Origin of the sequence: Enterobacter chengduensis (assembly GCF_001984825.2) — a bacterium.
Taxonomy (GTDB): Bacteria; Pseudomonadota; Gammaproteobacteria; order Enterobacterales; family Enterobacteriaceae; genus Enterobacter; species Enterobacter chengduensis.
Map to the genome: position 1 here is coordinate 2,794,118 of NZ_CP043318.1, position 114,428 is coordinate 2,908,545.

The 114,428-nt window shown below is 55.3% G+C and carries 109 protein-coding genes, 2 tRNA genes, 2 pseudogenes and 1 other annotated feature (2 of these 114 running past the window's edge); of the genes and pseudogenes, 48 read left to right on the forward strand and 65 right to left on the reverse strand.

Features of this window, described 5'->3' with window-relative positions; translation table 11 throughout:
- On the forward strand, positions 1-1,251 hold the 3' portion of the coding sequence (gene pdeR / locus FY206_RS13590; RefSeq protein WP_077064035.1) for a cyclic di-GMP phosphodiesterase. Its footprint begins 741 nt before the window's first position; 1,251 of the gene's 1,992 nt are visible here — the last part of the coding sequence; the start codon falls outside the window, past its left edge; it ends in the stop codon at positions 1,249-1,251.
- On the opposite strand, the pseudogene FY206_RS13595 reads toward pdeR, so the two are convergent.
- Positions 1,248-2,117, reverse strand: a pseudogene (locus tag FY206_RS13595) (crotonase/enoyl-CoA hydratase family protein). The gene pdeR and the pseudogene FY206_RS13595 overlap by 4 nt on opposite strands.
- A 192-nt stretch (positions 2,118-2,309) precedes the next feature.
- On the opposite strand from FY206_RS13595, the gene FY206_RS13600 reads away from it, so the two are divergent.
- From FY206_RS13600 to osmB, 3 genes are all read left to right on the forward strand, one after another.
- Positions 2,310-2,492 carry a YciZ family protein gene (locus tag FY206_RS13600; RefSeq protein WP_024907126.1) on the forward strand — a complete coding sequence of 61 codons (183 nt, stop codon included), beginning with the start codon at positions 2,310-2,312 and terminating at the stop codon, positions 2,490-2,492.
- Between the two features lie 43 nt (positions 2,493-2,535).
- The gene (gene yciT, locus FY206_RS13605; protein WP_032640961.1) at positions 2,536-3,288 is read left to right on the forward strand and encodes a DNA-binding transcriptional regulator YciT; all 753 of its coding nucleotides are present in this window, start codon (positions 2,536-2,538) and stop codon (positions 3,286-3,288) included.
- 263 nt (positions 3,289-3,551) lie between these two features.
- The gene (gene osmB / locus FY206_RS13610; RefSeq protein WP_008501216.1) at positions 3,552-3,770 is read left to right on the forward strand and encodes an osmotically-inducible lipoprotein OsmB; all 219 of its coding nucleotides are present in this window, start codon (positions 3,552-3,554) and stop codon (positions 3,768-3,770) included.
- A gap of 105 nt (positions 3,771-3,875) precedes the next feature.
- On the opposite strand, the gene yciH is transcribed toward osmB, so the two are convergent.
- The 5 genes from yciH to pgpB form a co-directional block, all read right to left on the reverse strand.
- A complete protein-coding gene (gene yciH / locus FY206_RS13615; protein ID WP_032640963.1) occupies positions 3,876-4,202 on the reverse strand; it encodes a stress response translation initiation inhibitor YciH in 327 nt (108 codons plus the stop codon).
- Positions 4,202-4,939: an orotidine-5'-phosphate decarboxylase gene (gene pyrF / locus FY206_RS13620; RefSeq protein ID WP_032642611.1), complete on the reverse strand. Its 738-nt coding sequence runs from the start codon at positions 4,937-4,939 to the stop codon at positions 4,202-4,204. Before pyrF ends, yciH begins: the two co-directional genes overlap by 1 nt.
- Positions 4,940-5,123: 184 nt before the next feature.
- Positions 5,124-6,293 carry a lipopolysaccharide assembly protein LapB gene (lapB, locus tag FY206_RS13625; RefSeq protein ID WP_032640965.1) on the reverse strand — a complete coding sequence of 390 codons (1,170 nt, stop codon included), beginning with the start codon at positions 6,291-6,293 and terminating at the stop codon, positions 5,124-5,126.
- A 6-nt stretch (positions 6,294-6,299) separates the two neighbouring features.
- On the reverse strand, positions 6,300-6,608 hold the full coding sequence (locus FY206_RS13630) for a LapA family protein (protein ID WP_032640968.1): 309 nt from the start codon (positions 6,606-6,608) through the stop codon (positions 6,300-6,302).
- A 148-nt stretch (positions 6,609-6,756) separates the two neighbouring features.
- Positions 6,757-7,524 (reverse strand): phosphatidylglycerophosphatase B, encoded by a 768-nt coding sequence (gene pgpB / locus FY206_RS13635; RefSeq protein WP_032642613.1) that lies wholly within the window; start codon positions 7,522-7,524, stop codon positions 6,757-6,759.
- Between the two features lie 197 nt (positions 7,525-7,721).
- Here pgpB and ribA point away from each other — a divergent pair, with 197 nt between their 5' ends.
- Complete coding sequence (gene ribA / locus FY206_RS13640) at positions 7,722-8,312, forward strand: GTP cyclohydrolase II (protein WP_008501210.1); 591 nt, start codon at positions 7,722-7,724, stop codon at positions 8,310-8,312.
- A 36-nt stretch (positions 8,313-8,348) separates the two neighbouring features.
- Here ribA and acnA read toward each other — a convergent pair whose 3' ends face one another.
- The 6 genes from acnA to topA form a co-directional block, all read right to left on the reverse strand.
- Positions 8,349-11,024 carry an aconitate hydratase AcnA gene (gene acnA / locus FY206_RS13645; RefSeq protein ID WP_032640970.1) on the reverse strand — a complete coding sequence of 892 codons (2,676 nt, stop codon included), beginning with the start codon at positions 11,022-11,024 and terminating at the stop codon, positions 8,349-8,351.
- A 161-nt stretch (positions 11,025-11,185) separates the two neighbouring features.
- On the reverse strand, positions 11,186-11,284 hold the full coding sequence (gene ymiC, locus FY206_RS25570) for a small membrane protein YmiC (protein ID WP_032623144.1): 99 nt from the start codon (positions 11,282-11,284) through the stop codon (positions 11,186-11,188).
- A 136-nt stretch (positions 11,285-11,420) separates the two neighbouring features.
- On the reverse strand, positions 11,421-11,591 hold the full coding sequence (locus tag FY206_RS25310) for a hypothetical protein (protein ID WP_032640975.1): 171 nt from the start codon (positions 11,589-11,591) through the stop codon (positions 11,421-11,423).
- A 2-nt stretch (positions 11,592-11,593) separates the two neighbouring features.
- On the reverse strand, positions 11,594-11,734 hold the full coding sequence (locus FY206_RS13650) for a YmiA family putative membrane protein (RefSeq protein ID WP_213327741.1): 141 nt from the start codon (positions 11,732-11,734) through the stop codon (positions 11,594-11,596).
- A gap of 338 nt (positions 11,735-12,072) precedes the next feature.
- Positions 12,073-13,047, reverse strand: a complete 975-nt coding sequence (gene cysB / locus FY206_RS13655) for an HTH-type transcriptional regulator CysB (protein WP_008502814.1) — start codon at positions 13,045-13,047, stop codon at positions 12,073-12,075.
- 187 nt (positions 13,048-13,234) lie between these two features.
- Positions 13,235-15,832, reverse strand: a complete 2,598-nt coding sequence (gene topA / locus FY206_RS13660; RefSeq protein ID WP_032640977.1) for a type I DNA topoisomerase — start codon at positions 15,830-15,832, stop codon at positions 13,235-13,237.
- A gap of 399 nt (positions 15,833-16,231) precedes the next feature.
- Between topA and FY206_RS13665 the strand changes: the two genes are divergently transcribed.
- Positions 16,232-16,483, forward strand: a complete 252-nt coding sequence (locus tag FY206_RS13665; protein WP_003856804.1) for a YciN family protein — start codon at positions 16,232-16,234, stop codon at positions 16,481-16,483.
- Positions 16,484-16,517: 34 nt separating this feature from the next.
- Here the strand turns inward: FY206_RS13665 and sohB are convergent, their stop codons facing one another.
- Positions 16,518-17,564, reverse strand: a complete 1,047-nt coding sequence (sohB, locus tag FY206_RS13670) for a protease SohB (protein WP_032640979.1) — start codon at positions 17,562-17,564, stop codon at positions 16,518-16,520.
- Positions 17,565-17,815: 251 nt separating this feature from the next.
- On the opposite strand from sohB, the gene FY206_RS13675 reads away from it, so the two are divergent.
- Positions 17,816-18,577 (forward strand): YciK family oxidoreductase, encoded by a 762-nt coding sequence (locus FY206_RS13675; protein ID WP_032640981.1) that lies wholly within the window; start codon positions 17,816-17,818, stop codon positions 18,575-18,577.
- Positions 18,574-19,164: a cob(I)yrinic acid a,c-diamide adenosyltransferase gene (gene cobO / locus FY206_RS13680; RefSeq protein ID WP_032640983.1), complete on the forward strand. Its 591-nt coding sequence runs from the start codon at positions 18,574-18,576 to the stop codon at positions 19,162-19,164. The genes FY206_RS13675 and cobO overlap by 4 nt, the downstream gene beginning before the upstream one ends.
- A gap of 35 nt (positions 19,165-19,199) precedes the next feature.
- On the opposite strand, the gene rluB is transcribed toward cobO, so the two are convergent.
- Both rluB and FY206_RS13690 read right to left on the reverse strand, forming a co-directional pair.
- Entirely contained in the window at positions 19,200-20,075 is an 876-nt protein-coding gene (rluB, locus tag FY206_RS13685) for a 23S rRNA pseudouridine(2605) synthase RluB (protein ID WP_032640985.1), read from the reverse strand.
- Between the two features lie 260 nt (positions 20,076-20,335).
- A protein-coding gene (locus tag FY206_RS13690; RefSeq protein WP_085950818.1) for an IS3-like element ISSen4 family transposase occupies positions 20,336-21,456 on the reverse strand; the annotation gives its coding sequence in 2 pieces (ribosomal slippage) (positions 20,336-21,198 and positions 21,198-21,456; 1,122 coding nt in all).
- 97 nt (positions 21,457-21,553) lie between these two features.
- Between FY206_RS13690 and FY206_RS13695 the strand changes: the two genes are divergently transcribed.
- Positions 21,554-23,068: a tyrosine-type recombinase/integrase gene (locus FY206_RS13695; protein ID WP_077064382.1), complete on the forward strand. Its 1,515-nt coding sequence runs from the start codon at positions 21,554-21,556 to the stop codon at positions 23,066-23,068.
- 38 nt (positions 23,069-23,106) lie between these two features.
- On the opposite strand, the gene FY206_RS13700 is transcribed toward FY206_RS13695, so the two are convergent.
- Positions 23,107-24,216: a RelA/SpoT domain-containing protein gene (locus FY206_RS13700; RefSeq protein ID WP_077064381.1), complete on the reverse strand. Its 1,110-nt coding sequence runs from the start codon at positions 24,214-24,216 to the stop codon at positions 23,107-23,109.
- A gap of 85 nt (positions 24,217-24,301) precedes the next feature.
- On the reverse strand, positions 24,302-24,478 hold the full coding sequence (locus tag FY206_RS25315; RefSeq protein ID WP_167513849.1) for a hypothetical protein: 177 nt from the start codon (positions 24,476-24,478) through the stop codon (positions 24,302-24,304).
- Positions 24,479-25,413: 935 nt separating this feature from the next.
- Between FY206_RS25315 and FY206_RS13705 the strand changes: the two genes are divergently transcribed.
- Together FY206_RS13705 and FY206_RS13710 are read left to right on the forward strand one after the other, a co-directional pair.
- Positions 25,414-25,980: a tyrosine-type recombinase/integrase gene (locus FY206_RS13705; RefSeq protein WP_077064380.1), complete on the forward strand. Its 567-nt coding sequence runs from the start codon at positions 25,414-25,416 to the stop codon at positions 25,978-25,980.
- On the forward strand, positions 25,977-26,240 hold the full coding sequence (locus FY206_RS13710) for a hypothetical protein (RefSeq protein ID WP_309487077.1): 264 nt from the start codon (positions 25,977-25,979) through the stop codon (positions 26,238-26,240). Before FY206_RS13705 ends, FY206_RS13710 begins: the two co-directional genes overlap by 4 nt.
- Before the next feature lie 132 nt (positions 26,241-26,372).
- Here the strand turns inward: FY206_RS13710 and FY206_RS13715 are convergent, their stop codons facing one another.
- From FY206_RS13715 to FY206_RS13745, 7 genes are all read right to left on the reverse strand, one after another.
- The gene (locus FY206_RS13715) at positions 26,373-28,493 is read right to left on the reverse strand and encodes a tape measure protein (protein ID WP_235007400.1); all 2,121 of its coding nucleotides are present in this window, start codon (positions 28,491-28,493) and stop codon (positions 26,373-26,375) included.
- Positions 28,493-28,867 carry a hypothetical protein gene (locus FY206_RS13720; protein WP_077064379.1) on the reverse strand — a complete coding sequence of 125 codons (375 nt, stop codon included), beginning with the start codon at positions 28,865-28,867 and terminating at the stop codon, positions 28,493-28,495. The genes FY206_RS13715 and FY206_RS13720 overlap by 1 nt, the downstream gene beginning before the upstream one ends.
- Before the next feature lie 137 nt (positions 28,868-29,004).
- The gene (locus FY206_RS13725) at positions 29,005-29,577 is read right to left on the reverse strand and encodes a hypothetical protein (RefSeq protein ID WP_077064378.1); all 573 of its coding nucleotides are present in this window, start codon (positions 29,575-29,577) and stop codon (positions 29,005-29,007) included.
- Positions 29,578-29,662: 85 nt separating this feature from the next.
- Complete coding sequence (locus tag FY206_RS13730) at positions 29,663-30,310, reverse strand: hypothetical protein (protein WP_077064377.1); 648 nt, start codon at positions 30,308-30,310, stop codon at positions 29,663-29,665.
- Positions 30,291-30,476, reverse strand: coding sequence for a hypothetical protein (locus tag FY206_RS13735; protein WP_077064376.1), 186 nt, complete (start codon positions 30,474-30,476; stop codon positions 30,291-30,293). The genes FY206_RS13730 and FY206_RS13735 overlap by 20 nt, the downstream gene beginning before the upstream one ends.
- Positions 30,473-30,724: a hypothetical protein gene (locus FY206_RS13740; protein ID WP_077064375.1), complete on the reverse strand. Its 252-nt coding sequence runs from the start codon at positions 30,722-30,724 to the stop codon at positions 30,473-30,475. Before FY206_RS13740 ends, FY206_RS13735 begins: the two co-directional genes overlap by 4 nt.
- Positions 30,725-30,753: 29 nt before the next feature.
- Positions 30,754-31,179, reverse strand: coding sequence for a hypothetical protein (locus tag FY206_RS13745; protein WP_077064374.1), 426 nt, complete (start codon positions 31,177-31,179; stop codon positions 30,754-30,756).
- A 2,012-nt stretch (positions 31,180-33,191) separates the two neighbouring features.
- On the opposite strand from FY206_RS13745, the gene FY206_RS13750 reads away from it, so the two are divergent.
- The 3 genes from FY206_RS13750 (at position 33,192) to FY206_RS13760 (ending at position 34,865) form a co-directional block, all read left to right on the forward strand.
- Positions 33,192-33,563 (forward strand): hypothetical protein, encoded by a 372-nt coding sequence (locus FY206_RS13750; protein ID WP_077064373.1) that lies wholly within the window; start codon positions 33,192-33,194, stop codon positions 33,561-33,563.
- 12 nt (positions 33,564-33,575) lie between these two features.
- Positions 33,576-34,595, forward strand: a complete 1,020-nt coding sequence (locus FY206_RS13755) for a major capsid protein (protein WP_077064372.1) — start codon at positions 33,576-33,578, stop codon at positions 34,593-34,595.
- Positions 34,596-34,673: 78 nt separating this feature from the next.
- Positions 34,674-34,865: a hypothetical protein gene (locus FY206_RS13760; RefSeq protein WP_077064371.1), complete on the forward strand. Its 192-nt coding sequence runs from the start codon at positions 34,674-34,676 to the stop codon at positions 34,863-34,865.
- A 58-nt stretch (positions 34,866-34,923) separates the two neighbouring features.
- Here FY206_RS13760 and FY206_RS13765 read toward each other — a convergent pair whose 3' ends face one another.
- The 3 genes from FY206_RS13765 to rnm form a co-directional block, all read right to left on the reverse strand.
- Entirely contained in the window at positions 34,924-35,205 is a 282-nt protein-coding gene (locus FY206_RS13765) for a hypothetical protein (RefSeq protein WP_077064370.1), read from the reverse strand.
- A gap of 291 nt (positions 35,206-35,496) precedes the next feature.
- Complete coding sequence (locus FY206_RS13770; protein WP_003856793.1) at positions 35,497-36,117, reverse strand: L-threonylcarbamoyladenylate synthase; 621 nt, start codon at positions 36,115-36,117, stop codon at positions 35,497-35,499.
- Entirely contained in the window at positions 36,114-36,995 is an 882-nt protein-coding gene (gene rnm, locus FY206_RS13775) for an RNase RNM (RefSeq protein ID WP_032640987.1), read from the reverse strand. Before rnm ends, FY206_RS13770 begins: the two co-directional genes overlap by 4 nt.
- A 139-nt stretch (positions 36,996-37,134) precedes the next feature.
- Here rnm and trpL point away from each other — a divergent pair, with 139 nt between their 5' ends.
- The 8 genes from trpL (at position 37,135) to yedF (ending at position 45,429) form a co-directional block, all read left to right on the forward strand.
- A complete protein-coding gene (trpL, locus tag FY206_RS25835; RefSeq protein WP_106993556.1) occupies positions 37,135-37,179 on the forward strand; it encodes a trp operon leader peptide in 45 nt (14 codons plus the stop codon).
- Positions 37,156-37,249: a sequence feature (Trp leader region), on the forward strand. It overlaps the preceding gene by 24 nt.
- 25 nt (positions 37,250-37,274) lie before the next feature.
- Positions 37,275-38,837 (forward strand): anthranilate synthase component 1, encoded by a 1,563-nt coding sequence (locus FY206_RS13785; protein WP_032640989.1) that lies wholly within the window; start codon positions 37,275-37,277, stop codon positions 38,835-38,837.
- Positions 38,837-40,432 (forward strand): bifunctional anthranilate synthase glutamate amidotransferase component TrpG/anthranilate phosphoribosyltransferase TrpD, encoded by a 1,596-nt coding sequence (gene trpD, locus FY206_RS13790; protein WP_032640991.1) that lies wholly within the window; start codon positions 38,837-38,839, stop codon positions 40,430-40,432. Before FY206_RS13785 ends, trpD begins: the two co-directional genes overlap by 1 nt.
- A gap of 3 nt (positions 40,433-40,435) precedes the next feature.
- Positions 40,436-41,794, forward strand: coding sequence for a bifunctional indole-3-glycerol-phosphate synthase TrpC/phosphoribosylanthranilate isomerase TrpF (gene trpCF / locus FY206_RS13795; RefSeq protein ID WP_032640994.1), 1,359 nt, complete (start codon positions 40,436-40,438; stop codon positions 41,792-41,794).
- Positions 41,795-41,804: 10 nt separating this feature from the next.
- The gene (gene trpB, locus FY206_RS13800) at positions 41,805-42,998 is read left to right on the forward strand and encodes a tryptophan synthase subunit beta (RefSeq protein ID WP_024907111.1); all 1,194 of its coding nucleotides are present in this window, start codon (positions 41,805-41,807) and stop codon (positions 42,996-42,998) included.
- On the forward strand, positions 42,998-43,807 hold the full coding sequence (trpA, locus tag FY206_RS13805; RefSeq protein ID WP_032640997.1) for a tryptophan synthase subunit alpha: 810 nt from the start codon (positions 42,998-43,000) through the stop codon (positions 43,805-43,807). Before trpB ends, trpA begins: the two co-directional genes overlap by 1 nt.
- 180 nt (positions 43,808-43,987) lie before the next feature.
- Positions 43,988-45,199, forward strand: coding sequence for a selenium metabolism membrane protein YedE/FdhT (gene yedE, locus FY206_RS13810; protein WP_077064368.1), 1,212 nt, complete (start codon positions 43,988-43,990; stop codon positions 45,197-45,199).
- Positions 45,196-45,429: a sulfurtransferase-like selenium metabolism protein YedF gene (gene yedF / locus FY206_RS13815; protein ID WP_003856774.1), complete on the forward strand. Its 234-nt coding sequence runs from the start codon at positions 45,196-45,198 to the stop codon at positions 45,427-45,429. Before yedE ends, yedF begins: the two co-directional genes overlap by 4 nt.
- 44 nt (positions 45,430-45,473) lie before the next feature.
- Here the strand turns inward: yedF and ompW are convergent, their stop codons facing one another.
- Entirely contained in the window at positions 45,474-46,106 is a 633-nt protein-coding gene (gene ompW, locus FY206_RS13820) for an outer membrane protein OmpW (protein ID WP_032641002.1), read from the reverse strand.
- Positions 46,107-46,388: 282 nt separating this feature from the next.
- Here ompW and FY206_RS13825 point away from each other — a divergent pair, with 282 nt between their 5' ends.
- The 4 genes from FY206_RS13825 to yciA all read left to right on the forward strand — a co-directional run bounded on the left by FY206_RS13825 (position 46,389) and on the right by yciA (position 48,657).
- A complete protein-coding gene (locus FY206_RS13825) occupies positions 46,389-46,793 on the forward strand; it encodes a YkgJ family cysteine cluster protein (RefSeq protein WP_021240310.1) in 405 nt (134 codons plus the stop codon).
- Positions 46,794-46,818: 25 nt separating this feature from the next.
- Positions 46,819-47,562 carry a YciC family protein gene (locus tag FY206_RS13830; RefSeq protein ID WP_032641004.1) on the forward strand — a complete coding sequence of 248 codons (744 nt, stop codon included), beginning with the start codon at positions 46,819-46,821 and terminating at the stop codon, positions 47,560-47,562.
- A gap of 55 nt (positions 47,563-47,617) precedes the next feature.
- Positions 47,618-48,157 (forward strand): septation protein A, encoded by a 540-nt coding sequence (locus FY206_RS13835; RefSeq protein ID WP_032641006.1) that lies wholly within the window; start codon positions 47,618-47,620, stop codon positions 48,155-48,157.
- Between the two features lie 104 nt (positions 48,158-48,261).
- Positions 48,262-48,657, forward strand: coding sequence for an acyl-CoA thioester hydrolase YciA (yciA, locus tag FY206_RS13840; RefSeq protein ID WP_008502796.1), 396 nt, complete (start codon positions 48,262-48,264; stop codon positions 48,655-48,657).
- Positions 48,658-48,695: 38 nt separating this feature from the next.
- On the opposite strand, the gene tonB is transcribed toward yciA, so the two are convergent.
- Entirely contained in the window at positions 48,696-49,418 is a 723-nt protein-coding gene (gene tonB, locus FY206_RS13845) for a TonB system transport protein TonB (RefSeq protein ID WP_032641008.1), read from the reverse strand.
- Positions 49,419-49,638: 220 nt separating this feature from the next.
- On the opposite strand from tonB, the gene FY206_RS13850 reads away from it, so the two are divergent.
- On the forward strand, positions 49,639-49,935 hold the full coding sequence (locus tag FY206_RS13850; protein WP_032641021.1) for a YciI family protein: 297 nt from the start codon (positions 49,639-49,641) through the stop codon (positions 49,933-49,935).
- Positions 49,936-49,969: 34 nt separating this feature from the next.
- Here FY206_RS13850 and leuE read toward each other — a convergent pair whose 3' ends face one another.
- Together leuE and FY206_RS13860 are read right to left on the reverse strand one after the other, a co-directional pair.
- Positions 49,970-50,605, reverse strand: a complete 636-nt coding sequence (leuE, locus tag FY206_RS13855) for a leucine efflux protein LeuE (protein WP_032641023.1) — start codon at positions 50,603-50,605, stop codon at positions 49,970-49,972.
- Positions 50,606-50,714: 109 nt separating this feature from the next.
- Positions 50,715-50,888, reverse strand: a complete 174-nt coding sequence (locus tag FY206_RS13860) for a YciY family protein (protein ID WP_086379783.1) — start codon at positions 50,886-50,888, stop codon at positions 50,715-50,717.
- 158 nt (positions 50,889-51,046) lie between these two features.
- Between FY206_RS13860 and cls the strand changes: the two genes are divergently transcribed.
- On the forward strand, positions 51,047-52,507 hold the full coding sequence (gene cls, locus FY206_RS13865) for a cardiolipin synthase (protein ID WP_008502791.1): 1,461 nt from the start codon (positions 51,047-51,049) through the stop codon (positions 52,505-52,507).
- Positions 52,508-52,540: 33 nt separating this feature from the next.
- Positions 52,541-52,870: an HI1450 family dsDNA-mimic protein gene (locus tag FY206_RS13870; protein WP_006810881.1), complete on the forward strand. Its 330-nt coding sequence runs from the start codon at positions 52,541-52,543 to the stop codon at positions 52,868-52,870.
- Positions 52,871-52,901: 31 nt separating this feature from the next.
- On the opposite strand, the gene FY206_RS13875 is transcribed toward FY206_RS13870, so the two are convergent.
- The 7 genes from FY206_RS13875 to FY206_RS13905 form a co-directional block, all read right to left on the reverse strand.
- Positions 52,902-53,771, reverse strand: coding sequence for an ion transporter (locus FY206_RS13875; protein WP_045890524.1), 870 nt, complete (start codon positions 53,769-53,771; stop codon positions 52,902-52,904).
- Positions 53,772-53,785: 14 nt separating this feature from the next.
- Complete coding sequence (oppF, locus tag FY206_RS13880; RefSeq protein ID WP_032641025.1) at positions 53,786-54,790, reverse strand: murein tripeptide/oligopeptide ABC transporter ATP-binding protein OppF; 1,005 nt, start codon at positions 54,788-54,790, stop codon at positions 53,786-53,788.
- Positions 54,787-55,800, reverse strand: coding sequence for an ABC transporter ATP-binding protein (oppD, locus tag FY206_RS13885; RefSeq protein WP_032641027.1), 1,014 nt, complete (start codon positions 55,798-55,800; stop codon positions 54,787-54,789). Before oppD ends, oppF begins: the two co-directional genes overlap by 4 nt.
- 11 nt (positions 55,801-55,811) lie before the next feature.
- Positions 55,812-56,720, reverse strand: a complete 909-nt coding sequence (gene oppC / locus FY206_RS13890; RefSeq protein ID WP_008502787.1) for an oligopeptide ABC transporter permease OppC — start codon at positions 56,718-56,720, stop codon at positions 55,812-55,814.
- A gap of 12 nt (positions 56,721-56,732) precedes the next feature.
- Entirely contained in the window at positions 56,733-57,653 is a 921-nt protein-coding gene (gene oppB / locus FY206_RS13895; RefSeq protein WP_008502786.1) for an oligopeptide ABC transporter permease OppB, read from the reverse strand.
- An 84-nt stretch (positions 57,654-57,737) separates the two neighbouring features.
- A complete protein-coding gene (gene oppA, locus FY206_RS13900) occupies positions 57,738-59,369 on the reverse strand; it encodes an oligopeptide ABC transporter substrate-binding protein OppA (RefSeq protein ID WP_032641029.1) in 1,632 nt (543 codons plus the stop codon).
- Between the two features lie 770 nt (positions 59,370-60,139).
- Positions 60,140-60,787 carry a YchE family NAAT transporter gene (locus FY206_RS13905; protein ID WP_032641031.1) on the reverse strand — a complete coding sequence of 216 codons (648 nt, stop codon included), beginning with the start codon at positions 60,785-60,787 and terminating at the stop codon, positions 60,140-60,142.
- 477 nt (positions 60,788-61,264) lie between these two features.
- Between FY206_RS13905 and adhE the strand changes: the two genes are divergently transcribed.
- Positions 61,265-63,943 (forward strand): bifunctional acetaldehyde-CoA/alcohol dehydrogenase, encoded by a 2,679-nt coding sequence (adhE, locus tag FY206_RS13910; RefSeq protein WP_032641034.1) that lies wholly within the window; start codon positions 61,265-61,267, stop codon positions 63,941-63,943.
- A 65-nt stretch (positions 63,944-64,008) separates the two neighbouring features.
- On the opposite strand, the gene tdk is transcribed toward adhE, so the two are convergent.
- The gene (gene tdk / locus FY206_RS13915; RefSeq protein ID WP_032641036.1) at positions 64,009-64,623 is read right to left on the reverse strand and encodes a thymidine kinase; all 615 of its coding nucleotides are present in this window, start codon (positions 64,621-64,623) and stop codon (positions 64,009-64,011) included.
- Between the two features lie 549 nt (positions 64,624-65,172).
- Here tdk and hns point away from each other — a divergent pair.
- Positions 65,173-65,586 (forward strand): histone-like nucleoid-structuring protein H-NS, encoded by a 414-nt coding sequence (hns, locus tag FY206_RS13920; protein WP_008502781.1) that lies wholly within the window; start codon positions 65,173-65,175, stop codon positions 65,584-65,586.
- A 201-nt stretch (positions 65,587-65,787) separates the two neighbouring features.
- Here the strand turns inward: hns and galU are convergent, their stop codons facing one another.
- The 3 genes from galU to rssA form a co-directional block, all read right to left on the reverse strand.
- Positions 65,788-66,696, reverse strand: a complete 909-nt coding sequence (gene galU / locus FY206_RS13925) for a UTP--glucose-1-phosphate uridylyltransferase GalU (RefSeq protein WP_008502780.1) — start codon at positions 66,694-66,696, stop codon at positions 65,788-65,790.
- A gap of 200 nt (positions 66,697-66,896) precedes the next feature.
- The gene (gene rssB / locus FY206_RS13930; protein ID WP_032641038.1) at positions 66,897-67,910 is read right to left on the reverse strand and encodes a two-component system response regulator RssB; all 1,014 of its coding nucleotides are present in this window, start codon (positions 67,908-67,910) and stop codon (positions 66,897-66,899) included.
- Between the two features lie 91 nt (positions 67,911-68,001).
- A complete protein-coding gene (gene rssA, locus FY206_RS13935; RefSeq protein WP_032641040.1) occupies positions 68,002-68,904 on the reverse strand; it encodes a patatin-like phospholipase RssA in 903 nt (300 codons plus the stop codon).
- A gap of 114 nt (positions 68,905-69,018) precedes the next feature.
- Here rssA and FY206_RS13940 point away from each other — a divergent pair, with 114 nt between their 5' ends.
- The 4 genes from FY206_RS13940 (at position 69,019) to FY206_RS13955 (ending at position 70,728) form a co-directional block, all read left to right on the forward strand.
- Positions 69,019-69,477 (forward strand): YchJ family protein, encoded by a 459-nt coding sequence (locus FY206_RS13940; protein WP_032641041.1) that lies wholly within the window; start codon positions 69,019-69,021, stop codon positions 69,475-69,477.
- Between the two features lie 46 nt (positions 69,478-69,523).
- Positions 69,524-70,366, forward strand: a complete 843-nt coding sequence (gene purU / locus FY206_RS13945; RefSeq protein ID WP_023335983.1) for a formyltetrahydrofolate deformylase — start codon at positions 69,524-69,526, stop codon at positions 70,364-70,366.
- 157 nt (positions 70,367-70,523) lie between these two features.
- Positions 70,524-70,608 (forward strand) — tRNA-Tyr (locus tag FY206_RS13950).
- Positions 70,609-70,643: 35 nt separating this feature from the next.
- Positions 70,644-70,728 (forward strand) — tRNA-Tyr (locus tag FY206_RS13955).
- An 83-nt stretch (positions 70,729-70,811) separates the two neighbouring features.
- Here the strand turns inward: FY206_RS13955 and FY206_RS13960 are convergent.
- A complete protein-coding gene (locus tag FY206_RS13960; RefSeq protein WP_032641043.1) occupies positions 70,812-71,255 on the reverse strand; it encodes an Lrp/AsnC family transcriptional regulator in 444 nt (147 codons plus the stop codon).
- Between the two features lie 108 nt (positions 71,256-71,363).
- Here FY206_RS13960 and FY206_RS13965 point away from each other — a divergent pair, with 108 nt between their 5' ends.
- Positions 71,364-72,260: a DMT family transporter gene (locus FY206_RS13965; protein WP_032641044.1), complete on the forward strand. Its 897-nt coding sequence runs from the start codon at positions 71,364-71,366 to the stop codon at positions 72,258-72,260.
- On the opposite strand, the gene narI is transcribed toward FY206_RS13965, so the two are convergent.
- From narI to FY206_RS13990, 5 genes are all read right to left on the reverse strand, one after another.
- Positions 72,257-72,934, reverse strand: coding sequence for a respiratory nitrate reductase subunit gamma (gene narI / locus FY206_RS13970; RefSeq protein ID WP_032641045.1), 678 nt, complete (start codon positions 72,932-72,934; stop codon positions 72,257-72,259). The two genes, FY206_RS13965 and narI, sit on opposite strands and share 4 nt — an antisense overlap.
- On the reverse strand, positions 72,934-73,644 hold the full coding sequence (gene narJ / locus FY206_RS13975) for a nitrate reductase molybdenum cofactor assembly chaperone (RefSeq protein WP_032641046.1): 711 nt from the start codon (positions 73,642-73,644) through the stop codon (positions 72,934-72,936). Before narJ ends, narI begins: the two co-directional genes overlap by 1 nt.
- Positions 73,641-75,176 (reverse strand): nitrate reductase subunit beta, encoded by a 1,536-nt coding sequence (narH, locus tag FY206_RS13980; RefSeq protein ID WP_032641047.1) that lies wholly within the window; start codon positions 75,174-75,176, stop codon positions 73,641-73,643. Before narH ends, narJ begins: the two co-directional genes overlap by 4 nt.
- Complete coding sequence (locus tag FY206_RS13985; protein ID WP_032641048.1) at positions 75,173-78,916, reverse strand: nitrate reductase subunit alpha; 3,744 nt, start codon at positions 78,914-78,916, stop codon at positions 75,173-75,175. The genes narH and FY206_RS13985 overlap by 4 nt, the downstream gene beginning before the upstream one ends.
- A 379-nt stretch (positions 78,917-79,295) precedes the next feature.
- Positions 79,296-80,693 carry a NarK family nitrate/nitrite MFS transporter gene (locus FY206_RS13990; protein ID WP_023335991.1) on the reverse strand — a complete coding sequence of 466 codons (1,398 nt, stop codon included), beginning with the start codon at positions 80,691-80,693 and terminating at the stop codon, positions 79,296-79,298.
- 309 nt (positions 80,694-81,002) lie between these two features.
- Here FY206_RS13990 and narX point away from each other — a divergent pair, with 309 nt between their 5' ends.
- Both narX and narL read left to right on the forward strand, forming a co-directional pair.
- A complete protein-coding gene (narX, locus tag FY206_RS13995; protein WP_032641050.1) occupies positions 81,003-82,799 on the forward strand; it encodes a nitrate/nitrite two-component system sensor histidine kinase NarX in 1,797 nt (598 codons plus the stop codon).
- Positions 82,792-83,442 carry a two-component system response regulator NarL gene (gene narL / locus FY206_RS14000; RefSeq protein ID WP_032641051.1) on the forward strand — a complete coding sequence of 217 codons (651 nt, stop codon included), beginning with the start codon at positions 82,792-82,794 and terminating at the stop codon, positions 83,440-83,442. Before narX ends, narL begins: the two co-directional genes overlap by 8 nt.
- 3 nt (positions 83,443-83,445) lie before the next feature.
- On the opposite strand, the gene FY206_RS14005 is transcribed toward narL, so the two are convergent.
- The 7 genes from FY206_RS14005 to nasR all read right to left on the reverse strand — a co-directional run bounded on the left by FY206_RS14005 (position 83,446) and on the right by nasR (position 95,865).
- Positions 83,446-84,852, reverse strand: coding sequence for a YchO/YchP family invasin (locus FY206_RS14005; protein ID WP_032641052.1), 1,407 nt, complete (start codon positions 84,850-84,852; stop codon positions 83,446-83,448).
- 199 nt (positions 84,853-85,051) lie between these two features.
- Positions 85,052-87,529: a nitrate reductase gene (locus tag FY206_RS14010; RefSeq protein ID WP_032641053.1), complete on the reverse strand. Its 2,478-nt coding sequence runs from the start codon at positions 87,527-87,529 to the stop codon at positions 85,052-85,054.
- Positions 87,526-91,512, reverse strand: coding sequence for a nitrite reductase large subunit NirB (gene nirB, locus FY206_RS14015; RefSeq protein WP_077064367.1), 3,987 nt, complete (start codon positions 91,510-91,512; stop codon positions 87,526-87,528). Before nirB ends, FY206_RS14010 begins: the two co-directional genes overlap by 4 nt.
- Before the next feature lie 13 nt (positions 91,513-91,525).
- A complete protein-coding gene (locus FY206_RS14020) occupies positions 91,526-92,314 on the reverse strand; it encodes an ABC transporter ATP-binding protein (protein ID WP_032641054.1) in 789 nt (262 codons plus the stop codon).
- Between the two features lie 9 nt (positions 92,315-92,323).
- Positions 92,324-93,202, reverse strand: coding sequence for a nitrate ABC transporter permease (gene ntrB / locus FY206_RS14025; protein ID WP_032641055.1), 879 nt, complete (start codon positions 93,200-93,202; stop codon positions 92,324-92,326).
- 2 nt (positions 93,203-93,204) lie between these two features.
- On the reverse strand, positions 93,205-94,452 hold the full coding sequence (locus tag FY206_RS14030) for a CmpA/NrtA family ABC transporter substrate-binding protein (protein ID WP_032641056.1): 1,248 nt from the start codon (positions 94,450-94,452) through the stop codon (positions 93,205-93,207).
- Between the two features lie 228 nt (positions 94,453-94,680).
- Positions 94,681-95,865, reverse strand: coding sequence for a nitrate regulatory protein NasR (gene nasR / locus FY206_RS14035; protein WP_032641057.1), 1,185 nt, complete (start codon positions 95,863-95,865; stop codon positions 94,681-94,683).
- A 72-nt stretch (positions 95,866-95,937) separates the two neighbouring features.
- Between nasR and FY206_RS14040 the strand changes: the two genes are divergently transcribed.
- The 3 genes from FY206_RS14040 (at position 95,938) to FY206_RS14050 (ending at position 98,633) form a co-directional block, all read left to right on the forward strand.
- A complete protein-coding gene (locus FY206_RS14040) occupies positions 95,938-96,291 on the forward strand; it encodes a DsrE/DsrF/TusD sulfur relay family protein (protein ID WP_032641058.1) in 354 nt (117 codons plus the stop codon).
- 106 nt (positions 96,292-96,397) lie between these two features.
- Positions 96,398-98,182 (forward strand): methyl-accepting chemotaxis protein, encoded by a 1,785-nt coding sequence (locus FY206_RS14045; RefSeq protein WP_032641059.1) that lies wholly within the window; start codon positions 96,398-96,400, stop codon positions 98,180-98,182.
- A 211-nt stretch (positions 98,183-98,393) separates the two neighbouring features.
- On the forward strand, positions 98,394-98,633 hold the full coding sequence (locus FY206_RS14050) for a DUF1883 domain-containing protein (protein WP_032641060.1): 240 nt from the start codon (positions 98,394-98,396) through the stop codon (positions 98,631-98,633).
- A gap of 29 nt (positions 98,634-98,662) precedes the next feature.
- On the opposite strand, the gene FY206_RS14055 is transcribed toward FY206_RS14050, so the two are convergent.
- A complete protein-coding gene (locus FY206_RS14055) occupies positions 98,663-99,358 on the reverse strand; it encodes a gamma-glutamylcyclotransferase (protein ID WP_032641062.1) in 696 nt (231 codons plus the stop codon).
- A gap of 177 nt (positions 99,359-99,535) precedes the next feature.
- Complete coding sequence (gene chaB, locus FY206_RS14060) at positions 99,536-99,766, reverse strand: putative cation transport regulator ChaB (RefSeq protein ID WP_032642623.1); 231 nt, start codon at positions 99,764-99,766, stop codon at positions 99,536-99,538.
- Positions 99,767-100,035: 269 nt separating this feature from the next.
- On the opposite strand from chaB, the gene chaA reads away from it, so the two are divergent.
- Complete coding sequence (gene chaA, locus FY206_RS14065; RefSeq protein WP_024907071.1) at positions 100,036-101,136, forward strand: sodium-potassium/proton antiporter ChaA; 1,101 nt, start codon at positions 100,036-100,038, stop codon at positions 101,134-101,136.
- A 114-nt stretch (positions 101,137-101,250) separates the two neighbouring features.
- Here chaA and kdsA read toward each other — a convergent pair whose 3' ends face one another.
- The 6 genes and pseudogenes from kdsA to hemA form a co-directional block, all read right to left on the reverse strand.
- The gene (kdsA, locus tag FY206_RS14070) at positions 101,251-102,105 is read right to left on the reverse strand and encodes a 3-deoxy-8-phosphooctulonate synthase (RefSeq protein WP_032641064.1); all 855 of its coding nucleotides are present in this window, start codon (positions 102,103-102,105) and stop codon (positions 101,251-101,253) included.
- Positions 102,106-102,141: 36 nt separating this feature from the next.
- Positions 102,142-102,951 (reverse strand): invasion regulator SirB1, encoded by an 810-nt coding sequence (sirB1, locus tag FY206_RS14075; RefSeq protein WP_032641067.1) that lies wholly within the window; start codon positions 102,949-102,951, stop codon positions 102,142-102,144.
- A 32-nt stretch (positions 102,952-102,983) separates the two neighbouring features.
- A pseudogene (locus FY206_RS25575) lies at positions 102,984-103,076 on the reverse strand (siroheme synthase); the annotation flags it as partial.
- Between the two features lie 8 nt (positions 103,077-103,084).
- On the reverse strand, positions 103,085-103,915 hold the full coding sequence (gene prmC, locus FY206_RS14085) for a peptide chain release factor N(5)-glutamine methyltransferase (RefSeq protein WP_032641068.1): 831 nt from the start codon (positions 103,913-103,915) through the stop codon (positions 103,085-103,087).
- Positions 103,915-104,997 carry a peptide chain release factor 1 gene (prfA, locus tag FY206_RS14090; protein WP_032641070.1) on the reverse strand — a complete coding sequence of 361 codons (1,083 nt, stop codon included), beginning with the start codon at positions 104,995-104,997 and terminating at the stop codon, positions 103,915-103,917. Before prfA ends, prmC begins: the two co-directional genes overlap by 1 nt.
- Positions 104,998-105,038: 41 nt before the next feature.
- Complete coding sequence (gene hemA, locus FY206_RS14095) at positions 105,039-106,295, reverse strand: glutamyl-tRNA reductase (protein ID WP_032641072.1); 1,257 nt, start codon at positions 106,293-106,295, stop codon at positions 105,039-105,041.
- A 201-nt stretch (positions 106,296-106,496) separates the two neighbouring features.
- Here hemA and lolB point away from each other — a divergent pair, with 201 nt between their 5' ends.
- The 4 genes from lolB (at position 106,497) to dauA (ending at position 110,972) form a co-directional block, all read left to right on the forward strand.
- Positions 106,497-107,108, forward strand: coding sequence for a lipoprotein insertase outer membrane protein LolB (gene lolB / locus FY206_RS14100; RefSeq protein ID WP_032641074.1), 612 nt, complete (start codon positions 106,497-106,499; stop codon positions 107,106-107,108).
- Entirely contained in the window at positions 107,105-107,974 is an 870-nt protein-coding gene (gene ispE, locus FY206_RS14105) for a 4-(cytidine 5'-diphospho)-2-C-methyl-D-erythritol kinase (RefSeq protein ID WP_032641077.1), read from the forward strand. Before lolB ends, ispE begins: the two co-directional genes overlap by 4 nt.
- A gap of 125 nt (positions 107,975-108,099) precedes the next feature.
- Complete coding sequence (gene prs, locus FY206_RS14110; protein WP_003856663.1) at positions 108,100-109,047, forward strand: ribose-phosphate diphosphokinase; 948 nt, start codon at positions 108,100-108,102, stop codon at positions 109,045-109,047.
- A gap of 245 nt (positions 109,048-109,292) precedes the next feature.
- Complete coding sequence (gene dauA / locus FY206_RS14115) at positions 109,293-110,972, forward strand: C4-dicarboxylic acid transporter DauA (RefSeq protein WP_032641080.1); 1,680 nt, start codon at positions 109,293-109,295, stop codon at positions 110,970-110,972.
- Here the strand turns inward: dauA and FY206_RS14120 are convergent.
- Entirely contained in the window at positions 110,958-112,016 is a 1,059-nt protein-coding gene (locus FY206_RS14120) for a MerR family transcriptional regulator (RefSeq protein WP_032641082.1), read from the reverse strand. The genes dauA and FY206_RS14120 overlap by 15 nt on opposite strands.
- Before the next feature lie 119 nt (positions 112,017-112,135).
- Positions 112,136-112,411 (reverse strand): stress-induced protein YchH, encoded by a 276-nt coding sequence (gene ychH, locus FY206_RS14125; protein WP_023336004.1) that lies wholly within the window; start codon positions 112,409-112,411, stop codon positions 112,136-112,138.
- Between the two features lie 274 nt (positions 112,412-112,685).
- On the opposite strand from ychH, the gene pth reads away from it, so the two are divergent.
- Together pth and ychF are read left to right on the forward strand one after the other, a co-directional pair.
- Positions 112,686-113,270, forward strand: a complete 585-nt coding sequence (pth, locus tag FY206_RS14130; protein ID WP_032641084.1) for an aminoacyl-tRNA hydrolase — start codon at positions 112,686-112,688, stop codon at positions 113,268-113,270.
- A 126-nt stretch (positions 113,271-113,396) separates the two neighbouring features.
- Positions 113,397-114,428, forward strand: partial view of a redox-regulated ATPase YchF gene (ychF, locus tag FY206_RS14135; RefSeq protein ID WP_003856650.1) — the 5' portion only. The gene runs 63 nt beyond the window's last position; 1,032 of the gene's 1,095 nt are visible here — the first part of the coding sequence; its start codon is at positions 113,397-113,399; its stop codon lies beyond the right edge, outside the window.

The following is a 114,428-nucleotide window of genomic DNA, read 5'->3' on the forward strand; positions in this document are numbered from 1 at the left end:
CGTAATGCGATCCACGACCTGATTTCTGACGCCATTGCTAACCGCGGCGATACCCAGGTGGGCGTGGTGTATCTCGATCTGGATAATTTTAAAAAGGTTAACGACGCTTACGGGCATATGTTTGGCGATCAGCTGTTACAGGCGGTCGCCCTCGCCATCCTGAGCTGTCTGGATGAGGACCAGGTGCTGGCACGGCTTGGCGGTGATGAGTTTATCGTCATGGCCACCAATACCTCTCAGGGCTCTCTGGAGGCGATGGCATCACGCATTTTAACCCGTCTGCGCCAGCCGTTCCGAATCGGTCTGATTGAAATTTATACCGGCTGCTCCCTGGGTATCGCCCTCGCTCCGCAGCACGGCAACGATCGGGAAAGCGTGATTCGTAACGCCGATACCGCGATGTATACCGCCAAAGAGAACGGCCGGGGCAAGTTCTGCGTTTACTCGCCCGAGATGAACCAGCGCGTGTTCGAGTATCTCTGGCTGGATACCAACCTGCGTAAGGCCCTGGATAACGATCAGCTTCTGATCCACTATCAGCCGAAAATCACCTGGCGCGGGGAAATCAGAAGCCTCGAAGCGCTGGTCCGCTGGCAATCCCCCGAGCGCGGCCTGATTCCGCCGCTGGAGTTTATCTCTTATGCCGAGGAGTCGGGGTTGATTGTGCCGCTGGGCCGCTGGGTGATGCTCGACGTGGTTCGCCAGGTGGCTAAATGGCGCGATAAGGGCATAAACCTGCGCGTGGCCGTCAACGTCTCTGCTCGCCAGCTGGCCGATCAGACCATCTTCAGCGACTTAAAGCAGGCGCTGAAGGATCTGAATTTTGAATACTGCCCCGTCGACGTTGAATTAACGGAAAGCTGTCTTATTGAGAACGAAGAGCTGGCGCTGTCCGTGATCCAGCAGTTCAGCAAGCTCGGGGCGCAGATTCATCTGGATGATTTTGGCACCGGCTACTCCTCCCTTTCGCAGCTGGCGCGCTTCCCTATCGACGCTATTAAGCTCGATCAATCCTTCGTCAAGGATATTCATAAGCAGTCGATTTCGCAGTCGCTGGTGCGCGCTATCGTCGCGGTGGCGCAGGCGTTAAATCTGCAGGTGATTGCCGAAGGCGTGGAAAGTGCAAAAGAAGACGCCTTTCTGACCAAGAACGGCGTCAACGAACGGCAGGGTTTTCTGTTTGCGAAGCCGATGCCCGCTGCCGCATTCGAGCGATGGCTAAAACGATATCAAGCGCGGAATCAACGTTAGCTGGCTTTACGCAGGCCCGCCGCGTGATGGCGGTTTTGCAGCGTGACCAGACGTTCCATGTAGGCGATATCTTTCGGTTCCAGGCAGAAAGCGGCATCAACCCAGTCTTCCGTGATGTCCATCAGTTCACTGCGCGGCAGCTGCAGAACGCGCGTCCGGGCGCGAAGCATCGCCCTTATGCCGTTCAGCTTTGGCCGCAGCGTATCGATGAAGGTTCGGGTGGAGACATAGCTTTGTCCGGGCTCAAACAGCAGGTCCACCAGCCCATGCTGTTCATACCATTCAGCCGTGTGGGATTCCCCTTTATAGATAAGCTCCTCCGCCAGCTTCATGCCTGAACGGCGCGCCACCAGGGAATATCCCCCCATGCCCGGAAACAGGTTGAAGGCTATCTCCGGAAAGCCCAGACGGGCGTCGCGCTGCGCCAGCACGAAATGGTGCGCCAGGGCGGCTTCAAACCCGCCCCCTAACGCACTGCCTTCGACCATTGCCAGCGTGATGGCACCCGTATCAAACCCCCGTGACGCCGCATGGACGCAATCCACGCAGGCGCGAGCGTACGCCCGTAACGCTTCCCGACGCCCGTTTTGAATGCACTAGACGAAGAACTGTAAATCACCGCCCGCATTGTACATCTCGGGAACCAGCGATCCGGTTACCCAAAAATCAACCGCGAAACCTGACTGGCGAACCAGCCAGGAAAAGTTCATGATCTCCTCAATTAACGCATGGTTGAAGCAAGGACGCGGCTGCGCCCGCAGCATCATCCAGACGGTGTGACGCTCCGCCTCGTAATATCCTGACAGCTGCGTGAACCGTTCAGTATCGGTAAACAGTGTGCAGGTCGGCTGGTTGATAACTGTCATAGTCTAATTCCTCTTATAAAAAAGCGCCTTGCGCGCAGTTTTAGACTAATCCACCCATTAAGCCTGCTGTATGAGGGGGAATAAATTTATCACTTACGTTTATGTAATTTAGTTATTGCGTTTTTTCCCTTCTCTTTTGATCCTAATTTCTGCATCATTGAAAATATTCACTTTTCGCGCCTGGGAGAGATTATGTCAACTATTGACGCACAAGCTGTAGCACAACGAATTGATACCGTGCTGGATATCCTAGTAGCAGGCGATTATCACTCTGCTATCCGTAATCTCGAGATCCTGAAGTCTGAACTTCTTGCTCAGAATGGTGCTGACAATGCGCCCGAAAACAGACAGCCAAAAGCGCCGTGGGAAGTTTAACCCCGCCGCCTCCGACCTCGTTTCGCTTTATTAAATGGATGCTATGAATTCCCGACAACAACTCATTTTGCAGATGGTCATCGATCAGGGACGCGTAAGCGTGGTCGATCTCGCTAGAACTACCGGCGTGTCTGAAGTCACAATCCGTCAGGATCTTAATCTGCTGGAAAAACAGAGCTACCTGCGTCGCGCCCACGGCTATGCGGTCCCGCTGGACAGTGATGACGTTGAGACGCGCATGATGAACAACTACGCGCTGAAACGTGAACTGGCGGAATTTGCCGCCTCTCTGGTGAATAACGGCGAGACCGTCTTTATCGAAAACGGCAGCAGCAATGCCCTTCTGGCGCGCACGCTTGCCGATCAAAAAGACGTGACCATCATTACCGTCAGCAGCTATATCGCGCATTTGCTTAAAGAGACGCGCTGCGAGGTGATTCTGCTCGGCGGCATTTACCAGAAGAAAAGTGAAAGCATGGTAGGCCCGCTGACCCGTCAGTATGTCCAGCAGGTCCATTTCAGCAAGGCCTTTATCGGGATTGACGGCTGGCAGCCGGAAACAGGTTTCACCGGCCGGGATATGATGCGCTCTGACGTCGTGAATGCCGTACTGGAAAAAGAGTGTGAAGCCATTGTGCTCACCGACAGCTCAAAATTTGGCGCCGTTCACCCTTACACAATGGGCCCCATTTCACGCTTTAGCCGCGTGATTACCGACGAACGGTTGAGCGATGCGCACCGTAATAAACTGGAAGATGACGGACTGATCGTCAATATTATTAAAAACAGCGTCTGAGTTCCCTCCGCGCCCGAATTTCGGGCGCACACGCCCTTCTTTCTCTGAGATGATTCCTGGTACTTCTTTAAGAGTTTTTACCTGTTTAACCGGCCTTAAAGTCGTAAAATTAATGTTAGCGATATAACAGGAAGTGACTATCACCTGCGTGATTACGTAACGCCTGCGCGACCAGCTTTCACGGAATACAGAATTAAGTATTCGGTTCGTCTATACTTAACGTGTACATCTTTCCGTGAATCGATAATTCAGGAGAAAGTATTATGACCTTAACCAGCAAAAAATTAGCCGCCGCTGTTCTGGCAATCACTGTAGCAATGTCCCTGAGCGCATGCTCTAACTGGTCTAAACGTGACCGTAACACCGCTATTGGTGCCGGTGCCGGTGCTCTGGGTGGTGCAGTATTAACGGATGGTAGTACGCTGGGTACATTAGGTGGCGCTGCTGTCGGTGGTATTATCGGTCACCAGGTTGGCAAATAATTATTATCTAAGCCTTCCCCGATATTGCGATATTTGAACGCATTTCAGGTCTGACATACGCACGTATATAACACGAGCCACGGCATTTGCCGTGGCTCATTTATTTTAGCCGCCAGCCAGTTTGACCTTCATACCTTTGGCTTCCAGCAGGGACTTTATTAAATCACGTTTATCTCCCTGGATTTCAATAATGCCGTCCTTCACGGCGCCGCCGCAGCCACATTTCTTTTTCAACTCGGCCGCCAGCTTCGTCAGTTCAGCATCATCCAGGTCAATCCCGGAGATCAGGCAAACTCCTTTCCCCTTTCGTCCGCTGGTCTGGCGCTGGATCCGAACGATGCCGTCCCCCTTTGGACGTTCCACTTTCGCCTTTTGTTCGTCGATACGCCCGCTCTCGGTTGAGTAGACCAGACGACTGTTGGAATCGGTCATTACGCCCCCTTTCTCAGCGATGCGTTGATAGCCTTTAACGTCTCTGCCGGATTGGCAGACTGCGTCACCGGACGCCCGATGACCATATAGTCAACGCCAGCGTCTAGCGCCTGCTCAGGGGTCATAATACGGCGCTGATCGCCCACGTCGCTGCCCGCAGGACGGATCCCCGGCGTGACAAGTTTAAATTCCTGGCCCAGCGCTGATTTGAAACGTACCGCTTCCTGTGCGGAGCAGACGACGCCATCCAGCCCGCAGTTCTGCGTCAGACGCGCAAGACGTTCGGCATGTTCGGCAGGTGACAACGTCACGCCGAGGTCGCGTAAATCGTTTTCATCCATGCTGGTCAGCACGGTAACCGCAATCAGCAAAGGGGCATCTTTACCAAACGGCAGGAGCGCCTCACGGGCGGCCGTCATCATTCTTGCCCCACCCGATGCGTGAACGTTGACCATCCATACGCCCAGCTCTGCGGCTGCAGCAACGGCGTGCGCCGTGGTGTTCGGGATATCATGGAATTTCAGGTCGAGGAAAACGTCAAAGCCGCGCTGCTGCAGATCGCGAACGATTTGCGGTCCAAACAGCGTGAACATCTCTTTGCCAACTTTCAGACGGCAGTCGCGAGGGTCGATGCCGTCGACAAACGCCAGAGCAGCGTCACGCTTATTGTAATCGAGCGCAACAACAACAGGAGAATCCGTAATAACGCGGGAAGTGGAGGATGTAACAGACGTCATGACCAGCCCTTTTCGTCTATGGGCGCGCAGCGGCGCGGAACAGATAAACGGCCAGCATTCTACCTGCCGACGCCGCAAATTGACAGGATCCATTTATCCACCTGCCAGGCGAGCAAACCGCACCGTGGTCGGGAGTGCTGAAAGCCATCAGTATGTTGTAACTAAAATGAGGGGTTTTAAAAAATTACTGCCCGTCCAGGCCACGAATTGGCTTGATGGTGGACCAGGCGCGGCAGGAAGGACAGTGCCAGTAGAGCGTATACGCGGTGAAACCGCACTTCTGGCAACGATAGCGCGGCTTGCTGCGCACCTGCTCGCCGACCATGTCGCGCAGCACCATCAGGCTCTCTTTCGCGCGCCCTTCTTCCGCGTCGTTCAGGTGGTAATCCATCAGCTTATGGAAGACCCGCATGGTCGGATGACGCTGCAGCTGGCGCGTAATATACACCTGCGCGGTGTCGCTTCCCTCATACTGCTCAACAACGTCTGAGAGCATCAGTTCGGCGGTGGCGCCGGTATTTTCTTCCACGCAGCGACGCAGGAAAGCCACCCACTCTTCCCGCTTGTCCAGCTGTTGATAGCAGGTTTGCAGCATTTCCAGCGTTTCACTGACCAGCTCTTTGTCCTGGTCAATAACCCGCAGCAGGCTTTCAACGGCCTTGGCGTAGTCGCCATTCGCCATAAAAACGCGCCCCATCATGATGGAGATGCGCGCGCTGTTGCGGTCCGCGGCGGCACCTTTCTTCAGCAGCGCCATGGCTTTATCCATGTCGTCGTTGCCCATCTGCTGAAGCGCAAGCTCGCAGTAGAAATGGGCTATCTCTACGCGCTGCTTGTCTTTGCCAAGCTTCACCAGACGCTCAGCCGTATCAATGGCTTTTTGCCAGTCGCTGGTGGCCTGGTAAATCTGCAGGAGCTGCTGCAATGCGCCGATGCGGAAATCCGTTTCATCCACCAGCTGCGCGAACATATCTTCAGCGCGATCGTAAAGCCCCGCGGCCATGTAATCGCGCCCCAGCTGTTGTACGGCAAGGAGACGTTGATCGTAGGTCAGCGAAGCGCTTTCCATCAGGGTCTGGTGAATACGAATGGCGCGATCGACCTCACCGCGCGAGCGGAACAGGTTACCCAGGGTGAGATGCGCTTCAACCGTGCCCGTATCCTCTTTCAGCATATCGAGGAAGAGGTCCACCGCTTTGTCCTGCTGATTGCTCAGAAGGAAGTTCACCCCCGCAACGTAGTCGCGGGAGAGCCGATTGGCCTCGTCCTGTTTTGTTTGTTGCGCACTTCTGCGGCCCATATACCAGCCATAGGCTGCGGCTACAGGCAAAAGCAGAAACAACAACTCCAGCATAGTCGATTATTCCTTCACGACCGGCACGCCAGAGCTTTCCGGAATGTCAGACCCAGGGGCAATGTTATTTTCGAGCCGCTTAATTTTACGTTCAGCGCGCGCAAGAGAAACACGGACTTTTAGCCAGAACAGGCCACAAACCAGCCAGCCAATGGCAAAGCCGGCAGCAAATAAGACCGCTAACAGGCTCGAGACGCGATACTCACCCTGAGCCAGCAGATAGTTAAACGTCACCTGCTGATCGTTTTGTGCACCCAACGTGACTGAAATGACAAAAATCGCCAATACCAGTAAGAAAATGAGTAAATATTTCACATGACTTCCCGTTATGTGGTTCAAGCGAATAAAGTGTGTTCAACTTACCGCAATCAGCCTTATAAGCTACCATTTTAGCGACGGGCGCGAAACGGAAAAAGTGACGCGCCCGTCATGGATTTATGGGCAAAATACGGAATATCAACCGTCAGGCGCCCGTTTGGTCCCTTTCGGCTATTTCTTCTTTCTCTTCTGGCGGTGGCGTTAGCGGTCCACAGAATCGTTCAGCAAGCCAGGTCGCCAGCGTCACCAGCAGCCATGAGATCAGCGTGGCGACGACCAGGTCTCGCGGCCAGTGCATCCCCAGCAGCAAGCGGCTACCCATAACGCCCGTCGCCCAAGCCAGTAAAATCACGAGCGTTACCGTTCGACGCCTTGGCCAAAGCAGCCCGACGCCCAGCAGCGCCCAGCTGGCCGCAAACATGGTGTGACCGGAAGGAAACGCGAAACCCGTCTCTTTCTGCCAGTGTTTACGCAAGAATGTCGGGATATCCTGCTGTTCCGCAAGCTGTTCTTTCACCAGCGCACCGCGATCTTTACGCTTTAAAGTGTAGAACTCATCCACGGGAACATGATGCGTTTTTTCCAGCCAGACGACAAAAGGACGCGGCTCCTGAACGCGATCTTTCACCCAGGACTTCACGCCCTGACCGACGAGAATAGCGCCGCCGAGGATCGCAAAGAGCATCAGCGCCGCGCGCAGACGAAAGCGCAGGCACCACAGAAACCAGGCGCAGAGGAGTACATGGGTAATAATTCCCCAGGGCTGGGTGACCGTTTCTGTTATCCAGTATAACGTTTTCAGCCACATGGCGTTTTGCCCGGGCTGCCACATCCAGCCTGAAAGCCATACGGCCAGGGGCATAATCAGTAAAATGGCCGCACCTGCTGCCGTACGTCTGGCGATTGAAAGCATGTCTTCTCCTTTTTTGCTAAGCGTCACAATCATAACTGAAATTCCGCTGCCGGGTGGAGATGTCGGATCGTGCGTTTAACGTTCATATAGCATGGTGCCCATTAGGCGAATCTGCTGAGCTTGTGGCAAAATGAGTTGATACAGAAAGCAAAACAGGGCAAAGGCACGAAACGTGTCAGCCCGGTCTGGAGAATCACATGCAGCTTAAACGTGTGGCAGAAGCCAAACTGCCAACCCCATGGGGCGATTTCCTGATGGTGGGTTTTGAAGAACTGGCAACCGGACAGGATCATGTCGCGCTGGTGTATGGCGACATTTCAGGGCAGACGCCGGTTCTGTCCCGCGTCCATTCAGAGTGTCTTACCGGCGATGCGCTGTTCAGCCTGCGCTGTGATTGTGGTTTCCAGCTTGAAGCCGCCCTGTCTCATATCGCAGAAGAAGGTCGCGGCGTGCTGCTTTATCACCGCCAGGAAGGCCGTAACATTGGTTTGCTGAATAAAATTCGCGCCTACGCGCTGCAGGATCAGGGCTACGATACGGTTGAGGCAAACCACCAGCTCGGCTTTGCCGCCGATGAACGCGACTTTACCCTGTGCGCGGACATGTTCAAGCTGCTGGGCGTGGACGAGGTTCGTCTGCTGACGAACAACCCGAAAAAAGTGGAGATCCTTACCGAAGCGGGGATCAACATCGTCGAGCGCGTACCGCTGATTGTTGGCCGCAACCCGAAAAACGCCCACTATCTTGATACTAAAGCTGCCAAGATGGGCCATCTGCTGAAAGAGTGAAAGTAAAAAGCCCGGCATAAACGCCGGGCTTTTTTATCAATCGAGCATCTTACGAATCACATAATGTAAAATGCCGTCGTTCTGGTAGTAGGTCAATTCGGTTGCCGTATCAATACGGCAGCGGCAGTCCAGCACCTCGGTTTTCCCGTCTGCCCGCGTTAATTTCACCGGCACCGTTTTACCCGGCTGCAGGTTTTGCAGACCGTTAATCTCAATCTGCTCTTCCCCGGTCAGCCCCAGCGTTTTACGCGTTACGCCCTGCGGGAACTCAAGCGGCAGGATCCCCATACCGATCAGATTCGAGCGGTGAATACGTTCGAACGATTCGGCGATGACCACGCGCACGCCTAGCAGACGCGGACCTTTCGCCGCCCAGTCGCGGCTGGAGCCGGAACCGTACTCTTTCCCGGCGATCACCGCCAGCGGCGTGCCTTCCTGTTGGTATTTAACCGCCGCATCATAAATCGACACGACCTCCGTCCCCGGCAGATGGCGCGTCATGCCCCCCTCTACGCCCGGCACCATTTCGTTACGAATGCGGATGTTGGCGAACGTGCCGCGCATCATGACTTCATGGTTGCCGCGACGCGAGCCGTAGGAGTTAAAATCACGGCGTTCGACGCCCCGGTTTTGCAGATAGCGCCCTGCCGGGCTATCGGCTTTGATACTCCCCGCCGGAGAGATGTGGTCAGTGGTGACGGAATCCCCCAGCATCGCCAGTATGCGCGCGCCGTGGATGTCCTTAAGCGGAGCCGGCTCGGCCAGCATCTCATCAAAGAACGGCGACAGACGAATATAGGTCGAGTCATCCTGCCAGTCATAGGTATCGGAGCCCACCACGTTGATGGTTTTCCATTCCGGCGTGCCTTCAAAGACTTCCGCATACTCTTTGCGGAACATCTCGGTTGAGACCTTTTCAACCGCCAGCGCGATTTCACGCGAAGAGGGCCAAATATCCTTCAGGTAGACAGGGTCATTCTTACGGTCGTGACCAATCGGATCGGTCACCAGGTTGATATTCATGTTCCCAGCCAGGGCGTAAGCGACCACCAGCGGCGGCGAGGCAAGCCAGTTGGTTTTCACCAGCGGGTGAATGCGCCCTTCAAAGTTACGGTTGCCGGAGAGAACCGCGCCTACCGTCAAATCCCCCTGCTTAATCGCCGTTTCAATGGGCTCAGGCAGCGGACCGGAGTTACCGATACAGGTCGTACAGCCGTAGCCCACGAGGTTAAAGCCCAGCTCGTCAAGGTACGGCGTTAGTTTGGCCTGGGCCAGGTAATCCGATACCACTTTGGAGCCCGGCGCCAGCGAAGCCTTGACCCAAGGCTGAGGTTTTAGCCCAAGCTCTACCGCCTTTTTCGCCAGCAGACCGGCCGCCATTAATACGCTGGGGTTTGAGGTGTTGGTGCAGGAGGTAATGGCGGCAATCACAACCGCGCCATCCGGAAGCTGATATTGCTGCCCGTTCAGGACATAGTCGACGGGACGATGGTCTTTCTGCGCCACGTTGACCTCCAGCGCATTGCTGGCGGCAAAGGCTTTTGGCACGTCGCTCAGCGCAACCCGATCCTGCGGACGCTTCGGCCCGGCGAGGCTCGCTTCAACGCTGCCCATATCGAGTTCAAGCGTGCTGGTGAAGACCGGTTCATCGCCAGAATTACGCCACATGCCCTGCGCTTTGGTATACGCTTCCACCAGCGCGACCTGCTCTTCGCTGCGCCCGCTGAGGCGCATGTACTCCAGCGTCACATCGTCAATGGGGAAAAAGCCGCAGGTCGCACCGTATTCCGGCGCCATATTGGCAATGGTGGCGCGGTCGGCCAGCGGCAGCGAATCCAGACCGTCACCGTAGAATTCAACAAACTTGCCCACCACGCCATGCTTGCGCAGCATCTGGGTAACGGTCAGCACCAGATCGGTGGCGGTAATGCCTTCAGACAGCTTGCCGGTGAGCTTGAAGCCCACCACGTCAGGGATTAGCATGGATACCGGCTGGCCGAGCATGGCCGCTTCCGCTTCGATACCGCCGACGCCCCACCCCAGCACGCCCAGACCGTTGATCATGGTGGTATGCGAATCCGTCCCCACCAGCGTGTCCGGATAGGCAACCCACTCTTTATCCTGCAGTTCGCTCCAGACGGCTTTACCGAGATATTCAAGGTTAACCTGGTGGCAAATACCGGTTCCCGGCGGGACCACGCTAAACCGGCTGAACGCCTGCTGCCCCCACTTCAGAAAGACGTAGCGCTCGTGGTTACGTTCCATCTCAAGACGCACGTTTTCACCAAAGGCATCGTCATCGCCAAAGTGGTCAACGGTTACGGAGTGGTCAATCACGAGGTCAACTGGGGAAAGCGGGTTTACTTTTGCCGTATCCCCGCCGAGGCGCTTAACGGCCTCGCGCATCGCGGCCAAATCAACCACGGCCGGGACGCCGGTGAAGTCCTGCATCAGCACCCTTGCCGGGCGGTAGGCGATTTCTCTGTCGGCATGGGCATGCTCAAGCCACCCTGCCAGCGCCTTAATATCATCGAGCGTGACGGAATCACCGTCTTGCCAGCGCAATAGGTTTTCCAGTAAGACTTTCAATGACTTGGGTAAACGCGAAATGTCCCCAAGCGTTTTGGCAGCCAGCGGCAGGCTATAGTAGTGCCAGGTTTTATTTTCTGCCTGTAATGTGTCCTTACTGGCTTCGCGTAGGGTTAACGACATAAGCTCCTCCTTAATCACAGAGATGCCCCGACAATCATCAGGGCCGTAATTAAAGATAACACATAGATGTCGTAACGTTTTGATAACAACCCAAATTGATAAATTTAGGATTGGTCCAGAATGGGAAAACAAAAAACCCCGCCGTAGCGAGGTTTTACATTTTAGTGGAGCGCCAGCCAGATGAGCTGGCTCCAGAAGAGAATCGACACGGTAAAAACGCCGATCCATGACCAGTATTTGTGAGACGTCATGTTATTCATCATAGGGACACCAGGCATTATTTAAAAAGTTCCGAGGTAAGTCCTCAGTGCTATATTGCTGATGTGTATTTATTAAAGAGTACAAAAGTGCAGAGTCGGTATTCAGACTATTTGCATCATTACGCAATAAACTAAATTATTGTTTTTTGGGTTCGTCTTCCGCGAACACATCAATAAACGCTTGCTGCTGCGGCGTCAGTTTCCAGGACGCAGGTACAACAGTCGCAGGCGCTTTACGCCCTCTGTGGCCGTTGTCACGATGCTGACACATCTGTTTTACCGAATCTGTACGTACCGTCACTGCCATATTTAACCCCAATATTTCCAGGCCAGGAGAGCAACCACCACCCAAAACAGGGTAGAGACGAGAAAGACCGCCAGCCAGGCTTTACGCTTGAGCGCAGGATCCCTTTGCGGTTCTTCACTTCCTGAAGGCATTGCTAACCTCATACAATCGACATCGCTTATCATTTAGGACCAAACAATTGGTACAATTAATCATCTGTTGAGATAAATCCTAAAGAAACTTTAGCCGAAAAGCCAGTGAATTTACGCACCGGGAGGTATGAAATATTCATTCTTTTGACCAGAAATAAATAATTGAAAAGAAAAATTTGCGAAGGCGTTAATTAGTTTCTACTTTTGTCGCCAATTCACGACATTATAACCTTACGGATTAAATGGATAATGACATTATATGTCAGGGATGGTGTAGATGATGATAATTCTAATTTAGCTTTGAGGCGTTATTTCGGTATCTTTCCCTTAGGGAAAGATACCGGGTGTGATTATTTTTCGGGGAGTTTGATATCTTTAAACATCTCTTCAATATCTTCATTCGAGCGTAATGCCACGGCGGTATCAACCACATCGCGCGTTAAGTGCGGGGCAAAGCGCTGAATAAAATCATACATATAGCTACGCAGGAAAGTGCTCCGACGGAATCCAATCTTGGTGGTGCTGTGGCTGAACACATCATGCGCATCAAGACGCACCAGGTCAGGATCTGACACCGGGTCCACCGCCATGCTGGCAATGACGCCCACGCCCAAGCCAAGCCGTACGTAGGTCTTAATGACGTCGGCATCCGTCGCGGTAAAGACAATGCGAGGAGTTAATCCGGCACGGTTAAAGGCGGTATCAAGCTCGGAACGTCCGGTAAAGCCAAACGTATATGTGACCAACGGATATTGCGCCAGCTCTTCGATAGTGACCGACCCTTTGCCCGCCAGCGGGTGATCGGGGGTCACCACGATAGAGCGGTTCCAGTGGTAGCACGGAAGCATAACCAGATCGTCATACAGATGAAGCGCTTCGGTGGCGATGGCAAAGTCTGCATTCCCCTTCGACACCGCTTCAGCGATTTGCGTTGGCGACCCCTGGTGCATGTGCAAAGAGACGCGAGGATACCGCTCGATGAACCCTTTGATCACGCCGGGCAGCGCATAGCGCGCCTGGGTATGCGTCGTGGCAATATACAGGGAGCCTTTATCCGGCCAGGTGTGCTCCCCCGCCACAGACTTGATTGCATCGACTTTGGAGAGGACTTCCCGCGCAATGCGGATAATTTCCTGCCCCGCAGGCGTGACCTGGGTGAGATGCTTCCCGCTGCGGGCAAATATCTGGATGCCTAACTCATCCTCCAGCATACGAACCTGCTTGCTGATGCCCGGTTGCGAGGTATATAAGCCCTCGGCGGTAGAAGAGACGTTAAGGTTATGATTCACCACCTCAACGATATAACGAAGCTGCTGTAATTTCATGCCAGACCATCCGATTTAGCGCACGCGGTCAATCGCTTAAGACGATTTGATAATAAGAAATGGGTTAACTATAACCACTATATCATTTATAGCCCGACTGTATAGTACGGAACAAAAAATAATAACAGGGCAATAAAAAAGGGCCGGAGATCCGGCCCTTTTACAGGTAAGTTACGGTAAGAAAAGATTATTTCTTGCCTTCAACCCATTTGCCATCGACAAAGAAGGCGGACCAGCCGGTCGCTTTACCCTCTTTCTCGGCCGCAACATACTGCTGCTTCGTTTTACGGCTAAACCGCACCACGGTTTTATTGCCTTCCGGATCCTGCTGTGGCGCATCGGCCAGATAACGCAGTTTCTCAGGCAAGCGATCGCGGAAGCGATACAGTTCTTCTACCAGCGGCGCGCGTGTTTCACGCGATTTCGGGAAGGTGTTGGCGGCCAGGAAGACACCCGCGGCGCCGTCACGCAGCACGAAGTACGCGTCGGATTTCTCGCACGGCAGTTCTGGCAGCGGAACCGGATCTTCCTTCGGCGGAGCCACTTCACCGTTACGCAGAATTTTACGCGTGTTTTTACACTCGTCGTTGGTGCAGGCCATGTACTTGCCGAAACGCCCCATTTTCAGGTGCATTTCAGAACCACACTTCTCGCACTCCACAATCGGGCCGTCATAGCCTTTAATGCGGAACTCGCCCTCTTCGATCTCATACCCGTCACACGTTGGGTTATTACCGCAGACGTGCAGCTTGCGTTTTGGATCGATCAGGTAGCTGTCCATTGCCGTGCCGCATTTTTTGCAGCGGCGCTTGGCGCGCAGAGCGTTGGTTTCCGCATCGTCACCTTCCAGCACGTTGAGAACTTCGTTCTCCGGCACCAGGTTGATGGTGGTTTTGCAGCGCTCTTTTGGCGACAGCGCGTAGCCGGAGCAGCCAAGGAACACGCCCGTGGTTGCGGTACGGATCCCCATCTTGCGGCCGCAGGTTGGGCAGTCGATGCTGGTCAGAACCATCTGGTTAGGCAGCATCCCGCCTTCTTCGGGATCTTTCTCCGCTTTTTCAAGCTGGTCGGTAAAGTCGCTGAAGAAGCTGTCGAGGACCTTTTTCCACTCCGCCTGATGGCTGGCAACCTGGTCCAGGCTGTCTTCCATTTGCGCGGTGAAATCGTAGTTCATCAGCTCGCGGAAGTTGGCTTCCAGGCGGTCGGTAACGATCTCACCCATTTTTTCCGCATAGAAACGCCGGTTTTCAACGCGTACGTAGCCGCGATCCTGAATCGTCGAGATGATGGACGCGTAGGTCGACGGACGGCCAATACCGCGTTTCTCCAGCTCTTTGACGAGGGACGCTTCACTAAAGCGTGCAGGCGGTTTCGTAAAGTGCTGAGCCGGGATCAGCTCAACCAGAGACAGTTCGTCACCTTTGTTCACCGCAGGCAGCGTTCTGTCTTCATCGCCTTTGCGCAGCGCAGGCATCACTTTCGTCCAGCCGTCGAAACGCAGGATACGACCGCGCGCCTTGAGACGGAAATCGCCCGCGCCAACGGTCAGCGTGGTGGAGTCGTACTGCGCCGGGGTCATCTGGCACGCCACAAACTGACGCCAGATCAGCTGATACAGCTTCTGCGCGTCGGCTTCCATGTCTTTCAGCGATTCCGCTAACACAGAGACATCAGAAGGACGAATCGCTTCGTGTGCTTCCTGAGAATTCTCTTTGCTGGCGAACTGGTTTGCGCTTTCCGGCAGGTATTTCTTACCGAAGTTGTCGCTGATATAGCCGCGCACCATGCTGACAGCGTCCTGGCTCAGGTTGGTTGAGTCGGTACGCATGTAGGTGATGTAGCCCGCTTCATACAGGCGCTGGGCCATCATCATGGTTTTCTTCACGCCGTAACCCAGACGGGTACTTGCCGCCTGTTGCAGGGTGGATGTGATAAACGGCGCACCAGGCTTGCTGCTGGTCGGTTTGTCTTCACGTTCCAGCACCTGATAGCGCGCTTTTTCCAGCAGCGCTACGGCGGCCATGGTCTGGTCACGGTTTTCTGGACGGAAAGGCTTATCGTTCTGATGACTTACCTGCAGCGGCAGAGCGTCACCGCCCGGCGTGGTCACATTGGCGTCAACTTCCCAGAACTCTTCCGGCACGAAGGCTTTAATGTCGCGCTCGCGCTCAACCACCAGACGCACGGCGACGGATTGCACACGACCGGCGGAAAGGCCACGGGCAATCTTCTTCCACAGCAGCGGAGAAACCATATAGCCCACAACGCGGTCCATAAAGCGACGCGCCTGCTGGGCGTTGACACGGTCAATATTCAGTTCGCCCGGCTTCTCAAACGCCTGACGAATCGCATTCTTCGTAATTTCGTTAAACACTACACGGCTGTAGCGTTTGTCATCACCGCCGATCACTTCCCGCAGGTGCCAGGCAATGGCTTCCCCTTCGCGGTCAAGGTCGGTTGCGAGATAGATGTGGTCTGCTTTTTCAGCAAGCTGCTTCAGCTCGTTAACGACTTTTTCTTTCCCGGGCAGCACTTCATATTGTGCATCCCAGTTATGCCATGGGTTCACACCCATGCGGTTGACAAGCGCGCTACGTTCATCCTTTTTAGGCTTTTTAGCCCCTTTGGTGGAGGTAGAGTCTGCGCTCTTTTTGCTGGCTGAGCCACTGGTCGGCAAATCGCGGATATGACCGACGCTGGACTTAACCACGTAGTCATTACCCAGATACTTATTGATCGTTTTGGCTTTTGCCGGGGACTCAACGATGACGAGAGCTTTACCCATATTCACCTTTACCTAATTTAATTCTTCCAGGAATACGCCGCACGTTGATTTCCCTTCCGCTGACGACGAGCCAATGATATTGCGACTGCGTCAGGAGATATCAACCCCTTTGTCTTACCGGGCGTTAAAGAAACGACGCCCAGGTGATTGAGTTTTCGGGTATTTTTCTCACATCTCGTGTAATTCGTGACGAATTCCCGGTTGAATGTCAAGCAATTCTGTTGCCAGAATGACGAAAGCGCACACTCTACCTGATAAAATCCGTTACGCAACTTTATTAGCATGCAAAAGCAAATCCCGCCAGCCAGGCCCCTGCACCTTATCCCCTCACATTACAGGGAAAATTTGCCCCCAAAGCGCCCTCGGCGTAGACTATTGCCACTGTTTAAGGAGTGGATTATGCAGAATACGACCCAACCTATTGACCGAGCCTCTCTGCTTATCGAAGCAAACAAGCTTATCCGTGACCATGAAGATACGCTGGCGGGCATCGAAGCCACCGGCGTAGAGCAGCGTAATGGCGTGCTGGTTTTCAGCGGCGAATACTTCCTTGACGAACAGGGGTTACCGACCCCGAAAAGCACCGCCGTGTTTAACATGTTTAAATACCTGGCGCATACGCTTTCCGAGAAGTATCACCTGGTCGATTAATGCAAAACGCGAGGCGTGTGCCTCGCGTTTTTGTTTACAGCAGCGGTTTTTGTCCGCGCTGTAGCCAGCGCAGCAGCAGGCGGTCCGCGCTTTCCGCCGCGCTGTTGGTAAAGCGGTCAAGCAGGCGCTTGCGTTGGGTGAAGCGCACGCCCACCAGTTCCCGGCCTTCCATCAGGTTGAGCAGCAGGTCATCGCTAGTCCCGACTTCGTCCACCAGCCCTTTCTCCTGCGCCTGGACGCCGTACCAGTGCTCGCCCGTCGCAACCTGTTCAATATCGAGCGTCGGGCGCATCCGGTGCACAAAGTCTTTAAAGAGGTGATGCGTTTCGTTGAGATCTTCACGGAATTTCTGACGCCCTTCTTCCGTATTTTCCCCCAGCAGCGTCAGGGTGCGTTTGTACTGACCCGCCGTGTGAAGTTCAATATCAATCTCTTTGTTTTTCAGGAAGCGGTTGAAGTTCGGAATTTGCGCGACCACGCCAATCGAACCAATAATGGAGAACGGCGCCGCAACAATTTTGTCCGCCACGCAGGCCATCATGTAGCCGCCGCTGGCCGCCACCTTATCCACGGCCACGGTCAGCGGGATCTGTTTTTCACGCAGGCGCTGGAGCTGTGAGGCGGCCAGCCCGTAACCGTGAACCACACCGCCCGGGCTTTCAAGACGCACGACAACCTGATCCTGCGGCGTTGCCACGGCCAGAACGGCAGTCACCTCCTCCCGCAGAGAAGCAACTTCGTGCGCGTCCATGCTGCCTTTAAAATCGAGCACATAGACGCGTGGCGCGGTCTTATCCTGCGGCGCATCAAGCTTTGCTTTTGCCTTTGCCGCTTTGGCTTCCTGCTTATGCTTTTTCTTCTGCGCTTTCAGCCAGAGTTTCTGTTGATGGCTATCAAGCAGCGCCAGAGACATCTCTTCCTGCATCTCCTTATACTGCTCGCTCAGGCGAGTAATGCGTAGCTCCCCACGCTGACGCTTGCGCTGCGTCAGGTTGACAATCAAAACGGCAACCACCGCAATGGCGATCACCACCGTCGCGATTTTGGCCAAAAACAACCCATATTGAGAAAGTAATTCCACGCGTTCCACCTTGATTTAACCACGAATCTTTCACGGCAGTGTACAACAGCCCTGCCCATGCGTCTCGCTTGAGACATTACCTCTGCGAACCGCCTTCAGGAATCCCCGACCTGGCGTTTAAATATTTGCAAATTGTTAATTTTACGGTAATGCGTCCTGTAGACTGATTGAATTATTAGGTTAATTCGGGCATAAAGCCGAAAAGTCATTATAAAGGCACCATTGCGTCACCGGTCGCCCGAGGAGTCACCGTGCATTATCAACCGCAAAAAAATCTGCTGCAAAACCGCATTATTCTCGTCACCGGAGCCAGCGACGGGATTGGTCGCGAGGCGGCCCTGACGTACGCCGACTATGGCGCAACCGTTATTCTGGTCGGGCGCAACGAAGAAAAACTGAAAAACGTCGCTCACGAGATTGAGGCGGTATCCGGCACGCCAGCGCCGTGGTATACGCTCGATTTACTGACCTGCACGCCCGCCGTGTGTCAGGAATTAGCCCAACGCATCAGCGCCCACTACCCAAGACTCGACGGCGTGCTGCATAACGCCGGTCTGTTAGGTGAAGTACGTCCAATGGATGAACAGGATCCTGATATCTGGCAGCAGGTCATGCAGGTTAACGTTAACGGCACCTTCTTCCTAACCCAGGCATTGCTTCCTTTATTACTGAAATCCGAATCAGGGTCGCTGGTCTTTACTTCATCCAGCGTTGGCCGTGAAGGACGCGCAAACTGGGGAGCCTATGCCGTATCAAAATTCGCGACCGAAGGCATGATGCAGGTGCTGGCGGAGGAGTACCAGAGCCGCCATCTGCGCGTAAACTGCATTAACCCGGGCGGTACGCGCACCAAAATGCGCGCCAGCGCCTTCCCGACGGAAGATCCGCAGAAGCTCAAAACCCCGGCAGACATTATGCCGCTCTATCTCTGGCTGATGGGCGACGACAGCCGCCGCAAAACCGGGATGACCTTTGACGCCCAGCCGGGCCGTAAGCCGGGGATTTCGCAATGAGTGAAGAACGTCACCAGCAGCGCCAGCAGCGCCTGAAGGAACAGGTGGATGCGCGCGTCGCGGCAGCCCAGGACGAGCGCGGGATCGTCATCGTCTTTACCGGCAACGGCAAAGGTAAAACCACCGCCGCGTTCGGTACCGCCACCCGCGCGGTTGGCCACGGTCAGAAGGTCGGCGTTATCCAGTTTATTAAAGGTGAATGGCCCAACGGCGAGCGTAATTTGCTTGAGCCTCACGGGGTTGAGTTTCAGGTGATGGCGACCGGCTTTACGTGGGACACCCAGAACCGCGAAACCGATACCGCAGCCTGTCTCGCCGTCTGGGAGCATGCGAAGAGAATGCTGGCCGATCCCTCGCTGAATATGGTTCTGCTGGATGAAATAACGTATATGGTCGCCTACGACTACCTGCCGCTTCACGCCGTTCTGGACGCGCTGAAAAACCGGCCTGCCCACCAGACGGTTATCGTCACGGGGCGCGGGTGTCATCGGGATATTCTGGAGATGGCGGATACCGTCAGCGAGCTGCGACCGGTTAAACATGCGTTTGATGCGGGCATCAAAGCGCAAATCGGAATAGATTACTAAAGAAAAAAGCCCGGTGTCTGCACCGGGCTTTTAGATTAACCGTTGTTATTACGGCTGCCGGAGCGGCGGCTGCTGTTCACCTGGCTGTGACGCTTCACCGCGCGACGGATTTGGTTCGCCTTCATGCGACGGCGGTCTTTCTCCACCGCCACTTTTGAGGTCGTTTCCGGCGTCAGGCCGACCAGCTCGCGCAGGTAGTTGGTTTGTGTCAGATCCAGTTCGGTATACCCCCCGCGCGGCAGGCCTTTCGGCAGCAGAATGTCGCCGTAGCGAACGCGAATCAGGCGGCTCACCTGGACGCCTACCGCTTCCCAGAGACGACGCACCTCGCGGTTACGGCCTTCGGTCAGGGTGACGTTGTACCACTGGTTAATGCCTTCCCCACCGGTAAACTTGATGGTTTTGAACGCCGCAGGGCCGTCTTCCAGCTGAACGCCACGCGACAGATCGCGCAGTTTATTCTCATCAACCTGGCCAAATACGCGTACCGCGTATTCACGCTCCACTTCGCGGCTTGGGTGCATCAGACGGTTGGCCAGTTCACCATCGGTGGTAAACAGCAGCAGACCGCAGGTGTTCACGTCCAGACGACCAACGGCAATCCAGCGCGCACCGCGCAGCTTAGGCAGACGGTCAAACACCGTCGGACGACCTTCCGGGTCGTTGCGGGTACACAGCTCGCCTTCCGGCTTGTAGTAAGCCAGCACGCGACAGATCTGTTCGGCAGACTCTTTCACGGAGATAAGATGACCGTCGATGCGGATCTTCAGCCCCGGTACGATTTCAACGCGGTCACCCAGCGTGGCGATTTTACCGTCCACACTCACGCGGCCCGCTTCAATAATGGCTTCGATTTCACGGCGTGAGCCGTGGCCGGCACGCGCCAGCACTTTCTGTAACTTCTCGCTCATTGAGCTTCCTCAGGTGTCGCCTTCACAGGCGTCTGGTATACTTTCAAAAACAACGAGTTAGCATCAATAACAACTTAACTCACTGATATGTAACTATTTCATGGTACACAGCATGGCAAACAATATGTCACACAAGCTGTCACACACAATGATTCGTGGGCGCACATACTACACTAACTTTAGACTAAATGATTCAACAAGTTTTGTGCGCTTAAGTCTCGGTACTGATAGTGACCTGCCCCCACGATTAGATACAACACTCAGTTAGTAACGTCGGAATCTTCATTCTCAGAATGACCCTTTCTCCAGCCCGCTGCAAATTCAGACGGTGTCTGATAATTCAGCGTGGAGTGCGGGCGGCATTCGTTATAATCCTGCCGCCAGTCATTAATAATTTTCCTGGCATGAACGATATCGCTGAACCAGTGCTCATTCAAACATTCATCGCGAAATCGTCCGTTAAAGCTCTCAATAAATCCGTTCTGCGTTGGCTTGCCCGGCTGGATTAAGCGCAACTCAACACCATGCTCAAAGGCCCATTGATCCAGTGCACGGCAAGTGAACTCCGGCCCCTGGTCAGTTCTTATCGTCGCCGGATAGCCTCGAAACAGTGCAATGCTGTCCAGAATACGCGTGACCTGAACGCCTGAAATCCCAAAGGCAACAGTGACCGTCAGGCATTCCTTTGTGAAATCATCGACGCAGGTAAGACACTTGATCCTGCGACCGGTGGAAAGTGCGTCCATGACGAAATCCATCGACCAGGTCAGATTGGGCGCCGCCGGACGGAGCAGCGGCAGACGTTCTGTTGCCAGCCCTTTACGACGTCTTCTGCGTTTTACGCCCAGGCCACTGAGGTGATAAAGCCGGTACACGCGCTTATGATTAACATGAAGCCCTTCACGGCGCAGCAACTGCCAAATACGACGGTAGCCAAAACGCCTGCGCTCCAGTGCCAGCTCAGTGATGCGCCCTGATAAATGCGCATCAGCAGCCGGACGGTGAGCCTCATAGCGGCAGGTCGACAGGGATAAACCTGTAAGCCTGCAGGCACGACGTTGCGACAGACCGGTCGCATCACACATCAACATCACGGCTTCCCGCTTCTGGTCTGTCGTCAGTACTTTCGCCCAAGAGCCACCTGAAGCGCCTCTTTATCCAGCATGGCTTCGGCAAGCAGCTTCTTGAGTCTGGTGTTCTCTTCCTCAAGCGACTTCAGGCGCTTAACTTCAGGCACCTCCATACCGCCATACTTCTTACGCCAGGTGTAAAACGTGGCATCGGAAATGGCATGCTTGCGGCAGAGTTCACGGGCGGGTACCCCAGCTTCGGCTTCGCGGAGAATACTGATGATCTGTTCGTCGGAAAAACGCTTCTTCATGGGGATGTCCTCATGTGGCTTATGAAGACATTACTAACATCGGGGTGTACTAATCAACGGGGAGCAGGTCAATAGCCGAAAGCAAGCGGAAGTGATCATGAATCAGATCCGTCCTTTCATTCCCCTCGTGCAGAATGGAACGATGAGCCTCGAAGAGTTCAAACAAAAAATGCAGGGTTACCGGAACGCCACAAAAAAGGATTTCGACGAGTACCTACTGAACTGGCTTAGGAGTGGTCTCGAAGAGGCTAAACGATTGCCAGAGTTAGGACGGTATCATAAAGAAATCACTGGTGATCCTTTATCCCCGCCAGATACAGCAAACGAAGCGCGAGGCTACGCTAACCACTATTTGGGCAAGATGTACAGTGGCGAAGATATGACGGCCCAAATGATGGTCGCAGCGCTGAAAATGAAAAAGTTAGATGTCAATGAATCCGACCTTGATCAGGTTCATCATATCGCCAGCCAGATAGATATGAATCAGGCCCTTATGTCACAGGCTTATGAAGCATTCTATTCTGGTGATTTGACACGATACCAGCAGATCATTGATTCGATGGGATCAGCTTTACAAAATGCAGCTCCGGCAGTTATCCCCGCACCAGTGCAGCAAAATACAGCGAAAATTGCCGAGACTGAACCAGCACACATCCCAAGATTGTTGGAAGCGTGGAATGTCTATATAAAGGATAAGGGTCAAAAGTGGCGCAAGCAAACAGCAAATGAGAATCAGCGTTTCTTTGATGTCCTATATCATGTTGTGGGTGATATCCCTGTTGATAGCGTTAAGAAACAGCATATAAGGGATTCTCTCAAGGTGGCAGAGAATCTGCCTACTCGAACTAAACTACCCTACTCCAGAATGAGTCTTGCCGAGTGCATTGATTACGATGTCCCTGAGGATGATCTGATCGCCAGTGAGCATGTCCACAAACATTTAAAGCTTTGGCGTTCCTTGTTCAAAACATATCTAGTCGATCAGAAAGATATTCTTACCAAATCTCCAACCGATGGGATCACATACGAGGTGAAGCCTAACCGAGGTGGGAGCTACACAGCCAGTGAACTGAGTCGAATCAAAGAGCATCTCTTTGCACTACCAGACAGTGATTATCGTAAATGGTACTTCCTGACCCTGATTTATACAGGTGCTAGACGTGGTGAAATAGCGGATATCCTTAAGCACCACATACGGAAAGATGAGGAGACCGAGCGCTGGTATATCTTTATTGAAGGAGGGAAAACCGAACACGCCCGGCGACAGGTTCCAATCCATAAGGCTATAGAGGCAGGGCTCTTGTCTTGTATAAAAAACCTTAAGGATTCCGATCATGTATTTGCCAAACTTCCCAACTACACCACCGTAACCACAGATTGGGTGGTTATGATGAAGGGATTAGACATCCCAGATTATAACGAGTTTGAACTCAAGCGCAGGGTCCATTCACTGAGACACACATTTATAAGCAGTGCTATCACATCAGTCGGAAATTCCTCACTAGTACAGTTTGTCGTGGGACACAGTAGAACGCAGTCATTAGGTATAACAGCCAGATACACACATACACCAGACTTAAAGGACCTACTTAAAGTAGTTGACGCTATATAAAAGGTAGCATGCAGAGCTTAACACTCTGCATGCACTGGTTACTTTATATGCTTACTTAGAAATCTAGCAAACTGGTTAGTTGAGCCCAGATAATTTGGATACGCTTTTTTCAAAGATTTAACGCTTTCCGTAGCTAGTAATACAGCAATTGGCACCTCTGGATTTGCATCATCTCTTTTCAAAGCTTCGAGGGCTTCATCAGCTTGATTTATCCTGTAAGGAGTCACAGAAACTTCAAATTTTATCTTGCCAGGCTGCTGTTCATCTTTGACTCTTTTCATTGTAACTAAATAATGACCTTTATGATTCTTAGGTATTTTATTTTTAAGTTCATTCTGACTTGTAACAGATAGGGAAAAAACATAACTACCTAATTTACTTATGACAGAAAGATGCTCTGCAAGCGCTTTAAGTTCCTTTTGGTATTCTTTTACAACTTCTTTATCTAAAACGCATGCTTTCTCATCATGCGCTACTAGGCAACCGGAAAGATAGAAAAATCTGCGCCAATCTTCATGTCCTTCACTAGAGGTTTTGAGTTTGATATTTTCGAGTGTATCAATAATCTCCAAACTTGTTGCCCATGCATGCTGAAGTTGAGTACGAAGCTGAACTTCAATCTTTGTTTTCTTCCATGGGTAATTATCATCCGATGAATCGAAGCAACTGTATACTAAGTGAATACCACCATATCCACTTTCTTTTGGAGTCAAGTAATCTGACTCTTTAATAATTTTATGGACAGATCTACTTTTTACCAGTCTTTCTCGTAGTTCTTTTAGTTGTTCGATATTTTTAACTATCGCACGGCAACCGCCAATATCTTGCATTCGAGTAACTCGAATAGCATTTGAAGTTTTACCATTATCTAAAGTTGGGCGCTCTAATTTATCTATTATTGTTGAAAGACGCTTCAACCGTCTTGCAACAATTGTTTTTTTATCAATTTTTGCTGCTGCGCGAGCTAGATGATTCTTCATCAACATTAATGGGTAAAGATGCAGCTCACGAAAGTTTTGAATCATTGCAATAGCCTGTGCTTTTTGCTCACCATCGCAGCCGTGTCTTATACTTTGAGCAGACTTATCAATAAGAGTTTTAGAAAATTTCAATGTACATTTTTGACTCTCGTAAACTTCATTCCCCATTCCCGATATCCTCCCGTTAATATTATTGCCATGTATGTACGCATGAGAATGCATACTGGCTGAAAACTCAAGTCATTTATGCTACTTACGTATGATTTTCTTCATAAATTTTAAGGGCTTTTGCTAACTCCAACTGAAAGGCAAATGACAAGCGGGAGCGGCTGATCTTGATACCGTCAATAATGATGTATGTAGGGTAAGCGGTCACCATGCGCCCGCCATAGGGAAAGCGTATAGGGTGGGTAGACTTATCGTTATTCATTTATGTGTCATCCGTCTGGAAGGGAGTAATCCCGGTAACGGATGGTTGATCTAAAATCGATCAAAATCAATAACTTAACAGATCACCAAATCCAGGGGGTGTACACTGGCAAACCTCCCCCAGCGCCTTATCTTGTGTGGGAAAATATCTTAGAGTTTGGATATAGTTGCCAGGCACCACGAACCGATCCCCCGGGGGGTCTTGATGATGTTTCATAAATATCCTAACCCGTCAATACTGATCATTCACCCACCCATCAATCTTTACACTTCTTGACACTACATGCCCATACCGATCCGACTCTTCAGACCACCCAAACAAATCAACCACTTAAAAACAACAGTATTGTATTCTGTCCTTTTACCCTGTGGACCAGTGGCCCCGCCGGGCCACCCCGGAGGCGTCCGCCTCCCCTGTGCGCCTGTGGCGCGTTATCTTGTGGCAAGCAATACAAACCCACAGGGTTAAGAGTGGTAGCGCCACAGGCGCATACAGAGAGCGGGCCTACAGAGGCCCTTTGAGGGGCGAAGGCTTTCGCCCCGATTGGTAATGAGAAAGACTATCGTTTACAAACGATATTGATTCTCATGTGGGAATAAAAAAGCTGGGGATTTTTTCTTGAGGGTAAATTGAAAATTTGCCAGGCAACACCATTACGAAACAATAATTAATTACCCACAAATACAGTAACTTAAAGGCGATGAGGGAGTGAAATAACCTTGCCAGCTTTGTGGTAATAGTACATTAAGCAACCATCATTTACCCACTTAAACAGCCCATTACCTCCCCTGCTGGGTCATTACTCTGCCATTAAACGCGATTAAACCCGATTTAATTCACTAAAAAGACACATCTTAAAATTAATCATTTTTGTCGTTTACAACCGCCTGTTTTTCATCAAGAATTGATCACAGTTAGGATCTGGAGGGTACATAATGAATTTCGTAGAGGGCTGTAAATCAGTTCAGGAAGTGAAAGCGGTAGCGGTTGAGCTACTCAAACAGGGCAAGGGGCTGACGCTTTACCGTGACGCCTGGTTGCTGGGTTATGAATTAATGCTGAGGGTGTCGGATCTGCGCTCTATCCGTTATGACGACATCAAAGGCGATCACCTTGTCCTGCCCCAACAGAAAACGGGTGAATCTGTCCGGGTGAGGCTCACCGATACAGCTAAACGCATCATAGCGGCCCGGAGAGAGGCGAACCCTGATCATGTGTACCTCTTACAGTTGGACAGCCACAGGAGCAAGGGAAAACCTGTGAGCCGCTCCAAATTGCATGAGGAAATTAGCTACGCCGGGGAAAAGCTGGGGCTGAATATTTCGACCCACAGCATGAGGAAGAGTAAACCAACGATTGGTTATGACAATGGGGAGGATATAGCCGTAATCAGTAAGGCATTAGGGCACAAATCGTTATCCAGTACGCTCCATTACATTGGGGCCACACAACGCAAAGTAGATGATTTTAGTGATAAATATTCAATAGAGGATCTGTTATGAAAAGTAAGGCTGTCCCTAATTCTGCCCGCAAAGCACGTCGCCAAAACATGGTCATTTTGCTGGCGGTGGTAATGATGGGGACCTTTTCCGCCGATGAGGCTAAAGCCGGGCGTATTACCATGAGTGACCCGCAAGAGGAGACCACAGCGGACGGTAAGCGCGTTTGTATTTACACCAACAGTATTTACACGTTTACCACGGTTACCCGGTCCCAGAATTGCCCATACAGCAAAACGTTTGATACAGAAGATGCCGAATGATTTCGGTGAAACAAAGTTTCATGGCTAAAGCCACAAGAGGAATCAGAATGAAACAGGAGCAAGTAAGGTTAGCTGTCCAACAGGCAGAAAGAGAAAAGGCTCCCACCAGGGGAGCCTTTATTGTATGGGCGGTTAGTTCGGCCCGCCCTGCATCAACATGTTAAAGTTCCGGTTGTCGTTCGCTTCCACTTCAGAACGTACCAGATCCTTAACTTGTCCATCCTGCACTTTCACATTGACGTTAACGTTAAGCGGCTGGTTTAGCCATGCTGGCGGGGCCATCAGTGCGTTACCGTAGCCACCTGTAACCGTCGCTGTGGTTGGAGGGGTGAAGGTTGGAACAGCAACACGAACAGTCTGATCGAGTGCTGCGGTCTGTGCTGCCTGCTGGTTTGCGTTCTGCTGCTTTTCGTACCAACTGCCGGAGAATGCTTCCATGATGTCAGTCCACAGCGTAGGCCGATCCTTATTCTCCTGTACCTTGCGCTTAAACGCTTCCGGGTCTGCCTGAATCTGATCAAGGCGGTCATTCAGAGATACAGCGGCGATAATAGCCGGGAGGCCAAAGTTAACGCCACGGCCCGCGCCGATCGGCTTGGTGTTCTTTGGTGGGGTTCCCGGTTTGCCCGGCTTGCCTTCTTTACCTGGCTTACCATCGCCCAGAGCTTCAGAAGCGGCTTCAATGCCACCAATAGCGGCGATCCCCTTCATGACTCCCAACAGTTTGGTAAGAGGGTTCAGCATGGTGAGAACCCACTTGAAAGCCCCGCCCAACTTGTAAACAGAGCCAGCGAACAGAGCCACCCCGGCGGCGTATGCTGCCATTTCTCCCCAGGCTTTGAGCTGCTCCCCACTGATCCCCATTTTGGCGGCGTAATACTCAATCACACGGAAGGTAAAGATCACTGTGTCATGCAACTCTGTAAACGCATCTGTGGCACCTTCAACGATTTTCCCGGCGATATGCCCGAACATCTCAAAGGCTCCACCAGACCCGTCAATAGCGGCGCTGATTGAGTCGAAAGCGTTGGTTAATTCATTACCGAAGCCAGAAGTGAAAAACACATTCATAGCGTTCTGCATACTGGTATTGAGGCGCTGCCATGATGCCCGGTTGGACTTCATCGCCTTATCAAGTGCGCCACCCTGCCGGGCCGCTTCCTTCATCTGTTTAGCCACATGTGGGAGGATATCCTTAGAGAACAGCTTCCCGTCTTCCATCAGCTTAAACAAATCTTTCTCTGTCAGGTTGGTAACGCCTTTCATGTCGTTAAGAGCCTTAACGAACAGACCCACAGAGCCGGGTAATGCTTCCGCCAACTGGCCCTTCAATTCCTCAGACATGACCTGGCCTTTAGCCATCATCTGGTTAAGGGCTTTCAAAGCGCGGCTGGCTTCATCGGCTGAAGCACCAGTTACAAGGCCCCATTCACTGGCACCCTCAAAGATGGATCGCATCTGGTCTTTAGGGAGTTTATCCCCAACAGAGGCGGCAAATTGTGTGTAATCCTTTGAGGTCTTCAGGAGGTCGAGGCCCAAACGGTTGGACTGTTCTTTGAGATACTCAAACTCTTTCCCGGCTTTCTCGGTGGAACCGGTGATCGCTGTCAGACCAGACATAGCGGATTCAAAATCCTGTCCGGTGGTCATGATCTTACCGGAGAGTGCCACAGTGGCGGCAATTGTGATCGCCCCGCCTGCCCCCTCGATCATTGAGGTGTCCAGTTTGTTTACTTTGGCGGTTACGGGAATTGTGGCTCCCCTCATACCTACCCGGCCTTGCTGGCGCATGGTTTGCTGAAGGCGTGACACTCGGGCGTTATATTCCTGCAATGCCATAGACCCGGCGTGATACTGGCGGGTAAGCTGTCCAAACTCCTGGAGGTGTCCAGCACGTTGAGCCGGGGTCACGTTGGCGTTAGCCGCTGCGGTATTAAAGCGGATGGCTTTAGCTCGGATTGTCTGGAGTTTGCGCTCCGCTCCGATCTGTGCTTTGGCTGCTTTGGCCTCTGCTGCCGCTTTGGCTTTGGCTTCTGCCAGTGCTGCTTTTGCGGCGGCGTCCTGCTGTTTCCGGCGGATCTTGGTGTAGGCGTTTTCCTCAAATTTCATCCGTAGAGGCTTCATTTTAGAGGAGACTTTATCCCACTCTTTCCCCACCTGTTTGATACGGTCAACGGTCTTTCTGTAACTCGCTGAATCTACAGTAAAAACTGTTCTATTGACGGTCTTGGTAATAATCACGTTACCGCTCATTATTCAGCCCCTTCCAGATTGATAGCCTTCAGGGTGCGCCCTGCTGCCTTGTTGATGATTACCCGGCGGTGACCTGCTGGCAGGTCTGCGGATTTGGTCAGGAGAGAGACCGGGCGACCGTTGGCGCTGTAGCCCTGATCCTTGTGACACAGAGCAATTCCCCGGCTCTTAATGGCGCGGCCCTTCTGGGCGCTGTCTGCGGCCTCTGTGGAGGCTTCCAACTGTGTACCGTACAGAGCAATAGCCTCGTCCAGGGAGAGATCGGCCTGTGCCTTGCGGAGTTCGTTCTGTTTGGTTGCCTCTTCGGCTTCCCGCTGGCGCTGTTTTGCCTGCTGGATTTCCAACTGTTTGACGAGGTTCTTAAATGCTTCCATATGAGAGAGAATCCTTATCTGGCGAAAGGGTAAAAGAGAAAATAGATATTTACGAGGGCGTAGAGAATCCACAGGAACCAACGCCCAAAGGGAAGGAGTAATAATTTCACGGGGTCAGGCCCCGGCGGACCGGGGGATTAAGAAACTTTTTTGGAGGAAATGATCACAGTTCGGAGTTCCTTCCGGCCTGCGCTGATAATCTTGCGTACTCGGGTCATGCTGGTCCCCAACTTGTAAACCGGGTTGGCTACGTAGCGGGCCGCTCGGAGATTAGCCAAAACTTGATCATATGGAAGCATCTGATCCACAAGATAGCGGGCCGGGGCCACACGGGCGAGGGTCTCCACAGTTTTGATATTAATCCCCAACATTTCACCAATCATCTGATCAGGAAGATTGTCCGCTTTCATCTGCTGAATCATTACCGCCTTTTCCGGTAGAGTTAACGCAACCTTTTGATATTTTGCGGGATTGTATTCCCGTTTCATTCTCAAGGCATATGCTAACGACACATTGAACGCTGCACAGATTGCTTTGGCTGAATGTCCCAACACACACGCCCGCTTAATTCGAATGATTTGATCCGTAGTCAGGTTCTTCTCATCCATTGGTTGGCGCGGCTTACTGGTTGCCAGCTTGAGAGAAAGAGCCGCGATCTTTTCTTCCTCTTCCGGGGTTAATGCTTTCACTTCAGTTGTGATAATGCTCAAGAGAATCTCCTATCAGGGGTTGACTTCAAACAGAAAACTTGACACAATGCGGATAATTGGGGATTTTATTTGAAATTTAACAGAATCAAAAAGCTGGGTCTAAATCCCAATCTCTGGACGGCTCTTTGATCTCTCCCCTTGGGTATGGCGTCACCGCTGACACCCCCACAGGAACCACCTCCCCCGGTTGGGGGGCTGTCTGCTCCACCTTCTCACTGTAGACCGTCATCAATGTGATCGGCGCGGCAGGTCCTGGTGTTGCTGGCACAATCTCAGGCGCTTCTGTAGGCTCCGCTGTGTGGTTGGGTTCCTGCATCTCTTCCGGGGCTGCTGTGGCCCGCTGTAGACGTGTGGCGGACGGCTTAGGCGTAGGCGCTGCTTCTTCCGTGTTAGCTTCGACAATAGGCAGGCACACCAACAGATCCACATCATGCGGGCCACGTCCGACACACTCGATCAGACCTGCCTTTTTCAAAGCGCCGATCACGTTGCGGGCCGTTCTCAGTGAGCACATGAGAAAATCAGCTAATTCCGCCTGACCAAAAGCGGACGGCATCCCCTGCTTAACGTGACCGTTAGCCATACGCTGATCACGGTTGAATGAAGCGATCAAGTCGTATGTCAGAACCATCTCTAAAGAGACTTTTACGCCGTTGTACGTTTTCAAGCGGCGCAAGGTTCGGGACGTTTTCACAAAGTCTTTGGAGTAGAGCTTATTTAGAAATTCGGTCATTGTGGGAATCCTTAACAGAATCGGAATTAACGGTTTTCAAAAACTGGCTGACTGCTTTCTTAACAATGCTGTGAACGCTGCCATGTTCACGGGTGGAGGCCAACGCGAAAAGCTGCTCCATCACATAGGGGTCGAAGCTGATCCCCAACTCTTTATTTTTACTCACAGGCAAATCTCCTTTAATTCTGCGATGTCTTCAGCGGTGAGGTTGAGGCCGAACCAATCACCCCACCATGACGCCGGGGCGGTGATCGCCGGGTTGCCAATCGTCACCATTCTGGACGGCCGGAGATGCGTCAACATTTCGTAAATATCATCGTACAGGGTGGGGTCCAACTGGTTGATCGTCTGCTGTGCATACGCTGACAACACAGGGGAATCACTCAAATCAACATAAGGCTGATATTTGCTCATTGTTTCCTCTCCAAAAAGTAAATGAATAATTAGTGAACGATAACGGGCAACTCTCCGGTGATACGCTCAAACTGATCCGCCGCTTGCAGCATGATAAAGGCCATCACTTCGTCGTATTCCATCGGGACGCCTTTAGCCTCAAAGAGGGATTGGAACGCCAGCACAATGGAGGCTTGCATGTCTGTAGACTTGGAAGCGAACAGCGAAACGGCTGCTTTAACTTCAAGTGCTTTCTCTGCGTCCATCTCGGTGACCTTTGCAGCGATACGTTGAGACTGACGGAGAACGCCAGAGGCTTTTGATTTGGTTAACTCAAGAGCCTTACCGATTGCTTCCGCTTCTTCCATACGCCCGGCGGCTTTGAATCGGCTACGCTGTGCTTGAAGAGTTGAGCGACTCAAATCACGCTGGTCGATTCGATCAACCATTCTTTCAACATCGAGATAAATACTCATTGCAAACCCTCTTTTTATTGGTTATAATTCCAAGGAGGAAATCATTAATCGCATCACACCCTGTCAACAGTACTTATTTTATCCTGGATTGCATGAAATTGCAAATTTATTTTTGCGTTTTGTTGCATCTGTGCTATGGGGTGAGGTTCGGGAGGGGGTGAGCCGTACAGTGGTTCTGAGGGCTACCCTGTTGATGTGGGTTACCCAATACATTTAAACGCCGCGTGGGGCGTCTTGTGTGTCCTCTATAGCGGCTATAGGTATGAGACTCCGCGCCGGGCACCCCCACCCCGCCGCCCCGCCGCCCAGATGTCACGATTTCCCAAAGGCAGAAAAGAAACTCGCTGGAGCGAGTTCTGTTTCTGCTATTCCCAAAGAGTCGAACCTGTGGAAGGTTCTCTCCCAAGATACGGGAACAGGGTTCCCTGTCTAAAGCGTCTGATCTCTTGATTGTTCAATCAATAATTAACACTCACACTCTCTTAAAGGTCTTGACCTGGCCCTCAAGGGCGCAAGCCCTCTTATCAGAAGGTGTGTTAACAAGGGTTCATCTTGTTAATCTTATTGTAGGCAGATTTTGCCTGACTTCGGCTATTGGTTTAGGCAGATTTTGCCTGACTTTAGAAGTTGGGCAGGAATTACCGGATCAGCAAGTTAGGCAGATTTTGCCTAAGCTGCCCCACCGGGTCCATATTGACCCCGGATCAATCTCCTGATCGGTACGCCAATCTGACATACCCCGGAAAATATTTCCGCCCGGAAGATTCTTCCTCCCCGGGAGTGAGCCACACAGGCGACACTCCACGCTGTGGGAAAACAGGCCCCGGCCTAAAATCTGGACCCGGAGGGTGAGCGTAGCGAAAGGTTTTAAGATCATATAATAACGAAAGAAATAATTAATTGTGGAAACAATTGGTTATTGAATGAGTTATTATATAGATCAATAAGACGGACCCGGAGGGCGAGCGTAGCGAGGTCTTATATATCTATTATTGTTTAGTGTGCCTTTCAGGGCTACATGGTTTGTTGTCAAAAGTGCCAGCACGACACCCCCGCCTATCAATAAATATTGTACAGGTCCGCCCCTAGCACGACGCCCACTTAACACACCAAACAGCACAATGCAATTAATTTTTATTGCAAATGATAATCATTCGTGTTAAACTAATATACATGGTGTGGGATGTGGTGAGCATATCGAAATTACCGTTTTGCAACTTGCCGCCTCACACCTTACAGAGAAAGGGTTTTAGCCAACCTTCAGGATCTGTAAAAGAGAGCCGGGCGGACTTCTCCCCCGCCCCGGCCCTCACCCAAAGCGTTCTTTCAACTCCACTTGCCAGAATGCTTTGTGTGCGGTCCTCTCCTCAAGTTCCGCCAGTTGATGACACTCCTACGATTCAAAACGCCTCTAATCATAAGCCTTGTGCCACAGGGCTTATTCTAAAGCGTCGCTAACTGCGGCTCTTCAGAATACAAGCGTATTCTCCTTCGATTGTATTGGCTCCTTCCACGGGGTCCACAGTTGGGCCGGGAGTGGTTACCCGGTTGCAACGATAAACTATTGATTTGCTTCGATGGTTTCCGGCGTGTTTTGGTTCACGCCGTTTTCCTCTGTGGCTTCTTTGCTGAACCATGAAAGCAAATCATGTAAGGCTCTGAGGCTACACAGGAAAACAAGTGATCAGACAGTAAGTTACATTGCCTTCTCCCGGTTTCTCCTTTCCGGGTTCTTTTTTGTGGTTATTTCCCCATCGGCTGGCGGTTGCTCCCGTGACGCTGGCGGGTGAGTGACCACAAAAAAGAGGTTTACACCTCCCCCCACCCTGCGAGGGTGAGAGAGAGCCAGATTAGAAAGGGCGGCGCGGATGCCGCCCTCTTCTATTCAGCCCACAGCCTCCCATCTTCCAATAATTCGGATTGTCCTCTGTGGCGGTCCTTATATCCGGTGCAACGCCGGATCACCCTGTGGACTCTCTCCACGTCTAAAACCCTCCATAAGGAAAACCTTTATGAAAACTTCCGAGCGCTACCCGGTAACGCAAGGTGACGTAATCGTGAATTACGCCTCCAGCCTGTTTGACCGCACCGAAGTAACCGCCCCAAGCCTCCCGGCTGACGTCTACTGTGGCGATATTCTGGACAGCAAAACTTTTGCCCTGTTCGACTCCGCCGCCGCTGACGCTGGCAAGCCGATCATTAACCTTTCCAATATGTCCGCCGATGGCAAGCCCAAAACGCTGGTTATCGTGGATCGCCATGTTGTGATTACCGATTTTGCCCTACGTGCTAAAGACGCCGCGAGCAAAAAAGCCGCACTGGAAGCGCTGACAGCCTCCGGTGAGATTCGCCTGGCAGTTAACGCCGATTACTTCAAAGCATAAGGAAATCACACAATGGCTATTGATTTTAAACAATTCGAAACTCTGGACACTGTAGCGGCGATCAGAGATGTGGCAGCAGGTAATTACCTGATCTCTGATCTGGGTATCTTCTCCGATGTTAACTCAACCACTCCAAACGCCCAGATTGTGGATATTGTGGAAACTCAGGTTAGTGAACTGGAACAGGTTTCCCGCTATGGCACCGAAGTAAACGCGATCAAGATGGATAAAACCATTCTGCGTGACCAGGAGATCCCACACTATGCCACCGAGGCGGACGTAAAAACCGCTGACTGGCAAGGCCTGGTAAGCCCGGCTAACCCGGATCAGGTTGCGGCTATCTCTGAAGTGATCGCCGATAAAGCTATCCGTATGCGTAACTATCATCTGGAAACAGTTGAAAGCACACTGGCCCGCGCCCTGTTTAAACAGGAAGCGAAAGCGGCTAAAACGGATGACGGCGACGTAGATTTTAACGCTGTGTTTGGTACTGCTCCGCTGAACTTTGAGCTGGACGGATCAGCAGGCGCTAACGTCTATGCACAGCTTGCGAAGATTCGCCGCATGTTGGTTAAAGAGTACGGCGCGAGCCGATCCTATCTGGATCGCTTCTATTGCTTCTGCTCCCCGGATCTGTATGACGTACTGGCGAGCCACCCGGAAGTAACCAGCCTGATCACCAATAAGGTGGCGGAAGCTGCAAAAGGCGCTCTGATCCCGATTGACACTGCGGGTTATGACTCCTTCAGCATTGGCAACATTACTTTCATTCTGGCGGACGATGACCGCTACGAAATCGAAGAAGGTTCCGGCCTGTTCGTTCCAAAGTTCAATACAGCAGATCGTAACCCGTTCAAACTGGTACACGGCCCGGCGTCCCGTAATCAGGATATTGCCGCTAAAGGCGTGATCAGCCCTTACTACCAGAAAGTAATGACTGACCGTTACGGCATGGTGACAGTTCACCAGGAGGCGAGCTTCATTCCTCTGAACCTGCGCCCGAACTACATGCTGAACGTCAAGCTGAAGTAATTCAGAATGCCCCCGGCTCCGGCTGGGGGTTATCCCTTCCGGTCATATTCATTTTTACTTTTATTTTTGAGGTGACACATGAAAGTTTCAATCAATATCCCCGGCACTGGTCAAGTTTATGTATCAGGCGCGGCGGAAGTCGTAAACCGTAAAGCACTGTGCAGAGAGTTGGGCCTGTGTAACGTGACGTTTAGCCGTTTGGAGTCACAACACGGTTTTGAATACGCGCTTAACGTTATGATCGCCAAACAGCGCCTAAGAAATAAGTAACATATTGAATTTTAGAGAGGCTGACCTTAAAGGGTCAGCCTTTTTTGTTAGTATCCGACTAACCTCGGTAAGAAGTCGGCAATGCCAATGAAAACTCTTTCCCTTCCAGGCCACCAGCATACTCACAAATAAAACCGACTGCCCCAAAATCCAGTAAATCAATAATTGGATCGCGATGTTCAACAGTCAACAACCCTCGATCCTCTAAAGCATCGCGAACAGCTTTAAGGAAAACGTCGATATTTTCATGAGCAGTATCGAGCAATTCTACTGTGGTTATCTCAGTAACGTATTCGTCATCTTTGAAAATTCGCACCTTATACAACATAAGTTTCTTCATCCTCATCCCTGCTAATTGTCGATTAATAATTGTACGATAACGATACAAAATCAATGCATCGAAATAGCTTAAAGTTGATACTTTAATCGTGTGATGGTGTTACACATGGAGGCAAACAGAATGGGGATAATCGGTGTCATACAGAAAGTACAACACCGATTCAAACAAAGATTCAAGCAATTGATTTTAAAGAAAAATAATAAAAGCTTGTACGCCTTCACAGGCGTCGAATCAGGTCAAAAGAGGGCTGAGCCCTGCTTTGATGGCCGCGTAGTATATCTGCTTATACCGTTACAAGAAAGGCTTTACATCGCCCACGCCTTCTCGAATCACTTCCGGTGCATCTTCGGTTAAGTCGACCACGGTGGTCGGCTGCTGGCCGAGATAACCGCCGTGAATAATCAGCTCGACGACCTTCTCGAGACGATCTTTGATCTCTTCCGGATCGGACTCGGTAAACTCGCTCCCCGGCAGCATCAGCGAGGTCGAGAGCATCGGTTCGCCGAGCGTTTCCAGCAGCGCCTGCGCAATCGGATTAGACGGTACGCGCATGCCGATGGTTTTACGCTTTTCCTGCAGAAGACGGCGCGGAACCTCTTTCGTCCCTTTCAGGATGAACGTGTAATTACCCGGCGTGTTGTTCTTAATCAGGCGAAACGCCACGTTATCCACATAAGCATAGGTCGACAGCTCTGAGAGATCGCGGCACATCAGCGTAAAGTTATGGCCGTCCGGCAGCTGGCGAATACGGCAGATGCGTTCCATTGCCCCTTTATCTTCAATTTTGCAGCCCAGCGCGTAGCCTGAATCGGTCGGGTAGACAATTACGCCGCCTTTGCGGACGATCTCCACGGCCTGGTTAATCAGACGCGGCTGCGGGTTATCCGGATGGATATAGAAAAACTGACTCATACTTCCCTCTCTTCAATTTGCTGCGGCTGTTCCCAGAGCTGCCAGACCGGCTCAACGCCTGCGGGCAACCAGAGCTTGCGCCCCAGTTCGATCCAGGCGCAGGGCTGATGGAAATCAGACCCCTGTGACCCAAGCAGGCCGAACTGGCGGGCATAGGTCGCGAGCTGCGCGCGCTCGTTGGGCGCCTGCTGACACTGGGCGACTTCCATCGCCTCACCGCCGCATTCGGCAAAGTGCGCCAGCAGCCTTTTCAGCCATTTAGCAGAAAGATTATACCGCCCCGGATGGGCCAGCACGGCCTTACCGCCAGAATGATGAATCACATCAATAGCTTGTTTTATTGTACACCACTGTGGCGGAACGTATCCGGTTTTCCCGCGTGCCAGATACTTTTTAAAGACATCCGCCATGGTCGTCGCTTTGCCCGCTTCGACCAGAAAACGGGCGAAATGACCGCGCGTGACCGCCCCGCCGTTCGCCATCTTTTGCGCGCCTTCCAGCGCGCCCGGAATATGCGCTTTTTCGAGACGCTCGCCGATCATCTCTGCGCGCTGGTTGCGCCGCGTTTTTTGTTCTTGCAAAAATGCCGTAAGTGCCGGATGGTCTATATCGATGTTCAGGCCAACGATATGAATCTCATGGTTTTCCCAGACGGTCGAGATCTCGACGCCGGACACCAGATTCAGCGCCAGCCCGCTGCGGGCAATCTCAGCGCGGGCCGCCGGAATGGCATCGGTCGTATCGTGATCGGTTATCGCCAGCGTGCCGACGCGCATTTCAACGGCACGATGAACCAGGGCTTCGGGTGTCAGCAGGCCATCAGAGGCCTGAGTATGGCTGTGTAAATCATAAATAATGGCGTAGGTGGTATCGCTCAAAGCACTTCCCATAACAGGTTGGAGACATCCGAAAACACCATGATACCGACTTAACGCGAAATTCTGAAATCAAGGGTTGACAACTCGCCACCGAACTAGTTAACTAGTACGCAAGTTCACACAAGAAAGGTATCTGAAAATGACAGCACATTTCACTCTGCACGGCTGGTGGCGTACTTCCTGATTATCGGGCAGTGTCACGCGTCTGCGAAATGCAAACAGATACCCGCCCGCTACCCAGCGGGCTTTTTTTTGAACAGAATAAATGAGAACAACAACATGCAAACAGCCAAACCCCATCTCGAACTGCTGACCTGCGAGGCGGCCTATCGCCATAACCCGACCGCGCTGTTTCATCAGGTGTGCGGGGCTCGTCCGGCAACGCTGCTGCTGGAGTCTGCGGACATCGACAGTAAGGACGATCTCAAGAGCCTGCTGCTGGTCGACAGCGCGCTGCGCATTACCGCTTTAGGTGACACTGTCACCATTAAGGCACTGTCAGACAATGGCGCGTCGCTGCTGCCGCTGCTGGATGCCGCCCTGCCTTCAGGCATTGAAAACGAACGTCATCCAGAAATGCGCATTCTGCGCTTCCCGCCCGTGAGCCAGCTGCTGGACGAAGACGCCCGCCTCTGCTCGCTGTCCGTGTTCGATGCCTTCCGCCTGCTGCAGAACCTGGTCACCGTGCCGGAAGACGAACGTGAAGCGATGTTCTTTGGCGGGCTGTTTGCTTACGACCTGGTAGCCGGATTTGAAGATTTACCGGAAACCGAGCAGGGCAATCGCTGCCCGGACTACTGTTTCTATCTGGCCGAGACCCTGCTGGTGATCGACCATCAGAAACAATCCACCCGCATCCAGGCGAGCCTGTTCACCCCTTCGACGGCTGAGAAAAATCGCCTTGAGCACCGCATCGCGCAGCTTCAGCAGCAGATGACGGAAGCGCCCCCTGCGCTGCCGGTACAGCGCGTGGAGCAGATGACGTGTGAGGTTAATCAGACCGACGATCAATACGGGGCCGTGGTTCGCCAGATGCAAAAAGCGATTCGCGCCGGGGAAATTTTCCAGGTGGTACCGTCCCGTCGCTTCTCGCTGCCCTGCCCGTCGCCGCTGGCGGCCTATGACGTGCTGAAAAAGAGTAATCCAAGCCCGTACATGTTCTTCATGCAGGACAACGAGTTCACGCTGTTCGGCGCCTCGCCGGAAAGCTCGCTGAAGTACGACGCCACCACTCGTCAGATTGAGATCTACCCGATCGCCGGAACCCGTCCACGCGGACGCCGCGCTGACGGCTCGCTGGACCGCGATCTCGACAGCCGCATTGAACTGGAAATGCGTACCGACCACAAAGAGCTCTCAGAGCACCTGATGCTGGTTGACCTGGCGCGTAACGATCTGGCCCGAATCTGCACCCCGGGCAGTCGCTACGTGGCGGACCTGACTAAGGTCGACCGCTATTCGTTTGTGATGCACCTGGTCTCCCGCGTGGTGGGTGAACTGCGCAGCGACCTCGACGTACTGCACGCCTACCGCGCCTGCATGAACATGGGCACCCTGAGCGGCGCGCCTAAAGTGCGCGCCATGCAGCTTATCGCCGAAGCGGAAGGACGTCGTCGCGGCAGCTACGGCGGCGCGGTGGGTTACTTCACCGCCCACGGCGATCTCGATACCTGCATCGTGATCCGCTCCGCCTATGTTGAGGACGGTATTGCCACCGTCCAGGCCGGCGCCGGGATTGTTCTTGATTCTGTTCCGCAGTCTGAAGCTGACGAAACCCGCAGCAAAGCCCGTGCGGTTCTTCGCGCCATTGCAACCGCACATCATGCACAGGAGATTTTCTGATGGCTGACATTCTGCTGCTCGATAATATCGACTCCTTTACCTATAACCTGGCAGATCAGCTGCGTGCGAATGGCCATAACGTCGTTATCTACCGCAACCACGTTCCGGCGCAGACCCTGATTGAGCGTCTGGCAACCATGCAAAACCCGGTGCTGATGCTCTCCCCTGGCCCCGGTGCGCCGAGCGAAGCGGGCTGTATGCCCGAGCTGCTGACGCGCATGCGCGGCAAGCTGCCGATTATCGGCATCTGTCTTGGTCACCAGGCGATCGTGGAAGCCTACGGCGGCTACGTCGGTCAGGCGGGCGAGATCCTGCACGGTAAAGCCTCCACCATCGAACATGATGGCCAGGCGATGTTTGCCGGGCTGCCGAACCCGCTTCCGGTTGCGCGCTACCATTCGCTGGTCGGCAGCAACATTCCTGCCGGATTGACCATTAACGCCTCGTTTGAAGGGATGGTGATGGCGGTGCGTCACGATGCGGATCGCGTCTGCGGTATGCAGTTCCACCCGGAATCGATCCTGACCTCCCACGGCGCTCGCCTGCTGGAGCAGACGCTCGACTGGGCGTTACAGAAGCTGGAGCAGACCAACACCCTGCAGCCGATACTGGAAAAACTGTACCAGGCGCAGACACTGAGCCAGCAGGAGAGCCACCAGCTCTTCTCCGCCGTGGTGCGCGGCGAGCTGAAGCCTGAACAGCTGGCGGCAGCCCTGGTAAGCATGAAGGTGCGCGGCGAAAGCCCGCAGGAGATTGCCGGTGCCGCCACTGCCCTGCTGGAAAACGCCGCCCCGTTCCCGCGCCCGGACTATCCGTTTGCGGATATCGTCGGCACCGGCGGTGACGGCAGCAACAGCATCAATATCTCCACCGCCAGCGCCTTTGTGGCGGCGGCGTGTGGTCTGAAGGTCGCGAAGCACGGTAACCGCAGCGTGTCCAGCCGGTCAGGTTCGTCCGATCTGCTCGCCGCCTTCGGTATTAATCTCGATATGAACGCCGAGCGCTCCCGCGAAGCGCTGGATGACCTGGGCGTCTGCTTCCTGTTTGCGCCGAAGTATCACACCGGTTTCCGCCACGCGATGCCGGTTCGTCAGCAGCTTAAAACCCGCACGCTGTTTAACGTCCTCGGCCCGCTGATCAACCCGGCGCATCCGCCGCTGGCGCTGATTGGCGTTTACAGCCCTGAGCTGGTTCTGCCGATTGCCGAGACGCTGCGCGTGCTGGGCTACCAACGTGCCGCCGTGGTGCACAGCGGCGGTATGGATGAGGTTTCTCTTCATGCGCCAACGCTGGTAGCCGAACTGCGCGATGGAGAAATCCTGAGCTATCAGCTGGACGCTGCCGACTTCGGCCTGACGCCGTATCACCAGGAAGCGCTGGCTGGCGGTACGCCGGAAGAAAACCGTGACATTCTGACGCGCTTATTACAAGGTAAGGGTGAGGTCGCACACGAGGCCGCCGTGGCTGCCAACGTCGCCATGCTGATGCGTTTGCACGGCGAGGAAGACCTGAAGGCCAACGTTCAAAAAGTTCTGGATGTACTGCGCTCCGGTGCAGCTTACGATCGCGTTACCGCACTTGCGGCAAGAGGGTAAAGAATGCAGACCGTTTTAGCGAAAATCGTTGCCGATAAGGCCATCTGGGTGGAAGCCCGCAAGCAACAGCAGCCGCTTGCCAGTTTCCAGAATGACGTCGTCCCGAGCAGCCGTCGTTTCTATGACGCCCTGCAGGGCGCACGCACCGCCTTTATTCTGGAGTGCAAAAAGGCCTCTCCGTCCAAAGGCGTTATTCGTGACGATTTCGACCCGGCGCGTATTGCCGGTATTTACAAGCATCATGCGTCAGCCATCTCCGTGCTGACGGATGAAAAATATTTCCAGGGCAGCTTCGATTTTCTGCCGATCGTCAGCGGCATCGCGTCGCAGCCGATCCTGTGTAAAGACTTTATTATCGACCCGTACCAGATCTGGCTGGCGCGTTTTTACCAGGCCGACGCCTGCCTGCTGATGCTCTCGGTGCTCGACGACGAGCAGTATCGCCAGCTTTCTGCCGTGGCGCACAGCCTGAACATGGGCGTGCTGACCGAAGTAAGCAACGAAGAGGAACTTGAGCGCGCACTTGCGCTTGAAGCCAAAGTGGTCGGCATTAATAACCGCGATCTGCGCGATCTGTCGATTGACCTGAACCGCACGCGCCAGCTGGCGCCGCGTCTGGGTCCGGGCGTTACGGTCATCAGCGAATCCGGCATTAACAGCTACGCCCAGGTGCGCGAGCTGAGCCACTTCGCCAACGGTTTCCTGATTGGCTCCGCCATGATGGAGCATGACGATCTCAACGCCGCAGTACGTCGGGTGCTGCTGGGGGAAAACAAAGTCTGCGGCTTAACCCGTGAACAGGATGCGCAGGCCGCGTATGAGGCCGGGGCGATTTATGGCGGGCTGATCTTCGTGGATTCCTCACCTCGCGCGGTCAGCGAAGAGCAGGCGCGTAAGGTCATCTCAGCGGCTCCGCTGAGCTACGTGGGCGTTTTCCGCAATGCCGATATTGAAGACGTTGCGGCAAAAGCCGACGCGTTATCCCTGAGCGCGGTACAGCTCCACGGCAGTGAAGACCAGATCTATATCGATGCCCTGCGCGCCGCGCTGGCACCACAGGTGCAAATCTGGAAAGCGCAAAGCGTTGGCGATACGTTGCCCCCGCGTAACCTGAACCACGTGGATAAATACGTCCTCGATAACGGCCAGGGCGGCACCGGCCAGCGTTTTGACTGGTCGCTGCTGAACGGCGAAAAGCTGGACAACGTCCTGCTGGCGGGCGGATTAAGCCCGGATAACTGCGTAGAAGCCGCTAAAACCGGCTGCGCAGGCCTCGATTTCAATTCAGGCGTAGAGTCCCAACCGGGTATCAAAGATGCCAGTAAGCTGGCCTCGGTTTTTAAAACTCTGCGTGCATATTAAGGAAGAGAAGATGACGACATTACTAAACCCGTATTTTGGTGAGTTCGGCGGGATGTACGTCCCGCAAATCCTGATGCCCGCGCTGCGCCAGCTGGAAGAAGCGTTTGTCAGCGCGCAGAAGGATCCTGCGTTTCAGGCGGAATTTACCGACCTGCTGAAAAATTACGCCGGTCGTCCTACCGCGTTGACCAAATGCCGCAACCTGACGGAAGGCACCAAAACCACGCTGTATCTGAAGCGTGAAGATCTGCTGCACGGCGGCGCGCATAAAACTAACCAGGTGCTGGGCCAGGCGCTTCTCGCGAAGCGTATGGGCAAAACCGAAATCATCGCCGAAACCGGTGCGGGACAGCACGGCGTGGCCTCTGCCCTTGCCAGCGCCCTGCTCGGCCTGAAGTGCCGCATCTATATGGGGGCTAAGGACGTTGAGCGTCAGTCGCCAAACGTCTTCCGTATGCGCCTGATGGGGGCGGAAGTGATCCCGGTGCACAGCGGCTCCGCGACGCTGAAAGATGCCTGTAACGAAGCGCTGCGCGACTGGTCCGGCAGCTACGAAACCGCGCACTACATGCTCGGTACCGCGGCGGGCCCGCACCCGTTCCCGACCATCGTGCGCGAATTCCAGCGCATGATCGGGGAAGAGACCAAGGCGCAGATCCTCGAAAAAGAGGGTCGCCTGCCGGATGCGGTCATCGCCTGCGTCGGCGGCGGATCTAACGCCATCGGTATGTTCGCAGACTTTATCGACGACACCAGCGTGGGTCTGATTGGCGTCGAGCCTGCCGGTCACGGGATTGAATCCGGCGAACACGGCGCGCCGCTGAAGCATGGCCGCGTGGGGATCTACTTCGGCATGAAGTCTCCAATGATGCAAACTGACGAAGGCCAGATTGAAGAGTCTTACTCCATTTCTGCCGGTCTCGACTTCCCGTCCGTTGGGCCACAGCACGCCTATCTGAACAGCACCGGTCGCGCGGACTATGTCTCTATTACCGATGACGAAGCGCTGGAAGCCTTCAAAACGCTGTGCCGCAGCGAAGGGATTATCCCGGCGCTGGAGTCTTCACACGCGCTGGCGCACGCGCTGAAAATGATGAAAGACAATCCGGAAAAAGAGCAGCTGCTGGTGGTGAACCTTTCCGGTCGCGGTGACAAAGATATCTTCACCGTTCACGATATTCTGAAAGCACGAGGGGAAATCTGATGGAACGCTACGATAACGTATTTGCAGAGCTGAAATCCCGCCAGGAAGGCGCCTTCGTTCCCTTCGTGACGCTGGGCGACCCGGGGCCGGAACAGTCGCTGAAGATTATCGACGCCATGATTGAGGCCGGTGCCGACGCGCTGGAGCTGGGTATCCCGTTCTCTGATCCGCTGGCCGATGGCCCGACCATCCAGAACGCTACCCTGCGCGCGTTTGCCGCGGGCGTGACGCCGACCCAGTGCTTCGAAATGCTGGCGGCGATTCGCCAGAAGCACCCAACCATTCCGATTGGCCTGCTGATGTACGCCAACCTGGTGTTTAACCGCGGTATCGATGAATTTTACGCCGAGTGCGCGCGCGTCGGCGTTGACTCGGTCCTGGTGGCTGACGTACCGGTTGAAGAGTCCGCACCGTTCCGCCAGGCCGCGATGCGCCACAACGTTGCGCCGATTTTCATCTGCCCGCCAAACGCGGATGACGCGCTGCTGCGCCAGATAGCCTCTTACGGGCGCGGGTATACCTACCTGCTCTCCCGCGCAGGCGTGACCGGTGCCGAGAATAAAGCCGCCCTGCCGCTGCATCATCTGGTGGAAAAGCTGGCGGAGTACCATGCCGCACCGCCGCTGCAGGGCTTCGGGATTTCATCCCCGGATCAGGTCGCCGCGGCGATTGACGCAAAGGCGGCGGGTGCCATCTCAGGCTCTGCGATTGTGAAGATCATCGAAAAGAACGTAGACAAGCCCGAGCAGATGCTGGCCGAGCTGAAAGCGTTTGTGACCGCCATGAAGGCGGCGACGCGTAAAGCCTAACCCCCTCACCGTCTGGCAGCCCTGCCAGACGGTTACCCTTCCTTCCTCGTCATCAACAAAGGATTACGTCAAAATTGATCCTGTCGATATTTTCGGTGTGAATGGCTTTTCATTCTTACCTGCAGGCGTATGATCTGGACTCTTTTTATCTTTAATCCTTCTGAGTTCAGAGGCTTATTCATGTCATGGCAATCCTTCAAACAGACTTACCTGGTTAAGTTCTGGTCACCCGTCCCCGCCGTTATCGCGGCAGGCATTCTCTCTACTTATTATTTTGGCATTACCGGTACCTTCTGGGCCGTGACCGGTGAGTTTACCCGCTGGGGTGGACAGCTGCTGCAGCTCGCAGGCGTGCACACCGAAGAGTGGGGATACTTTAAGCTCATCCACCTCGACGGTACGCCGCTCACCCGCATCGACGGGATGATGATCATCGGCATGTTCGGCGGCTGTTTCGCGGCGGCGCTGTGGGCAAATAACGTCAAGCTGCGTATGCCTAAAAGCCGCATCCGCATTCTGCAGGCGATTGTCGGCGGTATTATCGCCGGGTTTGGCGCCCGTCTGGCGATGGGCTGTAACCTTGCCGCCTTCTTTACCGGGATCCCGCAGTTTTCGCTTCACGCCTGGTTCTTTGCCGTCGCCACGGCCATCGGCTCTTACTTTGGCGCAAAATTCACCCTGCTGCCGCTGTTCCGCATTCCGGTGAAAATAACAAAAGTCAGCGCGGCGTCTCCGTTAACCCAGAAGCCCTCTCAGGCACGCCGCCGTTTCCGCCTCGGAATGCTGGTCTTTTTCGCTATGGTGGCATGGGCGCTCTGCACGGCCCTGAACCAGCCCAAACTTGGTCTGGCGATGCTGTTCGGCGTGGGTTTTGGTCTGCTCATTGAGCGCGCGCAGATCTGCTTTACCTCCGCGTTTCGCGATATGTGGATTACCGGCCGGACGATGATGGCGAAGGCGATCATTGCCGGGATGGCGGTGAGCGCCATCGGCATCTTCAGCTATGTCCAGCTAGGCGTCGAACCAAAAATCATGTGGGCCGGTCCAAACGCGGTGATTGGCGGCCTGCTGTTTGGCTTCGGGATTGTGCTGGCCGGCGGGTGTGAAACCGGCTGGATGTACCGGGCCGTTGAAGGTCAGGTGCATTACTGGTGGGTAGGCCTGGGAAATGTTATCGGCTCGACGATCCTGGCCTACTTCTGGGATGATGTTTCTCCAGTACTCGCAACGAGCTGGGATAAGGTGAACCTGCTGAGCACCTTCGGTCCCCTCGGCGGCCTGCTGGTCACCTACGCCCTGCTGCTGATTGCTTTTTTACTGGTTGTCGCGCAGGAGAAGCGTTTCTTCCGTCGTGCGAGTGTTAAAACAGAAACGCAGGAGAATGCTGCATGAAAGAGATCGTACCTGACTATCGCCTCGATATGGTCGGTGAGCCTTGCCCTTACCCGGCAGTGGCTACCCTTGAAGCGCTACCGCAGCTAAAAAAAGGGGAAATTCTGGAAGTGGTAAGCGATTGTCCGCAGTCCATCAACAATATTCCGCTGGATGCGAAAAACCACGGCTACACGGTGCTGGATATTCAGCAGGACGGGCCAACCATTCGCTATTTGATTCAAAAATAAGAAAAAGATATGCGCCCCACCGGGGGCGCATTGAACGGACGGGATTAGAAACGATACCCCGCAGAGAACATAAACACCCACGGATCCAGTCTCGTGTTGATGCTTTGCTGGTCACCGTTATGCTTGAAGCGTACGTCCGTATCAATATCCATGTACCAGACAGAGGCGTTAATCAGCCAGTCGCGGTTAATGAGATAATCCAGACCGACCTGTCCCGCCATCCCCCACGAATCTTTCAGGCTGAGGTCCGTCAGACCGGCCGCTTTTCCGGTATCGTTAAACTTCTCATCAAAGAAGGTGGTGTAGTTCACACCCGCGCCAATATAAGGCCGCACCTTGCTGCTTGCGTCGCCGAAGTACCATTGCGCCATCAGCGTTGGCGGTAAATGGTGAACCGTGGCGATATCACCGGTTGGCCCTAAGCCAACGCGATGACGGAACGGCGTTGCCGCCAGAAGCTCAACACCTACGTTATCCGTCGCCATATAGGTGAACGTTAAACCTAACTGGGTGTTATTACTGACGTTAAAACCGCCCATCCCCAGCACGTTATCCGATCCTTCCGTTGGGCGAACCGTTGCCGAACCGGCACGGATAAAGAATTCGCCTGCTTCATGCGCATACGCGCTGCCAGAGAGACTGCTTAATACAAGGGCTGCCACCGCTAATTTTTTCATATCCGCTCCATCGTTGTGGTTTTAATCGCGGATGAGAATATACTCACAAAAGAGTAATAAGTGATCTGCCACAGATCACATTAAAACCAGTAAGTTAACATTCATTGATCTGGGTTAATTTTTTGTGGCGCACCCAAAACGAATAAGTTGTTCTCATGTCAATTTTTGGCATTTCGCGGTTACAAAATTTTCCCTTTTTCCCCTCTTGCTCTTCTTCTGGCGGCTGGCTAATTTATCGCTCTCACAAGTTGATTTGATGCGTTGTTCTTTTGCAGGTGTGCCATGAGTGATATTAACCCGTGCATGACGTGCGGAGCCTGTTGTGCGTATTTTCGAGTCTCTTTCTACTGGGCCGAAGCCAGCGATGGCGGCGGTACCGTTCCGGTTCATCTCACCGAGCCGTTGACACCCTTTTTGCGCTGCATGAGCGGCACGAACCAAAAGCAGGCCCGCTGCGTCGCGCTGCAGGGTGAGCCAGGCGTGTCTACCCGATGTTCCATCTATGAGGATCGCCCCAGCCCGTGCCGGGAATTTGCCATGTCGGGGGAAGATGGGCAGGTCAACGAAGCCTGCAATCGCGCCCGCGCGCGCGTTGGATTACCGCCGCTTTACAAAGATATGCTTTTCCATACAAGCCTTGATGCTGCCACAGCAGGTGCATCCGGTGTACAATTGCCGGCTAATTAACACCTGCAATACTCAAGGAGAGTGCATGTCTATCACGGCGAAGTCTGTCTACCGTGACACGGGAAACTTTTTCCGCAATCAGTTCATTACCTTTTTACTGATCGCGTTGCTATGTGCCTTTATCACGGTGGTGCTGGGCCATGCCTTCTCACCGAGTGATGAACAGATTGCCAGCCTGAGCCAGGGCGACCATCTTGCGGGTAGCGTGGGGTTGTTTGAGCTGGTGCAAAACATGACGCCGGAACAGCAGCAAATCCTGCTGCGCGCGTCTGCCGCGTCCACGTTCTCAGGCCTGATTGGTAATGCGGTTCTGGCGGGCGGCGTTTTGCTGATGATTCAGCTGGTATCGGCGGGTCACCGGGTGAGCGCATTACGGGCAATTGGTGCCAGTGCGCCGGTCTTACCTAAGCTGTTTATTCTGATTTTTTTAACTACCCTGCTGGTGCAAATGGGCATTATGCTGGTCGTGGTGCCGGGGGTATTACTGGCTATCGTGCTTTCCTTTGCGCCCGTGATGGTCGTGCAGGATAAGATGGGAATTTTTACCGCGATGCGCAGCAGTATCAGACTGGCATGGGCTAATATGCGTCTGGTGGCGCCTGCCGTGATCGGCTGGCTGCTCGCCAAAACGCTTCTGCTCCTGTTTGCGCCGAATTTTGCGGTATTAACGCCAAATGTGGGTGCGGTCGTGGCGAATACGCTGAGCAATCTGATCTCAGCGTTACTGCTGGTCTATCTGTTCCGCCTGTATATGTTAATTCGTCAGTAATCATGAGGCGGGGAGATTGCCGTCTCCCGCCCCGTTCAGAAGATGGAATCACAGAATGAAGCAGTTTCTTGATTTTTTACCGCTCGTGGTCTTTTTCGCGTTTTATAAGCTGTATGACATTTATGCGGCGACCACTGCGCTGATCGTTGCCACCGCCGTGGTGCTGATCTACAGCTGGGTTCGCTATCGTAAAGTCGAAAAAATGGCGCTGGTCACCTTCGTGCTGGTCGCCGTGTTCGGCGGACTGACTTTGTTCTTCCATAACGATGAATTTATCAAGTGGAAGGTAACCGTCATTTACGCACTGTTTGCGGGCGCGCTGTTAATCAGCCAGTGGGTGATGAAAAAGCCGCTGATCCAGCGCATGCTGGGTAAAGAGCTGACGCTGCCGCAACAGGTCTGGTCCCGTCTGAATATCGCCTGGGCGGTCTTCTTTATTCTCTGCGGTCTTGCCAATATCTATATCGCCTTCTGGCTGCCGCAGAATATCTGGGTCAACTTCAAGGTCTTCGGCCTGACCGCGCTGACCCTTATCTTCACCCTGTTAAGCGGCGTATACATCTACCGCCACATGCCGCAGGACGACAAGCACTGATTAATGACTGACCGGAACGTCAACGACAGGCGTTCTGGTCTATTCTCACCGCCCACGAATCATAGTAGCATCCCGCCTGAAGTCTTCCGTTACGAGTTAAAACAATGACAACAACTAACGCCCCGCAGGGCGAACTGGTTTTACGCACACTGGCAATGCCCGCTGACACCAATGCCAATGGCGATATTTTTGGCGGCTGGCTGATGTCGCAGATGGATATGGGCGGCGCAATTCTGGCAAAAGAGATCGCCCACGGGCGCGTGGTCACCGTGAGAGTGGACGGCATGACCTTCCTGCGCCCGGTTGCGGTGGGTGATGTGGTTTGCTGCTACGCGCGCTGCGTGAAGCGCGGTAATACCTCCATTTCCATCAACATCGAAGTCTGGGTGAAGAAAGTCTCTTCTGAACCTATTGGGCAGCGTTATAAGGCCACTGAAGCGCTGTTTATTTATGTCGCAGTGGACAGCGAGGGCAAACCTCGTCAACTTCCTCAGGCCTGATCGACAGGCAAAAAAAAGCCTCCTTTCGGAGGCTTCTCTTATTCCATCTGCGCCCCGCCGTTCAGGCGGAAAACGATATTGACGATCAATCCGCTCCCCGGCTTACCCGGCTCATAGCGCCATCTGCGCATGGCAGATTTCACCTCGCGCTCAAACATATTAGAAGGTTGCGCAGACAAGATTTCCACGTTATCCACGCGCCCATCCGCGGTCACGTCAAATTTCACCCGCACGCGGCCTTCAATACGTAAGGCCTGAGCTCGCGCCGGATACTGAGGCTGGTTGCGGCTTACGGCGCGCGGGCCCGCTGGCGCGGTGACCGTTGGCTTTGCCGTCGTTGCCGTATTGTTCATCACCGGACGTGAGGGCGCCGCGTTTTCGACCGGCTGGGTCGCGCGCGGCTCGACCGGACGTTCCTCGCGTTTCGGACGCTCCTCCACCTTTTTCACCGGCTTTGGCTTCGGCTTAGGTTTTGGCTTCGGTTCAGGTTTGTGGATCACCACCGGCGCTTCCTTCGGTGGTTCCGGAACGGGCTCGGGCTCTGGCTCCGGTTCAGCCACCGGCTGTGGCGGCGGAGGAGCAACCTGCGGCGGCTCAAGATCCGCTGGCGACACCATCGTCACGGAAATCGGCTGCGCGGGCGCGGGCATTTCAATAACCTGATGAACCGAGGTATACAGCAGACCCGCCACAACGGCACCGTGAATCACGACAGAAAGCAGCGTCGGCCAGGGAAAGCGGCGAGGTAAATCAAGGGTCATCGAAGTCATAATCATCAACGTTAAAAAACCGAACCCTGATTTTAAATGCAAATAGCAATCATATTCAATAAGACACTTTGTTCTGACGCAACTTTAGCGCCAGAGAGGCCAAAAAAGGCGCAGTCAGATCAGGGTATTAACATTGTTTTTATTTTACATTGCAGTCGTATGCCCTTTCACATAACGTAGCTGACACTTTTACCGGTTAAGGAGCTTCGCCGTGCTTTACGTGATTTACTCTGAAGATGTTGCAGATTCACTTGAGAAACGCCAGTCTGTCCGCCCTGCTCACCTGGCGCGTTTGCAGCTGCTCCAGGATGAAGGTCGTTTACTGACCGCCGGCCCAATGCCTGCTGTAGACAGCAACGATCCGGGTGCCGCCGGTTTTGCCGGTTCAACCGTTATCGCCGAGTTTGAATCTCAGGAAGCCGCTCAGGCGTGGGCCGATGCAGACCCGTACGTTGCAGCGGGTGTGTATGCGAAGGTAACGGTAAGACCGTATAAAAAAGTGTTTTGATGCAAAAAGGCTCCCGCAGGAGCCTTTTTTCACATCAATGCAGCGACGCTAATCTCGCCGCAAACCCGACGAACAGCAGCCCTATCAGCCCGTTCCCCAGCTTTGCCAGTTTCTTTTTGGTTTTCAGATAACGCGTGACAAACGCACCGGAGAAGATTAGGAAGCTCATGTACATAAAGCTTATCAACTCCAGCGTCGTCGCGAGGATCAGGAAAGAAGTGCCGGTGCTCTCCGAATTCACGTCAATGAACTGTACGAAGAACGATACGTAGAACAGAATCGCTTTGGGATTGGTCAGGCTTAACACCAGCGAACGCTTCATGATCGTACTGGCAGGTTCGGGGCCGCTTTCATGAGCATTCTTTTGACGGTTCACCACCGACCAGAGCATTTTGCCCCCCAGCCAGAGCAGGTAAAAAGCCCCGAGATAGCGCACGATATTAAATAGCACCGGCGTGGTCTGAATTAAGGCCGCAACGCCCGCCCAGGCCAGAAACATCAGAACCGCATCGCCAATGAATACGCCCGTGGCGGCAAGGTACCCTTTTTTAACGCCGTGCCCAATTCCGGTTTTGAGCACAAACAGGGTATTCGGCCCCGGGACCAGCACGATAAAAAATGCGCCGACAACGTACGTCCAGAAATTTAGTACACCAAACTCCGCAAACACCTCTCCCTCCTTTTGCTAAACACAACAGGAACAACGCTGCAAATACGCTATTCCCAAAAATCAGACCCTATAAAAATCAGCGGGCACCATTACGGTGCCCTCATGGTTTTCAGATATCCTGGACTGCGAACAGCAACGCGTTGCGGTGCCGGGTCAATCCACATTTTCTGATGGCGTGAATACGCATATTGCGGCGGGATTGTGCTTCCAGCCAACGAGCCTTGCGACGACTCACCTGTCGCAACATGCGCCAGCGCCCTACTTCAGTTCTACTGCGCTTCATGTCTACAACTCTTTCTCTAACACTATTTCTTTTAAAAGAAAGGCCATTATAAACCCAACCCGGCGGCAAACCAGCGCTTTTACCTGGCGTTTTTATTTGCCAGATGAATCCTGATGCGTACACTCATAACAATACGCTTTCAAAAGGATTTTTTATCTATGACAACCTTCTACACCGTGGTGAGTTGGCTGGTCATTCTGGGATACTGGCTGTTAATCGCGGGTGTGACCTTACGCATCCTGATGAAGCGCAGAGCCGTACCCTCTGCCATGGCCTGGCTTCTGATCATTTACATCCTCCCGCTGGTGGGAATTATTGCCTATCTCTCATTCGGTGAGCTTCATCTGGGTAAACGCCGCGCCGAGCGGGCCCGCGCCATGTGGCCTTCAACCGCGAAGTGGCTGAACGACCTCAAAGCCTGCAAACATATTTTTGCCGAGGAGAACAGCAGCGTCGCCTCCTCACTGTTTAAGCTGTGCGAACGCCGCCAGGGGATTGGCGGCGTTAAGGGCAATCAGCTGCAGCTGCTGACTTCGTCCGACGACGTCATGCAGGCGCTAATCCGCGATATTCAGCTGGCGCGTCATAATATCGAGATGGTTTTTTATATCTGGCAGCCAGGCGGCATGGCCGACCAGGTCGCTGAGTCCCTGATGGCGGCAGCGCGACGCGGTATTCATTGCCGCCTGATGCTTGACTCCGCAGGCAGCGTGGCGTTTTTCCGTAGCCCCTGGGCGGGCATGATGCGCAATGCCGGGATCGAAGTGGTCGAAGCGCTGAAGGTAAATCTTCTGCGCGTGTTTCTGCGCCGGATGGATCTTCGCCAGCATCGCAAAATGATCATGATCGATAACTATATTGCCTACACCGGCAGTATGAACATGGTTGACCCGCGCTTCTTCAAACAGGACTCGGGCGTTGGGCAATGGGTTGACTTGATGGCGCGAATGGAGGGGCCGATTGCCACCTCGATGGGCATCGTTTACTCCTGCGACTGGGAGATAGAGACCGGCAAGCGTATTCTGCCGCCCCCGCCGGACGGCAATATTATGCCGTTTGAAGAGGCCAGCGGTCACACCATTCATACCATTGCTTCCGGGCCGGGCTTCCCGGAGGATTTGATCCATCAGGCGCTGCTGACGGCAACCTACTCGGCGCGTGAATATCTGATCATGACGACGCCCTACTTTGTTCCCAGCGATGACCTCCTGCACGCGATCTGTACCGCGGCGCAGCGCGGCGTCGATGTGAGCATCATTTTACCACGCAAGAATGACTCCCTGCTGGTGGGCTGGGCCAGCCGGGCATTCTTTAGCGAGCTGCTGGCAGCAGGGGTGAAAATTTACCAGTTCGAGGGGGGGTTGCTCCACACCAAGAGCGTTCTCGTTGACGGTGAGCTGAGCCTGGTGGGCACGGTCAACCTGGATATGCGCAGCCTGTGGCTCAACTTTGAAATCACGCTGGTGATTGATGACGCCGGTTTTGGCGGTGACCTCGCGGCGGTTCAGGATGACTATATCTCCCGTTCGCGGCTGCTGGATGCCAGACTGTGGGTAAAACGTCCGCTGTGGCAGAGAATTGCTGAACGACTGTTTTACTTCTTTAGTCCGTTGCTGTAAAACGTGCCCAACGATGTTAAACAGGTAGTCATCATGGAAATGGATCTGAACAATCGCCTGACCGAAGACGAAACGCTCGAGCAGGCCTATGACATTTTTCTCGAACTGGCGGTTGATAACCTCGATCCCGCAGACGTGATCCTCTTCAATCTGCAGTTCGAAGAGCGCGGCGGCGCCGAATTGTTCGACCCTTCAGAAGACTGGGCTGAACACGTGGACTTCGACCTGAATCCTGACTTCTTTGCCGAAGTGGTGATTGGGCTGGCCGATGAAGATGGCGGCGAAATTAACGATATTTTTGCGCGCGTCCTGCTGTGTCGTGAGAAAGACCATAAGCTGTGCCATATACTCTGGCGCGAATAGTAAAAAAGGCTGCGATTGCAGCCTTTTTTATTTACTCCGGCAATTCGCTGCCGCAGCGGTGACAAAAGCGCGCGTCGTGTTCATGCTCGCCCTGCTGGCAATGCGGACATTTGCGCAGCTGTTTGCGGCTTTGAAATGCACTGCTCATGTGCGTGGTAATAAGCCCGGTCGGAATGGCAATCACCGAATAGCCAATCAAAATCAGCACTGAAGCCACAATGCGGCCCAGCGGCGTATGGGGAGTAATATCACCGTAACCCACGGTCGTGACGGTCACAATCGCCCAGTAGACGGACGCGTTGAGCGTCGTAAAGCCATATTTTGGCCCCTCGATTAAATACATCAGCGCGCCAAAAACAATCATGACAATGGCAATAAACGAGTAGAACAGGATCAGCTGATGCCGCGCGCTGACGATTGCACTCCAGAACACGCGCAAAGACGGCATAAAACGCAGTAGCTTCAGAATACGTAATACGCGAATCACGCGCATCGCTCGCCAGGCAAAGACATAGCTCAGGCTAATCTCCGGCCACAGCCACATCACATAGAGCGGCAGGATGGTGGCTAAATCGATAAAGCCCCAGAAGCTAAAAACATACCTGGCCGGGTTGGGCCAGGCTATCACTCTGAGGAGATATTCAGCGGTAAAGACCAGGGTTATCGCCAGCTCAAGCCAGACAAAGATATGCCATTCGTCATACGTCAGGTGATATTGCGTCCCGGCACCCGATTCAATAAAGATGACCACCACGCTGAGCAGCGCAAACAAACCGCAAAGCCCTTCAAAGCGTCGTCCGGATAGCGTTTCAGGATCGAATAAAAAATGATAGAGCCGCCGGCGGGCAGATGTGAATAAACGCGACACAGTAACCTCGCAAATAATAAGGGCTGACATCATGTCAGCCCTTGCAATTATAACGGGTCTACTTTCAGGCAGGAAACCGCATGTCGGAAACTGCCTTCCAGAACCGGTCGCGTTTTCGCGCATTCCGGCCCGGCCATTGGGCAGCGCGTGCGGAACACGCAGCCTGACGGAGGGTTAATCGGGGAAGGCAATTCCCCTTCCAGAAGCTGGATGGTCTTATTCTTTTCCAGGTCGGGATCGGGGATCGGCACCGCCGACATCAGCGCTTTGGTGTAAGGATGCAGTGGATTGTGGTACACCTCGTCATAGGTGCCCAGCTCCACGGCATGGCCTAGGTACATTACCAGCACGCGGTCAGAGATGTGTTTTACCACGGCCAGATCATGCGCGATGAAAATCAGCGACAGCCCCATTTCGCGCTGCAGCTTCTGCAGCAGGTTAACCACCTGCGCCTGAATGGACACGTCCAGCGCGGAAACCGGCTCATCGCAGATAATCAGCTTCGGTTCGAGGATCAGCGCACGGGCAATGCCGATACGCTGGCACTGACCGCCGGAGAATTCGTGCGGATAGCGGTTGATGAGGTTAGGCAACAGGCCGACTTTCAGCATCATCGCCTTCACGCGGTCGCGCACTTCCTGACGAGACATCTTTGGATGATAGGTCCGCAGCGGCTCGGCAATAATCTCACCGATGGTCATACGCGGGTTTAATGACGCCAGCGGATCCTGGAAAATCATCTGGATATCGCTGCGCACCTCGCGCCACTCGTCGGGCCTCATGCCAAGCAGATCTTTACCCAGCCAGGCTACCTTACCGTCGGTGGCTTTGACCAGACCGATAATCGCACGCGCAAAGGTTGATTTACCGCAGCCGGACTCGCCTACCACGCCCAGGGTTTCCCCTTCGTACAGGCGCAGCGTGACGCCGTCCACCGCTTTGAGGGTCTTCGGCGGCTGCCAGAACCACTGTTTGCCGTCTTTGATATCGAAATGCACCTTAAGGTCAGCGATTTCGAGCAGCACGTTACGTTTTTCATCTAATGCGTTCATACCAGCTCCTCCTGCGGCTTAAAGCAGGCGCGCAGACGGCCTGGTGCAAACTCTTCCAGCGGCGGCGCGCTGTTGCAGATTTCCATCGCGTGCGGGCAGCGCGGCTGGAACGGACAGCCTTTTGGCAGACGCAGCAGGTTTGGCGGGTTGCCCGGAATGGTAAGCAGGGATTCCCCTTCCGCATCGAGACGCGGCACCGCATTCAGCAGGCCAATCGAGTACGGGTGCGCAGGCTGATAAAACACGTCGCGCGCTTTGCCGTATTCCATGGTTCGACCGGCGTACATCACCAGCACTTTGTCACAGATGCCCGCCACCACGCCCAGGTCGTGGGTGATCATGATAATCGCCGTGTTGAACTCACGCTTCAGCTCGTTCAACAGGGTCATAATTTGCGCCTGAACGGTCACGTCCAGCGCGGTGGTCGGTTCATCGGCAATCAGCAGTTTTGGCCGGCACAGCAGCGCCATTGCAATCATCACGCGCTGACGCATACCGCCAGAGAACTCGTGCGGGAACATGCGCATGCGCTTGCGCGCTTCCGGCATTTTCACCGCATCCAGCATTTTGACCGACTCTTCAAAGGCTTCGGCTTTGCCCAGGCCTTTGTGCAGCATCAGGACTTCCATCAGCTGCTCACCGACGCGCATGTACGGGTTCAGTGAGGTCATCGGGTCCTGGAAAATCATCGAGATCTGCTCAGCGCGCAGCTTGTTCAGCTCGTGTTCCGGCAGGTTGAGGATTTCACGGCCGTTGAATTTTGCAGAACCGCCAATCACTCCGTTAGCGGCCAGCAGGCCCATCAGCGCAAAGGCGGTCTGAGATTTTCCGGAGCCGGATTCACCCACGATCCCCAGCGTTTCGCCCGCGCGCAGGTTGAAGTTGAGATCGTTGACGGCGGTTACATCTCCGTCCGGCGTTTTAAAGGTCACGCGGAGGTCTTTCACGTTCAGCAGAAGATTATTCTGCTGTTGCGCCTGTGGCGCAGTGGCCGTTTCAATAATTGTCATGACGGCGCTCCTTAACGGTCTTTCGGGTCGAGGGCATCACGCAGGCCATCGCCGATAAAGTTAAAACAAAACAGGGTAACGACCAGGAAGCCAGCCGGGTATAACAGCAGCCACGGTGACACTTCCATTGAGTTGGCACCATCGCTTAGCAGCGCGCCCCAGCTGCTCAGCGGCTCTTGCGTACCCAGACCGAGGAAGCTCAGGAAAGATTCGAACAGGATCATGCTTGGCACCAGCAGCGAGGCATAAACCACTACCACGCCCAGCACGTTAGGAACGATATGGCGAACCACGATATTCCCGGTAGAGACGCCGCCGACCTGTGCGGCTTCGATAAACTCTTTGCGCTTAAGGCTCAGCGTCTGGCCGCGAACAATACGCGCCATATCCAGCCAGGAAACCATCCCGATGGCCACGAAGATCAACAGGATATTTTGACCGAAGAAGGTCACCAGCAGGATGACGAAGAACATAAACGGGAAGGAGTTCAGGATTTCCAGCAGACGCATCATCACCGAGTCCACTTTGCCGCCAAGGTAGCCGGACAGTGAGCCATAGAGCGTCCCGACGATCACCGCCACCAGCGCGGCAGCGATACCTACCATCAGCGAAATACGGCCACCGATAGCAACGCGCACCAGCAGATCGCGCCCCGAGGAGTCCGTGCCAAAATAGTGGCCTGATTCCATATCCGGCGCGCTGGACATCATGCCCCAGTCCGTATCGAAATAGGTAAACTGCGACAGCATCGGTGCCAGGGTTACGAATAGCGCGATGATCACCAAGACTACCAGGCTGGCAACCGCAGCCCTGTTATGCATAAAGCGACGGCGCGCATCCTGCCAGAGGCTACGACCTTCCACTTCCAGTTTTTCACTGAAGTTTTCCAGCGCCTCGCTGTTTTTCTTACTCAACATCATGGCGTGCTCCAGTTAGTAACGGATTTTCGGATCGATGACGGCATACAGCACATCGACGATAGCGTTAAAGAGAATGGTGAGCGCACCGACAAGAATGGTCAGGCTCAGCACCAGCGAATAGTCGCGGTTGAGCGCGCCGTTAACGAACAGCTGGCCAATGCCCGGCAGGCCGTAGATTGTTTCGATAACCATCGACCCGGTGATGATCCCGACAAATGCCGGTCCCATGTACGAAAGCACGGGCAACAGCGCCGGCTTGAGCGCGTGGCGGAAGATAATCCGACGCATCGGCAGCCCTTTCGCGCGCGCGGTACGAATGAAGTTTGAGTGCAGCACTTCGATCATTGATCCACGGGTGATACGCGCGATACTGGCGATGTACGCCAGAGATAATGCCACCATCGGCAAAATCATGAACTTCAATGCCCCGCCGTTCCAGCCGCCGCCCGGCAGCCACTTCAGCGTGATGGCAAATATCATCACCAGTAATGGCGCGACAACGAAGCTGGGTATCACTACCCCGGTCATTGCCACCCCCATTACGGCATAATCCCATTTGGTATTTTGTCTGAGCGCGGCGATAACGCCTGCGGTGACCCCGAAAACGATGGCCAGAATGAATGCCGCAGCACCCAACTTCGCCGAAACCGGGAAGCTGGACGCCACCAGGTCGTTAACGGAATAGTCTTTGTATTTAAATGACGGTCCAAAATCGCCGTGAGCCAGCTGCTTCAGATAATTGAAGTACTGAGTGGAGATAGGATCGTTTAAGTGGTATTTCGCTTCGATATTCGCCATGACTTCTGGCGGCAGCGTACGCTCACCGGTGAATGGACTTCCCGGCGCAAGGCGCATCATGAAGAAGGAAATCGTGATGAGAATAAATAGCGTTGGAATCGCTTCAAGACAGCGACGTAGGATAAATTTCAACATTGCCCGTACCTTCTGGCGTGTGCCTATATTATGTGACGTTGGTTAGACACCGTGGGGCGAGCATGCCCGCCCCACTCATTGCCATTAATGCTTGATAATATACAAGTTTTTAACGTAGATATTATCCATCGGGTCTTTACCGGTGTATCCACCTACCCACGGTTTCACCAGACGGGCGTTAACGTAGTAGTAAACCGGAACGATCGCGGAATCTTTATCCAGCTGCTGCTCGGCTTTAGAGTACAGTTCTGTACGCTGTGCTTCGTCAGTGGTTTTCAGCGTGTCGCCAATCAGCTTGTCGAACGCCGGGCTCTTATAGTGAGCGGTGTTGTTCGAGCTGTCGCTCAACATGGTGTTCAGGAAGGAGGTCGGTTCGTTATAGTCCGCACACCAGCCTGCACGCGCCACGTCAAAGGTGCCCTGATGACGGCTGTCGAGGAAGGTTTTCCACTCCTGGTTCTCCAGCTTCACGTTCGCGCCCAGGTTCTTTTTCCAGATCGACGCGACGGCGATAGCCAGTTTTTTGTGCAGGTCTGACGTGTTGTACAGCAGGCTGAAGGTCAGCGGCTTATCCGCGGTATAGCCCGCTTCGGCCAGCAGTTTCTTCGCTTCCGCGTTACGCTGTTCCTGCGTCTGTTTGAACCAGTCTGGCTCGGTCAGTTTTGCGCCATCGGTATAAGGAGGGGTGTAGCTGTATGCCGGGAGATCGCCCTGGTTTTTCACCTTATTCACGATGATATCGCGATCCAGCGCCAGCTTCAGCGCGGTACGGACACGTACGTCGGTGAACGGTGCTTTCTGATTGTTGATTTCATAATAGTAGGTGCACAGGTACGGATCGACGTGAACTTCTTTAGGGATCTCTTTTTTCAGTTTCTGGAACAGCTCAATCGGCATGTTGTTATAGGTCATGTCGATTTCACCGCTGCGGTAGCGGTTGACGTCAGTCACTTCGGACGAAATTGGCAGGTAGGTAACCTGATTAATAACGGTTTTTGCGTTATCCCAATACTGCGGGTTACGGTCAAGCACCATACGTTCGTTGACCACCCAGTCTTTCAGCTTATAGGCACCGTTGGTCACGATATTGGCAGGCTGGGTCCATTTTTCACCAAATTTTTCTACGGCGGATTTTGGTACCGGGGAAACGGACGGGTGAACCAGCAGCTTATAGAAGTACGGAACAGGTTCGCTCAACGTCACTTCAAAGGTATTGGCATCGATCGCTTTCACGCCCAAATCGGTTACCGGTTTTTTGCCCGCGATGATGTCATCAATATTGGCAATATGGCCATATTGCAGGTAGCTCGCATACGGAGAGGCGGTGGTTGGATTCGCCAGACGCTGCCAGCTGTAAACGAAATCTTCAGCCGTGACCGGCGTACCGTCAGACCATTTCGCATCTTTGCGCAGATGGAAGGTCCAGACTTTGAAATCTTTGTTTTCCCATTTTTCTGCCACACCCGGTGCCGGGTGGCCGTCTACGTCAGTCACCAGCAGGCCTTCGAACAGGTCGCGGCTAACGTTAGACTCAGGAACACCTTCAATTTTGTGCGGGTCAAGAGACTGAACTTCCGCACCGTTGTTACGCACCAGCGTCTGCTTCTCCGCCAGTTGAACACCTGCAGGAACGTCCGCAGCCATTGCAGCGTTCCCCGCGATTAGCGCAGTTAAAATCCCCGCCGCTACCAGATTTTTTTTTGTGATGATGGACATTGTGTTGGTACTCCACTCATTATAATGACTGGCCTTCGCCAGCTGTGTAATCCCCTGTTGGGGCCTGTACAGCGCAGGAGTTTTTTTTGCTGCTGTCAGGTTCTTCTTTTACTGCTTGCTATCACCGACTTTTTTATTACTGACCGCTCGTATGGCCGTCTTGCGTCGATTCTTCACAGGCCTCCCCTGTTTGAGACCTGCGCTGGATACCTGAGAAGAGAACCCTATGACAATAATTCTCATCTGCTTGTTTTATGCCGCAAAATAGTAGGCCGGAAAGTATCAAATGGCGTAAACGCGCGCCAATACATTTTGCAAATTTGTTAAGCAATTCTCTTTTACGGTGAGTACCGCATCGTTGAGGGCAGCCATGCCGGACATCAAACATCATTAAAAAAACATGATATTCAATAAGATAGAGAAAACTTTCTCTACGAGCGCGTCGCTGCGCTATCATCGAGTGATTTTGTACAAAAAATTAACAACTGGTTATTATTTAGCACATTCATCTAGGGGAATGTTGAAATTACTAATATCATTTCGGTTATCTCTCAGCAAGCCCCAGAGTATCATGTGAGTAAAATAACAGAGCGATTGAAGATTTTCTGCGCAGGCGATTTGAGAGGGAATTAATAACTTATTGAAATACAAGTAATGAACATTATTAGTAGAATTTATTATGACATGTGAGCATTTCAACTTTAGTTATAGGATTTACTGATAATGACGTAAAAAAACGGAGCCGCTGCTCCGTTCTTTCATACGAAATATCAGTGCAGCAAACCGGGGAAAATGCTTTTAATACCCGTGACAATGAATTCAATGCCTAATGCCATCAGCAGCAGACCCATGATACGCGTTATGACGTTAATACCGGTCTGGCCTAACAAGCGCACCAGCCAGGGGGCCATGCGGAATACGCCCCAACAGCAGAGCGCGAAAAGCGCAATGGCGACGGAAAAGCCAATCAGGTGCATCAGGCTATGGTAGCGCGTACCCCAGACAATGGTTGAACTGATGGCACCAGGTCCGGCCATCAGCGGTAAAGCCAGCGGCACCACGCCAATACTTTCGCGGATAGCGGTTTCTGACTTCTCCTGCTTGTTCTGTTTATCCTCACCCAGCTTACCGCTGATCATCGACATGGCGATGGTCACGACCAGGATCCCACCCGCGATGCGGAAAGAGTCAATTGAGATCCCGAAGATCTGAAGAATGGCGTCACCGAGAAAAAGCGAGGTGAGCAAGATGATGGCCACCGACAGGTTAGCGGTGAGGTTGGTTTTATTCCTGGCCGCCGCCGTCTGGTAACTCGTCATACTAATGAAGACAGGAATGATCCCCACCGGGTTGACCAGGGCAAACAAACCAATAAAAAATTTAAAATACGTTGGAAAATCAAAGAGCGTTTGGATCACGTTTTGCTCCGCTTATACACATGCCCTGGATTGACAATTTGTCGTGAGAAATCGCGCTGAAGATACCCTTTTTATCAGCACACTTCACTTGAAATCTGTACCAAAACGTTATCATTTCAGGATGTTAAACATATGTATAATCAATGATAGCGCCACTTCCAATACTTACTTAATTATTTAACACTGGAAAAATCAGCACAAAATAACCCTGCTGAAAGGTATCAGCTTGGGGGAAAATTGACACAGATCATGATTTTCGTACCCAGAAGTGAGTAATCTTGGTTACGCCCCCAGGGAGGTCACCTGAAAAAATGGATGATGCTAAGGTAAGGCTCTTTTAGTAAATTAGTGTGCCGACGCACAAAGTAACTCATTGTTTTACTTTGTGTTACGCAAGTCGTATCGGCTCTGTCTATACTGTGTGACGTATCGAGCGCTGGTTTACTAAAAGAGTTTAAACATTATCAGGAGAGCATTATGGCTGTTACTAATATCGCTGAACTGAACGCCCTCGTCGAGCGCGTTAAAAAAGCCCAGCGTGAATATGCCAATTTCACCCAAGAACAGGTTGATAAAATCTTCCGCGCGGCCGCACTGGCTGCTGCAGATGCTCGAATCCCTCTCGCTAAAATGGCCGTTGCCGAATCCGGCATGGGTATTGTCGAAGATAAAGTGATCAAAAACCACTTTGCTTCCGAGTATATCTACAACGCCTATAAAGATGAGAAAACCTGTGGCGTGCTGTCCGAAGACGACACCTTCGGTACTATCACCATCGCTGAACCTATCGGTATCATCTGCGGTATCGTTCCAACGACTAACCCAACGTCTACTGCAATCTTCAAATCACTGATTAGCCTGAAGACCCGTAACGCAATTATCTTCTCTCCACATCCGCGTGCGAAAGACGCAACCAACAAAGCTGCAGATATCGTCCTGCAAGCGGCTATCGCTGCGGGTGCACCAAAAGATCTGATTGGCTGGATCGACCAACCTTCCGTTGAGCTCTCCAATGCCCTGATGCATCACCCTGACATTAACCTGATTCTGGCGACCGGTGGTCCTGGCATGGTTAAAGCGGCATACAGCTCCGGTAAACCCGCTATCGGCGTGGGCGCAGGTAACACCCCTGTTGTCATCGACGAAACCGCTGACATCAAACGTGCCGTTGCATCTGTACTGATGTCTAAGACCTTCGATAACGGCGTAATCTGTGCATCTGAACAGTCTGTTGTTGTTGTCGACTCCGTATACGATGCCGTTCGCGAACGTTTCGCCAGCCACGGCGGCTACCTGCTGCAGGGCAAAGAGCTGAAAGCAGTTCAGGATATCATCCTGAAAAATGGCGCGCTGAACGCCGCTATCGTGGGTCAGCCAGCCTACAAAATTGCTGAACTCGCCGGCTTTACCGTTCCGGCAACCACTAAGATCCTGATTGGTGAAGTGAACGTTGTCGACGAAAGCGAGCCGTTTGCACATGAAAAACTGTCTCCAACGCTTGCCATGTACCGTGCTAAAGATTTCGAAGACGCGGTAGAGAAAGCCGAGAAGCTGGTTGCCATGGGCGGTATCGGTCACACATCATGTCTGTACACCGACCAGGATAACCAGCCAGAGCGTGTTGCCCACTTCGGTCAGATGATGAAAACTGCCCGTATCCTGATCAACACCCCTGCTTCTCAGGGTGGTATCGGTGACCTGTACAACTTTAAACTCGCACCTTCCCTGACTCTGGGTTGTGGTTCCTGGGGTGGTAACTCCATCTCTGAAAACGTTGGTCCAAAACACCTGATCAACAAGAAAACCGTTGCTAAGCGAGCTGAAAACATGTTGTGGCACAAACTTCCGAAATCTATCTACTTCCGCCGTGGCTCTCTGCCAATCGCGCTGGATGAAGTGATTACTGATGGCCACAAGCGTGCGCTCATCGTGACTGACCGTTTCCTGTTTAACAACGGCTACGCTGACCAGATCACCTCTGTGCTGAAAGCGGCTGGCGTTGAAACTGAAGTGTTCTTTGAAGTTGAAGCTGACCCTACCCTGAGCGTTGTGCGCAAAGGCGCTGAGCTGGCTAACTCCTTCAAACCAGATGTGATTATTGCACTGGGTGGTGGTTCCCCAATGGACGCCGCGAAAATCATGTGGGTCATGTACGAGCATCCTGAAACCCACTTCGAAGAACTGGCGCTGCGCTTTATGGACATCCGTAAACGTATCTACAAGTTCCCGAAAATGGGCGTAAAAGCGAAAATGATCGCGGTTACCACCACTTCCGGTACCGGTTCAGAAGTGACGCCATTCGCAGTGGTAACAGATGATGCAACCGGTCAGAAATACCCACTGGCTGACTATGCACTGACCCCAGACATGGCTATCGTTGATGCCAACCTGGTCATGGAAATGCCTAAGTCACTGTGTGCATTCGGTGGTCTGGATGCGGTCACTCACGCCCTGGAAGCCTACGTTTCTGTACTGGCGTCTGAGTTCTCTGACGGTCAGGCTCTGCAGGCTCTGAAACTGCTGAAGGAAAACCTGCCAGCGTCCTACAACGAAGGGTCTAAAAACCCGGTAGCACGTGAACGTGTTCATAGTGCAGCAACCATCGCCGGTATCGCGTTTGCGAACGCCTTCCTGGGTGTTTGCCACTCTATGGCGCACAAGCTGGGTTCACAGTTCCACATTCCTCACGGTCTGGCGAACGCCCTGTTGATCAGCAACGTTATCCGTTATAACGCGAACGACAACCCAACCAAGCAGACGGCTTTCAGCCAGTACGACCGTCCGCAAGCGCGCCGTCGTTATGCTGAAATCGCTGACCACCTTGGTCTGAGCGCACCGGGCGACCGCACTGCTGCGAAGATTGAGAAACTGCTGGCATGGCTGGAAAGCCTGAAAGCTGAACTGGGTATTCCTAAATCTATCCGTGAAGCGGGCGTACAGGAAGCTGACTTCCTCGCTCACGTAGACAAGCTGTCTGAAGATGCATTCGATGACCAGTGTACCGGTGCTAACCCGCGCTACCCACTGATCTCCGAACTGAAACAGATCCTGCTGGATACCTACTACGGTCGTGAGTTCAAAGAAGGTGACGTTGCCGCTGTGAAAACAGAAGCCCCTGTCATCAAAGCTGACAAGAAAGCGAAGAAAAGCGCTTAATTGACAGCCAAAGAAAAACCCGCCTTTATGGCGGGTTTTTTTATGTCTGAATAACTGAGCTGACGTTATTGCCTGTTATCGTGCTGAATGGCCGTCAGAGAGCCTACAGACAACGCTTCCTTATAATGCTTACGACAGACCGATACGTAGCGTTCATTGCCGCCTATGACCACCTGCTCACCATCTGCATAGGGTTTTCCGGCCTGATCGAGACGAAGCACCATACTGGCTTTACGACCGCAGAAGCAGATTGTTTTGAGTTCGACAAGTTTATCAGACCAGGCGAGCAAATACTGGCTCCCGGCAAAAAGCTCACCGCGGAAATCCGTGCGCAGCCCGTAACAAAGTACGGGAATATCAAGCTCATCAACCACCTCAGAAAGGGCATGAACCTGTTCGCGCGTCAGAAACTGGCTCTCATCGACCAGAACACAGTGAATAGGCTTTGCAGCATGTTCTGTGCGAATGTCTTCAAACAGATCGGTTTTCGGGTTAAACAGCCTGGCAGGCGACGAGAGCCCTATTCTGGAGCTCACCTTCCCTGCGCCAAAGCGATCGTCAATTTCAGCCGTATAAACAACGGTGCGCATCCCTCGTTCCTGGTAATTGTACGAGGATTGCAGCAGTGCGGTGGATTTACCGGCATTCATCGCCGAATAGTAGAAATAAAGTTGTGCCATTGGCCGTAAAACCCTAATCAATGTGTAATATTCCCGATGAGTCATTGTACCATATTTTGTCCGGTCATCAGCGATATGGCGCACAGAGGGTGCGGTTCAGCGCGGAGTTCGGAACCGTCTGCTAACGAAAATAGTCCGTTAAAACATGAAGTAAACGCATTCAGCCAGGCCAATATGTTATATGTTCAGCCAGACATAACACTTCTTTTTATAGTGGAATCACCATTCATTAAAATTCACCATTTATTAACTATTTCAGCGTTTACATCGCGGGCGGGAACTAATACAAAAGGCTGATATTTATCCGTCGCAACTATAATTCCTGCGGTAAATGTCACAAAAAAAAGATGCAATCGACCGGGTTAAGCAGGTTTACGTGATAACAAGCGAGACTGTCGGAGGATGAAATTTAAGTTAGCGTAATTAATAATAGTGCCATTATTTAGTATTTTTTGAATTCCTTACATTCCTGGCTATTGCACATCTGAATTTATGGCTCTATTATTAGGTCAACAAACCACCCCCCATTATAAGTTTGAGATTACTACAATGAGCGAAGCACTTAAAATTCTGAACAACATCCGTACTCTTCGTGCGCAGGCAAGAGAATGCACCCTCGAAACGCTTGAAGAAATGCTGGAAAAATTAGAAGTTGTAGTTAATGAACGTCGCGAAGAAGAAAGCGCTGCTGCTGCTGAAATCGAAGAGCGTACTCGTAAACTGCAGCAGTACCGTGAAATGCTGATTGCTGATGGTATCGATCCAAATGAATTGCTGAACAGCATGGCTGCAGCTAAAACCGGTACCAAAGCCAAGCGTGCTGCTCGTCCTGCTAAATATAGCTACGTTGACGAGAACGGCGAAACTAAAACCTGGACTGGCCAGGGTCGCACTCCTGCTGTTATCAAGAAAGCCATGGATGAGCAAGGTAAACAGCTGGATGATTTCCTGATCAAGGACTAATCACGCCACATTCAGAAAAATCCCGCGTAATGCGGGATTTTTTTTAACCAAAATTTATCGCAAGCATCCCCTTACATTCTGTCATGAGGCGTTATTCGGTGTTTTCAAAACGCTTACAATCCAGAGGGCTACCGGCGTGTGATGGGCATAAAAAAACCGGTGGGCATCGCCTCACCGGTTTAGAACATTTGCAGCCGTGGCTTATTTCTTAATACCTACGCTCTCTTTGAGCCAGGTTTTAAATTCTTCACCAAGGGTATTGTGGCGAATACCATATTCGACAAACGCCTGCATATAACCCAGCTTATTACCGCAGTCATGGCTCTTACCTTTCATATGGTAAGCCTCAACGGTCTCTTTCTCGATCAACATATCGATAGCATCGGTCAGCTGGATCTCATCACCCGCTCCTGGAGGCGTTTTCGCCAGCAGAGGCCAGATTTCAGCGCTCAGGACGTAGCGACCTACAACGGCCAGGTTAGAAGGGGCTACGTCGGCTTTAGGCTTCTCTACCACGCCAACCATAGGTACGCTTTCGCCCGGCTCAAGGTTAACGCCTTTGCAGTCAACCACGCCGTATGCCGTTACGTCCTCAACAGGCTCAACCATAATCTGGCTGCTACCGGTTTCGTCGAAACGTTTGATCATCTCAGCCAGGTTATCCTGAGAAAGATCGGATTCGTATTCGTCCAGAATAACGTCAGGCAGAATGACCGCGACGGGCTCATCACCCACAACAGGATGTGCACACATAACTGCGTGGCCCAGACCTTTAGCCAGTCCCTGACGAACCTGCATAATGGTTACGTGTGGAGGGCAAATAGACTGAACTTCTTCTAACAGCTGACGCTTAACGCGTTTTTCCAGCATGGCTTCAAGTTCAAAGCTTGTATCGAAATGGTTTTCGATAGAGTTTTTTGATGAATGCGTAACCAGCACAATTTCCGTAATGCCAGCTGCGATACATTCATTAACGACATACTGGATTAACGGTTTATCAACCAGAGGCAGCATCTCTTTAGGAATCGCCTTAGTTGCTGGTAACATCCTGGTCCCCAATCCCGCTACCGGGATGACGGCCTTTCTGACTTTCGAATTTAGGGCAGCCATTCAAATTCTCCTGAGCTGTTCAAGTTTTGAACTTTTATGCAATAAATAACGCGTTGAGTATATCAGCCTCGCCCCGCAGTCCGGGTCCGAAAAGAACGCGTTGCCGATCAATTAGGACAAATACGCATGAAACTGGGCAGCGATAGTAGCACTCCCCGTAAATCACAGGTAAAGCAATCTTAAAATTAAGATCCAATTGCTTATTCCGTGGACAACATTAAGCGTAACCTTCCCCCGGCGCCCCAAATTTGGCACTGCCAGGAGGAACAGCGGTGGCTAATTTGATTAAGGTAAGCCGTTCCCAGTGTTCCAAGGGGCACACCGTTACTCACCTGAATATGGTGTTCACCGGTATTCAGTGATGCATTGAGACCCGCTGAAACGAGGATCAGATTTTTTAAACCGCTGTGGTAATAGCCAACCAATAGCGGGAACTGTCCCGGCAAATTGGCCTGGCGAAAAAGCTGGTTAACCTGTTTGAGTAAACTGCCTAACTCCGGCAGCCGCTGTCCCTGATGGGATAACTGTTCCTGCAGCAAACCATTAAATAACGCACGAAGAAGTAAGGCGGCTAATACACCGTTATCCCCCGCCCGCGTCACGTCCACAGAATAAAACGCGAGGTCGGAATCCGAAAGAGGTGCGATATCCAGCACCAGTCCAGGCTGATCGGCCGCCACCAGCTGGCGATAATTTACGCGACAGTGTGAAATAGTCTGCTGTACGGGCGGCTGGAGTTCTTGCAACAGTTTCGCTGCGGCAGGCGGATTACTCACCAGGGCATCCCAGTCCTGGAAAAGACGCTCCTCTTCCTCAACACGGGAATTAAACATATTGGGATAAAGGCACGCTAAAACCGTTTCACGTAGCCGGTTCAGATCCTTAACCGGCTTAAGCAGAATATCCTGAACGCCAAGACGCAACGCTTTGGCGATATCCGCCATATTCTCTGTGGCAGAAATCACCAGAATCGGCATCTGAATGCCTTCGTTACGCAGATGTTCAACCAGCTTCAGTCCATTCATGCGCGGCATCGCAATATCGCAGATCATCAAATCGGGCGTAATGCCGATCATTTTTTCCAGCGCGTCGATGCCATCTTCAGCCAGTGAAGTGATTGCTCCCAGCGAGGATAACCACGAATCCAGTAGCGATCGGAAAACGGGCTCGTCTTCAACAATCAAAATGTGTTTTCCGGCCAATGGCTGCGTCATGGTTCCTCCCCTGGCTGACAGTAACTAAATAGTGGCATGCGATCGGCACTATCGCCTGTCAGATTTTGCTGAAGTAATCAAAAAAAGGTGCTCAACGTGCTGCTTGCACAAAAGGCAACAGTTCGTCCATTTTCTTTTCGACGGCTAACGAGCCCGCTGCGATGGCGGCCTCAGCCCGATGGAAATCAAGGGTAGATATTTGCGGACAGTAAGGCTGAATAAGAATATCTGGCGGGTCGCCCGCCATGCGATTGCGCTTAAGGCGATTCTCCAGCACTTGGATTGACGTGGTCATGATTTCCATCGCCGTCGGCGCGGCAACCGAGCGACGTGCGGCCATACGCCCGATTCTGCCGCGCAGGCGCTCGTGCCAGGCCAGCTTCTCGCCCTCGGTATCTTCGCTCTGGAGATTGACCGGCATAAGGTCCTGTTGCATCAGGTGGGCATCGTGCTGCAGGTCGACGGCAATGACAATATCCGCCCCCATTGCACGGGTCAGAGAGATGGGAACCGGATTTACCACACCACCGTCGACAAGCCAGTAGCCGTTGTGGGGGACAGGCGCCATGAGCCCCGGAATACTGCAGGAGGCCCGCACGGCAAGATGGATATCCCCTTCGGTCAGCCAGAGTTCGCGTCCCGTGCTGAGGTTCGTCGCGACGGCGCCGAAGGGCAACTGGCAATCAGTGAAGTTTTCGAGAGGCATAACCTGGCGGAACTGGTTAAAGACGCGTTCGCCGCGTAATAGTCCACCACGCTGCCATGAGAGATCCATTAGACGCAGCACGTCCCAGTAACTGAAGGAGCGCACCCACGTCTCAAGCTCCGGAAGCTTCCCGCACGCGTAGGCGGAGCCGACAAGCGATCCTATTGAGCATCCTGCGACAATATCTACGTTAATGCCCATCTTGTTTAAGGCATTGATCACGCCGATGTGTGACCATCCGCGGGCTGCTCCTGAGCCCAGCGCCAGTCCAATTTTAACCTTTCTCATTAGCCCTGTTTTACTTCCCCTGGATTCCTGACATAGCGTCAACGCAACAGCTCAGTTAACATAGTGCTACCCGAAGCGTTTAACGCCTTTATTTTTTGTTCCAGGAAGAGAATCGTGTCTCAACTCTGCCCTTGTGGTAGCGCTCTGGAGTATAGCCTATGTTGCCAGCGATATCTTTCTGGCGATCGGGTTGCACCAGAGCCGTCACACCTCATGCGTTCACGGTATGCTGCTTTTGTGATCAAAGACGCAGACTACCTGATTAAAACCTGGCACCCGTCCTGTCGCGCTGCGGAATTCAGACAGGATATCGAAGCCGGGTTCGCGAACACGCAATGGCTCGGCCTTACCGTCTATGAATCCTCAACCGGCAGTCATGCTGATGAAGGTTACGTCAGCTTTGTCGCCCGTTTTACCGAGAATAATAAACCGGGTGCCATTATCGAGCGTTCCCGTTTCTTAAAGGAAAGCGGGCAGTGGTATTATATTGACGGAACGCGCCCGCAGTTTGGTCGTAACGATCCCTGCCCATGTGGTTCAGGTAAAAAATTTAAAAAGTGTTGCGGGCAGTAACGTCCGACAACCCAGATTTCGCAAATACAAACAGGATTTCCCGGCAATGCAATCATTACAACGTAAAGTTCTGCGCACCATCTGTCCCGATCAAAAAGGGCTGATCGCACGAATTACCAACATTTGCTACAAGCATGAACTGAATATCGTGCAGAACAACGAGTTCGTTGACCACCGCACCGGTCGTTTTTTCATGCGTACCGAGCTGGAAGGGATTTTCAACGACACCACCCTGCTTGCCGATCTCGACAGCGCGCTGCCGGAAGGTTCGGTGCGTGAGCTAACCCCTGCAGGCCGCCGCCGCGTCGTCATCCTCGTGACCAAAGAAGCACACTGCCTGGGCGATCTGCTGATGAAGGCCAACTACGGCGGTCTGGACGTAGAAATCGCGGCCGTAATCGGTAACCACGAGACGCTGCGCACGCTGGTCGAGCGCTTTGATATTCCGTTCGAGCTGGTAAGCCACGAAGGGCATACCCGTGAAGAACACGATGACCTGATGGCGCAGGCCATTGAAGCACATAACCCTGACTACGTCGTGCTGGCGAAATACATGCGCGTGTTAACGCCCTCCTTCGTGGCGCGTTTCCCGAACAAGATCATCAACATTCACCACTCGTTCCTGCCTGCCTTTATTGGCGCGCGTCCCTACCACCAGGCCTACGAACGCGGCGTGAAGATCATCGGCGCGACCGCGCACTACGTGAATGACAACCTGGACGAAGGTCCTATCATCATGCAGGACGTGATTCACGTGGATCACACCTACACTGCCGAAGATATGATGCGTGCCGGGCGTGACGTTGAGAAAAATGTGTTAAGCCGTGCGCTGTATCAGGTGCTGGCACAGCGGGTCTTTGTCTACGGTAACAGAACCATCATTCTTTAATCTTTTGGAAAATGAATTGATTAGCTTTGCGCCTTTACGGATAAAAAGCAGGCAAACAGCGTCATTTCTCTAAAGGAATGCTTTACAGGGGCGTCTCATTTGATATGATGCGCCCCGCTTCCAGCAGGAAGCAGGCCAGTTAAAAGCATTACCCCGTGGTGGGGTTCCCGAGCGGCCAAAGGGAGCAGACTGTAAATCTGCCGTCATCGACTTCGAAGGTTCGAATCCTTCCCCCACCACCATCTCTCAGCGTTACCTCAAAATGTGTATTACCCCTGGTGGGGTTCCCGAGCGGCCAAAGGGAGCAGACTGTAAATCTGCCGTCATCGACTTCGAAGGTTCGAATCCTTCCCCCACCACCATTACTTCAAAAATCATAAAAAAACCGAACTGAGCCCACTTTTGTAGGCCGGGTAAGGCGCAGCCGCCACCCGGCAACAGACGGCTACATTTGTGGCAGTCGCCGCGTCACCGGCGAACTCTTCACAATCGACGTATTGCACTGGGCATGCTCTGCCAGGCCGTCCAGCAGTGCATCCAGCTGCTCTATGGATCGCACCACCAGCCTAATCACAAAGCAATCTTCCCCGGTCACTTTGTCGCTCTCAATACACTCCGGCATCGCCTGAATGTATTTATCCACCTTCTGCAACTGCCCCGGTAAGGGCCGCACCCGCACCAGCGCCTGCAGCGTATATCCCAACGCCGCCAGGTTCACCCGCGCACGATATCCCTGAATCACACCGCGCTCTTCCAGCCTCTTCAGGCGTTCTGCCGTGCTGGGGGAGGTCAGGCCAATACGCCCGCTGAGCACCTTCAGGGACATACGCGCATCCTCAACCAGGCAGGCTAAAATTCGTCGGTCGATTTCATCGATAAGGTATTCCATCGCATTCACCTAATTTTAAAAAGCTATCACTCCTTTTCACCTTATATCATCCCTGTAAAACACGACAGCGATTTTCGACAATAGCGTCATTAAATCAGGAGGTGAACGATGCGTGATTTCCATAAAGGCGTGTGGCAGATGAGCCTCGCGATGTTAATTTCCGGCTCTATCGGTGCGTTTGTTTTACTCAGCGGTCTGCCGGTGACGGAGGTGGTGTTCTGGCGCTGTCTAATCGGGGCGATGGCGCTTTTTATTTTTATTCGGGTCGGTCAAAAGCCCTTTAGCCCCCTCACCCGCACCACGCTGCTGCTGGCCATTCTCGGCGGCGTGGCGCTCGTGGTGAACTGGCTGCTGCTCTTCGCCGCCTATGAGCGGATCTCAATTGGTCTTTCGACCGTGGTCTATAACACCCAGCCGTTTATGCTGGTCCTGATGGGGATGTTTTTAGGCGAACGCGTCAGCCTCATAAAATGGGGCTGGCTGGTCCTCGCCTTTGGCGGCGTGGTGATATTGCTCTCCAGCGAGCTGACCGGCGCGCACGGCAGTGAATGGCTCGCCGGAATCGGTCTGGCCATGGCCGCAGCGTTCTTCTACGCGGTCACGGCGATTATCGCCCGCAAGCTCAGGTCCATTGCACCGCAGCATATCGCTTTTATCCAGGTGCTGACGGGCGTCGTGATGCTCATACCGTTTGCGAGCCTGCCGTCATTTTCCGGTGATTTTCCCTGGCCGACCCTGCTGACGCTCGGCATCGTCCATACCGGCATTATGTACCAGCTGCTCTACAGCGCGATTCAGAAGCTCCCTACGCCCATAACCGGCTCCCTGTCGTTTATCTATCCGGTAGTGGCGATCGTTGTCGATAAGCTGGTGTTCGGACACGCGCTCAGCCTGACGCAGCTGGCGGGCGGCGCGGTGATCCTGTTTGCCGCGGCGGGCAACAACCTGGGCTGGGGCGAAAAAAAACCCCGCGAGCGCGGGGTTGGTATTAAAACGGTGAATTAGCGACGGGCGCGCACAATCTGGTATTTGCGCGTCAGGTACTCCACCGGCGCGCTCCAGATGTGCACCAGACGGGAGAACGGGAACAGCACAAACAGCGTCATCCCCAGCACCAGGTGAACGCGGAAGATAAACGCCACGCCGTCCAGGTGCTCGGACGCGCCGCCGCGGAAGGTCACCACGGACTGCGCCCAGCCGACCAGCTTCATCATTTCACTGCCGTCCATATGCTGCGCCGAGAACGGAATGGTCAGCAGGCCCAGGGCACACTGCACCACCAGCAGGGAGAGGATCAGGATGTCCGCCGCGGTTGTGGTCGCACGCACGCGCGGGCTGAACAGACGACGTTTCAGCAGCAGCAGGCCACCTACCAGGGTCATCACGCCGCAGGCGCCGCCGGCGATCATCGCCATCTTCTGCTTCACCTCGATGGGAAGCCACGCTTCATACATCCAGTGCGGCGTCAGCATCCCGAGAAAATGACCGGCAAAAATCCCCAGAATACCGATGTGGAACAGGTTAGACGCGACGTGCATCCCCTTACGATCCAGCATCTGGCTTGAGGCGGCGCGCCAGGTGTACTGGCCGTAGTCATAGCGCAGCCAGCTTCCCACCAGGAACACGGTGCCCGCGATATACGGGTAAATGTCAAAGAAGAACATATTCAGGAAGTGCATTATTGCCGTCCTCCGTTAGAGATATTCAAATATTGCGGAGCGACCGCTCCGGCAAAACGACGCTGGTGAGCGGAGATTTCAGACTCGCCGCAGCCCTGGTCAGCAAAGAATTTCACCTGCTCTTCTTCCCAGACCGCATCCAGCGCCTGCGGGGTGTCGTCGCGGGCTTCATCGGCGATTTTTTCCGCCACTTTTTCACTGTCGACAGCGGCGTTCGCCAGCTTCACCAGCAGATCGAACAAGACCGCATAGCGGCTCTCGCGCTGCTGAAGACGCGCGCCGAGCAGCGCCAGGATCGGGGCGATATCCTGCAGGCCGCCCAGCGCCTCGTCTTTCGGCAGCTGCGCCAGATACTCCAGGTACAGCGGCAGATGGTCCGGGAGCTCGCGGCTGTCGAGCATCAGGCCGTGCTGCTCGTACTGGGCCATCAGATCCACCATCGCCTGACCGCGGTCGCGGGATTCACCGTGTACGTGTTCGAACAGCAGTAACGAGGTTGCGCGTCCGCGGTCAAACAGCTGGCTGTAGTCCGCCTGCGCGTCAAGAAGATCGCGCGCTAACAGGCCGCGGAGGAAAACGCCAAGCCGCTGGGCATCCTCTTTATCCAGGTTTTCAGATGACGCGAGTGCATCAAAAAGCTCCTGCTGATGCTGCGCAAGCGCAGCATCCGGATACTCGAGCAAACGCGAAACAATGACGAGTTCAATCATTGGTGCGGCTCCGTTTTGCTGGTCACATCCATGGCGTCGATGCGGCGGCTGTTGAACAGGTTGAATTTGCTGTCCGACCCGTGGCAACCGTCGCCAAAACTAAAGCCACAGCCGCTTTTTTCCGGGAAGGCCTCACGGGCCAGCTCGCGGTGGCTGCTCGGCACCACGAAGCGGTCTTCGTAGTTGGCAATCGCCAGGTAGCGGTACATCTCCTGCGCCTGCGCTTCGCTCAGACCGACCTCCTCCAGCGCGCGGGTATCGGTCACGCCGTCTACGGTTTCCGCACGCTTGAAGTGGCGCATCGCCAGCATACGCTTCAGCGCGAGCAGTACAGGCTGGGTATCCCCTGCGGTCAGCAGGTTAGCCAGGTACTGCACCGGGATACGCAGGCTCTCCACGTCCGGCAGAATGCCGTTGCTGCCCAGCTCGCCCGCATCGGCAGCAGACTGGATCGGCGACAGCGGCGGCACGTACCAGACCATCGGCAGCGTGCGGTATTCCGGGTGCAGCGGCAGGGCCAGCTTCCAGTCCATCGCCATTTTGTAGACCGGCGACTGCTGCGCCGCGTCGATCACGCTCTGCGGAATGCCGTCCTTCAGCGCCTGCTCAATCACCTTCGGATCGTTCGGATCGAGGAACACGTCCAGCTGACGCTGGTACAGATCTTTCTCGTTTTCGGTGCTCGCGGCAGTTTCAATCGCGTCCGCGTCGTACAGCAGCACGCCGAGGTAGCGAATACGGCCTACGCAGCTCTCGGAGCAGACGGTCGGCATGCCCGCTTCGATACGCGGGTAGCAGAAGATGCACTTCTCCGACTTGCCGCTCTTCCAGTTGAAATAGATTTTTTTGTACGGGCAGCCGGTGATGCACATACGCCAGCCGCGGCACTTGTCCTGGTCAATCAGGACGATGCCGTCCTCTTCGCGCTTGTAGATGGCGCCGCTCGGGCAGGTCGCCACGCACGCCGGGTTGAGGCAGTGCTCGCACAGGCGCGGCAGATACATCATGAAGGTGTTTTCGAACTGGCCGTACATCGCCTTCTGCATGTTCTCGAAGTTCTGGTCTTTCGACAGCTTCTCGAACTCGCCGCCCAGATCGTCTTCCCAGTTCGGACCTTTTTCGATTTTCGCCATACGCTGGCCGGTAATCAGCGAGCGCGGGCGCGCAATCGGCTGATGCTTGCCTTCCGGCGCGGTAGTGAGGTTTTGATAGTCGAAGTCAAACGGCTCGTAATAATCGTCGATGCCCGGCAGGTGCGGGTTAGCGAAGATTTTACCCAGCAGCATCGCACGGTTACCCATGCGCGGCTGAATTTTACCGTTGATCTTGCGGATCCAGCCGCCCTTGTGCTTCTCCTGGTTTTCCCAGTCGGTCGGGAAGCCGGTGCCCGGCTTAGTCTCAACGTTGTTGAACCAGGCGTACTCCATACCTTCACGGCTGGTCCAGACGTTTTTACAGGTGACCGAGCAGGTATGACAGCCGATGCATTTATCCAGATTCAGCACCATGCCGACTTGTGAACGAATTTTCATTTTACGCTCTCCTGTACCTGGTCATTACCTTCGCCGTCTAACCAGTTAATATTCTTCATCTTACGTACCACCACGAACTCATCGCGGTTCGATCCTACGGTGCCGTAGTAGTTAAAGCCGTAGGCCAGCTGCGCATAGCCGCCAATCATGTGGGTTGGCTTCGGCGTAATACGGGTTACGGAGTTATGAATACCGCCGCGCTGCTCCGTTATCTCTGAACCCGGCAGGTTCACGATACGTTCCTGCGCGTGGTACATCATGGTCATCCCGGCCGGTACGCGCTGGCTTACCACCGCGCGCGCCGTCAGGGCACCGTTGCTGTTAAACACCTCGATCCAGTCGTTATCTTCGATACCCAGATCTTTAGCGTCCGCTTCGCTCATCCACACAATCGGACCGCCGCGACCCAGCGTCAGCATCAGCAGGTTGTCGCTATAGGTGGAGTGGATCCCCCACTTCTGGTGCGGCGTCAGGAAGTTCAGCGCTTTCTCCGGATTGCCGTTGGATTTGTCGCCCATCACCTCTTTCACCGAGCGGGTGTCAATCGGCGGACGGTACACCAGCAGGCTTTCGCCGAAGTCGCGCATCCACTGATGATCCTGATACAGCGACTGGCGGCCTGACAGGGTGCGCCATGGGATCAGCTCGTGAACGTTGGTGTAACCCGCGTTATAGGAGACGTGCTCATCTTCAAGGCCTGACCAGGTCGGGCTGGAGATGATCTTGCGCGGCTGGGCCTGAATATCGCGGAAGCGAATTTTTTCGTCTTCTTTATTCAGCGCCAGGTGCGTATGGTCGCGACCGGTAAACTCGCTCAGCGCTGCCCAGGCCTTCACCGCCACCTGACCGTTGGTTTCCGGCGCCAGGGTCAGGATCATCTCGGCCGCATCAATCGCCGTGTTCAGCATGGGCTGGCCTTTCGCCGGGCCGTCCGCTTTGGTGTAGTTGAGCTTGCGCAGCAGATCCATTTCGCTCTGGGTGTTCCAGGCAATCCCTTTCCCGCCGTTACCGATTTTCTCCATCAGCGGGCCAATAGAGGTAAAGCGCTCGTAGGTTGCCGGGTAGTCGCGCTCAACCGGAATGATGTGCGGCGCGGTGACGCCCGGGATCAGGTCGCATTCGCCTTTTTTCCAGTCCTTCACGTCCAGCGGCTGCGCCAGTTCGGCGGCGGAGTCGTGCTGGATGGGCAACGTCACCACGTCGGTCTCTTTGCCCAGATGCCCGACGCACAGTTCGGAGAATGTCTTCGCGATGTCTTTGTAGATATCCCAGTCGCTTTTCGATTCCCACGCCGGGTCAACGGCTGCGGACAGCGGATGAATAAACGGATGCATATCCGAGGTATTCATGTCGTCTTTTTCGTACCAGGTCGCGGTCGGCAGCACGATGTCGGAATACAGGCAGGTGCTGGACAGACGGAAGTCGAGGGTCACGACCAGATCCAGCTTGCCGTCCAGACCGTTGTCTTTCCACTCCACCTCTTCCGGCTTCACGCCGCCCTGCTTGCCGAGATCTTTCCCCTGAATACCGTTTTCGGTACCGAGCAGGTATTTCAGCATGTACTCGTGGCCTTTACCGGACGAGCCCAGCAGGTTGGAGCGCCAGATGAACAGGTTACGCGGATGGTTTTTACCGTTCTCTGGCTGTTCAGCCGCAAAACGGATTGAGCCGTCCTTCAGGGACTTAACGGTGTAATCCACCGGCGACATGCCCGCTTTTTTCGCCGCTTCCGCGATGCGCAGCGGGTTGGTGCCCAGCTGCGGCGCGGACGGCAGCCAGCCCATGCGCTCGGCGCGCACGTTAAAGTCAATCAGGTGGCCGCTGTAGCGGGATTTATCCGCCATTGGCGACAGCAATTCCTGCGCGGTAACCGTCTCGTAGCGCCACTGGCTGGAGTGGTTATAGAAGTAGGAGGTACTGTTCATGTGGCGCGCCGGACGCTGCCAGTCGAGGGCAAACGCCAGCGGCTGCCAGCCGGTCTGCGGACGCAGCTTTTCCTGGCCCACGTAGTGCGCCCAGCCGCCGCCGCTCTGGCCGACGCAGCCGCAGAAGATCAGCATGTTGATCAGCCCACGATAGTTCATATCGAGGTGATACCAGTGGTTCAGGCCCGCGCCGACGATGATCATTGAGCGACCGTGCGTCTTATCGGCGTTTTCAGCGAATTCACGCGCGATACGGGTAATCTGTGCGCGGGGCACGCCGGTGATCTGTTCCGCCCAGGCCGGGGTGTAGGCCTTTACGTCGTCATAGCCGGTTGCGCAGTTTTCATCGCCCAGGCCGCGTTCCAGGCCATAGTTCGCCATGGTCAGGTCATAAACGGTGGTGACCAGCGCGGTAGAGCCGTCGGCTAACGTCAGGCGTTTAACCGGCAGCTTGTGCATCAGCACGTTCTGCAGCTCGACCTTGTTGAAGTGCTCGGTGCCGTCGCCGCCGAAGTACGGGAAGCCGACCTCGGCAATCTCGTCCTGGCTGCCCAGCATGCTGAGACGCAGTTCCGTCTCTTCGCCGGTGGTGGCGTTACGCTGCTCAAGGTTCCATTTACCCTTCTCGCCCCAGCGGAAGCCGATAGAGCCGTTCGGCGCCACCAGCTCCCCGTTGCTGTTATACGCAACGGTTTTCCACTCCGGGTTATTTTCCTGGCCCAGCGCGTCCACCAGATCGGCAGCGCGCAGCGTGCGGCCCGCGGCATAGTAGCCGTCACGCTCTTCCAGCATCACCAGCATCGGCATGTCGGTGTAGCGGCGCACGTAGTCGGTGAAGTACTGGCTTGGCTTGTCGAGGTGGAATTCGCGCAGCATGACGTGGCCCATCGCCATCGCCATTGCGGCATCGGTACCCTGTTTCGGCGCCAGCCACAGATCGCACAGCTTGGCGATTTCCGCGTAGTCCGGGGTCACCGCCACGGTTTTGGTGCCTTTGTAGCGAACTTCGGTAAAGAAGTGCGCGTCCGGGGTACGGGTCTGCGGCACGTTAGAGCCCCAGGCGATGATATAGCTGGAGTTGTACCAGTCCGCGGATTCCGGCACGTCGGTCTGCTCGCCCCAGGTCTGCGGCGACGCAGGCGGCAGGTCGCAGTACCAGTCGTAGAAGCTCAGGCAGGTGCCGCCAATCAGCGACAGGTAGCGCGCGCCGGACGCGTAAGAGACCATCGACATCGCCGGGATCGGCGAGAAGCCCGCCACGCGGTCAGGGCCGTAGGTTTTGACGGTGTAGACGTTAGAGGCGGCAATCAGCTCGTTCACCTCTTTCCAGGAGGAGCGAACAAAACCGCCGCGGCCGCGAGCCTGCTTAAAGCTTTTTGCTTTATCCGCGTCTTCGATGATGGACGCCCAGGCATCAACCGGATCGCTGTGCTGAACCTTCGCTTCACGCCACATTTTCATCAGGCGCTTGCGCATCAGGGGGTATTTCAGACGGTTAGCGCTGTAGAGATACCAGGAGTAGCTGGCGCCACGCGGACAGCCGCGCGGTTCGTGGTTTGGCATATCCGGGCGGGTGCGCGGATAGTCGGTCTGCTGCATTTCCCAGGTTACCAGACCGTTTTTAACGAAAATCTTCCAGCTACATGAGCCAGTGCAGTTTACGCCGTGGGTAGAACGGACAACTTTGTCATGCTGCCAGCGTTGACGGTAACCGTCTTCCCAGTCCCGGTTAGTATCCAGAACCTGGCCGTGCCCATCGGCAAAAGTTTCACCCTTCTGTTTGAAGTAGCGAAACCGGTCCAAAAATTTGCTCATCGGGTATCTCCTGTGTGGAGCCTGTGGCTCTCTAAATCGACATTGCTGATTTGCAGCGAAGGTAACGCTCTGAAAGAGGGGGAGAATTGATAACGATCAAGCCGAGGAGGGACTTTCAGGGGTGGGGTTAGGTCAAATACCACCAAAGCGGTAGATTTTAAAAATTCATAACAATATGATTTTTAATAGTATTTTAATTTCATCGTACAATAATCACGGCAAAATTTAACATCTCAGGTATTAAGGGGTAGACGTCCCTGCAAGGCGACGGCGATCGCAGTGTTACCGGTGCGCTTCTGTGCAAACCTTTCAGTATGTTGTAACTACTTACAGGCCAAAAAAAACGCGGCCCGAGGGCCGCGCAAACGGATAATCACACTTACTTATTTTTCTTGGTATTACGGCCATATACCAGCCACGTAATCACAACGCAGGCGATATAGAAGACGAGGAAAACTTTCATTGCGCCAGCCGGAGAGCCGGTCAGGTCCAGCGAAATACCGAACGCTTTCGGGATAAAGAAGCCGCCGATTGCGCCGATGGCAGAGATAAAGCCCAGCGCCGCAGCGGTATCGGTCGCCGCTTCGCGCATCGCCTGCTCTTCGCTTCCGCCCTGCGCCTTCACGCGATCCATGGTCAGCTTGCGGAAGATCACGGAGATCATCTGGAAGGTAGACGCGCTGCCCAAACCGGCCGTCAGGAACAGCACCATAAACACGCCGAAGAAGGCGATAAAGTTACCGCCCTGCCCGTCGGCCGGCAGCGTGAGGAACAGCAGCGCGCAGAAGACCGCCATCACGACGAAGTTCACCAGCGTCACGCGGGTACCGCCCAGACGGTCAGAAACCATGCCGCCCAGCGAGCGGGCAAGGGCGCCAATAAACGGCCCGAAGAAGGCGAATTGCAGGATCTGAATCTCCGGGAACTGGGTTTTTGACAGCATGGCGAAGCCCGCAGAGAAACCGATAAACGAACCGAAGGTGGCCAGATACAGCAGCGCCATGACCCAGAGATGTCCACGCTTAAGCACCGGCAGCTGTTCACTCAGCGAGGCCTTCGACGCGGACAGATCGTTCATAAAGAACCAGGCTGCGAGGGTGAAGACCACCAGGAAGGGTACCCAGATCCAGGCGGCGTTCTGCAGGTACAGGGAAGAACCATCCGCCTGCTCAACGCCACCGCCGCCAAAGGCGGCAAAAATAGAAACCGAGATCGCCAGCGGCGCAATCAGCTGCATCACGCTCACGCCCATGTTGCCCAGACCGCCGTTGATGCCCAGCGCGCCGCCCTGCTTCGCTTTCGGGAAGAAGAAGCTGATGTTTGCCATGCTGGAGGCGAAGTTCGCACCCGCGAAACCGCACAGCAGGGAGATAATCACGAACACGCTAAACGGCGTGGACGTATCCTGCACCGCAAAGCCGAGCCACACGCAGGGAACGATCATGATACCCGTACTGAACGCCGTCCAGCGACGGCCGCCAAAGACCGGCACCATAAACGCGTAAGGCACACGCAGCAGCGCGCCTGACAGCGACGGCAGCGCGGTCAGCATGAACAGCTGATCGGTTGTGAACGTAAACCCGACTTTTGGCAGATTTACCGCCACCGCGCTAAACAACATCCATACGCAAAACGCTAATAACAAACACGGCACGGAAATCCACAGATTCCGGCTTGCTACACGATGGCCGCGCTGTTGCCAGAACGCCGGATCCTCTGGACGCCAGTCTGTAATAACGGCACCATTTTCCCTTTCGGGAGCGGATGAGTGACTCATAGACACCTCTGATTCTCGAATGATGCTGCAAACATTAGGGTTTTAGGGCGGCGGTAAGTTGATATAAATCAAAGGAAAAGTGCGAGGATTTGCGGCGCAAAATAAGGCCTTATCCTTAGTGAGTAGGCGATTTCGGTAAAAAAGACGTGGTTTTTCACGGCGCTGACGCGTCCCCGATCCCCCTACCCTCCAACGCATACTCCGCTGGCAATTTAGGGGTAATCATTTATAGGTATGGGTATACTCCAGGGTATGCACCAGAATAGCGCCATTCCTGCAAGCAGGCCACGTCAGGAGCACGCCACCTCTATGTTAAAAAGATGTTTATCTCCGCTGACGCTCGTCAATCAGCTCGCGCTGATCGTCCTGCTGTCCACCGCCATTGGCGTAACCGGCATGGCGATTTCCGGCAGGCTGGTACAGGGCGTACAGGGTAACGCCCATGCCATCAACGAGGCAGGCTCGCTACGCATGCAGAGTTATCGCCTGCTGGCGTCGATCCCCCTGACGCAGGACGATCGACCCCTGATTGATGAAATGGAGCGCACGGCCTTCAGCCCTGAGCTGGAAAATGCCGCCATCCGCGCCGGTCAGCAATCCCAGCTTAAAGCCCTTCAGGGCTACTGGCACACCCAGCTTGAACCCGGGCTGAAACAGGCGCAAAGCCCGGAGACGGTCGCGCAGGACGTGGCGGGTTTTGTCTCGCGCATTGACGCCCTGGTCTCCTCTTTCGATCAAACCACTGAATTACGCATTGACCGGGTGGTGATGGTGCATCGCGCCATGGCGCTGTTTATGGCTCTGCTGCTCATCTTCACCATTATCTGGCTCCGCGCGCGGCTGCTGAATCCGTGGAAACAGCTGCTGGCCATGGCCCGCGCGGTGACCGCTCGGGATTTTACCCAGCGCACGCACATCAGCGGACGCAACGAAATGGCGATGCTCGGCCAGGCGCTCAACACCATGTCGGCTGAGCTTTCCGAGAGCTACGCGGTGCTGGAACAGCGCGTTCAGGAAAAAACGGCAGGGCTGGAGCAGAAAAACCAGATCCTCTCCTTCCTGTGGCAGGCCAACCGTCGTCTGCACATGCAGGTGCCGCTATGCGAACGCCTCTCGCCGGTACTGAACGGCCTGCAAAACCTGACCCTGCTGCACGACCTGGAGCTGCGGGTTTACGACGTGGAAGACGAAGACAACCATCAGGAATTTACCTGTCAGTCGGATATGTCCTGCGATGATAAAGGCTGCCATCTTTGCCCTCGCGGCCTGCCGCCGCTGACCTCCGCCGGCACCACCCTGAAGTGGCGCCTGACCGACAGCCACACCCAATACGGTATTCTGCTGGCAACGCTGCCCGCCGGGCGTCACCTGAGCCACGACCAGCAGCAGCTGGTTGATACGCTGGTCGAACAGCTAACGGCCACGCTGGCGCTCGACCGGCATCAGGAAAAGCAGCAGCAGCTGATCGTCATGGAGGAGCGCGCGACCATCGCCCGCGAGCTGCACGACTCCATCGCCCAGTCGCTCTCCTGTATGAAAATGCAGGTGAGCTGTCTGCAGATGCAGGATGCGCAGATGCCGGAAAGCAATAAGCAGCTGCTCAGCCAGATCCGCAACGAGCTGAACACCTCCTGGATACAGCTTCGCGAGCTGCTGACCACCTTCCGCCTGCAGCTGACCGAGCCGGGCCTGCGACCGGCGCTGGAGGCCAGCTGTCAGGAATTTAGCGCCCGGCTGGGGTTCCCGGTGAAGCTGGATTACCAGCTCCCGCCGCGGTTTGTCCCCTCCCATCAGGCCATCCATTTACTGCAGATCGCCCGCGAAGCGCTGAGCAACGTGCTCAAACACGCTGACGCGACGGCGGTCACGGTCACCGTCAGCCAGCACGACAATCAGGTGAAGCTCACGGTTCACGACAACGGCCGCGGCGTGCCGGAAAATGCCGAACGCACTAACCACTATGGTTTAATTATCATGCGAGACCGCGCCCAAAGCCTGCGCGGTGATTGCCAGGTTCGCCGGAGAGAGACGGGCGGCACGGAAGTTGTCGTCACCTTTATTCCCGAAAAACCGCTTACAACTGCTCAAGGAGAAACCCATGACTAATCAGGAACCGGCATCCATCCTGTTGATCGACGACCATCCGATGCTGCGCACTGGCGTAAAACAGCTGGTCAGCATGGCACCCGATATCACCGTGGTAGGCGAAGCCAGCAACGGTGAACAGGGCATTGAGCTTGCCGAATCCCTCGATCCCGATCTGATCCTGCTCGATCTCAACATGCCCGGCATGAACGGTCTGGAAACCCTCGACAAGCTGCGGGAGAAATCGCTTTCCGGACGCATCGTCGTCTTTAGCGTGTCGAACCATGAAGAGGATGTGGTCACGGCGCTGAAGCGCGGTGCGGATGGGTATCTGCTGAAGGACATGGAGCCGGAAGACTTGCTTAAGGCGCTGCAGCAGGCGGCGGCGGGCGAGATGGTACTCAGTGAGACCTTAACGCCGGTGCTGGCCGCCAGCCTGCGCGCCAACCGCGCCACCTCTGACCGTGACGTCAGCCAGCTCACGCCGCGCGAGCGCGATATTCTCAAACTTATTGCCCAGGGGCTGCCGAACAAAATGATCGCCCGCCGCCTGGATATCACCGAAAGCACGGTCAAAGTGCACGTGAAGCATATGCTGAAGAAAATGAAGTTAAAATCCCGCGTGGAAGCTGCCGTATGGGTGCATCAGGAACGCATTTTTTAACGATTACTCCTCCGGCAGCAGCTTCCAGCGCGGATCGTTGTCCGGCAGGGCGACCAGCGGCTGCACGACGGTCAGCACGATCTCATTGGACGAGACGCGCTGGCCTTTCTCATCTTCCACGACCGCCGACAGATGCCAGCGGTTGGTGGCCCCTTCCCGTTCATCCCAGGCAGGCATAATCACGCTCCAGCCCTCGCTGCTGTTGCTTTTCGCCGGTGACGTCAGGCTCAATGCCTGCGTATCCCCCTGCCAGTGGATCTGGCGAATGCCGTACGCGCTGCGAATCTGAAGCTTCAGCATGACGGTCTCGCCCCCTTTGAGATCCCACGGCGGCGTGGCCAGCCAGACCGACAGGGTTTTACGCTGGCGGAACTCCATCACCGGCAGGCTATTGCGCTCCGGCGAGTCATAGCGGCTTCCGCGCAGGGAGCGCGTAGCGGCAACCTCATCGGCGGAAAGCTGCTTAACCAGCGGCACGCCAAAGCGGTAGTTGAGCTTCAGCCCGAGATTATTCTGGCTCTCGCCGCTTTCGCCCTGCTTGTGCCCGGCGGTCAATGTGACCAGCGGGACGGGGGTATAGTTCAGCCCCAGATTGACCGCCACCGGGTTGTGATAGCCGGTGCCGCTGTTGAAGAGATCGACGTTATCGCCAAAGTATTGCTCGAAGCTAACGCTGGTATTCAGATGATGGAACCACGGCAGCCAGGCCTTAGCGGTGACGTCATATCCGCGCGCCATGCGCTGCTCCTGGACGTCAGAGCGTTCGCGCCAGCCGGCCAAGGGCTGGTAATAGTTCGCTGACAGGCGCAGATTTTCTCCCCACGCTTCCGCGCCCAGCCCGGCGCGCTGAAGGTTTTCGTCCAGCAGATTATCGTAGAAGGTGTTATAACCCAGCAGCCATTTCCCGGCGACCCAGCGCTGGCCGATTCCGGCGTTACTGACCAGGCCATCCGTCTGCTGGGTCAGACCAAGCTGGCTCCAGCTCAGATAGCGGTTGTTATCGTTCCAGGGGATAAACCAGCTCCCGCTGCTGCCGTTGAATTTGCCCTCGTTGTCCACCAGCAGGTTCACGCTGGCGTTCCCCCAGGGCGAAAGCCAGGACTCAATCTGCTGGTTCACTTCCCCGCTTACCGCGTCGCGCACCTGCCCAAAGGCAAACTGACGCGCCTGCTCGCCGGTCGTCAGGCCGTTATCGGTCATGCTTGCTTCACCGAAGGCTTTCGCCATTTCGGCGAGGTGTTTTTCTCCCTCGCGGGTTGGCGCGGCCAACCCCAGATCGGGAAGATTGTCCCCGTCATTATCAAAGGGATTCTGTGCCTGCTGGATAAAGGAATGCGGCGCGCCGTGAACGGCTCCGGCCATAATCAGGGGGAGTAATAACAGAAAACGAATGGGGGACGATACGGCCATCAACGTCGTAAATGAGAACCTGTGTTTATGGATAAATTCTTAATATGTTAACGCGATACGCGGTGAAATACAGTCCTGGCGGACATTTCAGGATTATCCTGATCTGATTGTCGGGTGGCGCTACGCTTACCCAACCTACGGGGCGGCACGAATTTGTCGGTCGGGTAAGGCGCAGCCGCTACCCGACGCCCTTACCCCCTCATCCAAGCAGTCCCTTCAGCTCCGGCACGCAGGAGCCACAGTTCGTACCACAGCGCAGCTTCGCTCCCAGCGCGGTCACGGAATCGCACCCTCCGGCAATCGCCTCCTGAATCGCATGTTCCCCGACGCTGAAGCAGCTACAGATAATGCGCCCAGGATCCGCACTCTCCTCCACGCCCTGCCCGCTCAGCAGCGCATGACGCTCTGCAGGCGTCGAGGGCGGCGAGCGAAACGCAGCGTCAATCACCGGGTGCGCCAGCTCGGGCGGCGCGGTGCCCTCCCAGAAGCCGAGCATCAGCTGACCTTCATGCCAGGCCAGCACGCTGCTGCGTTCGCCGGTTTGCGCAACCTGCAGCTGCCAGCCCCGGCCGCTGGCATAGTCCATGACCCACGAAAGCAGCGGCTTATCATCCGCGATCGTCATTCGCGAGGCTTTACGCCACCAGTAAACCGAAGCGGGCATATCCGGCCATTCGCGTGCATAGAGCTCACCCTGCCAGGCGGGCAGCCAGGGCATGATTCTGACAGCGGTTTGTTTACTTTCCGGCTGGCCCGAAACCGGATCGCAGCGCCCTTCCACCAGCGCGTTCACCTTTCCCTGGCGGGCAAACGCGGCGTTCCAGTGCATCGGGGCAAACGCCTCGCCTTTCCTTATCCCGTCGTTGATGCGCACCCTGGCGAGCATCACGCCGCGCGGCGAGCTAATGCGCGCCAGCTGGCCGTCACACAACGAAAACCGAGCGGCATCGCTGGCGCAGACCTCAACAAGCGGCTCCGCGATATGCTGCATTAGCCGGGGCACGTACCCCGTCCGGGTCATGGTGTGCCACTGGTCGCGGATGCGGCCAGTGTTGAGGATCAGCGGGTACAGCGCGGAGGCCGTCGCGCCGTGCGGCAGCGGATTAACGGGCACCACGTTTCGGCGCTGGAAATCCCCGGTCGGCCACTGATACGGCTCAAGGCGATCCCACGCTTCACGGGTTAACGCAGCCAGCTCATGAAGATTCAACGCCCGCGCGCCGTCATTTTCAAAGGCCGTCAGCGCCGCATGCTCGGCAAAAATCTCGTGCGGATGCTGCCAGGCAAAGGCGTCGCCGTAGCCCAGCCGTTCTGCAACCTGAGCAACGATCCACCAGTCTGGCTTTGCAGCACCCGGCGCAGGCAGAAACGCGCGCTGGCGAGAAATGCGTCGCTCGGAATTGGTCACCGTTCCGTCTTTTTCTCCCCAGCCCAGCGCGGGAAAACGGATATGGGCAAACCGGCTGGTGTCGGTATCGTTCATGACCTCAGAAACAATCACCAGCGGGCAGTCTGCCAGCGCCTGACAGACCGCGTGGCTGTCCGGCAGCGAGACCGCCGGGTTGGTGCCCATGATCCATACCGCCTTCACCTCGCCGCGGGCAATGGCATCAAACAGCTCAACCGCCATCAGGCCCGGCGTCTGCGCCAGCCGCTCCGTTCCCCAGAAGCGCGCTACCCGCGAAAGGTCGTCCGGCTCGAAGTTCATGTGCGCCGCCACCTGGTTCGCCAGCCCGCCCACCTCCCGGCCGCCCATGGCGTTTGGCTGTCCGGTCAGCGAAAACGGGCCGCAGCCCGGGCGGTTGAACTTCCCGCTGGCAAGATGGACGTTGATGATGGCGTTGCACTTGTCGCTGCCGCTCGATGACTGGTTGATCCCCATGGTGTAGAGCGTGATAGCGCGTGGCGCGGTGACAAACCAGTCATAAAACATACCGATATCCTGCTCCGGGAGGTCGCAGAACGCCGACACGCGGGCAACTGGCCACTCAGCGGTGCCCTGAATCAGATTGAGCAACCCCACAAACAGCCCGGCGTCGCTGCCCGGCCTCAGCGCCAGATGAAGATCGGCAATATCGCAGGTCGCGGTTCTGCGGGGATCGATCGCTACCACCTTCATCTGCGGATTGTTTTGCTTTGCCTGCACCAGCCGCTGATAGAGCACCGGATGCGTCCAGGCCGCGTTCGACCCCGCCAGCACCACCAGATCGCTCTTTTCCACATCTTCGTAGCTGCACGGCACCACGTCTTCGCCAAAGGCGCGCTTGTAGCCCACGACGGCAGAGGACATGCAGAGCCGCGAGTTGGTATCAATGTTTGCCGCGCCGATAAACCCTTTCATCAGCTTGTTGGCGGCATAGTAATCCTCGGTCAACAGCTGGCCGGAGGCATAAAACGCCACCGCCTGCGGCCCCCATTTATCGATAATCTCCCGCAGGCGCTCTCCTGCCGCGCTCAGCGCCTGCGTCCAGTCCACCTCAAGGCCGTCAACCACGGGGCGCAAAAGTCGCCCCCGTAACCCCGTTGTTTCCCCCAGGGCCGATCCTTTCACGCACAGGCGGCCAAAGTTCGCCGGATGGGTTTCATCTCCCCGAACGCTCACCGCGCCGCCTTCCACGCGGGCGACCACGCCGCAGCCCACCCCGCAGTAGGGGCATGTTGTCCGGGTTTCCGTCATGAGGCCTCCGCGCGCATGACCAGGGCGTCGCTTCCAACCCACACCTTGCCGTTTTCAATCTTCACCGGCCAGGCGCGCACCGCGGGTTCGCCGTTCTCAACCTGACAGCCGTCGCGCAGGCGAATGCGCTGCTTGTAGAGCGGTGAAATCACCACCGGCTCGCCCGCCGCATCGCCCAGAATGCCGCGTGAAAGCACGTTTGCCTCACCGCCCGGCTCCCGATCGTCGAGGGCGTAAACGGTTTTGCCAAAGCGGAACAGCGCGATCGGCTTGCGCCCAAGACGCGCGCCAATGCCCGCCTGCTCCGGGATATCCTCAATCGCGCAGATTTCCTGCCAGCGTTTGCCCTGCTCGGCGGCAGCGTCGTTCACCGCGGTGCGGAACAGCGCCAGGCGGTTGGGGTCGCTAAGCGTGGTCTGCCATTCGCACTGGTAGGTCTCCACCACGCGAGCCATCTCCTGCTCCAGCTCGTGGGCAATGCCGAGGCTGTCGTTGAGGATCACCTCGCGCAGGTAGTCGAGGCCGCCTTCCAGGTTGTCCATCCAGGTACTGGTGCGCTGCAGGCGATCCGCCGTGCGGATGTAAAACATCAGGAAGCGATCGACGGTGCGGATCAGCGTCTCGTCGTCCAGATCGCTGGCGAAAAGATCCGCATGGCGCGGCTTCATGCCGCCGTTGCCGCACAGATAGAGGTTCCAGCCCTTGTCCGTGGCAATCACCCCCACGTCTTTGCTCTGCGCCTCGGCGCACTCGCGGGTGCAGCCGGAGACCGCCATCTTGATTTTGTGCGGCGCGCGCAGGCCTTTATAACGGTGCTCCAGTTTGACCGCGAGGCCGGTGGAGTCCTGCACGCCGTAGCGGCACCAGGTCGACCCGACGCAGGATTTCACCGTACGCAGGGATTTTCCGTAGGCGTGCCCGGTTTCGAACCCGGCGTCTACCAGCGCCTGCCAGATCTCCGGCAGCTGCTCCAGGGTGGCACCAAACAGGTCAATACGCTGCCCGCCGGTAATTTTGCTGTACAGGCTGTAGCGTTTCGCAATCTGCCCGATGGCGATCAGCCCGTCTGCCGTCACTTCTCCGGCGGGCATGCGCGGCACGATGGAGTAAGTGCCGTCCTTCTGAATATTGGCAAAGTAACGGTCGTTGGTGTCCTGCAGCGGCAGATGCGCCGGTTTGAGCAGGTACTCATTCCAGCAGGAGGCCAGCACTGACCCGACCAGCGGCTTACAGATTTCGCACCCGTGCCCCTGACCGTAGCGGCTGATGAGCTGGTCAAAGGTGCGGATATGGTTAACGCGCACCAGGTGATAAATTTCCTGCCGCGAGTAGGGGAAGTGCTCGCAGATGTCCTTTTTCACCTCCACGCCCTGCTCGGCAAGCTGGAATTCCATCACCTGCTTCACCAGCGCGCTACAGCCCCCGCAGCCGGTCGCCGCTTTGGTGCACTGCTTAACGGCGCCGATATCCGCTGCGCCTTCGTTCACCGCCCGGCAAATATCGCCTTTGCTGACGTTATGGCACGAACAGATCTGCGCGCTTTCCGGCAGCGCCGCCACGCCCAGCGCTTTTGGCGCGCTGCCAGAGGACACGGGTAATATCAGCGTTTCCGGCGCTTTCGGCAGGCTGATGCCGTTAAGCATCATCTGCACCAGCGTGGCGTATTCGCTGGCGTCCCCCACCAGCACGCCGCCGAGCAGCGTTTTGCCGTCGTGGCTGACCACGATTTTCTTGTAGATTTGCTGCGGACCGTGCGTCCACTGGTAGCTCAGCGCTCCCGGCGTGCGCCCGTGAGCGTCACCGAACGACGCAACGTCGACGCCGAGCAGCTTGAGCTTAGTGCTCATATCCGCGCCGGTGAAGGTTTTATCCTCACCCGCCAGCGCGGCGGCGGCGACGCGCGCCATCTGGTAGCCCGGCGCGACCAGACCAAAGATTTTCCCTTCCCACAGGGCACATTCGCCGATGGCCAGCACGTCCGGGTCGGAGGTGCGACAGCTATTATCAATGCCGATCCCGCCGCGCTCGCCGATGGCCAGCCCGCTGCTGCGCGCCAGCGCGTCCTGCGGACGAATACCGGCAGAAAAGACCACCATGTCCGTTTCCAGCTGTTCGCCATCGGCAAAGCGCAGCACCAGCCCGCCGTCCGTCGAGGCAATTTCCGTGGTGGCTTTCGAGGTATGAACGCCGACGCCCAGCGCCTCGATTTTCTTGCGCAGCATAGACGCGCCGTCGTTATCAAGCTGCACCGCCATCAGGTTGGGCGCAAACTCCACCACGTGGGTTTCCAGCCCGAGCTGCTTCAGGGCATTCGCCGCCTCCAGCCCCAGCAGCCCGCCGCCAATCACCACGCCGCGACGCGAGCCCGCCGCGTGGGCGGCAATGTTGTCCAGATCGTCGAGCGTGCGGTAGACAAAACACCCCGGCAGATCGTTGCCCGTCACCGGTGGAACGAACGGGTATGAGCCGGTCGCCAGCACCAGTTTGTCCCAGTGGGTCTCATGCCCGCTGGCGGTACGCACCACGCGCGCGGCGCGGTCAATAGCGACGACCTGCTGCGAGAGGCGCAGCTCAATGCCGTTGTCGGCAAAAAAATCACCTTCCACCAGCGAGAGCGACGCCGCGCTGCGGCCGCCAAAATATTCTGAGAGATGTACGCGGTCATAGGCGGCATAGCGCTCCTCGCCAAAGACCACGATCTGATACTGCTGATGCAGATTGCGGTTCACGCAATCCTCAAGGAAATGATGGCCGACCATACCGTGCCCAACCACCACCAGAGTAGGTTTTGTCATAGCGTTCTGTCCTGCAACCTGCGGTTGCGTAGTGAATCGATCGAACAGCCAGTCCGCGTGCGCGGGCGCGGCCGTTGCCAGTAAATGGGTAAATGTTGCCGCGCTGCGGCAGTCGCCCATCAGCAGCACGCCCGCCAGCGCCCCCTGATGGATCAGTAAGCGTCGATAGTGGCGGGTCAGCGGATCCCATGCGCGCCAGACGACATCGCCCTCCTGCTCCGCCGCGCGACCGAGGCTGAACAACTCCACGCCGGTCACCTTGAGGCGCACCCCGTTGTCAGTCAGAACAAACGGCGCGGTGGCTTCGCCCGCCAGCCGTGCGGCGAGGATCTCCGCCTGCGCCATACAGGGGGCGACCAGGCCAAACGTCTGGCCGTCAATTTCGCAGCATTCGCCTATGGCGTAGACGCTCGGCGTGGAGGTTTGCATCTGGTGATCCACCACAATCCCGCGCGCGCAGCGAATGCCGCTGGCCTTCGCCAGCGCGACGTTGGGCTGGACGCCGGTCGCCAGCACCACGCGCGCCGCAGCGATGCTGCGTCCGTTGAGCAGCGTCACGGTATTGTCGTTAATGGCCGAGATGCCGGAGGCGAGCTCGCAGCGCACGCCCCGCGCCGCCAGCGCCTCTTCCAGCAGCATTCCCGCCTGCTGGTCCAGCTGTTGTTCCATCAGCCACGGGCCGCGATGAACAAGCGTGACGTGGTCACCCGAGCGTGCCAGGGCTGCCGCCGTCTCAACCCCGAGCACGCCGCCGCCCAGCACCACCGCCGGACCGGCAATCGCCTGAATGGCCCGGGTATCCTCCAGGGTACGAAACGTGAACACCTGCGGCGCATCGCTGCCGGGGACGGGCGGAACAAAAGGCGTTGAACCGGTGGCAAACACCAGCGCATCCCAGCCCAGCGTGCGGGCGGCGGTACGCACTTCCCGTGACGCCACGTCCACGGCAAGCGCCCTTTCGCCCCGCAGCACCGTTACGCCACGCTCCTGATACCAGTCGTCATCCTGAAGGCAGATGTCCCGAGCCGCTTTCTCGCCCCCCAGCACCGGCGAAAGCTGAATGCGGTTATAGGCATGCTCTGGCTCATCACCGACGACGGTGATAGCAAAACGACCCGAGGCCCGTCCGGTTAGCGAGTCAATCAGCCGGGTAGCCGCCATTCCATTCCCGATAATCACCAGTCGCATCAACGCCCCCTCGTTACGCCGCTTTCGGCTGTTTTTCGTAGAGGAAATGCAGGATCTGCTGGCGCATGTGGTGGTAGCGGCTGTCGTCCGCCAGTTGCACCCGGTTACGCGGACGCGGCAGGTCAACGCGCAGGATCTCCCCCACGGTCGCCGCCGGGCCGTTGGTCATCATCAGCACGCGATCGGAGAGCAATACCGCCTCGTCCACGTCGTGGGTGATAAGGACAATGGTGGTGTTCAGCGCCTGCTGGATCTGCATCACCGAGTCCTGCAGATGCGCGCGCGTCAGGGCATCGAGCGCGCCGAAGGGTTCATCCATCAGCAGGACTTTCGGCTTCATCGCCAGCGCCCGGGCAATGCCCACGCGCTGCTTCATGCCGCCGGAGATCTCCCCCGGGCGCTTGTGCAGGGCATGCCCCATCTGCACGCGGTCGAGGTTGTGCTCAATCCACTCCCTGCGCTCCGCCTTGCTCATGCTGTGGCGAAACACGTGGTCGACCGCCAGGGCCACGTTGTCGAAGCAGGTGAGCCACGGCAGCAGCGAGTGGTTCTGAAAGACCACGGCACGTTCCGGACCCGGCCCGGCGATTTCGCGGTTGTCGCAAATCAGCCCGCCTTCCGTCGGCAGTGTAATACCGGCGATAAGGTTGAGTAGCGTCGATTTACCGCAGCCGGAGTGACCAATCAGGCTGACGGTTTCGCCCTCGTGGATATCAAAAGAGACGTTTTGCAGCGCCAGAAACTCGCCGCTGGCGGTGGAAAAACGCTGGCTCACGCCCTGGACCTGAATTAATGGTTTCATGCTCGCTCCTTATTTTTCCTGCCAGCTAAAGCGACGGGCAATCAGCATCAGCCCCTGCTCCAGCAGCAGCCCGACCACGCCAATGATGACGATGGCGATGAGAATGTTTTCGACGTTGAGGTTGTTCCACTCGTTCCAGATCCAGAAGCCGATCCCTACGCCCCCGGTGAGCATCTCGGCGGCGACAATCACCAGCCAGGCAATACCGATGGAGAGGCGCACCCCGGTCAGCACCGCGGGCAGCACCGCCGGGAAGAGAATGCGGCGCATGATGGTCCACTCAGAGAGCTGCAGCACCCGGGCGACGTTGAGGTAGTCCTGCGGAATGCGGCGCACCCCTTCGGCGGTGTTGATCACCATCGGCCAGATGGAGCAGATAAAAATGGTCCAGCTGGAGGCCGGTTCCGCTTTCTGGAACAGCAGCAGGCCGATGGGCAGCCAGGCCAGCGGGCTGACCGGCCGCAGGAGGGCAACTAACGGGTTGAACATGCGCGAGAAAAAGGTGAAGCGGCCAATCAGAAAGCCCAGCGGGATACCCGCCAGCGCTGCCAGACCGAAGCCGATGGCGACGCGCTGCAGTGACGCAAGCACGTTCCAGCCTATGCCCATATCGTTTGGCCCGTCGCGATAAAACGGATCGGCGAACAGGGTTATGGCCGAGTCGAGGGTGCTGAGCGGCGTCGGGAAGCCTTTGCTGTTTATCGCCGCCAGCTGCCAGAGCACCACCAGCAGTCCCAGCCCGAGGCACGCCGGAATAATGCGCGAAAGGATCGCGTTAATCCGACGCGCAATCGTCGGCGTACGGCGGCGAACCTGCACCGGGGGGAGGAGAATCACCTCCCCACTCTCCGGCTTCTCTTGTGGTTTCGTATTTTGCAGATGCGGCATATTCAGGCCCCTTTACGGTGAATGGCGAAACGGTTGGCGTATCCTTCCGGGTCGGTACCGTTCCAGACGGTGCCGTCCATCAATGTGCTACTGCGCAGGGGGGAAGACGGCGTGGTCATGCCTCCCACCGCCGTGGCGGCATCCTGCCAGACCGCAGTCTGGTTAATGCGCTGCGCAATGCCCGCATAGTCCGGTGCGGATTTGAGCAAGCCCCAGCGGCGGAACTGGGTTAAGAACCACATGCCGTCAGAGAGATACGGGTAGCTCACGGCCCCCTCGTTGAAGAAGCGGATCGGGTGCGCGTCCTGCCAGCGCTGCCCCAGGCCGTTGTCGTACTCGCCGAGCATGCGTCCGGTGAGATACTGCTCTTTGCAGTTGAGCCACGCCCGCCGGGAGAGGATCTGCGCGGTTTCACGCTTGTTTTCCGGGGACGCCTCGATCCAGCGCGCGGCCTCCATCACGGCGCTCACCAGCGCCCGGGCGGTGTGCGGATTTTTCTCCACCCAGTCGCGACGCGTGCCGAGGATTTTTTCCGGATGGTCGGCCCAGATGGACTGCGACGTGGCGGCGGTCAAGCCGATGCGGTCGTTGATGGCCCGCGCGTTCCACGGCTCGCCAACGCAAAAGCCCACCATGTTGCCAATGCGCATGTTCATTACCATCTGCGGCGGCGGCACCACCACCGTGCGCACGTCGTCAAAGGGGTTAATGCCCGCGCTGGCCAGCCAGTAGTAGAGCCACATGGCGTGCGTCCCGGTCGGGAAGGTGTGCGCGAAGGTATAAGTGCCGGGCGCCTGCTGCCCGACCAGCGTTTTCAGCCCGTCGAGATCGCGAACGCCCTTCTCTGCCAGATCGCTGGAAAGCGTAATCGCCTGGCCGTTCTGGTTGAGCGTCATCAGGTTCGCCATCTGCTGCGGCTTGCCGGCGATGCCCAGCTCCAGCCCGTAGAGCAGGCCGTAGAGAATGTGCGCGGCGTCCAGCTCGCCCGCCACCAGCTTGTCGCGCACCGCCGCCCAGCTCGCCTCTTTGGTGGGCACGATGGTAATACCGTATTTTTTATCAAACCCTTTCAGCGCCGCGATAACCACCGGGGCACAGTCGGTCAGCGGGATAAACCCGATGCGCACCGTTTCCTGCTCCGGTTTATCCGAACCTGCCGCCCATGCGGCCTGCATGACACCCGGTAACAGCATTGCACCACTCGCCAGCATGCTGGCCTGCAAAAACCGCCGTCTCGACAAATCCGCCATGACCACTCCTGAAAAAAAAAGCAAAAAAAAGCGCCCACGGTGCCGAAGCACCAGTGGACGCCTTTATCCCGAAGACGGATGCACCGCCGTTGGCGCATCGTCAAAAATGGTTAATCGAATAATGCAAAGGCAATGCCAGGTTTTAACCCGCAGTTTCCGCGGCGCTAGCAGAACGCCCCTCGTCACAACGCACCTCAATCAGGCAGAAAATGCCCACAGATTGTGCAGCTACTCCTTTGGTGTTACCTGCCATAAATTCTTCACCATAAGCAGCGCGCGGGCGATATCCACCATCCTTTGGTTCTTGTCCATCGCCATCTTACGCAGCGCCGTCCAGGCCTGTTCCTCGCTCATGCTCTGGTGGGTCATCAGGACGCTTTTTGCTTTATCAATGATTTTGCGTTCCTCAAGCGTATCGCGCAGGGACGCCAGCTGGCGCGAGAGCTGTTCTATCTCGCGCGCCTGCTGACGTACCAGGGTGAGCAACGGTTTTTCTGGATAATGCATCAGCGGATCGTCTTGCTCATCCGCGGGAAGCACGTACTCGTCGTGACCCTCGATACGCTCGTCCACCGCCACCATCAGATCGACGATGATCGTCTCCTCCAGCGTGCTCAGATGCTCAAGGCGCGCGGTTTGCAAAGCAAACCAGCTCAGTGCGGTAAGGCCATCGTCAGCGGGAGGCTGGCGGGTACAGGCGACTCGCCGGAGCTGCTCCGTTTCGCGATCGGGCTGACAGTGCAGGGAAAAGATGGTCTGCACGTCGGCGTGACTGTGCGAGAGAAAAATCTCAAAGCAGGCCTGCTGCCCGTCAATACGGTCAACCAGCCTCTGGCGCGTTACGTCATCGAAAAAACCCTGCGTGAAGCCGATTGCCCCCAGGGCCCTTTCCTGCCCTACCAGCTCTTTACCCTGCATCAGGCTATAAAGGGCGACAAACCGGCCTGCGATTTGCGGATCGTCAATGCTGTCATTGAGCTGCGGCACGATACTGAGCAGATGGCGAAGCATGCGGGAGTAGTGCTCCATCGCCTGCGGTGCCGTTACCGTTTGCCGGTTAACACCGTCACGCAGTGCGGGAAGCGTATCCAGGTTCAGCAACGCGCCACCAATGCGTTCACAGACGGTACTTCCCGGTAGCGGGGACTGTGCTTCAAGCATGTCATAAAGTGAAGCGAGGTTTTCATCCACCAGCGCCCGGCTGGCTTTGCATTCGGGGGCGTAAAGCTTACCCTTTGAGCAGAGCCAGACGTTGGATGCCCCACGTTCACACTGTAACATGTGCACCAGCTGGCTAATGCCGTGCACAAGTACGCCCAGCTGTGCCAGCCTGCTGAGCTGCTCCCTGCGCATCGTTCGTGCGCGCTCGAGCCATTCGGCAGCGCCTGGCGAAATGCCAGCCATTAATGTCATGCTTACTCTCCAGAACGGCGAAACTCGGGAAAGCGAAGCAATATTCGTGCCTTTATAAGAACAGGAGTCAACATGCAAAAGATTGTGATTGTCGCCAACGGTGCCGCTTACGGCAGCGAATCCCTTTTTAACAGCCTGCGCCTGGCCATTGCGCTGCGTGAAAAAGAGAGCGACCTGGCGTTAAAACTCTTTTTAATGTCGGACGCGGTCACCGCCGGGCTGAAGGGCCAAAAGCCGGCAGAGGGCTATAACATTCAGCAGATGCTGGAGATCCTCACCGCGCAAAACGTGCCGGTGAAGCTGTGTAAGACCTGTACCGACGGGCGCGGTATTAGCGGTTTGCCGCTGATTGATGGCGTAGAAATTGGTACGCTGGTTGAGCTGGCCGAGTGGACGCTGTCCGCCGATAAAGTATTAACTTTTTAATAGTAAAGCCGTAAAAATATTATTTTCTTATGGACGCGGTTTCAGCATCAAGTTTACCTGCGGGGTTGCCGATAGGCATGGAAACAACACAGCAGGTATTTCACTTATGTTCAGATCGATTCGTGCACGCATCATCGCGACGACGGCAGGCTGTCTGGTCGTCGCCCTTCTTCTTAATACCGTTATTAACTTCCAGGTCACGCGCCAGGATAACCAGCAGTCCCAGCGCGATATTCTGACCAGCACCAGCGCCAGCCATAATATGGCGATTGCCGACTGGGTAAAAAGCAAGATGACGGCGATCGCCTCCGCGCAGACCGTTGCGCTGAGCGACGATCCGGTTCCGGTGTTTAAGCAGCTTGCGCAGGCGGGTGGATTCACCAACGTCTATGTTGGGTATGCCAGCAAAACCGCGAAATTCTCCGATCCGGCGGGTGTTCCGGCGGACTATGACCCGACCATACGCCCGTGGTATCAGCAGGTGGTGAGCACGGACGGTCCGGTTGTTACCGCGCCCTACGTTGACGCAGGGACCGGTAAACTGGTGGTGACCTTCGCCGTGCCGGTAAAAGAAAATGGCGTCCTGAAAGCGGTCGTGGCGGGCGATGTGGCCATGGACAGCGTGGTGGCAAACGTGCGCGGGATCCATCCCACCCCGGCCAGCAGCGGCCTGCTGCTGAACAGCGACGGCAGCGTGATTGCGGCCAACGATCCGGCCCTGACGCTTAAGCCGTTTGCTGAGACAATTAAAGGCGTTGATTTTGCTACGTTAAAAAACGGTAAGCCGATCGACGGAACGCTGAATGATGCTGAAAAAACCTTCGTGGCGACCGCCGTGCCGGGCACCAGCTGGCTGTTAGTCGTCGCGCTCGACAGCGGTGACGCCACCTCCGGCATGCGTTCCCTGCTTAAGGCATCGGGGATTTCGCTGGTGATCCTGGCGCTGCTGAGCGCAGCGATTGTGCACTTCCTGATTGCCCGCCTGCTAAAGCGCCTGTCTGACATTCGCGACGCGATGCACAGCATTGCCAACGGCACTAACGACCTGTCGCAGCGCCTGCCGGATACCGGCGAAGACGAGGTGGCGCAGATTGCGCAGGCCTTTAACGCCTTCAGCGATAAGCTGTCGGTGGTGATGGTGCAGCTCCGCGACGCCAGTGAATCGGTGAAAAACGCCGCGCAGGAGATTGCCGCCGGTAACCAGGATCTCTCCGGACGCACCGAGCAGGCGGCCTCCAGCCTGCGCGAGACGGCCAGCGCCGTGGAGCAGATCACCGCCTCGGTGACGCAGTCGAATGAATCGGCGGCAGAGGCGAACGATCAGGCCAGCAAAGCCTCAGCGGCCGCGGCGCGCGGCGGCGAAGTGGTATCCCAGGCGATCAGCACCATGCAGTCCATCGAAGTCGCGTCGGCAAAAATTGGCGATATCACCAGCGTGATTGACGGCATTGCGTTCCAGACCAACATTCTGGCGCTGAACGCCTCCGTCGAGGCGGCGCGTGCGGGTGAACAGGGGCGCGGGTTTGCCGTCGTCGCAGGCGAAGTGCGTAACCTGGCGAGCCGCAGCGCCCAGGCGGCGAAGGAGATCAAATCGCTGATTGATTCCACCACCGACAGCGTGGCGACAGGCTCACGCTACGTGCATCTGGCGGGGGAAAGCATGGACGAGATCCGCTCCAGCATCGGTAGCGTCTCCGGCATTATGCGTGAAATCTCCATCGCCACCAGCGAGCAGATGAGAGGCATCCATGAGATCAACCACGCGGTGACCCATCTCGACAGGATGGTCCAGCAGAACGCCGAGCTGGTGGTGGAATCCGCCGCCGCCGCGGGCGCCCTGCAGAGCCAGGCGGGTGACCTTGCTGAAACGGCCGGTCATTTCCGCATATAATTTTATTCCGGCGCGCGTTTAGCGGGTAAAACGCGCGCCAGCGGAAATTCTGAGGGATTTTGTCATTTTTGTTTAATCGTTATGCCATTTTTTGATCAAAATCAGCATCCCGACGCTCCCCCTTTGGTGTTATGCCATGAGTGAATTGTGAACAATATCACGCTCGGACATGGCTGCAGGGAGAGCGTTGTTTAAAACTACGGGGTACAAAATGGCACTGGTAAAAACAAGTTTGAAGCTGTTTGGCGGGGATACGGTCGTGGTGCGTTGCTCAGAGCGCTGCCGTATTCATCTGATGAGTTCGAAAGCGCAGCAACAGTCACAGGCGGATATTCTCACCGTGCAGGATGACAAGGCCTGGCTTACCGTGCCGTATACCGGCACCTGGGATGTGCTGATCGACAGCCACAGCCCGTCGCTGGAGCATTCCGTCAGTTACGTAGCCGCATAAATGATGCGCCCGGCGAGCCGGGCGTATCGTCATGCAAATCCTGCTCGCAGCGTGCCGTTGAGCGGGTTCCCTTCCAGCAGCGCCCTCACCTTTACCACCAGCTCGTTCAGACAGTCGTCCTTCATGCCGAGGCGGGTTAGCTCCTGGTCGAGAGAGAAAAGATACTGCGCGTTGGTGCCCAAGGGCCCGCTGGCGGCGGCAATGAGCGGGGCGATCACCTGGGTGCGGGTGTCCGCCTCATAGAGCGGATGGCGCGGGTCCATAATAAACACCAGCGCGTTGACGGTGCGTCCGTCGTCCAGCTCCAGCTTGCACCAGCTCGGCATATAGCAGCCGGTGATCATCTCGCGCTTCCAGAGCAGCGTGAGCTCCTCTTCGAGCGTGGCATCGGGCAGGCGATACGCCACGCCCGTGGTGCGTCCGCCCTCTTTCAGTGCAAGCATGCGCCCAGGCTGACACGCGCTGCCGCGTCCGGCCGTCAGGCGCAGGCAAAATGCACGATGCCAGCCGGGCAGCGTGCCCGTTGCCGATTCAACAAATTCCAGAGCCGGGTTCCACATCAGGGAGCCGTAGCCAAAAATCCATACCGGGCCATCATCCGGGCGGCAGGCAAGCGTGGCAGCGAGCGACGCCGCACGTTGTTCAGCTGACCAGAGAAGCGATTCCTCAATAGCACCAAATGCCGTCTTACAATCTGCCTTCATTAAGAAATCACGCGTTAACACTTTACACCTCCGCCACTGCATGCTTCCTTGCGACATCTGAAACTCGCCTTCCCGGCCTTCTATGCTGGTCATTTTGCCAGCAGTCAAATAACGATAAGCAATTAGCGGACCCGTTGCAATACAACGGAAGTTCAACCGCCTGAAAAGTCAAAATGAAGGCAGCGAATTATTTCACGGCTATTTCTTTTTGTGCCATTTATCATCGTCTCCCTTCTCATAGTCATGTTTTACTGCGGCCCAGGCGACTTTGTGTGCAGTCTCTTCGCGGCTGGCGTCGTCCCGACGATCTTCTTTGTCTTTGTACTGATCCCAGGCGCTGTTAAACGCCTCTTTGTAGATATCCTGCGCGTGAGCGGGCAGCACGTTTTGCACGTTATCCGGTAATTCGCGTTTCGCTTTATAGGGCATCATTAACCTCTCTTTTGGCTAAAGAGATAAGTGTGGACGACGATACATCATGGCGCCACTCGACGATCGTTAATGACTATATTAAAAATATAATCCATTTTTATTTAATATCTATTTCATAGAGATGCGGCATTATAAGCCTTAAACAATAAAAACATTACATAGGGTAAATTTAGGTAAAAAATAAAGGGTATTTAACAGATTTCTGTTAGTTTAATGTCCTCAAAATCTATCTATAATTACAAGCACCTGCATTGATGGAGAAGCACATGACAGCAACACACGAGGCGGTTAAGACCCGCCACAAGGAGACGTCACTCATTTTCCCGGTTCTGGCACTGGCTGTGCTGCTCTTCTGGGGAAGCAGTCAGTCACTGCCAGTGGTGGTTGGTATCAATATTCTTGCCCTGGTCGGTATTTTAACCAGCGCATTTAGCGTCGTCCGCCATGCGGACGTATTAGCCCATCGTCTGGGCGAGCCGTACGGATCGTTAATTCTCAGCCTCTCCGTTGTGATTCTCGAAGTCAGCCTGATTTCCGCGCTTATGGCGACCGGCGATGCCGCACCGACGCTGATGCGCGATACGCTCTACTCCATCATTATGATTGTGACGGGCGGCCTGGTGGGCTTCTCTCTGCTGCTGGGCGGACGCAAATTTGCGACCCAGTATATGAACCTGTTCGGCATTAAACAGTATCTGATCGCCCTCTTCCCGCTGGCGATTATCGTGCTGGTCTTCCCGATGGCGCTGCCGGGCGCGAATTTTTCTACCGGTCAGGCCCTGCTGGTCGCACTGATTTCTGCCGCCATGTACGGCGTGTTCCTGCTGATTCAGACCAAAACGCACCAGAGCCTGTTTGTCTATGAGCATGAGGACGACAGCGACGACGATGACCCGCATCACGGCAAGCCGTCGGCCCACAGCAGCGCGTGGCATACGGTTTGGCTGATCGTGCATCTGATTGCGGTTATCGCGGTCACCAAGATGAACGCCAACCCGCTGGAGACGCTATTAACCGAGCTGAACGCTCCGGTGGCGTTTACCGGCTTCCTGGTGGCGCTGCTGATCCTTTCTCCGGAAGGTCTCGGGGCGCTGAAGGCGGTGTTGAACAATCAGGTGCAGCGCGCAATGAACCTGTTCTTCGGCTCCGTGCTGGCGACGATTTCACTCACCGTACCGGTAGTGACGCTGATTGCCTTTATGACCGGGAATGAATTGCAGTTTGCGCTGGGCGCGCCGGAGATGATTGTGATGGTCGCCTCGCTGCTGCTGTGCCAGATTTCGTTCTCAACCGGGCGCACTAACGTGCTGAACGGCGCGGCGCATATGGCGCTGTTTATTGCGTATTTGATGACGATCTTTGCGTAGTCTTTTTGCCCAGCGGCGCTTCGCTTGCAGGGCCTACGGGTTTTGTAGGCCGGGTAAGCGCAGCGCCACCCGGCAATATGTTCTATAAAAAAACCCGCCGAAGCGGGTTTTTTATTATTTGCTGGTATCCAGCTCGTCGAAGCTCTTTACCAGATCGTCAATCGCTTTGATCTGCTTCAGGAACGGCTCCAGCTTATCCAGCGGCAGCGCGGACGGGCCGTCGCATTTCGCGTTGGCCGGATCCGGGTGCGCTTCAATGAACAGGCCTGCCAGACCGGTCGCCATACCGGCGCGCGCCAGCTCGGTCACCTGGGCACGACGGCCACCGGACGCGGCGCCGAACGGGTCGCGGCACTGCAGGGCGTGGGTCACGTCGAAAATAACCGGAGACTGGTTAGAGACGTTCTTCATCACGCTGAAGCCCAGCATGTCGACAACCAGGTTGTCGTAGCCGAAGTTTGCGCCACGGTCACACAGGATCACCTTGTCGTTACCGCCTTCGATAAACTTATCGACGATGTTACCCATCTGGCCCGGGCTCACGAACTGTGGTTTTTTCACGTTGATCACGGCACCGGTTTTCGCCATCGCGGCAACCAGGTCGGTCTGGCGAGCCAGGAATGCCGGAAGCTGAATCACGTCAACCACGTCTGCCACCGGCTGCGCCTGCCAGGACTCATGCACGTCGGTGATCACTTTCACGCCAAAGGTCTGCTTCAGCTCCTGGAAAATCTTCATCCCCTCTTCCAGGCCCGGGCCACGGTAAGAGTTGATGGAGGAGCGGTTGGCTTTGTCAAAAGAGGCCTTAAACACGTACGGGATGCCCAGCTTCTGGGTCACGGTCACGTAATGTTCGCAGATACGCATGGCGAGGTCGCGGGATTCCAGCACGTTCATGCCGCCAAACAGCACGAACGGCAGGTCGTTTGCTACCTTGATATCACCAATGCTAACCACTTTTTGTTTCATAGGATCGCCTTATTCAGGTGTGAATCGGAATTAAGTTTAATGCAGTGTAATTTGCTTGTGCGAGATCGCGTTGATCTGTGCACGAATCATTTCGCTAATAGGGTCTTCCGGACACTGCTCGACGAAATAGCTCAGATCGTTCAGCGCCACGTGCTCGCAGTCGAGCTGGGCATAGATCAGCCCGCGGTCGCGAATTTCGTACGGGTCTTCCGGATTAAACTGCAGCAGCACTTCGCTGGCGCGCAGGGCCAGCTCCATCTGACGCTCTTCCATTAACGCGGACTTCAGCGTGTCCAGAAGCTTGCGGATCACTTCGGCGTTATCCGCCTCGTCGAGATCTTCATTAAAGAGCTCGGCTACCGGGCTGATATTGCCTTTCAGCCACACGTCCAGCGTGTGTTCATCCAGCGTGTCGCCGTTGAAGGGATTAATGAGCCACATCTCACCGTCCAGCCACTCCGCCCGCAGGATCATCTGCGTCGGGAAAATGACCGGCACCAGTGGAATATCCAGGCGGTGCGCGACCCACAGCAAAATAGAGCCCAGCGCAACGGCGCTGCCCTGACGATTTTTTAAGACCTGGTCCAGCCATAATGCGTCAGACAGGCGATACACGCCACGCGTGTCGCAGAAACCCCATTCGCCGTAGAAAAGCTCAAGCAGCTTCTCTAATTGCCAGTCCTGCGGGCGCGCCTGATTGATCTCTTCACGCGCCAGGCTGACCAGATTCTCCAGCTCATCGTAGACAAACTGCGACGTGAAATCGTCACGAATCATCTCAGAAATCAGGATCATGCCATCGCAAAGCGGCACTTTATTAAATTCGAAATCGGCTAAGGACTTCATGACTTACCCCAGTAACGCCCGAGCGTACAGCTACGTCCGGGCGCGATAAAACTCAAAACAATGTAGATGATAACGCCAAACCGCCTTTCAGTCAGCCTTACGCCTTTATCAGTAAATGGCAGATAGCCTTGCTTCACGCCCACTGGCCCAGCGTCAGCCGTTCATTTCCGCCGTAGTCGCGGCAGGTTTCAACCGCGCGATAACCCGCTTGCGTAAACAGCGCGCGTACGGCTTCGCCCTGCGTCCAGCCATGTTCCACCAGCAGCCAGCCGCCGGGAAGCAAATGTTTCCGTGACGTTGTCACAATGCGATCGAGATCGGCTAACCCGTTGTTGCCAGCCACCAGCGCCGTCAGCGGCTCGAAGCGAACGTCGCCCTGCGCAAGGTGCGGGTCGTGTTCGTCGATATAGGGCGGGTTGCTGACAATCATCCCGAACGTCTGCTTATCCAGCGCGCTAAACCAGCTGCTCTGCAGCACGGTCACGTTAGTCAGGCCGAGACGCTCCACGTTACGCTGCGCCAGCGCCACCGCGTCGGGCATCACATCCACCGCCGTCACCGCGCAGTCGGGCCGCTCGGTGGCGAGGGCCAGTGCGATAGCGCCCGTACCCGTACCGAGATCGAGAATACTGCAGGCCGCTGAGGGTAAACGCGCCAGCGCCTGCTCGACCAGACATTCCGTATCCGGGCGCGGGATCAGCGTTGCCGCCGAGACGTACAGCGGCAGTGACCAGAACTCACGTTCGCCGACCAGGTGCGCCACCGGCTCGCCGTTTTTACGCCGGGCAAGCAGCGTAGCGAGCCGCGCTTGCTGCTCAGCGGTCAGCAGCGTCTCACCAAATGCCAGCAGGTAGGTGCGGGCTTTACCCGTCACATGCTCCAGCAAAATTTCGGCGTCGCGTTTCGGGCTTTCGCTTTCTGAGAGCTCCCCGGCCGCCTCACGTAACCAGCGCTGAAAATCCATTATTCCTGCTCGGACAGCGCCGCCAGCTGGTCGGCCTGGTATTCCTGCACGATAGGCTCAATCAGCATATCCAGCTTCCCTTCCATCACCTCGTCCAGACGGTACAGCGTCAGGTTGATGCGGTGGTCGGTCACGCGGCCCTGCGGGAAGTTGTAGGTGCGGTTACGGTCGCTGCGATCGCCGCTGCCCAGCAGGTTACGACGCGTAGAGGCTTCCGCCTGCTGGCGTTTCGCCATTTCGGCCGCGTGGATACGCGCGCCCAGTACGGACAAGGCTTTGGCTTTGTTTTTGTGCTGCGAGCGTTCGTCCTGACACTCCACCACAATGCCGGTTGGCAGGTGGGTAATACGGATAGCGGAGTCGGTGGTGTTAACGTGCTGGCCGCCCGCCCCGGAGGAGCGGAAGGTGTCGATGCGCAGGTCCGCCGGGTTGATGTCCGGCAGTTCAGCTTCCGGCAGCTCCGGCATCACCGCCACCGTACAGGCGGAGGTGTGAATGCGGCCCTGAGATTCGGTGGCCGGCACGCGCTGCACGCGGTGGCCGCCGGATTCAAACTTGAGACGGCCGTACGCGCCGTCGCCGCTGATCTTGGCGATAACCTCTTTGTAGCCACCGTGTTCGCCTTCGTTGGCGCTCATGATCTCCACGCGCCAGCGACGCGACTCGGCGTAGCGGCTGTACATGCGGAACAGATCCCCGGCAAACAGCGCCGCTTCGTCACCGCCGGTCCCGGCGCGGACTTCCACAAACGCGTTACGCTCGTCGTTCGGATCTTTCGGCAGCAGCAACACCTGAAGCTGTTGCTCCATCTCTTCGGAACGCGCTTTCGCATCCTGCAGCTCTTCCTGCGCCATCTCGCGCATTTCGGGGTCGTCGAGCATCATCTGCGCGGTTTCGATATCTTCCTGAACCTGTCGCCAGTCGGTAAAGCATTTAGAAACATCACTTAACTGCGCGTATTCACGCGAGAGCGCGCGAAAACGTTCCTGGTCCGCAATGGTCCCGGCATCCCCGAGCAGCGCCTGGACTTCTTCATGGCGCTCGTGCAGAGCTTCCAGTTTAGCGACGATAGAAGGCTTCATAGGCGTAAATGCACCTTGTCTTAGAAAATGGGTATAGGGCGCTATTCCAGCCCGAGGCTGTTGCGCAGAATAGTCAGGCGTTCATCATCCCCGTCACGGGCAGCCTGCTGAAGAGATTTGGTTGGTGCATGGATCAGGCGGTTGGTCAGCTTCCACGCCAGATCCTGCATAATAGCCTGTGCGTCGCCGCCCTGTTCAAGGGCCGCTAACGCTTTGGCAGTCAGGTCATCACGCACCTGCTCCGCCTGCCCGCGGTATTCGCGGATGGTCTCGCTGACGCTTTGCGCGCGCAGCCAGGCCATAAACTCGCTGGTTTCCTGCTCAACGATGGTTTCCGCCTGCACCGCCGCCGCTTTACGCTGGGCAAGGTTGTGCGAAATGATGCTTTGCAGATCGTCCACGCTGTAGAGGTAGGCGTTAGGCAGCTTGCCCACTTCCGGCTCAACGTCGCGCGGAACAGCGATATCCACCAGCAGCATCGGCTGATTACGACGTGACTTCAGCGCGCGCTCCACCATCCCTTTGCCGATAATCGGCAGCGGGCTGGCGGTAGAGCTGATGATAATGTCCGCCTCTTTCAGGCGTTCATCGATGTCGCTCAGGGCCACCACCTCTGCGCCCACTTCATCCGCCAGCACCTGCGCGCGTTCGCGGGTGCGGTTCGCGATAATCATCTTTTTCACCTTATGCTCGCGCAGATGGCGCGCCACAAGTTCGATGGTTTCGCCCGCGCCCACCAGCATCACGGTGACGGTAGACAGGGATTCAAAGATTTGGCGCGCAAGGGTGCAGGCCGCGAAGGCAACGGAAACCGCACTGGCACCAATGTCGGTTTCGGTTCGCACACGCTTCGCCACGGAGAACGATTTCTGGAACATCCGCTCCAGCTCGCTGGCCTTCAAATGCCCTTTTTGCGAATCCGCGAACGCTTTTTTCACCTGCCCCAGAATCTGCGGCTCGCCCAGCACCAGCGAATCCAGCCCGCTGGCGACGCGCATCAGATGGCTGACCGCATCGTTGTCCTGATGCCAGTACAGGCTGTTACGCAGCTCGTCTTCGTTGAGATTGTGGTAGTCGCATAGCCAGCGGATCAGCGCTTCATGCAGGTTGTCCTGCTCTTCCACGCTTAAATAGAGCTCGGTACGGTTGCACGTCGAGAGCACCACGCCACCCTGCACCATCGGTTGGGCAAGCAGGCTGTCAAGCGCCAGGTCAAGCGTATCCGGCGAAAACGTAACGCGTTCTCGCAGCGAAACCGGGGCCGTTTTGTGGTTGATGCCGAGTGCTAATAGGGTCATGTTGAGCGGGAGTAGTACCAGCGTTAATAAGGTTAGCAGAACGCATCATACAGGATGCGCGAGATCAATAAAAGAGACAGCCCCCTTTCGGAGTAATAGCTTACGCATTGCTTTGAGATAATTTGAACGTAGACGGTAGCCCCCTTCGACGCTAGCATTAACAGCTATAACTGCAACGTATCTCAAGGATTTGTCCTCATTATGACCCGACTGATTCGCCTGCTGCCGCTGGCAGCACTGGTTCTGACCGCGTGTACCGTCACCCAGCCAAAAGGCCCCGGCAAAAGCCCTGATTCACCGCAGTGGCGTCAGCACCAGCAGGACGTCCGTAATCTGAAGCAGTACCAGACGCGCGGCGCCTTCGCCTATCTCTCTGATGAACAAAAGGTTTATGCGCGCTTCTTCTGGCAGCAGACGGGCCAGGACAACTATCGCCTGCTGCTGCTGAACCCGCTGGGCAGCACCGAGCTGGAGCTTATCGCGAAGCCGGGTGAAGCGCAGATTACCGATAACAAAGGCCAGCACTACACCGCGACCGATGCCGAAGAGATGATTGGCAAGCTGACCGGGATGCCTATCCCGCTCAACAGCCTGCGCCAGTGGATCCTCGGCCTGCCGGGTGACGCCACCGACTACACCCTGGACGATCGGTATCGTCTGAGCCAGGTGAACTACACCCAGAACGGCAAAACCTGGAAAGTGGTGTACAGCGACTATGACAGCAAGAGTAAACCGTCGCTGCCATCGAATATGGAGCTGACCCAGGGCAGCCAGCGCATCAAGCTGAAAATGGATAACTGGATCGTTAAATGATGACCCACTGGCCCTCTCCGGCAAAACTGAATCTGTTTTTATACATCACCGGCCAGCGGGCTGACGGTTATCACACCCTGCAGACGCTGTTTCAGTTTATTGACTATGGCGACACGATCGCCATTGAGCTGCGCCAGGACGGACAGATTTGCCTGCTCACGCCGGTAGACGGCGTGGCGCATGAGGACAACCTGATCGTGCGCGCCGCGCGCCTGCTGATGAGCGCCGCGGCACAATCGGGTCGTCTGCCTGCGGGAAGCGGTGCGGACATCCGCATCGAGAAGCGTCTGCCGATGGGCGGCGGTCTCGGCGGTGGATCATCTAACGCCGCCACCGTGCTGGTAGCGCTAAACCACCTCTGGGGCTGCGGGCTGTCGCAGGATGAACTGGCCGCCCTGGGCCTGACGCTGGGCGCGGATGTGCCGGTGTTTGTTCGCGGCCATGCGGCCTTTGCTGAAGGCGTGGGTGAGATCCTCACCCCGGCGGAACCGCCGGAGAAGTGGTATCTGGTTGCCCACCCTGGTGTGAGCATTCCGACCCCGGTCATCTTCAAAGATCCTGACCTGAAAAGGAATACCCCGATTCGGTCAATAAAAACGTTATTAAATTGTGAATTCAGCAACGATTGCGAGGATATCGCAAGAAAACGTTTTCGCGAGGTTGATGCGGTGCTTTCCTGGCTGTTAGAATACGCGCCGTCGCGCCTGACCGGTACAGGGGCCTGTGTCTTTGCTGAATTTGACACCGAATCCGCCGCTCGTCAGGTGCTTGAGCAAGCGCCGGACTGGCTGCATGGTTTTGTAGCGCGCGGGATGAACACCTCCCCCCTACAGCAGGCCATTCTGGCGCAGACTGAGTTTCGGTGACAACGTCACCCTGTTCCAGACGTTGCATCGCGCTCTTTAATACACCGCCTGGATAGCCTTCGCCTGGCCCGCACAGTTTTCGGCGAACGCTATCCACCACTGGACGCATGCCTGAGGTTCTTCTCGTGCCTGATATGAAGCTTTTTGCTGGTAACGCCACCCCGGAACTAGCACAACGTATTGCCAACCGCCTGTACACTTCCCTCGGCGACGCCGCCGTAGGTCGCTTTAGCGACGGCGAAGTCAGCGTACAAATCAACGAAAATGTACGCGGTGGTGATATTTTCATCATCCAGTCCACCTGTGCTCCAACGAATGACAACCTGATGGAACTGGTTGTTATGGTCGACGCCCTGCGTCGCGCTTCCGCAGGCCGTATCACTGCCGTTATCCCTTACTTCGGTTATGCCCGCCAGGACCGTCGCGTCCGTTCCGCGCGTGTGCCAATTACCGCTAAAGTTGTCGCTGACTTCCTGTCCAGCGTCGGCGTTGACCGCGTACTGACCGTTGACCTGCACGCAGAGCAGATCCAGGGCTTCTTCGACGTCCCGGTTGATAACGTATTCGGCAGCCCAATCTTGCTGGAAGACATGCTGCAGCTGAACCTGGACAACCCAATCGTGGTTTCTCCGGACATCGGCGGCGTGGTACGTGCTCGTGCTATCGCCAAGCTGCTGAACGATACCGACATGGCGATCATCGACAAACGTCGTCCGCGCGCTAACGTTTCCCAGGTGATGCACATCATCGGTGACGTTGCTGGCCGCGACTGCGTGCTGGTTGACGACATGATCGATACCGGCGGTACGCTGTGTAAAGCCGCTGAAGCGCTGAAAGAGCGTGGTGCCAAGCGCGTATTCGCTTACGCAACTCACCCGATCTTCTCCGGTAACGCGGTAAACAACCTGCGCAACTCCGTCATTGACGAAGTGGTGGTTTGCGATACCATCCCGCTGAGCGACGAGATCAAAGCACTGCCAAACGTGCGTACGTTGACCCTGTCCGGGATGCTGGCCGAAGCGATTCGTCGTATCAGCAACGAAGAATCCATCTCAGCAATGTTCGAACACTGATCGAACACGGCCGAAAAACCCGCTGCGGCGGGTTTTTTTGTTTCCGCCATTCATTGATGCTCTAAATAATTCGTGTTGCAGCAAGGCGACAAGTGAATGAATCCCACGAGCTTACTCAAGTAATTGACTGGGATGAATGAGCGCAGCCAACACAGCTGCAGCGCGAAGTATGACGAGCAATGATTAATGCCTCCTTCACCTGCCATTTATATGACAGATGATGCGCACACGGATGATAGATAATTGTGAAAAACGTAACCTCCTCACATGTTCTGCCCTTTCGCGCCCTCATCGACGCCTGCTGGAAAGAGAAATACACGTCGTCACGCTTTGTTCGTGACCTGATAGCCGGGATCACCGTCGGGATTATTGCCATCCCGCTGGCGATGGCGCTGGCGATTGGCAGCGGCGTCGCGCCGCAGTACGGGCTGTACACCTCGGCCGTTGCGGGGATTGTGATTGCGCTGACGGGCGGGTCTCGCTTCAGCGTCTCCGGCCCGACTGCCGCCTTTGTGGTGATCCTCTACCCGGTTTCCCAGCAGTTCGGTCTGGCTGGCCTGCTCGTTGCCACCCTGATGTCCGGCATCTTTTTAATTCTGTTTGGTCTGGCCCGCTTTGGTCGCCTGATTGAATATATTCCCCTTTCCGTGACGCTGGGATTCACCTCGGGGATTGGGATCACCATCGGAACCATGCAGATCAAGGATTTCCTCGGCCTGCAGATGGCCCATGTTCCGGAGCACTATTTACAGAAAGTGGGCGCGCTGATTATGGCGTTGCCGACGGCCAATCTCGGCGACGCCGCCATCGGGATAGTGACGCTGGGCACGCTGATCGTCTGGCCTCGCCTGGGGATCCGGCTGCCGGGCCATCTGCCCGCGCTGCTGCTGGGCTGCACGGTGATGGCTATCGTCAACATGCTCGGTGGTCATGTCGCGACCATCGGCTCGCAGTTCCACTATGTTCTGGCGGACGGCTCACAGGGCAGCGGCATTCCGCAGCTGCTGCCGCAGCTGGTTCTGCCGTGGGACATGCCGGGCTCAAGCTTCACCCTAAGCTGGGATTCCCTTCGCGCTCTGCTGCCTGCCGCGTTCTCCATGGCAATGCTGGGAGCAATTGAATCCCTGCTCTGCGCCGTCGTGCTCGACGGCATGACCGGCACTAAGCACAAAGCCAACAGCGAGCTGGTCGGCCAGGGCTTAGGGAACATCGTTGCACCGTTCTTCGGCGGTATTACCGCTACGGCTGCGATTGCCCGTTCCGCCGCGAACGTACGTGCGGGCGCGACATCACCGGTTTCCGCAGTCATTCACTCCCTGCTGGTGATCATGGCGCTGCTGATCCTTGCCCCGCTGCTTTCATGGCTTCCGCTCTCGGCCATGGCTGCGCTGCTGCTGATGGTGGCCTGGAACATGAGCGAGGCGCACAAGGTGGTAAACCTGCTGCGTCGCGCGCCGAAAGACGACATCATCGTGATGCTGATCTGCATGTCGCTGACGGTGCTGTTCGATATGGTTATCGCCATCAGCGTCGGCATAGTGCTGGCCTCGCTGCTGTTTATGCGCCGCATTGCGCAAATGACGCGCCTCTCCCCGGTCAACGTTGAGGTGCCTGACGACGTGCTGGTGCTGCGCGTGATTGGTCCGCTGTTCTTCGCCGCGGCGGAAGGCCTGTTCAGCGATCTGGAGTCCCGGATCGCGGGCAAGCGGGTTGTGGTGCTGAAGTGGGATGCCGTACCGGTGCTGGATGCCGGCGGCCTGGACGCCTTCCAGCGCTTTGTTGCGCGGCTGCCGGAAGGCTGCGAACTGCGGGTGAGTAACCTCGAATTCCAGCCGCTGCGCACCATGGCGCGGGCGGGCGTGCAGCCTATCCCTGGCCGACTCTCCTTCTACCCCAACCGCGAAGCCGCGTTAGCGGATCTGTGAGTCACCTGATGCAGAGAAACGTCTCTGCATCATCACCCCAATCGCCTGCTGGAGCCATGCAAGCACGGCAGGCGTCATCCACGTACCCTTCATCAGATGCGGCTCCTGCTGCATGGCCACGCGAAACTTTTGCTGGGTCTCCGGGTTGGTGCCCGCGTACGACTGGAATAATGCCAGCCAGTTTTCGGCCAGCTTTTGCGCTTCATCAGAGGCGGGATCGCTATTTTCCCGCTGCGCCTGGTGTAGTTTCGCCACCAGCGGCGGCCACTCCATCATGCGGTCAAAGTAGTGTGCCCGGGTATAGGCCATCTCATCGGCCGTGAGATACTTCTCCCATATGCTGAGCTTCGATTCAGCAAACGCGCGCGTGATGTAATCCGTCATCTCCGGCGTAATGCCGGTCTGCGCCTGCATCTGCGGTTCAACGCTGTGCATCTCGTTCAGCCGGGTGAGAAACTCAGGCCTGCCCGCCGTATCCTGCTCCAGGCGTACCATCCAGCGCGTCGCCAGGTCCATCGCCCGCGGTTCCATCACGGGAATGCGATCTTCCAGCAGCGCGTTGGCCTCCGCAACCAGCCCCGACCAGATAGCCGCCAGCGCATCCTTCTGCACCGCAAACGGTAGCTGCTGCAACTCTTCTTTACTAAACCAGCGATCGTACATATTCATTAACTCCAGAGTCTGTAGCCAGGATTCCAGATCCGGCGTCGCATCGTCGAGAAGCCCGGAACGCAGCTCCACCAGCCGGTCGCGCAGCGTATGTATGCTGCGCAGCTGTTTATCCAGCAGCGTGATTTGCGCATCGAGTAATTCGGTTAACGACAGCGACGCCTGTTCCAGGAAATCCCTGATTTCAGCAAGTTCCAGCCCCGCTTTTGCCAGCGCCTGAATCATATGCAAACGCTGGACATCCGCCAGGTTGTAAAGACGGTAACCTGCCGCGCTCCTGGCAGAAGGCAGCAACAACCCTGTTTGCTCATAGTGGTGCAATGTCCGCACGGTGATCCCGGCGCGTTTCGCCAGCTCTCCCACCTGAATCAACATAACTGCTCCTTTTTCTTTGCCAGTGGCGCCACTCTGGAGCCTTACGTTACGTGAGGGTCAACCCTTGATGCAAAAAAAAACGACTTCAGATGAAGTCGTTTCGGTATTCTTATGGTGCACTAGCTGTGCTTATGCTGGTCGCGGCGACAGCGTTTGTCGTAGTGGCGCACCCACCAGTATTTATCGCACACTTCCTCATGTCCGCTCATGCGCGCCCCGGCGAGCCACAATACCGCACCGAGGAAGATGCTCAATATCGCGCCATGCGCAAAGTATTGCGGGAGGTCAAGCTGCGGCAGCTGGTTTAAAATTGAATAACCCACGCCGGCTACCATCACGAACAGCCCCAACCCCATCAGCACGTTACCGAGTAACGAAGCGTTTTTGCGTTTCATGTGTCACCTCCGGAACTTTGGGTTGTCAGGGGAAAAGCCCCTAATCCTTGTGTGTAAAGTATAGACAACGCCCCTTTTATGAGTTGCGTGAATGATCACAATTACAGATAACGCCCAAACAAAAGTTTACAAATAACACGTTGAACAGCTTGAAATTCTAATTGTTCAAATCAGAAATTATTCGTATTTCGCTTCGACGATCGCAGAATTTTGTCAAGCGGCGCGCCAGGCAGTAAACTACGCGCCAGATCTGGAACCCATTAGGAATTACCTCGTGACGATTAAACTGATTGTCGGCCTCGCCAACCCGGGCGCAGAGTACGCGGCCACCCGCCACAATGCCGGGGCATGGTACGTCGATCTGCTGGCCGAACGGTTACGTGTTCCCCTGCGTGAAGAACCTAAATTCTTCGGGTATACCTCACGTATTAATCTTGCAGGCGCGGACGTTCGCCTGCTGGTGCCCACCACCTTTATGAACCTGAGCGGTAAAGCCGTGGCGGCTATGGCAACGTTTTATCGCATCAACCCGGATGAAATTCTGGTGGCCCACGATGAGCTGGATCTCCCGCCCGGCGTGGCAAAATTCAAGCTGGGCGGCGGACACGGCGGCCACAACGGCCTTAAGGACATCATCAGCAAGCTGGGCAATAACCCGAATTTCCACCGTTTGCGCGTCGGAATCGGCCATCCGGGCGATAAAAACAAAGTTGTCGGTTTCGTGCTCGGTAAGCCCCCGGTTTCCGAGCAGAAACTGATTGACGAAGCGGTAGACGAGGCGGCGCGCTGCACTGAAATCTGGCTGCAGGACGGCTTAACCAAAGCGACAAACCGCTTGCACGCTTTCAAAGCACAATAATCCGCCCGATACGGCTTTTTTACCGCGCGTCATGCGGGTTACGTGTATAATAGGCGTAGTTATTTACTTTTCATCAATCGGTCATCGATAACGGATTGATTATCAAGATATTAAGGTGATTTAGAAATGGGATTCAAATGCGGTATCGTCGGTCTGCCAAACGTGGGCAAATCCACCCTGTTTAACGCGCTTACCAAAGCGGGTATCGAAGCGGCGAACTTCCCGTTCTGTACCATCGAACCTAACACCGGCGTTGTGCCAATGCCGGACCCGCGTCTGGACCAGCTCGCGGAAATCGTGAAGCCGCAGCGCATTCTGCCAACCACCATGGAATTCGTGGACATCGCGGGCCTGGTAAAAGGCGCATCCAAAGGTGAAGGCCTGGGCAACCAGTTCCTGACCAACATTCGTGAAACCGAAGCGATCGGCCACGTTGTGCGCTGCTTCGAGAACGACAACATCATCCACGTTAACAACAAAGTGGATCCGGCTGACGACATCGACGTCATCAACACCGAGCTGGCGCTCTCTGACCTCGACACCTGCGAACGCGCGATTCACCGCGTGCAGAAGAAAGCCAAAGGCGGCGACAAGGACGCGAAAGCGGAACTGGCTGCGCTGGAAAAATGCCTGCCGCAGCTGGAAAACGCGGGCATGCTGCGCGCGCTGAAAAACCTGACTGACGAAGACAAGGCGGCGATCAAATACCTGAGCTTCCTGACCCTGAAGCCAACCATGTACATCGCCAACGTTAACGAAGACGGTTTCGAGAACAACCCGTACCTCGACAAAGTACGTGAAATCGCCGCGGCGGAAGGTTCTGTCGTTGTGGCTGTATGCGCTGCCGTTGAATCCGACATCGCCGAGCTGGACGACGCCGACCGTGAAGAGTTCATGGCCGAGCTGGGTCTGGAAGAGCCTGGCCTGAACCGCGTGATCCGCGCAGGCTATGAGCTGCTGAACCTGCAAACCTACTTCACCGCTGGCGTGAAGGAAGTGCGTGCGTGGACCATCCCTGTGGGTGCAACTGCGCCTCAGGCGGCTGGTAAGATCCACACCGACTTCGAGAAAGGCTTTATTCGTGCGCAGACTATCGCGTTTGAAGACTTCATCACCTACAAGGGTGAGCAAGGCGCGAAAGAAGCAGGCAAGATGCGT

Bases quoted from the DNA above. Each gene is read 5' to 3' on its own strand.
- FY206_RS13600 (WP_024907126.1), top strand. From the start codon at position 2,310: ATGTCAACTATTGACGCACAAGCTGTAGCACAACGAATTGATACCGTG.
- yciT (WP_032640961.1), top strand. From the start codon at position 2,536: ATGAATTCCCGACAACAACTCATTTTGCAGATGGTCATCGATCAGGGA.
- osmB (WP_008501216.1), top strand. From the start codon at position 3,552: ATGACCTTAACCAGCAAAAAATTAGCCGCCGCTGTTCTGGCAATCACT.
- yciH (WP_032640963.1), bottom strand. From the start codon at position 4,202: ATGACCGATTCCAACAGTCGTCTGGTCTACTCAACCGAGAGCGGGCGT.
- pyrF (WP_032642611.1), bottom strand. From the start codon at position 4,939: ATGACGTCTGTTACATCCTCCACTTCCCGCGTTATTACGGATTCTCCT.
- lapB (WP_032640965.1), bottom strand. From the start codon at position 6,293: ATGCTGGAGTTGTTGTTTCTGCTTTTGCCTGTAGCCGCAGCCTATGGC.
- pgpB (WP_032642613.1), bottom strand. From the start codon at position 7,524: ATGCTTTCAATCGCCAGACGTACGGCAGCAGGTGCGGCCATTTTACTG.
- ribA (WP_008501210.1), top strand. From the start codon at position 7,722: ATGCAGCTTAAACGTGTGGCAGAAGCCAAACTGCCAACCCCATGGGGC.
- acnA (WP_032640970.1), bottom strand. From the start codon at position 11,024: ATGTCGTTAACCCTACGCGAAGCCAGTAAGGACACATTACAGGCAGAA.
- ymiC (WP_032623144.1), bottom strand. From the start codon at position 11,284: ATGAATAACATGACGTCTCACAAATACTGGTCATGGATCGGCGTTTTT.
- FY206_RS25310 (WP_032640975.1), bottom strand. From the start codon at position 11,591: ATGGCAGTGACGGTACGTACAGATTCGGTAAAACAGATGTGTCAGCAT.
- FY206_RS13650 (WP_213327741.1), bottom strand. From the start codon at position 11,734: ATGAGGTTAGCAATGCCTTCAGGAAGTGAAGAACCGCAAAGGGATCCT.
- cysB (WP_008502814.1), bottom strand. From the start codon at position 13,047: ATGAAATTACAGCAGCTTCGTTATATCGTTGAGGTGGTGAATCATAAC.
- topA (WP_032640977.1), bottom strand. From the start codon at position 15,832: ATGGGTAAAGCTCTCGTCATCGTTGAGTCCCCGGCAAAAGCCAAAACG.
- FY206_RS13665 (WP_003856804.1), top strand. From the start codon at position 16,232: ATGCAGAATACGACCCAACCTATTGACCGAGCCTCTCTGCTTATCGAA.
- cobO (WP_032640983.1), top strand. From the start codon at position 18,574: ATGAGTGAAGAACGTCACCAGCAGCGCCAGCAGCGCCTGAAGGAACAG.
- rluB (WP_032640985.1), bottom strand. From the start codon at position 20,075: ATGAGCGAGAAGTTACAGAAAGTGCTGGCGCGTGCCGGCCACGGCTCA.
- FY206_RS13695 (WP_077064382.1), top strand. From the start codon at position 21,554: ATGAATCAGATCCGTCCTTTCATTCCCCTCGTGCAGAATGGAACGATG.
- FY206_RS13700 (WP_077064381.1), bottom strand. From the start codon at position 24,216: ATGGGGAATGAAGTTTACGAGAGTCAAAAATGTACATTGAAATTTTCT.
- FY206_RS25315 (WP_167513849.1), bottom strand. From the start codon at position 24,478: ATGAATAACGATAAGTCTACCCACCCTATACGCTTTCCCTATGGCGGG.
- FY206_RS13705 (WP_077064380.1), top strand. From the start codon at position 25,414: ATGAATTTCGTAGAGGGCTGTAAATCAGTTCAGGAAGTGAAAGCGGTA.
- FY206_RS13710 (WP_309487077.1), top strand. From the start codon at position 25,977: ATGAAAAGTAAGGCTGTCCCTAATTCTGCCCGCAAAGCACGTCGCCAA.
- FY206_RS13715 (WP_235007400.1), bottom strand. From the start codon at position 28,493: ATGAGCGGTAACGTGATTATTACCAAGACCGTCAATAGAACAGTTTTT.
- FY206_RS13720 (WP_077064379.1), bottom strand. From the start codon at position 28,867: ATGGAAGCATTTAAGAACCTCGTCAAACAGTTGGAAATCCAGCAGGCA.
- FY206_RS13730 (WP_077064377.1), bottom strand. From the start codon at position 30,310: ATGACCGAATTTCTAAATAAGCTCTACTCCAAAGACTTTGTGAAAACG.
- FY206_RS13740 (WP_077064375.1), bottom strand. From the start codon at position 30,724: ATGAGCAAATATCAGCCTTATGTTGATTTGAGTGATTCCCCTGTGTTG.
- FY206_RS13745 (WP_077064374.1), bottom strand. From the start codon at position 31,179: ATGAGTATTTATCTCGATGTTGAAAGAATGGTTGATCGAATCGACCAG.
- FY206_RS13750 (WP_077064373.1), top strand. From the start codon at position 33,192: ATGAAAACTTCCGAGCGCTACCCGGTAACGCAAGGTGACGTAATCGTG.
- FY206_RS13755 (WP_077064372.1), top strand. From the start codon at position 33,576: ATGGCTATTGATTTTAAACAATTCGAAACTCTGGACACTGTAGCGGCG.
- FY206_RS13760 (WP_077064371.1), top strand. From the start codon at position 34,674: ATGAAAGTTTCAATCAATATCCCCGGCACTGGTCAAGTTTATGTATCA.
- FY206_RS13765 (WP_077064370.1), bottom strand. From the start codon at position 35,205: ATGAAGAAACTTATGTTGTATAAGGTGCGAATTTTCAAAGATGACGAA.
- FY206_RS13770 (WP_003856793.1), bottom strand. From the start codon at position 36,117: ATGAGTCAGTTTTTCTATATCCATCCGGATAACCCGCAGCCGCGTCTG.
- FY206_RS13785 (WP_032640989.1), top strand. From the start codon at position 37,275: ATGCAAACAGCCAAACCCCATCTCGAACTGCTGACCTGCGAGGCGGCC.
- trpD (WP_032640991.1), top strand. From the start codon at position 38,837: ATGGCTGACATTCTGCTGCTCGATAATATCGACTCCTTTACCTATAAC.
- trpCF (WP_032640994.1), top strand. From the start codon at position 40,436: ATGCAGACCGTTTTAGCGAAAATCGTTGCCGATAAGGCCATCTGGGTG.
- trpB (WP_024907111.1), top strand. From the start codon at position 41,805: ATGACGACATTACTAAACCCGTATTTTGGTGAGTTCGGCGGGATGTAC.
- trpA (WP_032640997.1), top strand. From the start codon at position 42,998: ATGGAACGCTACGATAACGTATTTGCAGAGCTGAAATCCCGCCAGGAA.
- yedE (WP_077064368.1), top strand. From the start codon at position 43,988: ATGTCATGGCAATCCTTCAAACAGACTTACCTGGTTAAGTTCTGGTCA.
- yedF (WP_003856774.1), top strand. From the start codon at position 45,196: ATGAAAGAGATCGTACCTGACTATCGCCTCGATATGGTCGGTGAGCCT.
- ompW (WP_032641002.1), bottom strand. From the start codon at position 46,106: ATGAAAAAATTAGCGGTGGCAGCCCTTGTATTAAGCAGTCTCTCTGGC.
- FY206_RS13825 (WP_021240310.1), top strand. From the start codon at position 46,389: ATGAGTGATATTAACCCGTGCATGACGTGCGGAGCCTGTTGTGCGTAT.
- FY206_RS13830 (WP_032641004.1), top strand. From the start codon at position 46,819: ATGTCTATCACGGCGAAGTCTGTCTACCGTGACACGGGAAACTTTTTC.
- FY206_RS13835 (WP_032641006.1), top strand. From the start codon at position 47,618: ATGAAGCAGTTTCTTGATTTTTTACCGCTCGTGGTCTTTTTCGCGTTT.
- yciA (WP_008502796.1), top strand. From the start codon at position 48,262: ATGACAACAACTAACGCCCCGCAGGGCGAACTGGTTTTACGCACACTG.
- tonB (WP_032641008.1), bottom strand. From the start codon at position 49,418: ATGACCCTTGATTTACCTCGCCGCTTTCCCTGGCCGACGCTGCTTTCT.
- FY206_RS13860 (WP_086379783.1), bottom strand. From the start codon at position 50,888: ATGAAGCGCAGTAGAACTGAAGTAGGGCGCTGGCGCATGTTGCGACAG.
- cls (WP_008502791.1), top strand. From the start codon at position 51,047: ATGACAACCTTCTACACCGTGGTGAGTTGGCTGGTCATTCTGGGATAC.
- FY206_RS13870 (WP_006810881.1), top strand. From the start codon at position 52,541: ATGGAAATGGATCTGAACAATCGCCTGACCGAAGACGAAACGCTCGAG.
- FY206_RS13875 (WP_045890524.1), bottom strand. From the start codon at position 53,771: ATGATGTCAGCCCTTATTATTTGCGAGGTTACTGTGTCGCGTTTATTC.
- oppF (WP_032641025.1), bottom strand. From the start codon at position 54,790: ATGAACGCATTAGATGAAAAACGTAACGTGCTGCTCGAAATCGCTGAC.
- oppD (WP_032641027.1), bottom strand. From the start codon at position 55,800: ATGACAATTATTGAAACGGCCACTGCGCCACAGGCGCAACAGCAGAAT.
- oppC (WP_008502787.1), bottom strand. From the start codon at position 56,720: ATGATGTTGAGTAAGAAAAACAGCGAGGCGCTGGAAAACTTCAGTGAA.
- oppB (WP_008502786.1), bottom strand. From the start codon at position 57,653: ATGTTGAAATTTATCCTACGTCGCTGTCTTGAAGCGATTCCAACGCTA.
- oppA (WP_032641029.1), bottom strand. From the start codon at position 59,369: ATGTCCATCATCACAAAAAAAAATCTGGTAGCGGCGGGGATTTTAACT.
- adhE (WP_032641034.1), top strand. From the start codon at position 61,265: ATGGCTGTTACTAATATCGCTGAACTGAACGCCCTCGTCGAGCGCGTT.
- tdk (WP_032641036.1), bottom strand. From the start codon at position 64,623: ATGGCACAACTTTATTTCTACTATTCGGCGATGAATGCCGGTAAATCC.
- hns (WP_008502781.1), top strand. From the start codon at position 65,173: ATGAGCGAAGCACTTAAAATTCTGAACAACATCCGTACTCTTCGTGCG.
- galU (WP_008502780.1), bottom strand. From the start codon at position 66,696: ATGGCTGCCCTAAATTCGAAAGTCAGAAAGGCCGTCATCCCGGTAGCG.
- rssB (WP_032641038.1), bottom strand. From the start codon at position 67,910: ATGACGCAGCCATTGGCCGGAAAACACATTTTGATTGTTGAAGACGAG.
- rssA (WP_032641040.1), bottom strand. From the start codon at position 68,904: ATGAGAAAGGTTAAAATTGGACTGGCGCTGGGCTCAGGAGCAGCCCGC.
- purU (WP_023335983.1), top strand. From the start codon at position 69,524: ATGCAATCATTACAACGTAAAGTTCTGCGCACCATCTGTCCCGATCAA.
- FY206_RS13960 (WP_032641043.1), bottom strand. From the start codon at position 71,255: ATGGAATACCTTATCGATGAAATCGACCGACGAATTTTAGCCTGCCTG.
- FY206_RS13965 (WP_032641044.1), top strand. From the start codon at position 71,364: ATGCGTGATTTCCATAAAGGCGTGTGGCAGATGAGCCTCGCGATGTTA.
- narI (WP_032641045.1), bottom strand. From the start codon at position 72,934: ATGCACTTCCTGAATATGTTCTTCTTTGACATTTACCCGTATATCGCG.
- narJ (WP_032641046.1), bottom strand. From the start codon at position 73,644: ATGATTGAACTCGTCATTGTTTCGCGTTTGCTCGAGTATCCGGATGCT.
- narH (WP_032641047.1), bottom strand. From the start codon at position 75,176: ATGAAAATTCGTTCACAAGTCGGCATGGTGCTGAATCTGGATAAATGC.
- FY206_RS13985 (WP_032641048.1), bottom strand. From the start codon at position 78,916: ATGAGCAAATTTTTGGACCGGTTTCGCTACTTCAAACAGAAGGGTGAA.
- FY206_RS13990 (WP_023335991.1), bottom strand. From the start codon at position 80,693: ATGAGTCACTCATCCGCTCCCGAAAGGGAAAATGGTGCCGTTATTACA.
- narX (WP_032641050.1), top strand. From the start codon at position 81,003: ATGTTAAAAAGATGTTTATCTCCGCTGACGCTCGTCAATCAGCTCGCG.
- narL (WP_032641051.1), top strand. From the start codon at position 82,792: ATGACTAATCAGGAACCGGCATCCATCCTGTTGATCGACGACCATCCG.
- FY206_RS14005 (WP_032641052.1), bottom strand. From the start codon at position 84,852: ATGGCCGTATCGTCCCCCATTCGTTTTCTGTTATTACTCCCCCTGATT.
- FY206_RS14010 (WP_032641053.1), bottom strand. From the start codon at position 87,529: ATGACGGAAACCCGGACAACATGCCCCTACTGCGGGGTGGGCTGCGGC.
- nirB (WP_077064367.1), bottom strand. From the start codon at position 91,512: ATGCGACTGGTGATTATCGGGAATGGAATGGCGGCTACCCGGCTGATT.
- FY206_RS14020 (WP_032641054.1), bottom strand. From the start codon at position 92,314: ATGAAACCATTAATTCAGGTCCAGGGCGTGAGCCAGCGTTTTTCCACC.
- ntrB (WP_032641055.1), bottom strand. From the start codon at position 93,202: ATGCCGCATCTGCAAAATACGAAACCACAAGAGAAGCCGGAGAGTGGG.
- FY206_RS14030 (WP_032641056.1), bottom strand. From the start codon at position 94,452: ATGGCGGATTTGTCGAGACGGCGGTTTTTGCAGGCCAGCATGCTGGCG.
- nasR (WP_032641057.1), bottom strand. From the start codon at position 95,865: ATGACATTAATGGCTGGCATTTCGCCAGGCGCTGCCGAATGGCTCGAG.
- FY206_RS14040 (WP_032641058.1), top strand. From the start codon at position 95,938: ATGCAAAAGATTGTGATTGTCGCCAACGGTGCCGCTTACGGCAGCGAA.
- FY206_RS14045 (WP_032641059.1), top strand. From the start codon at position 96,398: ATGTTCAGATCGATTCGTGCACGCATCATCGCGACGACGGCAGGCTGT.
- FY206_RS14050 (WP_032641060.1), top strand. From the start codon at position 98,394: ATGGCACTGGTAAAAACAAGTTTGAAGCTGTTTGGCGGGGATACGGTC.
- chaB (WP_032642623.1), bottom strand. From the start codon at position 99,766: ATGCCCTATAAAGCGAAACGCGAATTACCGGATAACGTGCAAAACGTG.
- chaA (WP_024907071.1), top strand. From the start codon at position 100,036: ATGACAGCAACACACGAGGCGGTTAAGACCCGCCACAAGGAGACGTCA.
- kdsA (WP_032641064.1), bottom strand. From the start codon at position 102,105: ATGAAACAAAAAGTGGTTAGCATTGGTGATATCAAGGTAGCAAACGAC.
- sirB1 (WP_032641067.1), bottom strand. From the start codon at position 102,951: ATGAAGTCCTTAGCCGATTTCGAATTTAATAAAGTGCCGCTTTGCGAT.
- prmC (WP_032641068.1), bottom strand. From the start codon at position 103,915: ATGGATTTTCAGCGCTGGTTACGTGAGGCGGCCGGGGAGCTCTCAGAA.
- prfA (WP_032641070.1), bottom strand. From the start codon at position 104,997: ATGAAGCCTTCTATCGTCGCTAAACTGGAAGCTCTGCACGAGCGCCAT.
- hemA (WP_032641072.1), bottom strand. From the start codon at position 106,295: ATGACCCTATTAGCACTCGGCATCAACCACAAAACGGCCCCGGTTTCG.
- lolB (WP_032641074.1), top strand. From the start codon at position 106,497: ATGACCCGACTGATTCGCCTGCTGCCGCTGGCAGCACTGGTTCTGACC.
- ispE (WP_032641077.1), top strand. From the start codon at position 107,105: ATGATGACCCACTGGCCCTCTCCGGCAAAACTGAATCTGTTTTTATAC.
- FY206_RS14120 (WP_032641082.1), bottom strand. From the start codon at position 112,016: ATGTTGATTCAGGTGGGAGAGCTGGCGAAACGCGCCGGGATCACCGTG.
- ychH (WP_023336004.1), bottom strand. From the start codon at position 112,411: ATGAAACGCAAAAACGCTTCGTTACTCGGTAACGTGCTGATGGGGTTG.